Consider the following 106,235-nt stretch of genomic DNA (forward strand, 5'->3'; position numbering starts at 1 on the left):
CTCTATAACTGGCTTGTCCATGTGGCGGCTAAGCTCTGCATAGAGAAGTTCATGCGATTGCTTGGCAAGAAGGACCATGCTCACCGCCTCACACATCGCCCGGCGTCCACGTTGACTGTCCACGGGCGTCCGATGGGCGGAAGACCATTTCTGAACGACTGCTGTAATCTGATCGATTTCTTCGTCCTGCAACGAAAGCAGATGGAGTAGAGACATCGCCGGCACCTAATGTTGCGGCAAGAGCACCCATGGTCTCCCAACCGGCCTCTACCGTTGTACTTCCGGGCCGACGTGAGGACCGTACTCCTTTTTGCGTGTAGAGTCCCAATTAATTCAATCCCAAGATGCTACAGCACATCGAAGAAGAGCTTGGCCGCTAGAACGGCGGTTTCGCCTCTCAGAGTCAGTGCGCGTTTGGCTACGGCAAACGGTCATTGAAATGGAACTTTCAGTCACGATCTGCGTTTCGCGCGTGGATCGCGCGGCGAACCTGTCTCTGTGATGATCCCTTCTAAGCCCAAGGGTTCGTTTGCGCGGTCCACCAACCCGCATCTTGGTATGGCTGAACAAATCGTGCCGGCCGGAAATCAGGTAAGTATATAGCCGCCTCCCGGGTAGATTATTTAATATGTACTGTCGCTTATTTAGCTATACATGATGCATCGTAACAACAACGGAAAATGTTGTGACGAAATCATGATTTTGTCCCACTTGAAAACCGGGAAGTCTGTCTCTAGCTCTTCTGCGTTATGGTCAATCGACTAGCGGAACATCATGCCAATTATTGAATCAGATCGGATATTGTTCGAACGGGTTTGGGCTGCAGGCGCCAAAGTGGTTAGGGAAAATCGCATCTCTGCGCTGATTGACGTGGCTCTTGATACCCCCACGTTGGAACAGTACCAGGACGCGCACGGCCAGCGGATGACCGACATGATCAAGGTCGTTCAGCTGGGGATCGCGCAACTTCGCGGCCGCGCGGATCTCGCCCAATCCGATGAGGCGCAGACGCCCGCTCCGCCCTCCCGTCGTTTCGCCAACAGTCGGAACTGATGCTAAGTGGATACGTCCTATTGCTGACTTGCCCGAGGAACCTTGGCTTGGTCATATTTCTTGCCGGCCCCCACTTTCCTGTCGGGCGCGCTCCCTGGCCGCTAGCCAGAAGATGCGGGGCCGGCACCATCGCTGGTCTGACAGCGCTTCTGAGTTAGCCTCCACTCTGGGCTGCGGAAAGCCGCTGGCGCTCCATCCGGTCGATCCGCTCTCTCAGATCGAGCAAGATGTCCCTTGCGCCATAGACCGAACCTTGCGCCGTCTTGACCTCGTCTATCTGGCGCTGCTGATCAATGAAACGTTGATCGTAACTTCCGAACACCCTGTCGAGTTCTTCCCGCGGGACCTGAGCGTCACGCAGTTCCTTCACATTGGCGTCAGTCCTTGCGCGATCCTCTGCCGATCGCGTGGTCCTCCATTCGAGTTCGCTCTGCGTCACCATCTTGTCAGACAGGAGGCTGACAGACTGCTTCAGGTCGCTGGTTGCTTCGCGGATCGGGAGATATGCCAAACCGCCGAGCATGGCGGCGAACGTTAGCGCCACGCCCAACGCCTGCCACTGAGGCTTGTTTCGCTCGGCAAGATTGGTTGAAAGGGCAGCGATCGAGGCGCGGGTTTCGTTCGCGAGAGAGGTGACAGCAGTGTCGATGTTCTTGAAGCCGCTGCGCACCTCGGTCTCAAGATCCGTCTGCCGACGCCCGAGATTGGTCACCCGTTCGCCGAGTTGGGCCGTAATGGCATCCGTATACGTTCGGTGGGCATCATTGTTGTTGCTCATGTCATCTGCCATCCTTGTTCCGCCCTGCCCTTTTCAATGCCTGCGATGCTATTTGGCGCCAAAGCGCCCTTGGATTACTTTTGAAGTTTCTGATGACGCGAGGTCGCCCGGAAGGGTTATTGACGGAACGAATCACCTGCGCATCTGTTGAGTCGCGAATCAGTAACGCGTGAGGTTTTCGCGATGGACGCCGCGACTGGAGTTCCGATTAAGCCGGTGCTCGTGCACTTTGAAGACGAGCGAGATGACCGCCCCGCCTCCACGGTCGAAGATCTTATGGGCATGCTCATGAGCGACGGTTGGCCGAAACGACCGAACGACACGGTATGGGGCAAGGCGCTATCGTCCTGCATGAGCGCGATCACCACCCAAAGCGGCAGCGCAAGGGCCCGGAGGGCTTTCGTCGAGGCCGCGCACCTCGCACAGTTTCGTGTGCTGCCGGATGACGACCTGCCTAAGTCCCGTCGCAATGGTAGGCTTGGAACCGCCCGCGATGCTGGGCGATCGACACGGCTGTCTGCCGATCATTCGCGATAAGGTAGCTGTTCGTCGATGGCTTTGGGATGATCGCGACCAGGACGTCGCACGGCTCAGCGACTTTCGCCGTCTGGCAGCTCGCACCCGCCAAGCATAGCGCAAAGGCCGCGATCATCAGCAGCAAGTGCTTTCGCATCGATATTCTTCCCATCTTTGAGGATTTTGACACGGCTGGCTTGGAGATCGGCGTAGACGTCGGAACGTCCGCCCGAGTAGCCAAAGCCATAACCGACAAGAAACGCGATCCCCGACGCAGCCAGTGCGCCGAGGGCAAGTCTGAGGAGGGTTCCGATGGTCATGACGCCACCGGAATATCGAGGGCATCCTTGAGCCGGTCCTTCTTGCGCTTTGCATACCAGCGGTAAGCGAGGCCGCCGATCGTCAGGCCGGCACTGACAACTATCAGGCCAGCGACCACCTTGCCGATAAGCTCACTGGAGTAGCTGAGCGGAGAAAGCTGGTCCTGCACCTGCTGGAGCGTGGCAGCGAGGGTGCCAGAGCCGATACCGCCGCCAGTGGACGCATCGGCAACAGCAAGCGCCGGAGCAGGTTTAGCGCTGGACAGGAACGCCTTTGCCTCGCCGCCGACCTTGTAGCTGATCTCCGGCCCGACAGAGCCGGTTGCCCATGCTTGCCCAACGGCCTTCACATCCCTGATACGGCTTATCCAGCCCTTGCCGAAGGTCTTGAACGTCTTCAAGGCGCGGAGGAACGCTTCACGGCGCTCGATGATGCGTGCGACCAACATATCATTGTCGTTGACGCCGGCCGCCGCCAGGATTGTCCCCTGCCCGATGATGCCGTCGATCGCGCCCTGATAGAGCCCGAGGCCCTGCAACGCGCGCTGCAGCCATTTGATGGACTGGGAGACGCCGGAATTCACGTTGCCGTCGAAGACCACGTAGGAGACGCCGGGCGCCAGCTTATCGAGCTTGGCGATGTCCCAGTAGCGCTTGCGGTAGATCGCGGCGACTTCCGCATTCGTGATGGTCTGGACATCACGCGAAGGCTTTCCGTCCGCAGCAAGCCATTCGGTGAAGACTCGCTGCGTGATCCCCTTCATTGTAGCGCCACCTGGATCGGCCGGGTGGTTGCTATAGGCGCCTTCGTGCACCAGCACCTTGGCTAGTGACCGCGAAAATTCGTTTGCCGTGTCGTAGACTGGCATTGGTGATGTCTCCGATGTTGGGAAAGTTTCGCGCAAGCTTCGCGATGGATTCATCCGCTTGCAGGAATCAAATGACGCGAGCATTCTCGCGGGTGATCATGAGGATCTTCGGTTATGGTCTATGACTGGACCGGCGTGCGCAGCAGACGCACTCGCCGTGTCAAATTTGCGCTCGCTTCTTTGATTGTTCTGGCAGCGGTCACAGCGCCCGTGCTCGCCTTTAGCTGACCACAGCTGTGACGCCTCACCGGATTGAGCTAATCCGGAAGTCGGCAATTCACGGTGATGTCTCCGAAATTGAGTGGGAGAGAGGCCGCTAGCGGCAGCCGGGGGGAAACGGTAGTGGAAAAATCTCAACTATTGAAGGTAGCGAACTTGTTGCCTATGAAAGTGCGGCAGCATGTGAGGGCGTAAGACGATATGCCGAGGATCAAAGACTTTTGAGGTATCGGGCAGACATTGACGGGCTGCGCGCGATTGCAGTGACAGCTGTCATCATTTTCCATTTCAACCCAAACTGGTTGCCCGGCGGCTTTGTCGGCGTCGATATTTTCTTGGTGATAAGCGGCTTCCTGATTTCCAGCATGCTAATCGCGGACCTAGAAACCGGCGCGTTCAGGTTCTCAGATTTTTACTGGCGACGAGCAAAACGGTTGTTACCTGCTTTGTTCGCCACGCTTCTTGCGACCTTCGTATGCTCGACAATCATGATGTCGCCAGCAGATCTCGCATCCGCAGCGGCATCGACAGTATTCTCGGTCCTATCGGTTTCAAATATCTTTTTTTGGATGCAGACCGGGTACTTTGATGCGGCAGCAATCACAAAGCCGTTGCTTCACACTTGGTCCCTAGGGGTTGAAGAACAGTTCTATTTTCTTTGGCCCGCCATGCTTTATCTGCTCTTTCGGACGACGAAAGCGCGATCTAACCTATTGTTTTTCATCGCGGTGGTTTCGGTTGCGAGCCTTGCCGCCAGCTACTTTTTCAGCGACCGGGCGGCAAATGCGACGTTCTTCCTTCTTCCCTTCCGCGTCTTTGAATTCGGCATTGGCGCAATTGCGTCCTTCGCCACTTCCACAAAAACACGCAGCGCCAGGGTCTCCAACTTGGGAGCGTTGGCGGGAGCTGGTCTTATACTGTTGGCGCTAGCGGTCTTTGATGAGCAGACGCCGTTCCCATCCTGGTATGCACTAGCGCCAACGATCGGTACCGCGCTCATCATTTTCTTTGGACCCGGCACAATCGCAGCGTTCGCTCTTTCTCATCGCCCGCTCGTTGAAATCGGCCGCAGAAGTTATTCGCTTTATCTCGTGCACTGGCCGATCATCGTGTTCTTCACGATGGCAAAGCATGGCGATCTGACCAATCTCGACAGATTAACTGCTGCGGTCGTGATCTTCTTCGCCGCGGCCGTGCTCTATCACTTTGTGGAAGTCAAATTTCGGTACGGACTATCCACAGAACAGAAGACGAGGCGCCTCGCGATCGGATTTGTTGCGTGTTCGCTGGCGCTCGTTGGAACGGCCACCAATGCAAATCTGACCAACGGCTGGCCCTGGCGCCTACCAGCAGAGATGGCGCGGCAGCTTCAACCGTTCGACACAAAGAAAAACTACGCCCTTAATAACACTATCGGCAGAGAGCCCTTTTCTCGCGAGCCCGGAATCAAAATCCTAATCGTGGGAGACTCTCATCAGGCGGACTTTTTCAACGCAGTCTATCTGAACAGGGCGTCTTTTCCTGGCCTAGAATTTCGAAGTATGAGACTTGATGACGCCTGTTTCTTCATGTTCGCACCGACGATCACGACTGCCCCGCAGATAAGCCGTGAGGTCCAAGGTTCTTGCAACAACGAAGTTCCCGATTTCAAGACATCGGCCCGAAGTCGAGATGCCGATTACATTTTGATATCGGCTAAATGGGACGATATTGGGGTTGAAAACCTTCACTATTTTACTTCATGGGTTCGGTCGCAAGGTAACTTCGGCAAGATCATTGTTCTGGGTAACACCGTACAATTTAGACCTGTGCCGGATTTGATACGAGAGTACGGCCGCGTCGATGATGCGATCGGATTGTCGAAGTATGCGGCTAAAAACCGCGATCATCACACCGACATCACGAATGCAAAACTCGCCGCTATTACCTCGCAACTCGCCTTACCTTTTTTCAGGAAGGATGGATGGATTTGCGCTGCGGATGGGAGCGCCTGCGATATCATCGATGCCAACGGGAATATGAACATCTATGACTATGGTCACTGGACGCTAGCCGGCGCCGAGTTCTACGGGCGCAGAATTGCATCGAGTGATCTTGCTGCGATGATGGAGCAACGGCAGTACGTGCTTGCCCGCTAAGGCCACACCACTGCCGCTGCCGCGGCCCTTGCGGCCTCTTCTGTGCTAGCCTCTTCGATTGACGCTTTGGCTTTCAAGCGGATGGCTTCTATCTGGGCTCCAATAACCTGCCATTGCGTAAACGCTGCTTTGACTACAGCAGCCACACCGCTGATGTCCGATGCCGTGATGCCGACCTCGGCGGAAAGCAACGGATAATCTGCAGGGACCGGCGACGTCGCCGCCAGATACCGATTTGCCTCGTCTGATTTTTGGCTGTAGGTCAGCGCCTGACCCGACCCGGGAGTGATGTATTTGAGGCGTTCCGCTTCTGCGGAAGCATCAATTTCAGCCTTCATCATGGTCTTTAATCTTATCAATTGTGCAGGCGCCTGCGTATCGCGCCAGTCATCATTGGCGAGCATCGCCTCGATGGCAGCCGCTGTATGGCCGTCTGCCACCAGGAAGCCATCCTCGTAAGAGGCCCCTGAAAGATCAAGGGTGGAGGAGATGAGCGTCACATCATCTGGTGAAAGTGGGAATTTCTGAATCATGTAATTCTTCCTTAAGAGGCGCCAATACGGGCGGCGGAAAGATTGTAACTGTTGAAGGTGACGCTGCCGCCTGTGGTCTGAGAGACCTGGAAGGCGACGACGTCGCCGACATTGAGGACCACCGCCACGCTGGGTGAAGAGTGGCCGACAGCACTGCTGCCAGAAGTTTGTGCGCCATCGCTGGCGACCGCCACACCATTGACAGTTATCTGCGTTGCCTGACCCACGGTGCCGAGTCCATTTTGCCGCGCAGAGAAACCGAGATACCAAAGGCCTTCATCGCCCGCCCCGATAGTCAGAAGGCCGGATGCGAAGGTGCTCGCGCCCTGAAAATGGGTGGCAACGGCGCCGAAGCTGGTGAAGGTGGTGAACACACCGCTGGGAATAGACTGGCTCCCAGAGGAAGCCGACATGTACGAAGCTTTCTTCTTCGCTGATATCAACGGAGTGATGTATCCGACGTCACTCACGCCAGCATCGGCTTCCGCTTGTGTCGCCGGGCGCGGTGCCGACATCACCAAAAATCTGGTCCCGTCGTATACAAGATCAACAACAAGACCAGGCCTCAAATGGTTCGCCATTAGCGCGCTGCCGTCGACCTTGGTGACAGCCTTTGCCCCGAGGCCATTCAAATTCAACGTGACTGCGCCAGTGTTTGCCAAAGCGATTAGCAAAACCACTCGCAGGCCGACTGTATATGCTGTTGGTGCGAGTGTGAGGGCAGCGGTCAGCACGTTCGCGGTGCCTCCTGCCGCCGCATAGTTGATCTTGCCGCTCTGAATCGCCTTGGCGAGGTCGAGAAGCTTATCGGTATCAGGCGTGATGCCAGCGGCAAGCAACACGTTCCAAAGATTGCCGATTGGCCAGCCGGCCGTCCAGTTGAACAGCTCCTGATCCGCTGGGCCGCAGGGATAGCCGCTCTCAAGTTCTGACGCGAGAGGCGCGCGCGTGTTGTCGTCGAGGCTGTTCCAGGGAACAACACCGTCAGTGTAAAAAGGCATGTCATGAACCTCGCTTTAGGCGCAGTTATAAGGGTCAAATTCCTGAGGGCAGAACCAGATGGAGCCTTCGCAGAGTCCGCCCCATCCGGCACCGAAGCCGAAGATTTTTCCGACGTCGCGTGAGATGTACGGCGTGATCCCAGGGGCTAAAGGAAGGACCCGAAACGCGACGGGAAGCTGGATCTCTTCAAGCGCGCTCAGTGCCCGCCCCGGCTGGATGGCGACACGGGCGCCACCCATGCTGGTGACAGTGACGTCGTCGCCCCAGATATGCTCTGCCGCCGCTTGCAGACTGTCGATATCCCAGAGCTGGCGCGCCTGGTACCGGCGAGCCAATAGGTAGCGACGATAAGTTTCATCGTCATCGAGACAGATATCGCCGTCGCCGGCTTCCTGGCAGCCTGACCACACGCCACCTTCGCAAAGACCGACGATGGTCACGTTCGGGTTTGCGGGGCCGCAGTCGAATCCGAACACCGGAACAGGTACGCAAATGCAATGGCATCGCGGCCAACCAAGCCGTTTCCCCAGTAGCGTCAACTGATCGCCGACAGCGGAGAGAATGTCGAACTCATCAGGCATCTCGCAGGAAGAGACGATGATATCGGCCAGTTCTCCCAGATCACGGCGGATGATGCCGAGAAGGTTCGGGCTTTCGCGGTATTGGGTGAGGATACGGTTGATCCGCTCCTCAACGATGGTCGCCTTATCGGGGCACTCCATGTCACACCGCCGTGATAGCTATGTTGGCAAGCGTTATCGAGGCCATCTCGTCGAAATCGATGACGATCGGCAGAGCTGCGGCGCCCGAGCCTACACGGTTCCCTGTCGCGACCGTCACCTCGACGTTCGGATAGACGCACGAGATGATCGTCCGGATAAGGTGCAAGGTAATGTCCTTGCCATTCACCGGTCGGTTTTCGCCGGTCATGCCTGCAAATAGGGTTTGTGCGATGGCAGCGTTAGACGGTGGTGGGCATCCAGCAGCATCGTTCGTTTTGGATAGCGTCAAGTTGAGGAAGATCGGGACTTGCTCCGGCCGCATGATCTGGATGGAGCGGCAAAACCCTTCAATCTCTGTCGAGACCATCGTGTTTCCATAGGTGGAGATGCCGGGGACCACATACTGCCGAGCGGATAGTGCGACTTCCTCGTCACTGCCGCCGATTGCGACGACCGAGACACTATGAGCGGCCAAGCCGTTTGCGTCGGTGGCGCCGGTGTCGTTGCTGTAGATTTTCGCCCACGTCACGCCGTCGATATTGATGATAGCCCTGTAGAAATCAGCATCGCGGGTGTTAGGAACGCCGAGATTGGTGATCGCTTGGCGGAGTGACGCATCACTTTCATCTGGTGCTCTCGTGATGAGCCGTAAGCGCGACAAGATATCGAGACGAGTGCCTTCAGCCTGATCAGGGTCATAGCTCTGATAGATATCCTCGAACATTTCCCACGCCGCGGCGAGGAGATCGGCGCGCAGCCCGTTCAGCTGACCCATCGGGCTCTGAGCGGTCTGAATGACACCAGGACCGAAAATGCCGAAGTTGGACTGCTCGATCTCGCCCAGGATGACCGACAGCGGCTTGCGGGAAAAGCCAGAGACGACGACGCCATAATCAGTCATCAGACGGAAACCTCTTCATCAAAAATCGTGCCGACGTCGACCGAGCGGATGATCAACCCTCGGGTGGCTTTGTCGAAGGAAACAGAGAACGATGTGATTTCGGTCACGCCATCGGTGTTCAGGATCTCCGCCTTTACGACGGATTCGGCGAGCGCCGGGTCGTATGCCTTGCCGAGGATCTGATCGAGCCAAGGCACGCCGGCCGTGGTGTCGAGAAACCACTCGCCGGAGAACGTCGAAAGGCGCTGCCGGACATGCTGGCCTACGGCTTCGGCGTCGGTCACGGTCGCGAGATTGCCATCACCGACGAGAAGCAGATCATTTGTCGCCTGATCGATCGCCAGGCCAAAGCGTGCGGCAGTCATATCTGCATCGCCCTCAGTTTGCCCGCGATCACCGCTAGTTCGGCCCCGATCTCGGTATAACGCAGTGAATGGCTAAGCCCTTCGGTCCCAAGCAGGGTGAAACCTTCAGATGTGAGCTCGACGTGCTCGATCAGCATATCGAAGATGCTGCCCTCGCTGCCGACCAGATCGAACTTCCCACCCGGCGAGCCCTTGAGGCCGTATTCGCCGGCCGCATCAAAGCGGATATGCGTGTTGTCGGGATCAACATTCGTAAGCGGCGCCGAAATGCTGTCCCCGCCGACAATCGTGGCCCGCATGTCCGCGAGATGGAAAGAGCGACCATCGAAGGGCGCTCCATCGTCATCAGTGTCGTAATTGTCCATGCTGCGCATCATCGGCGAGAGCAGCACCCTGGTCCCGGTCGGGATTGGGAAGGTAATGCCCGCGCTGCCGGTACGAGGCAGATCGACCGGCACCTCGAAGAGCTGTGGCATGGCGACCGGCTGTCCGTTGTGGACAGGCTTGTAGAGCGGCTGCACGGTCGCGGTCTGGCTCGATGGATCGAACGCGACGATCTCGCCAGGTATCGGCCCCCACATTGCCTCGCGCTCGCTCTGCGCCTGCTGGCCGGTGATGTCCCGCTGCTGGTTGGTGCGTTTGCCAAGATAGCCGACCATCAGCGCTTAATCCCTTCATCGACCTTGCCGCTTTTCACCGCCTCACCTGTGATGTCGACTTTGAACTCGCCATCCATGTTGTTGCCGGAGTAACTGACGCCGGTCACCCGATACATGCCGTCATCACCATTCATTTCGAGCGTCTCGCTCTTCAACTGCACCCGCCGGTTCGGCCTAATTTCGGGGTTGAGGAGTGCAGACACCCTCACCCCATTATCGGTGATCGCGGGCGTCCCGATCATGCCCGTCTCTGGAGTGATCAGCACCACGCCACCGATGAACCCGTCGCCAGGCACGATTTCCAGAGTTTCGTTCTGCGTCGACCAGTAGAACCCGTTGCCGCGGCCGATCGTGTCGAGTTCTCGTGAGCAGGAGCCGCAGACCGCGTAGGGACGCTTAAAGGCCTTATTCTCGACATCGTCGGGGAATTTCCACTCCCCGCGGCTGACGCCTTCCTTTTCCAACTGCTTGGAGATGTCGTCGACCACGTCCTTGACCGGGGTCCCTTTTGGGTAGCTCTTGGAGATGGTCGCCCGCCGAAGGGCTTTCGATCCGTCACCGCACGAGATGGTCGTCATGATGTTCGGCCCCTCTCGGCGATGCTCGACGTCTCGAACCGCACCTTTGAAGATGACGCCGACATTTCCCTCGCCCTCTGGCGGGATGTAACCAGCCTCGAGAGTGATATTGTCGAACTCCTTGCCGACGCTGTTGCGGTGGCTTTCCGAGAGATTGAAGATCGTGATCTCTGCCGAGTTCGGAGAGGACGAGGTGTCCTTGTCGATGTTGAACTCGATGCGGATATCGTGCGGGTTGATGCCCCCTGGATTGATCACGAGGCCGCCATTAAAGGTGGCTCGTACTTTTCTGAGGTATTGGCGCATCAGGCAGCCGCAGCCTCTATCTCAGCATCCGACGCCTGGATCAGCAGCACAGTTCCGGCCGGCAGGGCAGCACGGTCCGGAATAGCGCCAGGCGTCACAGCTGCAGCGAAGATCGCTCCTAGCCCAAGATTGAAGGGCTTCAGCAAGTCTACCCCTGTCACGATGCGACGACCGGTCAGTACCGGCAGGTTGTCGATCGAGAGATCGAAGCTCCAGCGGTCCATGGTCATGTTGTAACGCAGACGGATAGTCACGCGACGGCCATTGATGATGGTTCCGAACTGCTGGTCGGCATAGTCGACGACGTTGAAAACGTTCATTGATGACCGATCCCTGTGATGCCGCTTAAGATCGACTGGTTAGCTGGTGCCGTTGTCACACCTGCATCGCCTCGTTGCACCGTGCCGGTTGATCGGTCGGCGGTCGCTGCATCGCCCGAGCGCTCGGGTGCCGGCGGCGCGGCTCTCGTGCTTTTTGTCCCGCCCGCCTTGCCGCGCTGCCCTGTATTGTCACCATCTGGTGACGCGGCATAGGTAGTGCTGACGATGATCACCTCTTGCAGGTCGCATCGGCAGCGAAGGATACGGGATGAGCCTGCATCGCGATCGGCATCAATCCGCTTGATCAGCATGCTGTTGTAGATCGTCAGGCCGGTCACCAAGGAGAATGGAACACGGCTTTCCTGAAAGGCGACCAGCGCTGCATATGTTGCCGCCGCCCCATAGTCTGCCACATCGAGCGTGATCCGCTTCGGCACGATTATCGCATGGTCAGTGATCTTCGCGCCGGTCTCGATCGGGATCTCGGTGATGTCGAGCTCGGAGCTATGTCGCTCGGAAAGGACACAATCGATGGCGACCGGGCCAATGGCGCTGGAGAAGGCGATGACAGACATCAGAAAGCATCATCCTTCTCGAAGCGTGAGGCACGGGCTGCGCCCTGCCCTACAGCGTTGCCAACGGCCGCGCCGACAGCCGCACCGGCACCGGCAACACCATTGACCTGGACGCCGCCTACGTTGACCTGAACCGACTGATTCCGGTTGTCCTGCTTATTGTCGTTGACGACAGCATTGGCCGGAGCACCGCCGCCCATCTTCGCCGCGTTGCCTTCGGCGTTCTGCATCATCAGCTTCCAATCCAAGGCATCCTTGGTCATGGAGTCTTCGAGGTTCGGTGGTCGCGGCTGATCGACTACGGCGGCGCCCTTCATGTAGATACCACCCATGCCCTCGACATATCCGGGCTTGGATTTGGGGTTTTCAGTCGCCGTGATGCCTTCGATCTTCTTGTCGAGGTTCGCTTTCACAAAACCGAGATAATCGAGCCCTGCCTTGGCACCAGCGAAGGCCGCTGCGAAGGCCAAAAGCGAAGCTGTCAGCGGGTTCAAGGCGGCCGTAAGTAGGCCAATTGACGAAGCTGCAGCTGCCAGGGCAACCCCACCTGCGAGCGTTGCGATGATGTCGCCTAGTTTATCAGCGTCGATCCCTGTCAGTTTCGACAGCGCCTCCGCAAACTTGCCGATAATGCTATCTCCACCTTCCATCCACGACAGGATATCCTCAAGGACCAGGAGGCCGGTGAGGAACGGGAACTTGACCGCTGCTATCAACCCGAGGCCTGCGGCAATCGCCTTGAACAAGTCAGGATTTATCGAAATCCACTGCGACAGGTACTCGAAGTGCCTCCGCAGGCGATCGACGAGGAAAACGGCCGCGTTGACGCCTTTCTCAAGAGCGGAACCGAGAGCTTTGGCAAACCGATCGAGCGAGCCGTTTGAGCTCAACTCTCCCAAGAAATCGAGGAGCCTGCCGAGCTGACGTTTTACCGCATCGAAGAAACCGGCATCACCGATCTTGCGGAGGAATCCAGTCCAAGCGTCCCCGAGGTTCGACACCATGCCGTTCCAGGTCTTCGATTGCCTGAGCATGGCGCCGTTGAAGCGGTCTGCGAAGTTGTCCTTCAGGAACTGGATAATCTCGGCGCTGTTCTTCTTGACCGTCTTCGACAGCGTCTTGCTGTTTTTCGTCCAGTTGAACGTCACCTTGTCGCCGGCAACGCTGGTCGTGATGCCGAACTCTTTGAGGCGCTCGAACTCGCCAGTAGCCGCATCCGCAATGGCCTCGACGCCCTGCATCAGGGTTTTGCCCATTGCGCTCGACGCATCGCCGACGGCTTCAAGAGCCCCAGTTGTTGGGTCGATACCGTACGATTTCAGACGGACGAAAGCCTCGGTGACCTCTCCGACCTCGTAAGGCGTCTTGGCTCCGAAGGTTGAAACCCAATCCAAGGCCTTCTGCGCCTTCTCGGCGCTGCCCTCGATCGTTTCCAAGGTCGCAGCATAGCTTTCGAACTGTGCCGACGTGGTGATGACCGACTTGCCGAGGGCCGCTAATGCCCCGGCTGCCGCAGTCGCTGCCGCAGCTGCAAAGATCGTGATCCGCTTCGCAGTCTGATCGATCGACTGCTGAAACTTCTTCAGCTCGCCCTCACCCCTGGTTTCATAACCGAGGATGGCGATAAGTTCGTCAACGATCATAGATTGAAATCCGATTGAAACGGGGCCACATTCCAGGCCTCAACGGAGAGGAAGCGAATGCGACTGCTTGTGGGAACCGCCATTGCACTGATAGTGGCGGGTTCAGCATTGGCGAATGACAATGACCTGGTCGAAGCAAGAGAGCTTGGCCAGATCGTCAGTACCGCTGACGACTGCGGCTACAAGCTCGATGACAAGAAGGTCGCCGCCTACGTCTCCGAGAAGGTCGCCGCGATGGACAGCACCAGTCGCGCCATGTTTCAGAGCGGCGGCGGGGCGCAGAAGCTTCGCATGCAGAAGATGTCCTCCGCAGAGAAATCCGCCGTGTGTGCCCTTCAGGCGAAGCTAGCTCAGAAATACGGGCTCACTCCTTAACCGCCGCCTCTGCCATCGCAGCTTTCAGATCGAGAGCCTCATGAGCGTCCATGACGTCCGTCAGGGTCACCCAGGTTTGCAGGTCTCGCATTGAGTAGATTGGCGGATCCGACAGGATCGGCCGCCAAAGCCACATATTGAGATTGGGCGCTACCCTGCCGATCTCGCGCTCGCTTAGGCCCTTGCCGTCATCGCGCGGGTTCCATTCGCCAGGGCGCCGGAGAAAAAATCTCCAAACTGCTCCTTCAGAACGAACACCGCGACTGGGATAAGATCACCCAGCCGGCCGACGAAGTCGCCATCCATGTCGACTGGATCGTAAGCCCCCGATGGGCGCTTTATTCTGGCGATCTCGACGATGTCCTTGACCAGAGCGGCGAACTCTTCCGGAGCGATGGCCTCGAAGATGCCAGTGATCGCCAGCAACGCCTCGGTATCCGCCGCAGCGCGCTCCTCGACCGATGCTCCTTCCCTGCGAGAGGCAAGGATGGCCGGGATCTTGGAAGCAAGCGGGCCGGCGGCTCGCATGAGGCGGGCCTGCAAGATGAGAGCCTTGGTGGCGAGAAGCTGATCGACCTTATATTCGACGCCGTTGATCTTCTTCTCAGCCATTGTCAGGGATCTCCGTGTTCCAGTCGCCGGTCCAGAGAACCCACTCACGGACGACGGCGTTCTTGCCCTTCGAATCGGCCGGCGCGGTCATGATAAACACGCGGTCGGCAGATCCGCCCTCATTGGTGCCGTTGTCGATGAGAGAGAACGGGAAGGCGGCGGCCGTCGATCCAAGAGCCTTCTGGCGCTTCCACTTCTGGTGAAGCAGGCGATGCGTCGGGCTGGTATGCTGGAGCTTGACGCTGATCTGTGCCGAATTATCGGCAGAGATCGAGAAGATGCTCGATCCGTCAGCGCCGACAAGGCCGGAGCCAGCATCAGCGCCTTGGGTAACCACGATCGCGTCGTCGCCATCCCAAAGACCCTGCACCTTCTGGCCGTCCAGCGTGGCCGACACATTGACCATGCTATATGCGGTTGAGTTTCCCATGTGTCGGCTCCTTAGAACGTCATGGTGTAGTTGATGGTGGTGTAGTGGACCGCGCCGGCGTAGCGGAAGCGGACCGAGATCGCCGGGGCGATACGGGCCTTTCGTTGGCTTTCCGGAACGTCGAACACCGACGGAACGGTGATGACGACGGCAGGCGCATAGTCACCAGTCTCGGGGTCGAGATCCTGGGCGATGAGGCCGGCGCGGGTCGCCTGCTGCATGACTGTCCGGGCGGCAGAGGCAAGTGTCTGCATGCCGGTGTCAGTGAACGGCACGCGGGCATTGTTGAGCAGGATGCCGAGCGCCTCTTCTTCCGTGCGGGCGATGATCCAGTCGGTGGCGTGGATCTCGTCCAAGAAGACGTTGGCCGTCAGGGTCGACCCTTCAACCACGAAGTTGCGGCTGCCGATGTCGATATAGGTGTTGGCCATATGCCCGACCGATTCCGACTGGCCGACACCAGGGGTGAAGCCGGTGATCGCCGTGATAGCGGCAGATCCGAGATTAACGGCGCTGATGCCCTTGAGGTTCTTGAACTTGGCCGTGTAGGCGCTGTTCGCGTCGTCGAAATTGCGGGTCGACATCCAGGCGGCCAGAGCGGCGGCAGGGAATAGCGCGGCATTCGTATGGTAGAAGATGCCGGTACGCTCGAAATCTCCCTTGTTGCGGGCGGCGATCGAGGTCGTGTCGGCCGGGTTTTGAGTCGCCGCGGCGTTGCTGTCGATGATTGCCAGCTTGTTCTTCGCTTCCGTCCACTGGAGCAGACCGTCGGTGTAGGCCTGGTCGCGCAGCGTCGTGTCGACGGTGATGAAATACCAATCCTGGTCCGCATCGTAGAGCGTATTTAGTTCCGTCTGAAGTTCGGCGGCCGTCGGCGTGCCATCGCTTGCCACAAAGCCGATCTTGATCTGCGTTGGCCGCGGGTTCTGCGAGAATGCCGACAGCGCAGCCTTATAGGCGTCAGCCGTGGTCGCGAAATCCGCTGCGACTTCCTCGATCGAGGCATAGAGCTTCGTCCGATGCGTTGCGTCGACCTTGCCGGCAACGGCCACTGTCGTGAGAATGAGTTCCGTTCCGAAGCCACGACGGCTCGGAAAGGCGTCGTTACGCGACAGGGTCACGTTCACGACCCTGTTGTATGGGAGGATTGCCATCCTGCCGTCCTTTCTAGGGTTGTCCAGCCCGAGCTATGTCGAAGCTGCTTTCATCGATGGTGTCGATTACGAAGCCGTCGCGGGTGAGACCGCGAACGATGAGGTCCATCTGAGCCCGAGGCTCCCACTTGTTGTTGATCCAGTCGGGTACGTTCCGGATCTGCGAGACCTCGTGGATTACAAGGCCGGGAAGTAGGGGCTCCATCACCTGCGCAAGCTTTACCGCCGATACGATGGGGCGGAGAATGCCGGTTGGCGCTGGACCATAGGAATGCACCGAAAACCGCCACTCGGCCTCGATCACCGGCGCGGCGCTGATCTTGTTCTGGCCTTGGCCGTTCGGGATGCCCGTGTCGGTATATTCGACTGTTTGCTCGTGCTGGCGAACCTCGGCATCCGCAGTGAAATTCACCATCACGTAAGGCAAGGCCGGATCGTCGCCGCCCTGGTGCGACTTGATTGTTTTGACGCCGGTGATAGTCGCAATCCAGCGGACGACCGCGCCGTGAATTTCGTCGTTCGTCATTTCGTCAGCCTGCCCAATGCGGCGCGGTAGAAACCGCCTTCCAAGCGCGGCCAGGTGAAGAGGACGCGGTAACCGATGCCGCCCGATGTGATCTCGTCGTCGACGGCAATCGCCGATCGGGTCCAGAGCATCCAGCCCGCCTCGGTCCTGATACCTTCCGGCATGTCCATCAACTGTTTACCCCGCGTGGGCTGGATGGCGGCGCGGATGGTCGAAGACGTCGGCGCGCCGGGCACCCAATTACCATCGGCATCGTAGTATCCGGCGGCTTTGGTGGTCAGGGTGACGTTGACGGCCTCGCCATCGATGGCAATCGCAACATCGATCATTCGTCGACCTTCCACGTAACAGCGCCGCGCATTTCGCCGTCGGCAATGAGAGGCTTGCTTGATCCCTTGAGGGCGATGGTCACAGGGCTGTTCGGCGGCGATTGCAGAGAGGTGATCTCCGCCTGGATATCCCCTTGAGCAACGATGCCGAGCTTTGCCAGGACCTGGCGCACGGTCGTCTTGCCCGTGAGCAGTTTCGCAGCGGAAGCCTTGAGCGCGTCACGATACTTGCCGCGGTTACCGCGCATAGCATTCCGCATGAACGGACGCTCGGGCACCGGGCCGCCCCAGCCCCCGCCAGAAGCGCCGCCCTTGGTGCCGAACTCGTTCCAGATCGCCTTGTTGATATTGTCCTGGTCGGCCTCACCTTTAGGAAAGCCGACTTTGACCTGCGATGGTCCTTTCACGCCCTTCGGCAGCTTCACCACCTCGCGGCGCTTCACTCCGATTGTGAACATCAGACGGCAGCCACCGGGGGGAAATTCTTGCGCATGAGCGAGAGGAACTCTTGTCCATAGATCGTGGCGGCATAGCCGGAAGCGGAGCCCCCGCCTGCCGATGCGCCATTTCCCGCGAACTCAGTTTCCACGTCACCGACCTTGCGCCGCTTGACCGGGCCGGTAGCGCCCGATCCTTGGCCGGTTGTCGACCGTCCCGGCTCACCTTCCATCGTCAGCATGTGGGCCGCGAGGAGCATCTGAGCGCGAGCGCGGTCCTTTTCGAGCCACGTATCGCCGACATCGGAGATCGCCTCGTCGAGCACGAGCTGCACGAGCGCATCCGACACGGGCTGGAACTCGGGATATCGCGCCTTGAAGGCGGTCGGCGTGGGGGCGACGTAGGCCATTACTTCGAGACCTTAGCCGCTTTTGCGGCCGGCTCCGCAACCGCTTCACTGACCTCGATGGCCTTGGCTGCAAGAAGCGCTTTGGCATTGTCGGAGTGCTGAAGAACGTGCCATCGGTCTGTATTGACCGATACGCCGGGACGAATGCTCATGCCGCCGATCGAGACCGGTGCATCCGTCATGTTCTTGATCGTGGTCATTGTCCGTTCTCCGGTGCAAATGGGACCCCGGCCGTTGTCAGCCGGGGTGATGATTATTCGGCGAGCTTCGCGTCGATCTTTTCGCGGAGCTGGTCGGCGGACCAGCCGTTGAACGGCTTCTTGCCCATGACGTCGAGATAGTCGGCGCGAAGCTTGGCCAGATCATCGGCCGGCGGCTTGCTTCCCCCGCCCTGCCCGCCTTCTTCGGTATCGCTCACGATCACCACAGATCCCGAAGCTTCGAGGATCATCAGATAATCGTCCGTGAACTCGCCCTCTGCCTCTCCGAAGGCAGGGATACGGACCGGGCCGTCCCTGCCCTGGAGATCATAGGGGCTGTTCGTCAGGTTCTTCACCTTGACCATGTCAGCCCCCTATCAGGCCGGAGTTTCGCTGACGCCGTCGAGATAGCGGATGGCTGCTGTGGTCAGCGCTTCGACGCCACCAGTCCGGAAGATGCCAGGAACCTGCCAATTGAGCGGGCCGTCCTGATAGACCGGAAGGAACCGGTGAGGCATCGGAAGGTGGAGCTTCAGGTAGTTCTCGTCATTCTTGTAAACGAYCATACGGCCCTTGCCGGCTACGCCTGCCGTGGTTGCTGCAGTACCGAGCTCGCGAACCGAGCGGACCGTGAGCGGCCGGCCGGTCGTGAGCGTGTACAGATTGGTGCGGAGCAGGAACGACAGGATCGTTTCCATTGTCGTCGCGCTGTAAGGCGTGGCGGCGATGTAATTCAGCGCTTCGACCGGCAGGAACACGGTGTCAGCCAGCTCGACCTGGTTTGTGGCCAGATTGATACCCTGAAGACCGAGGTTGACGTCTCGGACGATCTGCGCTGGCGTCTTCACACCAACGCCGGCCGCGTTCACCCAGAAGGTGACTGCACCAGTACCGTCTGCCGGTACAGCCGCCGTCGTGACGCCCGGGTAGTTCGTGATCCCGCCGAGACCCTTCTCGGCGCTGCCGAACAAGGTCAGGTCGTACATGAACTTCGTGTAGGCCAGACGAGCAGCCTTCGCGCGGCGGTTCGGCAGAGTGCCCCCCGGGATCTGGATCGCCGCGTTCACTTCCTGGATGTTGAACTGGTAGCCGATGGCCGCCAGGTGGAAGTTCTTGAGCTGGTAGTCCTGGTTGACGTCGGCGAGAGGAATATCCTTCGCTGCGCCCGACTGCCAGTTGGCTGCACCACTCATGTCAGAGAGGTACGTCAGGATACCGGGGGCCCACGGGTCGCCTTCGGTTTCGACGTAAATGAGGCGGCTGAAATCCCAATCGGGGTAGCGCGTCTCATAGACGGTCTGGTTGATGCGGTATGCCTGCGCGGTGACGAAGGCAAGCGCCTGGGTGGCGTCCGCCATGAGCACAGGGCCGCCATTGTGTCCAAGTCCATACATCGATGTGGCTCCTTATGCCGACAGAGACGGAACAGGACGACGGTACCGGACCTTGCCGACCGCGCCCGAGGAACCGGCTTCATCAAACTGAGCGCCGGGAATGGTGAGGACCGTTCCGGATGCGGCTGCACCGGTCCAGTTCTTGTTGGTGATGTCGAAGCGCGCCTGAGCGCCCTTCGTGACGTTGGCGCCGAGCAGGACACCGATCACGCCGCTTTCGCAGATCGGAACGTTGTCGTACTGGGCGTAGGCATCGCCCGGGCGGGGAAGCGTCGGGTCGGCTTCGGTGATGCCGAGCACGTTCTGAGCCGCCGCCGTCAGAGGAGCGCATGTGTGAGCGGCGGTGCCAGCGATAACGGGCTGGCCGAAGCCAACAGGCGTAGCGCCTTCGAGCGAGCGCGTGATGGCGTTCCACTCTTCCATGTTGACACGGCGGCCGACCGCATATGCGGCAAGGGTGTTGCTATAGGTGATAGGCATCGATCAGCCCTCCTTACTTTTTGCGCCAGGCGTTGAGGTCGTTGACGCTCTCCGACCATGCCTTGTCCGCGGCGACGTGGACGTCGACGTTGGGACGAATGCCGTCAGAGAGAACTCGCGCGAACGGATCGGCTCCGATCGCCTTCTTCGCCTCGTCTGCCAGGATGTCGAAGCGAGCGTCGATGTAGGCGTCAGCCTTGCCGGCAATGGCAGCATCGCCGAGCTTGGCAGTGACAACCGCCTTGCGGATGGCCGCATCGGAAAGGCCGGTCGTCTTGACGTCCTTCGCGATGGTGGTGGCGATGGCGATCAGGTCGGCGCGTTCCTGCACGCGCTTGTCGAGATCGGCATCCGAAAGCACCTTCGCCTTCAGGCTGTCGATTTCGGCATCCTTCTTGGCGAGCTCGCTGTCTTTTGCGGCGATTGCGGCGAGGTGCGCGGCGTCTGCCGTGTCCATCTTGGCATTTGCGTCCGCAAGCCGCTGCTGCAGCGTTGCGATAACCGTGGCACCCTGATCGGTTACTTCAACCGGGATGCCATCGACGGTAACCGTCTTCAGGGTCATGATCTTTTCCTCTTGAGGTTTGTGATCAGGGGTGACAGGGCTGATGCCCCAATTCGCACCGTCACCGATGCGAGCCTTTGAACCAGCCCGCGCGCGATCGACGACGGCCAGGTGGTTGATCTTGATGTTGCGCTGCTGTGCATCGAACTGCTGGCCATCCGGCGTGACGCCGTCGCCCCATACGAGTTCGCAGACGTAGCCGGCGGAGAGTTCGCGCTTGCCACCCTCGACGCCCTTGATTGCCGCTGCGTCCTTCAGGATGAGCGGGAGATAGACCCACTCTCCGTCTCGCTTGGCGGCTGTGCTGACCTCACCGACCGCTAGATCCTTCCAGTTCTCGGCCGTCACTGCGTCCTTCGGGTGATCCATTGTCACCGGCGCGTGGGTGAAGCTCTGCAGGCTGGCGTCGGCGAAGACCGATTCCGGCGGGCGATAGACACGCACGACGGACATCTCCGGCTTGCCGACCTCATCGCCCGTATAAAGCTGGATCCCTGTCCGAACTGCCTTCGCTTCGGCAACAAGGTAGCCGTCGTCAGTCCGCCGCGTTCCCGCGATGGTGACAGCATCGGTAAATTTCATTGCTTCGCTCCCTGCTCTGTTCAGAGCCGGTTGGGTGGGCGTTTAAAATTCTGGTGGTGAGCCCGCATCACCCGGCCCAAAATCGATGGCCGATGGAACCTTTTCCTTCGCGGGAAGTAGATTATCCGGGACGCTCGATGGATCTCCAGACCAGCGTTCGCAGCGTTCCTTTTCCAACCCCCTAAACTAGCCCGCTTCGGCGGGCTTCTTTTCGTGTTCGAAGCGTTGCTTGACGAAAAGGTGGAAGGCTCGCGTCCTGTCAAGCCACGAGCCTTCGGCCTTGTAAGGCCTGTCACGTGGGGCCACGCGACACAGACGAAGAATGTCCATCGTCGCTTGTCGTTCCAAAGGCTGGCCCCCTCATACGGCACTTGTCGATAGATCGTCACCGACCTATCTGATCGAACCCGTTCGGACTTGTTCAAGTGAGGATGGATGAGCCATGCTGTGGTTGATCTTGTATATTTACCTCTCCTTGCAGGTTTTTATTGCTGCAGGGATTTTGCTCTTGCTGTTGAGGGCGAAACTGAAGGCATCAGATAGTGTGGGCAACGCTCGGTCAGCGCCGATGCAGCGAGAGGATCAGCAGCAAGCCTACCAGTGATCAGTGCTCGATTTCGGCGCCCGGCCACGTGAGATGAAGTTAACTTGCACCAGACTTTTTCTTCAACGGGCGCTGGAAAAACTCTGATCTTTTCTTAAGTGTCCCTCTGCTGAAGTGCCCTCCGCTTTCAGCTGGAGAGCAGCTACTCGCGAAGCTGCTCTTCTGAAACCCGCCGTGACCTCCGGCGGGTTTCGCATTTCAAGCCGCCAACTGCCACGCGACGCGCGGGCTCGCGATCTTCCGAATGACCGGCGCGCCGATCTTGGCTACACCAGTCCCGCCCGTACTGCAGAGGTGCCGCAGGATCAGTAGGTTGTCGAGCCGGATGTTGGTCATCGTGAGCCCCGTCGGCAGCCAGAGCTTCGAGCCGCAGATGAGCGATCTTCCACGCCCCCCAATGTAGTTGCCCGTCGTCCAGCCGCCGCCGGTGACGGTCACCGTGTTGCCGATCTGGACGGGGCCGCGGATGGAGCTGTCGAGGTAGTCCCAGCCCGCCCAGTCGTTCAGCTCGACCGGGATCTGGATTTCGAGCCAGTCGCCGGCGACGAGGCCAAGTGTTGCCAGGCTGAGATTGGCGGGCAGGCCATAGGTCACGGTATGAACGGCAGCCGCGTCGTTGACAGGCGTGATGGTGATGACCTGCTTCTCGTTTCCGGCCGCCACCACTTCCTTGCTGCCGACATAGGTCGACGTGCCGGTGCCGCGGATCAGGCGCATGCCGGTCGCAACGTCGCCAGTGACATTGGTCTTAGCGCCAGCAACACCTGGTGTGCCCTTGGGCGGCAAGATGTTGTAGGCGGCGAGTGGATCGAGCGACCTCGTCTCGCCTGCTGAAACCATTCCCTGCAGGATCGGCAGCAGAATATCGGAGCGCTTCGCCATCAGGTCCGGCTTGGGGTGAAGCCCATCTACAAACATCGTCGGCGAGATGCCTGAGGCCGGTCCATCGAGCGAAAGCGTGTTGCAGAGCACGACGCCGCTGCGTCCCGCCTGCGCAAGGATCCACGTATTGATGCCGTCGAGAATGCCGGGCCATGCCGGATCGTCAACGCCTGGCTGATCGTCAAGCGTATTGGTCCAACTCAACGTCTGCAGAACGACGTAAATGCCGGCATCAACGATCCGCTGCACCTGCGTATCGAAGTCGGCAATGGTCGCCGCAAGGCTTCGACCCCGGACGATATCGTTGTAGCCGATGTMGATATAGACGATGTCGGGTTTCTGGCTGAGAGAATAGGCCGTGCGCGCGAGCGTGCCCGGGAACTGCGCCTCAAGCCCGGGGACAGGAAATAGGCAATCGCCTGACTTGCCAGCCATTGCGCCCGAGAAGGCCGCAAATGAGCTGGGCGCAAAGAACGGACTGTTCAACTCGGCGAACATGTCGATGTTAAAGCGGCCATCGGCGGCCTTGATCCACGAAAGGACCGTTCGGCCATTCTCATAAAAACCGGTATGACCGTTCGTAGCGGTCTGTCCTGCAGTATAGGTCTGTGCTGCTCCGAGCCCGATGAAGCTGTGACCGAGGCCCATGACCTTGGCACCTGTGGCAAGCGGCAGGGCAGGAAGTGGCACCACACCGCCTTGTACCGGGAGGGTGTCTATCCACTGCCCTGCGCTGTTCTGAGCAGCCTTCCCCGTCACCACACGGACGGGAACGCCATTCGGATCTTCTGTCACCTGAATGATATCGACGGGACGGCCGGCAGCGTCGGTTTCGCCGGCGCTCGCATTGCGCACCGGGATTGCATCGATCGGCTTGCCGGTGCTGTCTGTCGTGACAACTGTCGAAACGGTCTTGATAAGCATTGCCAACCTTTTCGATATGCACCACAAAAGCAGGCATGACCGACGAACAATTCCGAGCCTTGCGGCAGTTGATCCTTGACCAAAGCGTCAAGATCGAAGCCTTGTCGCTGGAAGTCCGGAAACTGAAGGAGATCCTCGAAACGACCGAGGTTCTCGTCGTGGAAGATGAGCGCGTCACCAGCCCCGAGCTCGACGACCTTCTCAAAACTCGACAATCCCGCGGGCCACACAACGACAGTTGATCGGCTGACCTGGCGGTAGGCCTTGCTCAGCGCCGGTAGCCTCACCCCACTTATATGTGTTTCCGTCCAGCTTCTTATGCAGCGGCCGAACGCGCTCATCGTGCGCCGTCATCCACACGTATGAAGTAACGCCTGCCTGCTGTTGCCGGATTTTGTTCAGATCCGAGTTGAACTTGCCGGTCTGGTCCCGAGCAATGAGCCGCGCYCGCCGATCCGTGATCCCGAACTGTGTCTGCAACTCTTTGCGCAGCGTCGTGACCGAATTGCCGGCGATGCTGTTCGTATAGACCGTCTGCTCGATCCGCTTCACGATGTCGTCCGACAGGCTCTGGATCAGCGATGTATTGCGGGCGACTGCCGCCTGCAGGTATTCCGCCAGATCTTCGTCGCGCACGACCGAAGATAGGTTTACGCCCAGCGCGCGCTTGGCCGTCGCCATGAAGGTTTCGGTGTGGCGCTGCGCTTCCAGATCGAGAATGCGGCTGACCGTATCCGAGCCGATCCGCTGCAACTGATTGGCCAACGCCTGCAACGATGCGAACCAAGTGCGGTCCGCATCGCCCGTGAAGGCCCGTGCGGCGCGCTTCATGTCCTGTTCCTGCTGGTAGAGCGGGATGATGTGCTCCCGCGCTTCCTTGGCGATCCCGTTGAGCATCGAGCGCAGTGCGGCATATTGCTGCTTTTCTGCAGAGAGGCGGACGTCGACCGGCGGCAATTCGACTGTCGTACCCATTGGCCGGTCGACCAATTTGGTCAGCGAATATCGGAGCATCACGCCTCGCTGGTCGGCTGCTGATCGTCCGGCTCGTCTGTCTGATCATCTCCACCGAGGTCGAACTCGCCCTTGGCGTCGGTGTCCGCCACTGCCTGGTCAAGGCCCGGGTAGAAGCTCGATTCCACAAGCTGGTTCGTCACGACGGTGCGCAGCTCGACCGGGGTGAAGATACCAGTGTCGGCCAGCGTCTTCGCCGTCTCGGCATTCATCTTGCCGATTTCCGCCAGCTCCTTCTCGGTCATCTGCTTAAGCGGAGACCACTTGTAGAAGACTTCACCGGGGCGGCTGCCCAGCGCGGAGCGGATCAGGCACTCGTCGAGGCGATAGAGCGCGGGCGTCACTTCCAGTGTCTGGATGGATGCCACGCGATCGTAATAGTTGTTCATGTCGGATTCGCCGGTGGCCGACATGCCAGCCGGAGACTGTCCGAGCAGGCGCGTAACCGGAATATCGGCGGCGCCAGCGGCCATCTGAAGGAACGACTGCATGACTTCTGGCAGCGTGGCGAACGAGACCTGCTTGCGCTCGTATTCCTCTTCCTTGTCGAGGACGAGGGCACGGTTGATGCCTTTGGCCGTCGCAGCGAGCGAGAACCGTTCCAGCAGCCGAGACCGATATTCCGGATCGGCGAGCCCGTTCATGAACTCGGGGATGCGAAACACGTCGACATTGGCTTCGAAGACGAGGCTGGCGATGTTTGCCGCCGTCGCGTCCGCATTCTTCATCGCCGAGTAGATGGATTCGATGATGCTGTCGCCCCAACCCTCGTTAACGCCGAAGTTCAGCAGGTTGTCCCCATGGGGCTCGCCGATGAAGACGGCAAACCTTGATGGGTGGATGCGGACCATCGATGAGTTACCGGTCACCTCGTAATATGACGGCTTGCCGTAGAACTCGGACAACACATTCTGATCGATCGGCCCCGCGGCAACATCGCGGCGAGACAGCGCCGTAAGGTATTTAACCCCGCCCTTCCCTGTCCGCTCGACGTTGAGGGCCTGCATGAGATCCTGCTCGCCGGTGCCGATGAACAGCGCAGCGCCACCCCACAGGCGGGCCTTGACCTTTACCTCAAGCAGCTTGTGCCAGAAGCCGAGACGGTTCTGCTCTGCCTCGATGGCTTCGATCTGGTCCTGCTCTGCCTGCCAGTCCCTGCCCTTGCGGATAGCATCCAAAGCCGGGATTTTTACGATCTTCTTGCCGAGCCAATTGCTCTTGTAGATCGCGGCGAGCTGATAGTCGTCGATGTACTGCAGGCCATAGGAGGCCGTGGCCATCTTGTCTCGGAAGGGATCGCCGAGGCCAGCGACCATCGAGCGCAGGCTGTCATTCGCCCGTAGCTGGATAACGTCACCCATTGCGGCTCTTTCTGATGTTCGGCGGGTTCTTCACGACGTCACGGGCGACCTTTGGCAGCACCTTCAGAACGCCCTTTGCCCCGGACTGCTTCCGAGCCTCGGCGATCATCTGCCGGCGCTTTTCACAAGGTCCACAGGCCATCGGTCATCCAATATTCGAGAGAGTGTAGGTCGAGCCGGTGATGTGGACRTTGTCGGCGGCGATCACAGCGTCAGCCAGATTGTGCGACTTCACGCCGAGGTCCTTTTTGAGCTTCAGCTTCGGCACGACGCGCTTCTTGCCCTCTGTTTCGACCCACCAGGGAACGCAAAGCTCGGTGAACAGTGCGTCCAGCTTCTTGGGGCTGATCGCCGACGAGAACGATAGGACATCTTCCGGCTTGATCGACTGACCTCGCGTCACCGCGTTGAAGGTGAGCATGGCGCGGCGTGCAGTGTTGGCCCACGCTTGCGCCTTGAGGTTCAGATATTCGTCCTTGTTGAGAGGACTATTTTTGTTGAACGGATCGCTTGGCTTGTCGCCATCCATAACCGCGCCGCCGGCATGGAATGCATAGTGCTTTACCTTCGATCCCTCGATCTTGTTCTGCTCATCGATGTAGCCACCGACGAAAGCGCCGACGCCGATCGTGTCGTAAGAGACTGTCGCTCCAGCGTGTTTGGCCTTTGCCCAAACGCGCTTGGCGTTCTGGACGAGCTCGTCCTTGCCGGATGACCAGTCTTCAGCATCCATGAAGATGCCGCCGATCTTGTCGGCCGTCGCGCTCTTGTCCTCGCCGTCGTCCGCTGGGTCGAAGCCGATGATATTCCGGCCAGTCAGCGAGAGCTTGAGCACCTTGTGGGCGTCGACGCAGGCTTCGAGCCATTTCCGCTTGAAGATCGAAAGCTCGCTATCGCCGAGCGGCACGCCACCGTAGATATGCTCGAACAGTTCCGGATTTCGTTCCTGCATTGCTGCGATATCGCGCAATGCCTTCGTCGATAGGAACGGGTTTTCTGTGTAGTTGATCTTATGCACTACGCAGTGAGGCGGTGGGCTCACCACGAAGTTCTTCCAAACATAATCCGTGACCAGCTTCGGGTTGAACAGCAGGATCGCCAGGCTGTCTTCCTTGCGGATCGTCGGGCCGATGACCGTCCATTGATCCTCGGTCAGCTTCTCCGCTTCCTCGACCCAGAGGATATCGACATCGGACGTGCCCTTGATGTCTTCGAGGTTTCGCTCGATGCCGTAGAAGATGAACTCCGCGCCGGTCCGGCGGTGGATGATCGTCGTCTTCTGGACGTCGTAGGCGGCTTCAAGCCCAAGGTGAGCGATCGCCCACTTCAGTTCGGTATAGACCGAATCCTGAATACGGTTCTGAAAGCGGCGGATGCAGAGAACGCGCATCCTGACGCCGACGTGGTCGACCAGGCGCACCAACTGGCAAGCCGTGTCCCTCGTTTTTGAGCTTGAGCGACCGCCGTGAAGAACCGCGATGTCCGCCTGCCCGAGGAAAACTTGCTCCCAAAAGTCGTGCAGGGCGGGATTGGTGAGATGGGTGGTGGCGTCTAGCTCTTTTCGCTGCGCAGCACTTCCCGCCATGTTCTCGTCTCGGTCTGTATCGGTGCGCCGTCTTTACCTGTGTGCTCGTGCTTCTCGACAATGAAGCCGAGCATCTTAGCGAGATCGACCAGGGCGCCCTTCTTGTCGTGCAGCTTGAACTTCACCCGACGGACGTCGCGGGCGTCTTCGCCTCTGCCATCCTTGAAGTCCTCGACGGTCACCTCCGAAAGCGCCGCGGCCTGGTCGCGCGTCAATCCGGAGAAGTTGAGATATGGGTCGCCATCGGGACCAGCTCGCATGTAGTCGAGCATGTTGGCGAAGCCGATCTTTGCCAGCTCGTCGACGATACGCTCTTTGGTGATTTCGAGCCGTTCAGCGACCTTGGCCTGCTGCCTTGAGACCTCTTCCTGCACCACAACATTTAACAACAGGCGGCTGCCTTGCTGTTGCGCCGTCTTGGCGCTGTAGCCCGCCCTGATTGCAGCTTGCGTTGCGTTGAGGTCGATCAGATACTCTGCGACGAACCGCTTCTGTTTTTCACTCAGTGCGGGCATGGGCTAACCTTAGGAGCATCGTTGTGCCGACGTTCAACTATATGTTTTATGAGACGACCGAACTCATTATTGCCGAGATCAAGAGTGATGTGGCGCTCCCCGGCATCGATGTCGGCAACGAGCTTATCCTGAACACCGACGACTATGGAAAGACAGGCGGCCTTCTTCACATCGAACACATTCGCGTGGTGACCAGCTTCTTGCAGGGTTCATTCCATCGCTACGATATTCACGTCGTCTGCCGTTTCGGGGATTCCAAGGCCGGCTTTTAGAGAGCCCCCTATCCCCTCGCCTGGCGGCTAATACGATTGGCAGGCTGTGAGGAATCCCGCAGCCATGCAGGAAACAGCTACAACGACCGCCAGAATGAGGAGCCCCCGCTTCCGGGTCGACATGACGTTTCCCTCCTCGATTACTGGCTGACTTTTTCGAATGTCAGGCGATAGACAGCGCCATACCGCCGGCCTCGGGAACGAAGAAACCCCGCCATTTCTGACGGGGTTGTCGAAGGAAGCTAAAACCGCTTAGCGGATGTAGAGCTGGAACACAGACCGCGGGTAGTAGTAGCCGTCGCTGTGGCGACGATAACCCTTGCGGTAGTCCCGGTAACCGCGATGACCGTTCCAGTAGCCGCGGCGGTCGTGACGACGTTCGTAGCGGTCCGGGTGGTGCCGGTCGCGACGCCAGTCAGGACGGCGATCTTCACGGTACTGGGCCAATTCCACGCCCGACGTCATCTGTGGATGCTGCCCGACAAGCGGGGCGGCCGAGGCCATGCCGACGCTCGATGCTGCGATAACTGCTGCAACTATAGCAGTGCCGATGCGAGAAAAACTATTCATGGTTACGCCTTTCGATTTCCAATGTTGGCGACCATGCTCTTATGGGGATGAACGTTATGTGAACTTTCCGTTCATGTTTACACCCGCCTCAGCGAACCGGGCGGGCTGAAGCGTACCAATTGGTGGGCCGCAGGGTTCCCGCTGGTCACGGCCATCCCTTTGGCCATCAGACTGTGCTTCGCCAGACCGTATTGTTTCAACGGGAAGCCGTCCGATCTCAGGAATCGAAAGCCGCCCGGATCACTCCAGACGGCTTTAAATTTTCCCACGATTTGCGTGGTTTTGCTATTGCGTCACCACGGTTTCCGTGGGATAACAATCTTACCGAAGCAATCCCGCTTCGGGAGGACTGGAGGCCACCATGAGCGTCAAGCTCACCCTTCAAGTCCGGTTCGGCAAGTGGAGAGTAACGATCTCCATAGGCCGGTAACTGGGGGCCGGAGGGGCTGCAACCTCTCCGGTTCCCAGAAATGTAGCAAACCTTCAGGAGACCTTCAATGTCTGAGGAAAATCCCTTGTCTCGACTGCGGGCCCAAGCCCGATTGTCTCAATCCGCTTTTGCGAAGGCGATGGGCGTTGCGCTTAGAACCTACGAAGATCTCGAAAACGGCCGGTCCCAGGTTAGGGAAGTTCATTTGCAAGCAGCGCGGATGGTAATCGTCCAACTCGCCGCGGTCTTCCCTGATGCGGAATACATCCCTGTGCCGCTCACGACCTACATTGAGCAGACCCTTGTCGAACACGTCAAAGCCCAAGAAAACGGGGCTGCAAATGATAATCCGACACGGAAATAAAAAAGGCCGCCCGGAGGCAGCCTGATTTGGTGAGCGTCTTGCGCAAATCACCACACTAATCACTAGATACCGTGCAAGGTTTACCTTGGCAACACTACAGATGGCGAATTTTACGGTGTTTTTCGCTTTTGGAAGCCCCAATGCACAGCCAGATCGTCCAGGGCATCGCGAAGGTAGTCGGCAAGGGTGTGCCGAGCACGCTTCGATGTACCTAGCTCGGCGATGGTGCATCCCTCCCCGGCAACCCTGCTGACGACGTCATAGTGCCGGCGGCCGAGCAGTTCCCGGCACTCCTGAAGCTTGAACCCTGCATCAATCTGGCGATCGGTGATCGGCTCGCGCGCACCTCCGCCGTCGACAGGCTCGCGGGAATAATCGAACGATCCAGCACCAGACCCGCCCAGCGATTCCCACAGGCGACGGAACTTGATGGCAGCCTCGACCTGGTGCGGCTCAAGATGTCCCTTGGCCGCCATCATGGCGATGGGGCTTTCCCGTAGGTTCATCGCGGCTGTGACGGTCTTGGGATTGCCGGGCGATCCAGCGTGGGCCTTGCTGTAGTGTGGGTTATCGATCTCGATCAGCTTCACCTTCGCATGCTGACTGCCGAGTCCGGTGAACTCGTCTACATTGGCCGCCGTCAGTCCTTTGAAGGTCCGCGCCGACCGCTTGCGCACTTTCTTCGGTTCCGCCATTTCCGTTCCCTCGCCTATACCCGTTCCACCTGAACCGTCCGGCCGCCGCCGATAAACAGCTTCTCAGCCCTGGCGCGCGCTGCTGTCGCGGGCTTGTCCATGCCCTCGAACTTCTCGCCCCGTATTTCCCTTCCGTTCATGAACGCCACCATGTGCTTGAGGCACTCCTCTGCAGCCTCGCCTTTGCTGCTGAACACCTTCGGCCTGTCTCCCGTGTCCATGACCGGCGACGGCTGGCTATCGCGGCAAAGCCGGATCATGGCCCAGTAGCCGAAGCCACCGGGGATGCGGCGAGGATATGCGCTATATCGATTCATGCCACACCTCGCTTCGCTTCGACCCTGCGGACAGAATGCAGCATCGTTGTATGGTCACGGCCTCCGAACAGGCGACCGAGAGCCGGGAAGCTCATGCCGAACTTGTGGTGCAGCTCCCAGATCAATTGCTGCCTCACCTCGACGGTCGGGCGGCGCCTGTCAGGTCCGATCATGTCGCGATAGAGAACATCAAGTTCAATGCACCGGTCCTTGAGGTAGGCGAGAGGCCGGTTCCCGACGCGGTCTCGCCATTCGACGAGGTGCGCATCGAAATGGATATCCTTCACCAGCCACAGAGGAACCTTCTTGGTGACGAACCTTGCCGCCGCTTCAATGACGACGGGCTCTGGCGGAACGACCACCGGATTGAAGCAGCGCTCATGCACCGCCGCATAGTGGGCTCGCATCTCGGCTGCGCTGGTGAACTGTCTGGCTGTGACGATCATCTGAAACTCCGGTTCGAACGCTCGATTTCCTGGGCTAGGTATTCGGCTCGCGACTGCGTGGTTTGCAGGTGAGCGATGCCGTTTGGCTTTGGAGGCAGCTTGTCAGGCGGCTTTGCGGGCTGGTCCTTCCAGCGGTCGTCGGAAAGCCACTTCACGGGTGAGCACCACTGGCGGTCGTCGGTCTTGGCGGCATACGCACGGACGCCGGCCATCATCTCGTCGAGGCTGGCGCGCTTGATGGCTTGGGAGAAGGCTTTCTCCGCCGAAGGCTTGCCGATCTTGTTGGGGTAGGCTTCCCAAAATTCTTCGAATTGAAGATTGGTCTCAGGCGCGCTCGCGTCTTCCGAAGGAACTCTGGTTATGGTCTCTGGAAGATGCTGTGGCGAACGCATAGCATTCGCCATGCGCGCCTCCTGATCTTTCAATGCCTTAGCGCGACCACCTTCGGCCCCTGCGGCGGCTCTCGAATGAGATTTACTTTCGCTTTTGAGGAGCTCTTTTGTCAGACGGTTGTGGCGGACAAACTCACCGTCGACCTCGAAGAAGGCCATCAAGTCATCTGAGACCGCTTTCCACTTCTTGACCGACATGCGGGCGACGCGTGCTAACTTGGCTTCGTCAGCTGGCAGACGCCCCCCTGCGTTCCACATTGCCATGAGAAGCAGCATGTAAGCGCCAATCTGCTCGGTGGAGAGCGACAGCGTGTCTCCTATGAAGTCGGACACATAAAGCTGCATGAAGGGACGTTCGCTCATACAAACAATCCCTGTGCTGCATCATAACGGGCGCGGGGAACGCGCCGGACGGACGGGTCATAGTCTTCGAAGCGAGGCGCTACCGATCGCCACATCCGGTTGTTGGCCCAGCGGGCGACGGCGCGGAGCTTCTTGGCGGTCCAGTCGTGCTTGACGTGCGGATCTCGCGTGAGTGCGATCAGTTTCATGAGCGGCTGGCAGAAGGGTTCTCCGCCCCACTCGATAACTTCGCGAACGCGCTGCATGCAGGCCTCGTAGGGCTCATTGCCGAGCAGCGTGTAAATCTGGATCTTCCGAGGCGGGACACCGGCGCTGCGCAGGATCGCCATCGCCTCGCGGATGAAATCGCGTTCTACCAGATCGTCATAGGCAAGACGCCATACACCCCGATTGATCGCGCACCAGCGCTCGAAAACCTTGGCGTTGAAGGTGCGAGGCTCGAAACCGCTGTTGGCGTCTAGGAGCGGCACGCCTTCCGCCTGGTAGCGGCTGACGATGTGATCCTGATAGTCGTCAGGTAGGCCGGACAGGTTATTGTCGCAGAGCACCGGCAGGACAAGGAAGTCTGGCACCTGGGTGAAAGCGCCTTCCATAAATGGCACGATGCAGAACGAGCACTTTTCAGAGCACCCACGACTAGCGATCGTCGCGGCCGGATTGTGCTTTTGCAGGGCGCCGTCGTATCGGCCGGGATTGCCGGCGCCACGCGGCACCCAGGCAACATCTTCCATGTACTTCTGTGTCTTCAGGTGCGCGAGGGCGGGGCCGCCGGCAAATACCTTCTTGCCGGTGCGGCTGTAATAGATCGCCCACTGCCGCGCCTCAGGAAGCTTGAAGGTGAAGGCGCAGGAAATGTACGCGCGATCGCCTTCGACCCAATGAGCGAGACCGCCCGACCATTGGCTTTCTGGTCCGGTCCACTTCATAGGCAGGCCTCCACATCGATGACGACGGCATGACCGGGCAGCTCGTCAATCCACCGAGCCATTACGCTTTCTGCCAAGCTGTCGTCCTGCACGACCCCGGCCTTCACCAAGGCGTCAGAAATTGGCTTGATAATGTTGTCGATGTCGCGGGCGCGCTTCGAACGCCAATGGCGCTGTGCCACGATCGAGAGGTGATAGGGACCATCGATCTTGCCGACGGCCTGGGACGCGATCTCCGCAACAGCGGCCTTGCGCCAGTCGGTATAGCCATCGCTTTTGACGCTGATAACCTTGCCTTCCTTGATAAAGGACTTTCGAAGGCCGTTGGCGGACGGCGGCATATCGGTGATGAGGATGCGGGCGGACGAAACCGCCTTGGGCTCGACGAACTGCTCTCGGTACTGCTTGGCTGACATGCGCTCGTTCATGCCGGCCTCCGGCGATACTGGACGCGCTTCTGGTACCGGCGCTCCATGAGTGCGTTGATGAGGCGATCGGCTTCTGGTGGGGTGACGCAGAGGAGGAGCGCAATGCGCTCGACGTCAGGGCCGCAAATCTCGTAGGCTTCGAGGAAGGTCATAGGCGCGCACCCCGGCCTTTAGTCGCATACGCACCAGGGACCTCAGTCCGATAGCCGGAACGAGTGGGCAGGCTGCGAATTTCATCCGCGGTGAACACTCCTGAGGTGACAACATGAGCGACGATCTGTGGGACAAGCCAATTGAATTGATGATCGACAACTCCGATCATTTCCGGAGCATCGGCAGCACGCGGGATGCCATGGCGTGCCTGATGACCTCTTGGCCCACAAAAGGAGGCAAGTCCTTTTCCGCTGCTCGGCGAGCCTGTCTGGCCTCGATCGATGGGAAGGTCGCCAGAGAAAAAGCACAGCTCGCCTTCATTCGCGCGGCTGAGGAAGCCGGCATCCTCAGGCGTTGATGGGCCTTGAGCATCCCTGGACTTCATGCGGCCGCCTCCTGGCGCTCGAAGATGTCGAACATGGTTGGCGTGGAGATTTCGCGCTCCATCGCCTGCAGGTACTTGATGCCGTCGAGGAAGTAGCCAGGGTTCAATTCCGAGGCTCTACCGCGGCGGCCGAGCCTAAGGGCTCGGTACGGAACGGTGAAAAGGCCGCCGAACGGATCAAAGACGAGATCGCCTTCATTCGAAAACCGCTTGATGAGACGATCAACGATATCGAACTGAAGCGGGCAGATATGATTCTCGAGCCCCTTCTTGGTTTGATCGCCGTTCAAGGTCCGCATGCGGTTCACATCATGCCAAGTGAAGTCATCATGAGCGCCTGGCGCCAAGCTCATGAAGGTGGAAGGCAGCGCGCCGCGGACTTCGAGCGCCTCGCCGATCCGAATATGCGTCTCGTAGTCATAGACGTTCTTCAGGGTCCAATCGGTGAACGCCTTTGCGAGCATATCTGGGCCCATGGCCGCCAGCTCATCAGGCGTGAGCAGCCGGTCGCCTGACGATCGCCAGAAGGCGTGCGCGTCTACCTGCCAGCGAGCCCGGGTGTAATCTTCCTTATCCTTGGAAACCCGATCGTCTGCATAAGCTTTCGAGCGGTCGGTCGGCAGCTTGCGGAACAGCAGGACATATTCCGGCGAGCCTACGCCCATCTTCGTGCCGTCTTTGCAATTCTCCGTCCAGCCGAGGCGATAGGTCTGGTTGTTCTCCCGCACGACATCGGTGTTGATCGTGATCATCCCCATGTAGGCGAAGCCGTGGGAGATCGCATTCATGGCGGTCTTCATGTGGAATGGATTGACGGTCGGCATGCCCATGCCGGTGACGTTGCCGAACATGATGCGGTCTTTGGTGTGGCAGGCATAAACCCGGCCGGGCTTCAGGATCCTGAGCAACTCGGGCGTGAGGAAATCCATCTGCTGGAAGAAATGATCATCGCTGTCGGTGTGGCCGAAGTCGTTGTAGCTCGGAGTGTATTCGTAATGGTTGGAGAAAGGGATAGAGGTGACGATCAGGTCGACCGAATTGTCGGCCATGGAGCGCGCCTCTTCGACGCAATCGTTATTCGCGACCAACCAACCCTCGCCTTTCGCCTCGATGCGTTCAACACCAATCGAGCGCGTCAGGACCTCAGCAGCCGACAGCTTGTCGAGCCCATGCTCGCGAATGATCTCGCTCATTTTTTCGACCATGCGATTATGCGCCTCCCACTTGCCCTGCAGAGTCCGCAGCACTTCGCGCTCGCTCTCGGCGTAGATGATGTGAATTTCGACCTGGCTCGTCTGCAGGAAGCGGTAGATGCGGTGCAGGGCCTGGATGAAGTCGTTGAATTTGAAGCCGATGCCTAGAAAGATCGCCTTGTGGCAATGGCGCTGAAAGTTGCAGCCGGAGCCGGCGATGACAGGCTTTGCGGCGAGGTATTGGAATTTGCCGTCGCTGAAATCGACGATGGCTTGTTCCCGCTGCTCAAGGTCCTGGCTTCCATAGATCGACACCGATCCTGGTACCGCCCTCTCAATCGCACGGCGCTCATCCTCCAGATCATGCCAGATGATGAAATGATCGTCCGGCGCGTCGGCGAGGATCTCGCTCATCTTGGCGATACGAGCGTCTAGTGTGTCGCGCTTCTCCCGCGAGGCAGAGACGACGCCGATGGCCGTATCTCGGAACAACGCCGATTGCCCGTCGCGATCGACGCCGCCATCGGCAATGTTCGACTGAACTTCGTGATAGGTCACGGCGAAGGGCGGCAGATCATAGCCCTCGTCCGAATAGCCGAGGTCCGACGGCCGCTGAAGGAAGATCGCCCACGAATTCAGCCAAAGCCAGAACTCGCGCTCCTTGTGAGGATAGAGCGTGAGATTGTTCGCCTGAGTGCTGTCGCGCTGGAAAAAGCGGGTCAGGGCCTGGCCGGTGTCCATGATGCCGAGAAACCCGGCATAGTGGATCAGCTCTTTGTATCGGTTCGGGCTTGGCGTGGCCGTAGCTACAAACCGGTACCGCACGCCATCGAACAGCGAAAGGAATGTCTGATAAGTCTTCGAGCCGTAGGAGCGGAGCACCGAAGCCTCGTCGAGCGACACGGCGTCAAAGGCGTTCGGGTCAAGCTTGCCGTCACGCACGGTCTCGTAGTTCGTCATGTAAATGCCAGTTTCGCCGGCTTCTTCGATGCGACGGATAAACTTGATATCGACGCCGAGCATCTGGCCGTCTCGGCGGAACTCCTGCCGGACGCCGAGCGGAAGGACGATCAGCGCGCGGCCGCCGGCGATCTTTGTAATCAGCCGCAGGATTTCGATCTGGATCACAGACTTGCCGAGGCCGAAAGCTGCGAAGATCGCGCGCTTGCCACCGCGAACCGCCCAAACCACCATGTCGCGCTGATGAGGTTTGAGGATCGGGTTCACGTCGACCGGGTCGACCCGAAGGCCGGATACCGGGGCGAGACGGATCTTGTTCTTGAGAAAGTCAGCATACGCGTTCACTTGCCGTCCTCCTCTTTCAGCTCCGGGCAAACCCATTCCGCCAGGCCCGCAGCCTTATCTCGAAGCCACATCGCCAGAGCGTGCCGCCGATCGAAGCTGAGCCATCTGACGAAGACGCTCGGTTTTGGCTTTGTATTCGGCATGGGTGTCCCTCGCGTTTCTCAGTGCCTCTGCCGTCTCGTAGAGCTCCACCATCTGGAAGTGCTGCACGATGCGGCTTTCTTTGTTCCACCACCCCCGCAGGCGGCGTTCAGTCCATTGATTTTCTGGATCTTCGCGATGAGGAAAGCGCTCGCGTAGTTCGCGGCAGGCGGTCCGGAGCATGTCGCCGATGTGGCGCCTCGCTCCGATCTCCTCGACCAAGAAATTTGCTATTGCTACGTCACTCATTTTTTTACTGATGCCCTGTTTTAGCTTTCCCGAATCTTCGGGTGAGATTTCCGGCATTTCCTGTTTCTCCTGTGCGATCACTGTCTCGTTCCAAGGAGACGCCGATGCGCAGGACCGATACTGAAAACGACAGAGGAGAGAGCCTTGCCGGGCCTTCGCCCTCTGTCGCCGGCCCGCCGTCTGGGCAAACCGTCATTTCATTCCGCAGAGCCGAAACAACCGCCGCGTCCGGCTCTGCTGCAGGTGGCGATCCGCCGTCGCCACCTGACAATTGGGAGCCCCTTGTCTCAGCCACTCACGCTGTCGTTTTGCGCCTGGCGAATAAGAGGATCCGCATAAGGGTGACTGGTCCCGGCGCCTTGGGAGGTGAAGACCGAGACCAGTCGTGACGATCCGAGGGGGTGAGACCGTCAGTTCGAGTTTGCCGGCCGCCGCCGACGGAATTGCACAACCACCGGAGAGCCGTTTTCATCGACCAGAGGAGACTTTTCGTGGATGTGCTTTGCGAGAGCGAAGACGCCGAAGAGGTAGATCGCGCCGAAAACCACGATGCTCATGCTGGCACCTGCTCGGTCTTCGGCGTCAGCATGGCCTTGAAGATGGAGATATCCGTCTTGCGCTCGACGATGGGCCTGAACGCTTCGGCGTCGAACGACACCTCAGTCATTCCGCCTTGGTACATCAGAACAGGGTTGCAGATCTCCGCGAGCCTGACGAACGTCAGCTGGTAGCGGTCGTCGAACTCAACGGTCCGTAGAGTGTAGACCTTGCCGTGTTCCGGATATCGAACCCCGGCATACCTATCCCTCGCGAAGTCGTCCCTGATGCAAACCACCTTCTGCCCAACTCGGAAATTGCACATGGCTATCTGGCTCCCGGTCTTGAAATTTGCTTTCGATCGAGCCCGACGCCGCGTTCAATCGCGCGCTGGGCAATCGCGTCTATTGAGGATGGCGGGAGGATCGGCGTCATTTGCGCGCCTCCGGAAACTCATGCTTGGTAATCATAAATGGCTGATGGCCGTGGGCGACGAGAACGCGATCGATCTCGCGGATAGCCTGCACCCGGGTGAGGCGCTTCGGCTTGCGGTTCTCGTCAATCTTCCTGACGATGTAGAAGGATTTGTCCGTCTTCAGCTCGTAGCCGAAGCTCCTGAACAGATCCCGCAGATAGAGCCATTCGCTGCTATGGCCCCGCTTGAAGGTGCGGACCTCGCCGCCCTTCGCCGTGAAGTCGATCATCATCGACGTCAGCTCGGAGCGGGATGGGCCGGGTTGCTGTTTGTGGTTGGTGAAGTTCATGCCGCCACCTCAGTCTGCTTGGACGCACGGATGCAGGAGGCACAATGCGTGCTTCCATAGCCGCCGCAGTGTTCGCCAGGGTTCCGGCAGAGTGGACGAAGAGGTTTGTGGGCAGGAGCAGGTTTGACGAGAGCCCCTGCCCTCTGTGCGGCTTCACTCTGCGCGTTTACATGACCGCCTCCTGCGTTGGCGTCGGCGTTCCCGTCGAGGCTGTGGCCTTCTTCGCGATCCTCACTCGGATCGATCTCGGAATTGGTGTTGGTGGCTCGCTCCGATTCAGCGTTGCTATGAAGCGACTTGACGTCGCGCCGGCCTGGAACGGGGTTCGAGCCCGTTTCCATTTTTTCGCCGCTATCATCGGAGCTTGGTATGCCCGGTTCGCCACCGGAAACCGCTGGATCCGCGGGCCGGCTTCCATTCGAGACGGTTCCGCTCTCGGTACCGACAACTGTCACGCTCTTATCGACGACGTTCTCGACTGCAACTCTTGCGGCCTTGCTGCTGTAGCCGCCGGTTTCCTCCGCACTGGTCRGCGCTGCAGCAACCGGAAAGCCGCCCACCGTCTCGGGATTGGACGCAGGGACAGGAGCCGAAGCTTCCTGCTCTCGGACGCCCTGCCGCCCGCCGTCAGTCGTTCCGGCCTCAGGAGACCGCTGACGGTCTGCATCTCCTTCGGCCCGATCCTCCGCCTCAACAGAAGACGCGCCCTTGGCCTCGCCTTCCTCTTCGGGGTTCGTGTGGAATTCTTCTTCCGCCTCTTCCTGCTCGATAAGGATATCGACAGCAGCGATCAGCGCGGCGCGACCGGCTTCGGTCTGCATGCCGTCGACGACCTGCTTGACGAGGCGTGGATTGATGTCTTCGAGGATTTCGCCGGTCTCGGCGTCGAACTTTTCCTCATGCGTATGCGCGATAGCAACTGGCGTGCCAGATGCGCGCTGATATGCATGCAGGTACGTGTCGAAGATGCTTTCGGCTTCCGCAACCGCGCCGGCACCTTGCTTCAGTTCCCTGCGCAGGTGGGCGACGAGCTTGCCCATGATGGTCTTGTCGTAGCCTTCGGCCTTGGCCTCGGCATAGATTTCACGGATATCGTCGCCGATCGTGTCCTGCTCTTCCTTCAGGCGAAGGACGCGGTCGATATAGGCTTTGAGTTGTTTGTCGGCCGTCATGCTGCCACCTCGGCGCCAGACTTGGTCGATAGGAACATGTCTCCAGGTATCTCGATCCCGTTAGCTTTCGCATATGCCCAAAGCTTCTGGGCTGGCTTCAACGGGATAATGCCGTCGGTGCCTCCCTTCTCTCTCGGCTGCGTCCACCGATACACCCGCGTCCGATCGGCGCCGGTTATTTCCTGGACGGCTTCGGGTCCGCCAAAGCGATCAATGATCGAAGCGGCAGGCTCTAACTTTTCGGGTGCGCTCTGTTCCATGCCGTTACTATGCGATAATCGCACAGCCATCGTCAAGTGCTTTGTGCTTCAATCGCACGCGACCACGCATTTTCCCTATGCGAAAATGCCATATGCTTGAAGATCCATACAAAAAATGGGTGATCGATAATCTGGAGAAGCCGGGGAAGTCCCAGACAGGACTTGCCAAGGCGCTAGGTTTGCACCCGTCCGCCATCAACAAGGTCGTCAGCGGCAAGCGGCAGCTCAAGTCGCATGAGGTTGCCGGCGCAGCGTCCTATTTCGGAGAAGCCGCGCCAGGGAGCCAAGAGATAACGCCGTCAGAGGCAAAGTGGGTGCAGGCGAGAAAGGTTGGCATCGTCGCGGCGAGTCTTTTCCGCGAGGTGGATGAGTTCGACCAGTCCGAGCCGGAGGAGATCACTGTTCCGCGTGACGAGAACTTCCCCAACGCCCGCCAGCTCACATTCGAGGTCGAAGGCGACAGCATGAACCAGTTGCGGCCACGGCCGATTCTGCCAGGCGATACGATCGTCGCAACAGCTTATGAGGACATCGCGCACCGTGTCGTGCTTCGCGATGGAATGGTAGTTGTCGTCCAGCGCACGCGAGACGGCGGCCATATGCGGGAATGGTCAGTAAAGCAGATCGAGATCTATGAGGACAGGACCGAGTTTCATCCTCGATCGAGCAACCCGAAGCACAAGCCTATCGTCGTTGAGCGCCAGTTTGACGCTGACGACGGGGTCAGCGTCGAGGTGATTGGGATCGTGAGGATGGTCCTCAATACAATGCCAGGCTTCTAATTAAATGTCGGGCGCTCCGGTAAAACGTTTCGTGGCCTATGTGGACGAAGCCGGCGACGAAGGTTTCGGAAAGCTTGGGGGCGAGACGTCCGGCCAGTCGAACTGGTTTTCGATAGGCGCCGCTATCGTCGACGAGGCAAACGACAAGCTGCTTCCGAGTTGGCGCGACGAGGTCATGAGCAAATTTGCCAACCGCAAGAATCGCGACCTTCATTTCCGCGACCTAAACCACGACCAACGCGTCCATGCCTGTTCGACGATCGCCACAAAACCGATAGGCGGCTGCGTGATTTCATCCTGCAAGGTGACGATCCTCGACGCTGAGGAACTCGAGATCTTCAAAAGGCCCCAGCACCTCTACAACTACCTCACTCGGTTTCTGCTCGAGAGGGTTACGGCTGCTTGCAAGAAACGGGCGGCTGCCGAAGGCGCGAACGCATCCCTCCGTGTCGTTTTCTCCAGGCGCAAGGGTACCGATTACGACAAGATGAGCGAGTATCTTGCGTTCATGCGCGACGGGAAGGAGAAGATGACGCCTGTTCGATCGATCGATTGGTCCGTCCTCGATCCATCAAATATCGCCGTCGAGAACCACAAAGTGAGGGCCGGTCTGCAGGTCGCGGACCTATTCACCAGCGCCGTTTGGAAAGCACTTGAGCCGAATGGCTACGGCAACTGCGAAGATCGATATGCCAAGATACTCGCTCCCCGCTTAATCAAGCATAACGGCAACACGCTCAACTGCGGCCTGACAACGATCCCGCCATACTCGAAGTGCCCGCTCACCGAGGAGCAAAAGTCTTTTCTCGATTGGGTGATAGACCAAAGGAAAAAGGCCCGGAACTAGCCGGGCCTCTTCTGCGAGCCCCTGGGCCCCTGTCCCACACTGCTCAGAGTGCTGCCGCCTTTCGGCAACTTGGGGCGATTCCAGCGCTTGCTCACAAGAACAAAATAGGAATGTTTTCGTTAAGATCAAATGAACTTTCGTTACAATGACGCAAGGTTCAGGCTGCGAAGCTACGTCTGCCCTTAAGATCGAACTCATTGCAAGCATTCGCTATATCCTGCAGGAGCCAGCGTGCCGGCTGGTCGCACATGTAGCTCTTGCCGTCATCCCCCACGAAATTCATGATCGGCAGGACGCAGAATACTTCGTCGTCTCCGACCGGCGCGAACGGACCGACTTTAAAGTCGTAGCCCGGGAACCGGTGAGACAGATAATTTTCCAGCCGGTCCTTCGCAGCCGCCACGGCCGCCCGCCGCTCAAACGGCGGCACGATGATAAAGCTCAACACTTCTCTGTTCATTCTACGCTCCCACCGCTGATCGCAAATAGCTTGCCGATCGAGCTTTCGCAGTGTGCGCAGAAGAACTGGACGTGATCCAAATATCCTTCCTGCGCGAGGTCGCACATGTCGTTCGGAACATAGGTGTCAGAAGGCACCTCCAGAACCTGTGAACTCTCCCGAAGGCAGTTCTCGCACCGGATGTGCAGCCGCATCGGCGACTGCGATTTCATCACTGCTAACCCCATAACGTTCTCCTTTCGTTCCCATGAAAGCAGAACCTCAATCGAGAGTCGAATCGATTCTCATGTGCGACCCGAAAAAATAATTGTGCGATTATAGCACTCTTTTCCCTTGCGCTTGTTGTGCGATTATCGCATAGTATCTCCATCAACGAAACGCCAAGGCGACGAGGATGGACGAGATGACCCACTCAATCGAAAAGCTCTTCGGCTACGAAGTCCGCTACCTCGCCTACTTCGGCAATGGCGCGTTCGAATGGGTATCCGACCCCTGCGACAGCTACGTGCTGAAGTACGACAACGATCAGCTCGACGAGGCCGCCGACGATGTCGAGGCCCACGGCGGTGAACTGGTTTCGTTCCCGCATCGCGGCGGCGGCACCCCTCAGGTCGTCACCCCCACCATCACATTGATCGCCGCGGAGTAACGGCCATGACTTATCCAGAAGCAATCCGTGCCTTGAACAATCTGGCCTATGACGCGGCCAAAGCCTGCCCGACCGAAGAGGAGAAGCGTCAGCTTCGGCAGATTTGCTTTCAGCTCGACGCGCTCGTCGAGGCGCTTCCGAGCCGCACCGCTGATTTCCGCGGAGAGGTTCCGGCCCTTCAGTCCGCACTCGTTCAGGGAGCACGGATATGAGCCGGAGCAAGAACAAGCAGCTCCCTCACCTTTGCGGCACCTGCAAGCAGTCTTTCGGAAGCGACAACGCAATCCGGATGCACATCCGTGACGCCCACAGGGGTCGGCTCACCGTCATCTACCAAGAAGTGTCGTCGGTAGATCTACGGGAAAAAGAGCCGTCATTCGCCGATCGCGCCATTGCCGCCAGCCTGGACATGGCGATGGGCATCCCGACCGATGACGGTTGGCTTTTGGGAGAGGGCTGATGACCGACATTCAAGGCCGCCTCGCCGACATCAACCGCCGCGCCGAGCCTGTCCTCGAAGGATACGCCCGCCTTCACACTGCGATCAGCAAGGCAATCACCCTCATCCTCACTCTGGCCGCCGTCGGCGTCCTCACCGTCCTCTCTTTCGCGCCGACCGAGCAGAGCCTCAAGGCAAGCGCGCTTATCAACCAGGAGCAAATCACATGGCAGAAGTGAACGTTTGGGCGTGGTGGCAGAACGCCCTCGCCGGCAATATCGGCCCGATCCACGACGGCGATCCTCAGCAGGGTTATTATCGCACCCGCTTCAAGGACAAGCCGTGGGAGCCGGTCGCCATCTGGTTTGAGGATGGCAAGTGGCATGCGATGCGCGGCGATCATCAGGTTGACGCTTCCGATGTCTGGACGTGGTGCTGCCGCAACCCGATCAGCTATGAAGCCTACACCAAGGCGATCGAGGGCGCTGGCTGGGATGACGAGCCGGAAACTCCTGCCATCGGTCACAACCTTCCGACCGATCCGTTCGAAGCCCTGCAGGTCGAGTTTGCCGCCGAGCGCGAACAGGCCGAAGCCTTCATGAGGAAGCCGATCACGACGCAGGCGGAAGCCGATCGCGCCGCGATCTGGTCTAAGCGCCTGTCGACGATCGCGAAGAAGGCAACCGACCTTCACAAGGTCGAGAAGCAGCCTCACCTCGACGCCGGTCGAGCGGTCGACGACAAGTGGCGCACCCTTAAGGATGAGCCGGACGCGATCAGCAAGAAGCTGAAGCGGCACATGGATGCCTTCCTGCAGGAGGAAGCGCGCAAAGAGCGCGAGCGCCAGGCTGCGGCGCGGGCAGAAGCCGACCGCATCCAGCGCGAAGCCGATGCGGCTCGTGTCGCGGCCGAGAGAGCAGCGGCGAAGAACGACAACGACGCCGCGGCAATCGCTGCGCAGAACAACGCCATCGCCGAAGCCGAGCGTCTAGCTCAACAGGCAGCGGCAGCCGAGCGCGATGCTCAGGCACGCAATGCTTCGGCAGGCCGGACCGGCGCGAAAGTCTCGCTCCGCACCTTCGTCTATGCCGAGGTGACCGACTTCGACGCGCTCCTCATGGCGCTGAAGGACCGGGCAGAGATAAAGGAAGTCGTAGAGACCCTTGCCAACCGTGCGGCGCGTTCCGGCGTCGAACTGGCCGGCATGGCGATCCGCAGCGAGCAGAGGGCGGCCTAATGACCGAAGCAACCGCACTCCTCGTCGCCGCTATCAAGTTCAAGTGGCAGAAGGACGAGAAAACCTATGATTACTTCATCCCGGCCGAACTGACCGTCAATGTCGGCGACAAGGTCGTCGTCGAGACCGCGCGTGGCGAAACCACGGTCGAGGTCGTGGCGATCAAGGCCGAATCCGAGATGGCGCAGAAGAAGATTGTTCGCGTCGTCCAGCCCGAAGCCGAAGGAGAGCAGGCATGAACAGTCATGTCCCGACCCTCTCAGGCGGCGGCAATGTCCTCGCCATCGTTCCGCAGACATTCGAGGAGACTATGCGCATCGGTCGCGCCGTGGTCGCCTCTGGCCTCGCTCCGGCAGCGCTCATCGGCAAACTAGAAGGCGAACCAGCAGCGGCAGCAGTTGCAGTCGCTATCATGTCCGGCGCCGAGCTTGGACTTAAGCCTATGGTCAGCCTTCGCAGCTTCACCGTGATCAACGGCCGGCCCGCCCTCTATGGCGATGGCCTGATCAACGTCGTGCGCATGTCCGGCAAGGTCGCCTATCTCCGGACCGGCTGCGAAGAGCGCAACGGCAAGATGGTCGGTTTCTGCGAGGCCAAGCGCCTCGACACCGGCGAAGAAAAGCGGGTCGAGTTCTCCCAATCCGACGCCGAGCGCGCTGGTCTGTGGCAGACGAAGGCCACAGTCATCAAGTGGAACAAGTGGGACAAGAAGAACGAGGAGAAGCCGAACGACAGCCCCTGGTATCGCTTCCCGCAGCGCATGCTTGCGTGGCGCGCCGCTGGCTACTGCCTTCGCGAACTCTTCGGCGACGTTCTTGGCGGTATCCGAGACGAGTTCGAAGTGGGCGAGATCGCCGAAGCCGAAGCGATGCGCGACATCACCCCACCGGTTGAATCGGTCGAGAGCAAGCCAACTCCTCCCAAGCCTCCGAAGCCGCCTGCTCCGCCGTCCGCCAAGACGATCGACGCCGATCCGGTGACTGAACAGCCAGCCAGCGAGAGCGAGTTTGTTCTCGGCGATTTCCTCGATGAAATCGAAACGGCTTTGGGCGGCGCGAAGGACGAGGCCGACGTCGAAGAGATCTGGAACGACTTCGACGCGCCCGCCGTGCTTGAGACGGAAGGCCATGCCGACATGATCGATGCGGCCTTCGCGATCAAGACGCGCCGCCTCGCACAGCTTTCGCCGATGAACGGAGGCTAGCGTGGGCACCAACAACCGTATCGTCGACACCGATCAAGCCCGCGACATGCTGGTGAAATACATCATGGGCAAGACGATGCCCTTCACTTGCTCGATCACCGACGGCAAGCACCGGACCAGCGACCAGAACCGGCTTCAGCGCCAGTGGGTGTTGGAAATCTCGGCGCAGCTCGGCGACCAGTCGCCGGAAGAGGTGCGCGGCTACTGCAAGCTTCATTTCGGCGTGCCGATCCTCCGGAACGAGAACGACGTGTTCAAGGCCGAATATGACGCCGTGATCATGCCGCTCCCCTACGAGCACAAGCTCAAGCTGATGATGGTGCCGTTTGATTTCGGGGTGACCCGGATCATGACGACCCGCCAGAAGACGACCTATCTCGACGCCGTCCACCGGCACTTCTCCGAGCAGGGTCTCATCCTCACCAATCCAGAAGATTTGAAGCGGAGAGCGGCATGATCGGCCCCTTCCTCATCTGCGATCTACGCCCCGAGTGGAGCTGGCGCCCATACGTGACGTTCTGGCGCCCGAACAACGCCAATTATGCCTATCCGCTCGTTTGGTCCGGTGACTACGCCGAAGCCGAGGTCATGAGGGGCGGCGGCTATTATACGACCGTCGAAAGCGGAATCCTCATCCGCTTCCCGATCCTGCGTTCGCTCGTCGAGCCGATGGCGGTAGCGCCGGAGCGTGGCCACATCGATGGCGATACCGGCCCTGTCGTTCTTCAGAATCCCGAAACCTGCGCGAAGTTGAGAGAGCTTGCCTATCACCCGGCGATCTTGGCCTTCGCCAATGCGGAGCTGGCATCATGATCGACTGGCAGAAAACCGCTTCTCACGTCGTCGGTGAGGTTCACCGGAACCTCCCGGCCGACGCCGACCTCGCCAGCCGCAAGAAGGCGCTGCGCGCTGCTCGCCCGTGGGAATTCGCCTCGACGAGCTGGGGCCGGAAGGTATGGGCCAAGCACTCCCGAAAATATCTCGAGAAGTTCGGCCTGCCGCCTCTGAAGGCGAAGGCCGTCGAAGAACACATGTCGCCGCTTGAGCGGCTGATGGCGAAGGCCGTCGAAGAACACATGTCGCCGCTTGAGCGGCTGATGGCGAAGGGAAAGGCAGGTGATGCATGATGATCAGCCGCCGCAATTTCCTTGTCAGCAGTGCCGCGCTTGCTATTGCGCCGGCGCTCCCGTCTGCTACCGCTGCGCCGGTCGCCGCCGTCGAGGCGGTGAAGCCCGCGACCACGATTTGGGTCGGTGGCCATGACGGCGAGTTTGACTGGCATCCCTTCAATGCGCCGACCAAGGATGACGCCGCAAGGCAGCTGCTCGCCTATCATGGCCGAGAGTTCGATCTCGACGGCAAGCCATACACGCTCGAAGACGCCTACCTGTCGCTCGAACGCGCACACGAGATGGATGGTCTTCAGGTCGAGGAGATCAAGAGCCATCACTGGATCAGTGCAGGCTTCGGTTCGTTTTGCGAACGCTGCGATAGCGAGTGCTTCGCCGACAACGGCGCCCGCGTGGTCGGTTGCGAAGTCGTCTGCGAGGAGTGCCTCACGATCACCGACCTGCTGGCAGGCGACGAATGGGACAACAGCCAGGCCGAAGAGAAGATCATCGAGTTGATGGTCGACGAGGACTGCGATGAAGCCGCTATATTCGAAGTGTTGTCCCGCGATAACGACATGAGCGTGATTACTCCGGCGATCTGGGTAAAGTGCCTTGCTGAAGCGAGGTCCGCGCTATGAGCACCCGTCAGCAACGCCGCGCCGCCCGCGCATTCGAACGCAAAGGCCTGAAAGGTGACTGGGGCCTCTGGCGCATCACCGACCTGCCCGACGGTATCCCCGGCGGCAAAGGTTGGAACAGGGAAGTCCGCAGGGTGCGGGCCAACAACCTCTATGTCGTCCTTRTCCGTCCCTTCCTCGATGAGCAGGGCAACGAGGTCATCCACCTCGCCATCCGGACCGCCTCACAGCTTGAGCCGCCGTGGCGCGACATGCAGCGCATCAAAAACGAAATATGCGGGAAGGAAGCGACGGCCGTCCAAGTGATGCCGCCGGCGGTCGAGCTCGTCGACGAAGCCGACATGTATCACATGTGGGTTCTGTCCGGTCCTCTCCCCTTCACCTTGGCAAATCGGAGGGCGGCATAATGGTCGCGCTCAACTTCGCAGCCGAGTTTGCAGGCCCGGTCGAGCGACGGGAGAAGCGGCAGACGATCCGCCATACCCGCCGCGCCAATGTCGGCGACCGCATCCAGCTTTACACCGGCCAGCGCACGCCGCACTGCCGGAAGCTGACGGAAGACGACCCGATCTGCACTCGCGTCACCTACGTCGCCATCCGGACCAGTGGCGTCACCTTGGGGAACGTCGAAGGTCTTCCCCGAGACCGGGATGAGTTCGCACGCCTAGATGGGTTCGTCGACTACGCCGCGATGCTCCGCTGGTTTCAGCAGCGCTACGGCGCCGGCGAGTTCGTCGGATATCTGCATCAATGGGAGTGGCAACCATGAGAACCGCAGCTGAATACCTCCGATCAAAGCCCCACGCTCGCGCCAGCACCCTCGCCAATCGGGAGAAGGTCGCCGAGAAGCTGGACCAGCTGAAGCGCGAGACCGCCTCCGACAGTCGCCCGACACGCAAGTCGATCATCGAGCGCTTCATGCCGTGGTTCAGCGGGAGGCGCGCATGAGGACTGTAGAGGAATGGATCGGACGGACGGACGATTCTGCGCCGACCGACGCCTGCAAGGATCGCATCCTCCGAAAGCAGGACGACAAGTGCGCCTTGACCGGTCATGCCTTCCGACCAGGCGACAAGATTGAATTCGATCATATAACCCCTCTTTGGCTCGGCGGGCAAAACCGCGAGGGGAACCTTCAGGCTGTCCTCGGCACCGCGCACAAGCAGAAGACCAGCACCGAAGCCACGGTCCGCTCGAAGGTCAACGCCAACCGGCTGAAACACCTCGGCATTAAAAAGAAGTCCAGCCTTTCCAATAACCGCTTCAAAAAGCTGATGTCCGGCGAGGTCGTCGATCGGCGTACTGGGGAGATCATAAGCCGATGAAAAACCCGAACCCCGTCAATCTCCAAACGAGCGCAGAGATCCGCACGGCCGGCTGGCAGGCCGAATGCCGCGATGCCGACGGGCATCTCTGCCGAACTCATGTTCCGTTCGAAACCGACGAGGAAATCGTCTGGCTGGTCCGCGAAGCGCTTGAGCATGGCGAGACGGTCACCATCTGGCCGAACTCCAAAATCGCCACCACCCCACCGCCCTCATCGCGAGGGATGGGCGTCAAGGGCAGTCTTCCTGCGCAATCTTGTGAACGATCAAGAACAAAGCCGCATCCATATCGGGCCCATCAAGAAGGGACGGATCGTTGGAAATCACTTGGAGCGCACGCTCCGCGAGACGCACAACATGAGCGTCATCCGCCGCGTAGCGGCGGGCCAATTCTCTTAAAATCGATGGTTCAGGCAAATGAAGTTTGTCGAGCAAGTTGCACCCCTCCCAGTACGGTCAGCGGGTGCGCGTTGATGCACTCAGCCATCAGCGCCAACGGATCAGACTTGCCAATGATCCACTTAGTATATCCCATTGGGCGGCCGTACGCCACCATCGAGAGAACTCAACACACCGCTACGCTCCTATGCCGAGCGATGGTGTGTTGGCCCCCAATAATCTGCGTCGTTATCGGCGCATTTCTCAGGGCTCCAGCCCTCTTTCCACAACTCGCGCCAGTAGATCGGAGCGACCACTACCGAGTAGGCCTCGGGCTCCCTTCCAAATGGTTTGCGACCCGCGCGGACCCAAAGCCGGACCCGTTCAGCAAACCGCCGGCAGAATTCCTCCTCGGACATATCCATAGTCTATCACAGGGACAAATCTCATCAACGGAAACCCATCGCGATCACCCCCCACCGCCCTCACAGGAGGAGGTGACGCCCGTTGACCTCACATCGCGTTCGCAAAACGTTCAAGTTGCGCCGCAACGTCCTAATTTAGACCAACCAGAGGGGGAACAAACTAAGGCAGCGGCACTCGCAGAACATKTGTTGGCGGCGCCGATGTGGCCTAGATCTAAAACGTGTAGGGAAGAACCGCCAAAACAGCAGGAGCCGGAGAGTGGATCACTTTCCGGCTCCATGCGGCGAAATTGGGTTCAGTTAGCGGCAGACATTGGTCGTCCGCGTAACTCGCTCACCATACCGATACGTCGTTACCCGTTTGGTGAAGCAAGACGGGTGGCGCCGGTAATCTTCATGGACCATTCGAGCTCTCCACCCACGATGACCGTTGTACCAGCCACGGTGCTCGCTACGTTCCCAGCCGCGATGCAGGCCCGGACCGTCATCAGTACGAATGATGACGCTGTCCGCATAGGAAGCGGCCGGGACGGCAATGACGGACGAAAAAGCCAGAGCTACAGCAATGATGATTTTTTTCATGGGGCTTTACCTGAAGTTATTGGACCGCGGATAAATGATTGCCCGGTCTTTGCGTTCCACCAAAAAACTCACTTCGGACTTCAGTCTGAGGAGACGTCAGACCATTGGCGCACCTGTGGAAAACCCCTGTGGAAACCGGGGAGACAATGACTAAGCACGCTGAAATACCCACCGGCTGCTGGCCTGCTGTCCTCAGGGACGAGCATGCTGCCGCCTATGCCGGCGAGAAGACGGTTGACGCCTTCTTGAGCCGTGTGGGAACGATATGGCCGAAGCCGTTCATTGAAACGGGAACCGGCAAAGGCAAATTCAGAGCGTGGCGGAAGATCGATCTGGACCAGGCTATTGGCGTAACCGCCGGAAACGTAGACCCGGAAGCGTGGTGATGATCCCGGTCACCCTGCCGCAATACACGTCGTTCAAGAAGCTCGCGAGCGGCGGGACCGGATATTACTGGACCTGCCCCACCCTCTATCGCAAGGCCGGGTGCCCATATCTGAGCGCGCCTCTCGGCGTGAACCTATCCGAAAAGGAGCTGCACGAGGCAGCACGCGTTTGGAACGACCGGCTGGACGAATGGCGCCGTCAGAAGGCGAATCCCCTTCATGAGCCAGATACGAGCCGATACGGCACCGTCGAGTGGCTGGTGAACACCTACCTAAAGCACAGCTCGTTCACTGAGCGGGTCGCTGAGTTCAGCCGGCCGGACTATAAGCGCATTCTTGATCGCGTCTGCGACATCAAGCTCGAGAAAGGCCGGGTCGGGGATGCGAGGGTCGCCAATATCGCGGTCAGCACGGCCGAGAAGATCTACGAAGCCTTCGGCGGCACGCGTGTGGGCGAGAAGCTCGTCACCTACTGTAAGGCCATGTGGAAGCGCATGAAGCCGCACTATCCGGAGATGTTCCGGACAGACACGCCAAACCCATGGGAAGGCGTAACCCTGAAGCGCCGGAAGAAGCAGACAAAAGGCCATGTTGACCGCGAGACCGTCTATGCCTTTGCCAACGGCGCTATCGCAAACGGTCGCGGGGAATTGGCTGCGGCTGCCGTCCTGGCCTTCGAGTGGCTGATGCGTCCCTCCTCGATCGGCGCCGGCTACGCGCCGTGGACCGGCTACCGTGCCTCTGATCACCCGGACAAGATTCGTCTGAAGCACCGGAAGACGGACGAGCTTGCCCTGCACCCGCTCGAATATCTCGACGAGGAGACGGGAGAACTCGTCAAACTCTACGAAGACGCAGAAAAGATCCTCGCCCAGACGCCGCGCTACGGCACGTCGATCGTCTGCAAGAAAAACGGCGTGCTCTTCGGAGACGGAACGTTCCTCGCCCACGAGGTCCGCGAGATGGCCGACAAGCTCCGCGACGACGGCGAATCAATCCCGGTCGGATTCAGCCTGGACAAGTGCAGGCATGGCGGCATGACGGAATTGGAAGAGAGCGGGCTGACCGAAGGACAGGGTCGAGTCCTGTCGAAGCACAAGACGGCGGCCGCATATCGTGGCTATGCGAAGGAGACGGAAAAGCGGGTCCTGGAGGCCACGAAGAAGCGTTTCGGCCATTCTGAACAGCCGAAAATTGTGAACAAAAACAATGATGGTAAAAAAGAGAAAAAGGCGTGATTTCGGCGCTCTTATTCAGAACGACCGTTGATTTAATTACATTTATCGGGGATTTGCAGTCCTCTGCGTCACCACTCCGCCACGAGGCCTCACAGGCTGTCATGTTAGCCGTGGCGAGCGTTTAGAATGATCGTAAGGAAATCGCAAGAGGGCTTTCCAAAAACATTTCCTGCAATTTCAAACTCCGGCCACATCCAGCGCATATAGAACAAGGGCCGATCCAGTCTCGAAGGGCGCCGCGACAGCCGCACGCATAGCTGATGATAAAAGACCCATTCTGCTGGAAATTCGCGCTCGGTTGAACAACAATTAGGCTAACAGCTGCTCAGACAGGCCTCCAGGCTATCCGAATTGCACAATAGGCATATCTCAATGAGTTTAGCCTATCACTTATATTCATCCAGGAGGTGCGATCTGCGATCGCAACAACGCCCTCACTTCCATTATATTAGATAAATCGAAATATCACCTCAAACATTAGTAACGAATTCTTAACTTGACTTTCAGAATCGTCATTCCATGCTGCCTGTGGGAGAGACAGGAGCAGAGATGAATTGGGTGCCGTTGAATTCCAAACAGATCCGCGCCGTATCCTACGATCCAGAAACCCAGGTTCTTCATGCCAAATTCGCCGGCCGCCGCCCAGTCCGGCATGTCGGAGTGCCGTCGCATATCTATGACAATCTCGTCGAAACCAGCGATCCGGAATTTTACTATAAATATTACCTCGAGCCTTCGCGTATTCAGACCGGCTGGTGGCGGAAAGCCAACCTCAGCCCCAATGCGGTGAAGCTGCTGATCATTCTCGTCGGCACACTCGTGATTACGGCGACGGCGCTTGAGGAAAATGGCGAACTGCCAATCCACCTGTCGGAGATCACAGAGTCGGGCACGACCTCTCCCGCCTCTGGCGAAAGGCCCGCCGTCTTTCCGCAGTGATGGTGCCCACCACCGCGCAACCGCAGTGCGCCGATCTACCGGCAGGCAGTTCAATCAGCGCCCGTCGTCGGCATGGTCGGTTATGGCTTCCTTGGCGACTTCACGCAGGGCGCTTTCGGCGATGCCACCAGACCGCGACGCGTCGCCGCCATCTGCGTGCTATCGGCAGGTCGTGGGATAAGACGAGGAAGCCCAGCGGCAGCATCCAGAACCCGAGGACAGGCAAAAAGCCCAGAATGCCGCCGAAAATGAGCAGCGCTCCGGTCGTCATGCGTGCGATGCGCGAGCGCGGCATCGGCACCCGCAGCGAGCCGAGAACCAGCTTGCCATCCTTGTGATCGATCCCGAAACGTTTTTCTCCGGCCTTTTTCGGCCCATTTTTCCTGCTAGTCATCCACAAAAGATGGGCTCAAGCGCCGCGAATACAAGCTGATTTCATTTTTTTGAAAAAACTGCTTGGCAAATCGGGAAAGCATTTGTATTACCCCGCTCACGCCGCGGCCAAGCGGTGATCCCTGGTAGCTCAGCGGTAGAGCATTCGACTGTTAATCGACAGGTCGCCGGTTCGAATCCGGCCCGGGGAGCCAGTTTTAGAGATAAGCGCCTGTTTTCGTCGAATATTCCGAAGCAGGCGCTTTCTCGATACATTCCCCGTAGTTTTCGCCGACAAGCCAACGAGATCGTGACGTTCTACGGCCAAGATGCTGATACCAGCAGTTCGGGCTATGACACTTGCACTCGCCTGAATTTTCGTCAAAATCCTGATCGCAATGCGCGGGCTCGTGATATCAGCGTGGCCCGTGTCCGGAAGTTTCATTCATAAATCAAAATAGAATTGCAGACGGCAGCGTGGCGGCAGCAATCGGCTCGTCGATGCTGAATGGTTCAAATTTCCAGACCTGCCTTCAAGACGAGGATGCGACATGGATTTCGACGCGTCGCAAGGGGACAGAAAATATCCGACCAGCAAGCAGGTGGGCGGGCTTATCGAATGTTCCGGGCTGCAGGTCGAGCTCCGGCATTTCGATCCGGGCTGGCAGGTCGATCTCACCCTCGAATGCACGGAAATAGCAGTCCTGCTGTCTGGTCAGTCGAAGATCAGGTGGACCGGCGACGGTCACCGGCGGGAGGCTATCGCCCGCCCCGGCGTCGCATGGGTATGTCCCGCCGGGGTCAATGAGAGCGCCGTAGAGATCGTCGGCACCATGCCCGAGTCCCTTCACATCTTCCTGCCGCCATCGCTTGTCGGTGAGAGCGCGCTTTCGAACTTCGACATCGACCCGGCCAAGGTGCAGCTCGCCTATGCGGGCGGTGTCCCCGATCCGGTGGTCTTGCAGATCGGTGAGCTCTTTCGTGGCGTGCTGAATCGAAAACTGGAGGCGACAGACCGTCTGTTTCTCGACGGGATTCAGCTCGCTCTGGCGGCGCATTTGCTCGGCACCTATTCGTCCGCCCACTGGCGTCCGCCGACTCGGACACCGACCATCGATCCGAAACGGCTGCGGCGCGTCCTCGATTTCATCGAGGCTCGCATCGCGGCGGAGATCTCGCTGGAAGACCTTGCTGCAGAGGCTTGCCTCAGTCCCTTTCACTTTTCCCGCACGTTTCGTGCGGCCACCGGTTTCGCCCCGCATCGCTACGTCACCCAGCGACGGATCGAGGCGGCCAAGGAGAAGCTGCGACTCGCGCAGTCCTCGCTGGTGGAGATCGCTATCGACGCCGGCTTCGGCTCGCAGGCCAATTTCACCCGCGTCTTCCGCAAGATGACCGGCTTGACGCCTGGCCAGTACCGCACGCTCTTCACCTCCTAGCAATATCCGCCGTCTTGACGCGTTCGCCGGCCCCTTCGTGCGCAGTCCGAGCGCAAGATCTGCAAATACTGCAGCAAGAGATGGAAATACCGCAAAGCGCCTTCCGGCCTACACCTGTCTCATCGAACGGGAAGCATTAATCCCCGAACGAAAAGGGAGACAGGGAGATGATTACCACTGACGAAGCCCGCAGGGTCATCGCCGCCGGCGAGGCGCGGGCAAGAGAAATCGGCGTCCCGGCCAATATCGCTGTCCTCGACGCAGGCGCCCACATGAAGGCGTTTGTCCGCATGGACGAAGCCCTGCTGGGCTCCATCGACATCGCCGTTAACAAGGCCCGGACAGCGGCACTGTTTTCCATGCGCACCGAAGCAATCGGCGAATTCTGCAAACCCGGTGGCACCTCGTTCGGTCTGGAGCAGACCAATGGCGGCCTCGTCGTCTTCGCCGGCGGCATTCCCCTCACCGATGGACGCAATATCGTGATCGGCGCGGTCGGCGTGTCCGGAGGGGCCGTCGCCCAGGACCTCGAAATTGCCCAGGCTGCAGCGGCCGCCCTCACCGCCTGAAATGCTTTCCAACCCCAAGCACATCGAAAGGACGTTATTATGACCAAGACCATTCTCATCACTGGCGCCGGGTCCGGTTTCGGCAAAGCCGCAGGCATCGGCATGGCCAAGAACGGCCATAACATCATCGCCACCACGCAGGTTTCGTCGCAGGTCACGCCGCTGCGTGAAGAAGCGGCCGCTCTCGGCCTGAAGAACTTCCGCGTCGAGCGCCTCGATCTCACCGACCCCTATGACATCAAACAGGCGCAGGGTTGGGATTTCGACGTGCTCTGGAACAATGCAGGCATGGGCGAGGCCGGCCCGGTCTGGGAAATTCCGGTCGAGCTCGTCCGCAAGAACTATGAAGTCAATGTCTTCCTGCCGCTGGTACTGACCCAAGGTGTCGTTCAGAAATGGGTGCGCGAAGGCAAGAAGGGCAAAGTGGTTTTCACCTCCTCGATGGGCGGCCTGTTCACTCCGGCCAACTGGGGTACCTACGTCTCCACCAAGCACGCCCTGGAATCGATCGCCGAAGCGCTGCAGCAGGAGCTTGGTTCTTACGGCATCAAGATCCAGACGATCAACCCGGGCGCCTACTACACCGGCTATAACGAGACGATGGCCGATAATCCGTTCCGCTGGCTCGATGACAGCAAGAACTTCACCAAGCGGGCAGACCTGCGCAACGGCTTCAACGACTTCTTCGCCACCCCTGAAGGCAAGATGGACCCGCAGGAAATGATCGACCGGATGATCGAGGTCGTCCCCGCCGACACAGGCAAGTTTCGCAACGTGGTTCCAAAGGTCATCGAAGACATGCTGAAGGAGCATCAGCTCAAGGCCTGGGAAAACCAGATCTGATCGGCGCAGAGCCTCGCACGCGACACCCGCTCAGCGGGTGTCGCACCACCAATCAATCTCTGGAGGAAGYCATGTCCATCACCGCAAGTGCCATCGTCCACAGCCCGCGATCCCTCGCCCGCGGCATCTTCAACGCTGCGCTCGGCATCGCCGCCACCATCCTGGCCCTTTGCGGGCTCGAAGCCCGGGCGGCCTCGCAGACGCTGACCGAAACCGAACGCCGCAACAAGACGGCCGTCGAGGCTGGGTTTGAGAAGTGGGCGTCTGGCACAGGTAGTCCTTATGACCTGCTCGCCGACGACGCCCGCTGGACCATCGAGGGCTATTCGCTGGCGTCGAAGACCTATCCTAGCCGCGAGGCGTTCCTGCGCGAGGTGATCCGCCCGTTCAATGCCCGCATGAAGGCGCCGCTGAAGCCCGTGATCCGCAACGTCTATGCCGACGGCGACACCGTGATCGTCTTTTTCGATGCCCGCGGCATCGCCCGCGACGGAAAACCTTACGTCAACACCTATGCCTGGTTTCTCGACATGCGCGACGACCGTATCGTCCGAGCTTCGGCCTTCTTCGATTCGGTCGCGTTCGACGACTTCTGGACCCGTGTGACGCCATCCGAATAGGCCAGGACCGACCTGCGTTCCAAAGCGGCGCTGCAGCGAGCAATACTACCTCTACGTCCGCGGCAACCATTCTCGTTCGCGGGAAAGCGAGAATGCGTCTCTGATAGAGGCCTGCGCCAGCCGACCTAAAAATAAAGACGCCCCGGAAGCCGGGACGTCTTTTGATCCAATCACAGTATCAGCGCAGTGGCTAACTCACGCAGACGGCTGCTTGGTCTTTCTAAGATACGGCAGAACCGTATCGAAGGAGCCGAAGCGGGCGATGGCGTCTTCATTGGAGACGGCAGCCGTGATGATGACATCGTCGCCCTGGTTCCAGTTGGCCGGTGTAGCAACCTGGTGCTTGGCGGTCAGCTGGATGGAATCGATGGCGCGCAGGATCTCGTTGAAATTGCGGCCGGTCGTCATCGGGTAGGTAAGGATCAGCTTGATCTTCTTGTCCGGGCCGATGACGAAGACCGAGCGCACGGTGGCGTTATCGGCGGGCGTGCGGCCTTCGGAGCTTTCGCCGGCACCAGCCGGCAGCATGTCATAGAGCTTGGCGACCTTCAGGTCCTTGTCGCCGATCAGCGGATATTCGACATCGAAGCCAGTTGCCGTCTTGATGTCGTTCTTCCACTTGCCGTGGCTTTCGACCGGATCGACGGAAATGCCGATGATCTTGACGCCGCGCTTCTTAAACTCGCCTTCAAGGCCGGCCATGGTGCCGAGCTCAGTCGTGCAGACCGGCGTGAAGTTCTTCGGATGCGAGAAGAGAACGGCCCAGCCATTGCCGATCCAGTCATGGAACTGAACAGGGCCCTGGGTGGTATCGGCGGTGAAATCGGGAGCAATATCGTTGATACGTAGGCTCATGGTCGGCCCTCCAATTGCGGATCATTAAATCTGAACACTCGCAGGCAGTTCTGCGTGCCAATGACTATCTACAGACCTGCGCCAAGCGCGGTCAAACCAAAGCCTTCCCCGAAAGGGGCAACGGCGGAATATTTATTTCCAGCGTGCAAAGATCGCCTGACATCGGACTAACGACATTATGCGCGCAAAAAGGCAGCGGCGCGCGCGCAAATCGATGCTTTTCGCATGTCGCGTTATTCCCTACTCACTATCGAATAATGACAAAGAGGGAAGCGGCGATGGGGACACCATTCTACTGGAATGAACTGAACACTTATGATTTTGCCGCGCTTTCCGCCGACACGACCATCGCTATCCTGCCAATCGCTTCGACTGAGCAACACGGTCCGCATCTGCCCATCGCAACCGATGTGGCGATCGCCAACGGCATGTTGGCGGAATTGCGCCGGCAACGGCCCGAGGACCTCGATATCCTTGTCCTGCCAACCCAGGAAATCGGCAAGGCCAACGAGCATGTCTATGGTCCAGGTACGCTTTCCCTCGGTGCCGAGCTGCTGATCCCCGTCTGGACGGCGATCGGCGCGAAGGTGGCGGAGGCGGGTGTGCGCAAGCTCGTTATCGTCAACTCGCATGGGGGCAATGTCGATATCATGAGCATCGTCGCCCGCGAGCTGCGCGTGCGCTACCAGATGGCTGTGGTTTCTACCCAATGGGGCCGGTTCGGCAATCCTGACGGCATGATCAGCGAGCACGAGACACGTTACGGCATCCATGGCGGCGAAGTCGAGACATCGCTGATGCTGCATTTCCGACCGGAGCTGGTACGGATGGAGAAGGCTGAGAATTTCGTGTCGAAGGCCGAATGGATGCGCGAGCAATCACAGTATATCCAGCCGCTGCCGCCACATTCGCTCGCCTGGATCGCGCATGATCTCAATCCGAACGGCGTCGTCGGCGATGCTTCGAAGGGCACGGCCGAAAAGGGCGAAGCAATCTGCCGCCATCAGGTGAAGGGCTTTATCGAGCTGCTCTATGATCTGAAGCGCTATCCGCTCTCCAACCTTTATTCGCACTAATCACGCAACGACAGGCCGCTCCAGCGGGATGTGCCCCTTGGCCTGCAGTTCCTGAACGAGACCCGCAAGCTCGGCCAGGAGATACTCTACGAAAAGGCTGGTGGCGGAATCGAGCGGCGCGCGGGCGCGGGCAAAGAGCTTCATCGGCTGATGGCGGCTATGCGGCTCGGCAATCGGGCGGAACACTAGTTCGCCCTGGCGGCACTCGGTGATGACATCGAGCGGGTTCAGCATGGAGAGCCCTGCTCCGCATTTGACCAGTTTCTTCAGCATTTCCGAGGCATTGGTTTCCAAAACAGGCTCGACAGGGATATCGAGCCTGGACATTGCGAGGTTGATGACCTCACGCAGGCTGGTACCCTGCTGCGCAAGCACCAGCCGCTCCTGCACGACATCGCCGAGATTGATCGGCCCCGGTCCGATCAGGGGGTGGCCGGGCGGCAGGATGACGCCAATCGGGATATCGAAATTGCCGAGCGTGCGGATACCGGGTGTCGCCGGAATATTGAAGCCGAGGCCGATATCCACCTCACCCGACAGCACCGGGTTGACTGTCATCGTCCCGGCATCGTTGCGCAGCTGGATGAAGACACGCGGATGCTCCGACTGGAAGCGGGCGATGATTTCCGGCAGCGGGCCTGCGGCAAGACCGACCGTCGTCACCAGCCGTACCTTGCCGGCCTGCTGCATCTTCAGGCTTTTGATGCGCCCTTCCAGCCGCTCGTAGTTCTTCAGAACCTCGCGAATATGCTCGATGCAGAGTTCGCCGGCGGCCGTCAGGCGCAAGCCACGCGGCAGGCGCTCGAAGAGCGGAGCGCCCATCTCCTCCTCCAGCGCCAGAATCTGTCGGTTGATCGCTGAAGAGGCGACATTGAGGCGCGCTGCGGCCTTCCTGATCGAGCCCGTTTTTGCGATCTCGTTGATGTAGAGAAGCTTTCTGGAGTGCAGCATCGCGACCTCGTTGCATCGTTTTTAAGCACAGCGCCCAATTTAGGCACAGACATCAGGTGAGATGCCAAAAAGGCATCGTTGCGCACGAATTTTGATGCTTTTCAAAGAGCGAAGCAATCGCTCAAATGCGGAAAATCGGAGGCCGAAAACGAGCTTCCATGGCACCAGAAGGGGAACGCCGCCATGTCCAACAGATTGAAAACATCAGTATTTTCTGCAGTTCTTGGGCTTGGCGGGATGCTTGCCGCCAGTGTTCCCGGTTATGCGCTCGACAAGGTCAGCTATGGTACCAACTGGCTGGCGCAGGCCGAACATGGCGGCTTCTACCAGGCGGTGGCCGACGGAACCTATGCCAAATACGGCCTTGACGTTTCCATCGTGCAGGGCGGACCGAATGCCGCCAACAACGCATTGCTGATCTCAGGCAAGATCGACTTCTATATGGGCGGGCCACAGGGCGAAATCTCCGCCGTCGAGCAGGGTATTCCGCTCGTCGATGTCGCTGCGATCTTTCAGAAAGACCCGCAGATCCTGATCGCCCATCCTGACGTCGGCGTCGACAAGTTCGCAGATCTTGCGAAGCTGAAGACCTTGTTCCTCAGCAAGGATGGCTACCTCACCTATTTCGAATGGATGAAGGCAAACTTTCAGGGCTTCAAGGATGAGCAATACAAGCCCTACAATTTCAATCCCGGCCCCTTCCTTGCCGACAAGCAATCCGCCCAGCAGGGTTACCTGACCTCGGAACCCTACGAAATCCAGAAGCAGACCGGCTGGGAGCCGAAAGTCTTTCTTCTCGCCGATAACGGCTATTCACCCTATTCGACGATGATCACCACGACCCAGCAGATGGTCGATACCAAGCCTGACGTCGTGCAGCGCTTCGCCGATGCCTCGATAAAGGGCTGGTACAACTATCTCTACGGCGACAACAGCAAGGGCAATGAGCTGATCAAAAAGGACAATCCGGAAATGACGGATGGCCAGATCGCTTATTCGATCACCAAGATGAAGGAATACGGCATCATCGAATCCGGTGAGGGCCTGGAAAAGGGCATCGGCTGCATCACCGACGCTCACTACAAGAAGTTCTTCGATGAAATGGTGGCGATCAAGGTCTTCAAGCCTGAGACCGACTACACCAAGGCCTTTACGACGAAGTTCGTGTGCAAGAGCGTTGGCGTATCGCTGAAGAAATAAGCCTCCCAAGGCAGGGTCCGTCGCTCTCAGGCGGCGGGCCGCATCCCCTTCGATAAAAGAGCGAAAGAATGTCCCTAGCCGAAACCAAGGCGGCGCCTTCGAAGGAAATACGCAGGCGGCCGCTGGTCGTCATGCAATCGGTCTCGAAGGTCTTTTCCAGCGGCACGATTGCGCTTTCGGGCATGTCGCTGACGGTCGAAAGCGGCGAGTTCATCAGCCTTCTCGGTCCGTCCGGCTGCGGCAAATCCACGGCCTTGCGCATCATCGCCGGTCTTGGCGACGTCACGTCGGGCAAGATCGACTGGCCAAGTTCGCGCATCAATTCGAAGGGCCTGCCGGAGGGCGATATCGGCTTCGTCTTCCAGGAGCCGACGCTGATGCCCTGGAAGACGGTTTTCGGCAATGTCTACCTGCCGCTGAAACTGCGCGGTGTTTCCAAGTCGGAGGCGAGCGACCGGATCATGCAAGTGCTCGCGACTGTCGGCCTGCAGGATTTCGCCGATGCCTATCCGCGGGAACTCTCCGGCGGCATGAAGATGCGTGTGTCGATCGCCCGCGCCTTGGTGACCAAACCGAARCTGCTGCTGATGGACGAGCCTTTCGCAGCGCTCGACGAGATCACCCGGCAGAAGCTCAATGACGACGTTTTGCGGTTGTGGAAGGCGACCGGCATCACGGTGATTTTCGTCACGCATTCCGTCTTTGAGTCCGCCTACCTTTCCAACCGGATCGTGGTGATGAAGGCGCGGCCCGGCCGCGTTCATGCCGATATTCCGCTTACGACGAGCCTCGATCGTGACGCGCACTACCGGACTTCCGAGGAATACCGGCAGGCCTGCGAGACCGTTTCCTATTCGCTGATTGGCGCGATCAACGCGGCAAAGGAAGACTGATGAGCATCGAGACAGTCGAAAATTCCGTGCCGGCAATGCCCAATCCACTCAATGCGAAGCGCCGGGATCTATTGCTCCGCATTACCGTGCCTTTTGTCGCCATCATCGTGCTGATTGCGATCTGGGCGACCTATGTCAAGGTTTCGGGTGTGCCGCCCTATATACTTCCGAGCCCATTTGCGGTTGCCGGAGCGCTCGTTAGTGATTGGGGCACGCTTTCGCCGGCGCTCTGGGTTACGACCAAGATCACCTTCATGTCGCTGGCGCTCGCCCTGATCGGCGGCGTCGGTTTTGCGATCTTCCTGGTGCAGTCGCGCTGGATCGAGATCGCCTTCTATCCGCTCGCCGTCATCCTGCAGGTCACGCCGATCGTGGCGATCTCGCCGCTGATCCTGATCTATGCGCCGTCGACGCAGGTGGCGTTACTGATCTGCGCTTTTCTCGTCGCCTTCTTTCCGATCCTGTCGAACATGGTGCAGGGATTGAAGAGCGTCGATCACAACCTCATCAATCTCTTCGAGCTCTACGGCGCCTCGCGCTGGCAGACGCTGCTTTATCTGAAGTTGCCCGCGGCCCAGCCCTATTTCATGACCGGGCTTCGCATCGGCGGCGGTCTGGCGCTGATTGCGGCGGTTGTGGCCGAGTTTGCGGCCGGTTCGGCGGGTGCGGGCTCCGGCCTTGCCTTCCGACTCCTCGAAGCGCAATACCGCATGAATATCCCCCGCCTCTTCGCTGCGCTCTTCATGCTGTCGATGCTCGGTGTCGCGATCTTTGCCATCACCTCCTTCATTTCATGGCTCAGCCTGCATCGCTGGCACGAGAGCAGCCTGAAGCGGGAAAATTGATGACCTATTCCTTCATGTCTCCCCCGAATGCGGGCCGCTTCGTGCTGGCCAATGCGACGCTCCCGACCGTTGCCGTCAGCGACTTCGCTGCTGCCTCCAATGAGGGCCTCGTCAAGGCCGACATCGTGATTGCCGACGGTCTCATCTCGGCAATCCTGCCCTCCGGAACAGCACCGGCGGAATTCGCCAAGTCCGATATGAAAGAGGGCATGGTCTGGCCGTGCTTTGCCGATATCCATACGCATCTGGACAAGGGCCATATCTGGCCGCGCAAGCCCAATCCGGACGGCACCTTCATGGGTGCACTGGAGGCCGTCGGCAGGGACCGCGAGGCGAACTGGTCGGCGGCGGATGTGCGCAAGCGCATGGAATTTTCGCTACGCTCGGCCTATGTGCACGGCACCGGCCTAATCCGCACGCATCTGGATTCACTTGCTCCCCAGCACCGTATTTCTTTCGAGGTCTTTGCCGAGGTGCGCGACGAGTGGAGAGACAAGATTGCCCTGCAGGCAGTCGCTCTCTTCCCGCTCGACAATATGGTCGATGAAGCCTTTTTCGCCGATCTCGTTGCTGTCGTGAAGGACAAGGGCGGCCTGCTTGGCGGTGTCACCAGGATGGGACCGACACTCGACTGGCAGCTCGATACGCTTTTGCGCGCGGCGACGGAGAATGACCTCGATGTCGATCTGCATGTCGATGAGACGGATGATCCGGGCGCGGAGACACTGAAGGCGATCGCCGAAGCGGTTCTACGCAACCGGTTCGAAGGCAAGGTGACAGCGGGCCATTGCTGCTCTCTGGCGCGGCAGGATGACGATGCGGCCAAGTGGACCGTGGATCTCGTTCACAAGGCAGGGGTTTCGGTCATCTCGTTGCCGATGTGCAACATGTACCTGCAGGATCGCTATCCCGGCCGCACGCCGCGCTGGCGTGGCGTCACTCTGTTCAAGGAACTGGCGGCTGCCGGCGTCGAGACGGCTGTCTCCTCCGACAATACGCGCGACCCCTTCTATGCCTATGGCGATCTCGATCCGGTGGAAGTATTTCGCGAGGCGGTTCGCATCCTGCATCTCGACCATCCGCTCGATACTGCGGCGCGTGTCGTCACGGCGTCACCGGCCAAGATTGCCGGCAGGCCGCAGATGGGCCGCATTGCCGTCGGCAACCCCGCCGATCTCGTGCTCTTCAGCGCAAGGCGCTGGAGCGAATTCCTTTCCCGTCCGCAGTCTGACCGCGTCGTGCTTCGCCGCGGCAAGGTGATCGACCGCAGCCTGCCGGATTACCGTGAACTCGATAGCGTCGTTGGAGGCTGAGATGGCCGATTATCAGAAGATCAGACAAGAACTCGAAGGTATCGCGGTCGAAGACAATCCGGCGCTCGTTCGCCAGAAGAGCCGGGATTTCTATTGGTATTCGCCGATCCTGAAGGCGCAGCTCGACAATGTGACGGCCGATATCGTCGTCACGCCGAAGAACGAGGCCGAAGTTATCCAGACGCTGAAGGTTGCCTTCGCCCATGGTGTTCCTGTCACCCCGCGTGGCGCCGGTACGGGCAATTACGGTCAGGCCATGCCACTGTCAGGCGGTATCGTGCTCAACCTTGCCGCCATGGACAAGATCAAGGAAATTCATCCCGGCCGCGTCATCTGCGAACCCGGCATCGTGATCGCCCAGCTCGACAAGCAGACCAAGGCACATTCCGGGCAGGAGTTGCGCTTTCACCCTTCGACGGCGCAGACGGCGACGGTCGGCGGTTTCATTGCCGGCGGCTCTGGCGGCGTCGGCTCGATTACATGGGGCGGGTTGCGCGATCTCGGCAATATCCTGCGCTTGCGTGTCGTGACCATGGAGGCGGAGCCGCGGGTGCTCGATCTCACCGGCTGGGACCTGCAGAAGGTCAGCCATGCCTATGGCACCAACGGCATCATCACCGAAATCGAAATGCCGCTGGCACCTGCCTATGACTGGGTGGACGTTCTCGTCGGCTATGACGACTTCATGGATGCAGTGCGCTTCTCCGATGCGCTGGCGAAGTGCAACGGCATTCTCGTCAAGGAAATAGCGCCGATCGCAGCACCCATCCCGCATGAATATTTCACCCGCCACAAGCCCTATATCCGTCAGGGCCAGTCGATCGTCGTGCTGATGATCGCACCGCATTCCATGGATGCCTTCCTGGCCTTTACGGCAGCGCAGAAGGGTGAAATCATGTTCCGTTCCGACAAGGTCGAGAGCATGCGCGGCATCCCGCATGCCTATGAACTTGCCTGGAACCACACGACGCTGCGTGCCCTCAAGGTCGATCCGTCCTTCACCTATCTGCAAGTGCAGTATCCGGGGCCGGATCATGTCGCCAAGGTGAAGAAGATGGTGGAGATTTTCGGCGATGAGGTGCCGGGTCATCTCGAATTCATCAAGTTCGATGGACAGATCCAGTGCTCTGGCCTGCCGCTGGTACGCTACACGACCGAGGAACGGCTGGAAGAAATCATCAAGATCCATCAGGACCACGGCTGCCCAATCTTCAACCCGCACCGCTATACGCTGGAAGAAGGCGGCATGAAGCGCACAGACAAGGTGCAGCTCGCCTTCAAGCATGAGACCGATCCGAAGGGGCTGCTCAACCCCGGCAAGATGATCGCCTGGGAAAATCCCAACTTCGATTTCAATGCCGGCAAGAACTATCTCTTCCCGGGCCTTGCCGCCGTTATGGAGGCTTCATGAGGGTTCTCGTCCTCCATTCGCACCCGGTCGAGGAAAGCTACGGCAAAGCGCTCTTCAGACAGACCCTGGAGAGCCTCGCCAAGGCCGGGCACGAGGTGGATGCGTGCGATCTCTATGCGGAAAATTTCGACCCCGTCCTGTCGAAACATGACCGGCTCGTCTATCACGACTATCCCGGCAATACCTCGCTGGTGAAACCCTATGTCGAGAGGCTGAAGCAGGCCGAGGCGCTGGTCATTTGCACACCGGTGTGGAACTTCGGTTTTCCGGCCATCCTCAAGGGCTACTTCGACCGGGTCTGGCTCCCCGGTGTTTCCTTCGCGCTCGTGGACGGCAAGGTTCAATCCCGACTGCGGCATATCAAGAAGCTCGGTGCAGTGCTGACCTATGGCGCGACACCTTTTCGCGCCTTCGTTGCCGGCAATCCGCCTAAGAAGATCGTGAAGCGTGTTTTGCGGGCGCAGATCAACCCACTCAAGCCGGTCACCTTTCTCGCCCATTACGACATGAACAATTGCACCCCGGAGACGCGAGCAGCGTTTCTCGCCAAGGTGAAGAGCGCGATGGAGCGCTTCTAAAGTCGCGCAAAAATGTGGTGCGGTTTGCGACAACCACATGCGAAAACAAGTGCCTGAAGCGCGGCAAGCAAATCAGAAGGATTGCGATACGCTTTAGGAAGCGGCTTGCATGCGTGCTGCCACGCCGTTGAACTGCGCGGTCGTGATCGCCACGGAGCCTGCGGTCAAACCTTAGAAGACCTTGGCGGCCGTTACTTCCACCTCGACCAAAAATTCGGGCCGGGTAAAGCCGCTGACGATGATGAGCGTCGAAACAGGTTTCGGGTCGAGCGTGAAGCGGTCGCGCACCGCCATATAGGCCGGGAAATCCTCCCGCTTCGTTACGAAGCCGGAAACGCGGATGACATCGGCAAAGCTCATCTCGGCCTCGGCGAGGATCGCCTTGATCGCCTCGAAGCAGAGCTCGGCCTGCGCCGTCACATCCTCGGGGACCTTTTCATCGAGACCGATTCCAAGTTGACCTGACGTGACCAGCAAGGACGCGCCCGGCGGCACGAGAAGGCCGTGATTGTAATTTCCGAAGGGCCGGCGGACGGATGGCGGGTTGAAAATCTTGTTCATGAAAAACCTCGCTATAGACAGAGTTTTATAGCGAGGATTTTCGGGATATTCCAAGCACTTGCTTGCGGCTTCGTCCTCAAAAATCGAGAGACTGCTGGGCGGGCGGCGGCGGGCCGACATGCACGCCCTCGAGTTCCAGCATATGCAGCTTGGCATTCGAACCACCGGGCGCCGAAAAGCCGCCGATCTTGCCGCCTGCGGCCAGCACGCGATGACAGGGAATGATAAGCGCGACGGGGTTTTTCGCCATGGCCTGGCCGACGTCGCGTGCGGCTTCCGGCCCTGCTCCAAGCTCCTTGGCCAGCGTGCCGTAGGTGGTCGTGCGACCCCAACTGACGCGGCGCGCGGCGGCATAGATATCGCGGAAGAATGCGTCCTGGCCGTCAAGGTCAACGGCGACAGTGGAGAAGTCGACTTCCTCACCTTCGAAGTAGCGCTTTACCGCAGCAACGGCGTCCAGAATCTGCGGCGTCGGCCTGCCCGGTTCGGCAGCCGGCAAACGGCGCAGCAACAAGCGTTCTGTCGACTCGGCGCTCTTCGTCGGCAGCTGGAATCGCGTCACGCCGGCATCGCTCCAGGCAATGCCGCAAAAGCCGCCGGCGGTTTCGAAGATCAGATATTGATGCACTTTCTGAGCCATGGTGAAGCCCTCACATTCCGTCGGGCATCAGAATCGTACTGCAAAGGCGTGAGTTCAACCCGTTTCTTGCGCATGTCCCGATAAAATATCAGGCCGATGCGGCGGTCGCGGCAAGCGTGGATATCTGCGGTCTCTTCGCCTTCGCCTTGCCTTTTACTGCATCGAACAGCGCGTAGCCGCCGGTCCAGCGGCCGAAACCGCTGGCAATGTTGATATGACCTGCGAGGCCTATGTTGCGGACCTCGGTTTTCCAGAGGCGAGTGTAGAAGCTCAAACGGTCGAGCGACATGTATTTGTCGTCGAGGCTGCCGACGGTGAGGCTCGGAAAGGGAAGCGGGTTTGTCGGCATGGGGCCGAAGGCGAGCGAGCCGGGATGCAGCCTTTCCGTGGCCGGCAAGTCGCACGGGGCGACCAGAAGCGCTCCCTTTACCCGGCGAGCCGCTGGCCGGTCGGCGAGCCTCGCCGTCAGGATGCAGCCGAGGCTATGGGCAACGATATAGGCTTCCCCCGCCTCCAGCAGTGCCTGTTCCAGCCGCTCCATCCAGTGATCCAGACGAGAGTGGTTCCAGTCGTCCTGCTCGACCATTCGGCTCTGCGGTACATCATCAAGCCAATAGTGCTGCCAATGCCCCTCGTCGGAACCGAACAGACCCGGCACGATCAGGATTTTTGTCATTGCTATCTCCTGGCGCATGCGCAGCAAACTGCCGCGACGCATCTCAGCCAGAATTATCCATAAATTTTATGGACTAAAGAAATGAAGCTCCAAAACCCGTGAGAAAGCTGGAAAATCCATCGCGGGATGAGAAGCTGTCGCTCACAGCAAAGGTCAACAAGTCGCAGGATATTCTGAGGCCGATCGTGTTGTGGCAAGGCATCCCCTCGCCTGCAGTCATATCGCGCCCGTCGGAAAGCAGAATGGGCTCGGCATTCCCGACGCGGACGGGGCCAGCAGACCAGAGCGAAGGACGGTTGACGTCGATGACCGAAACCCGTTGCTCCGTTGCTTTCACAACGGTCGACGCCAGCGCCATGCCGCTCACCGTCAAAGTGAGTGCAAGCATCATCTGAAGGCAGAGATCTCCGGCTTCGCGCGGTGAAATGAACATGGCGGCCTCATGCCGTAACAAGGGTTTCACTGCGCAGGTAAGGCAAAGGAGAGCTCAGGCAAAGCGGCTTTCGCGGTTAAGGTTTATGCGTAACCATGCGCAATTGTCTCAACCGCCCCGTTTAAATTTTGTAACCTAATTTTGGAACCAGGAGTTTTCTCACGGGTTAGGAAAGGGTCGCCAAAGACGAAAATCTAAGGAGGACAGCTCCCATGCATAAATCTCTTATCGCCGCCTCGCTGCTTGCCATCGGCATGGCTTCGTCGGCATTCGCTCAGTCTAATCCCGACACCATCGGCCCGACCAATGGCGGTTCGACGGACCCGAGTTCTGGCAATTATTCGTCCGACTACACCAATGACAGCAATGGCATTCATCCGATGCCCGGGGCCACGGTAGACCCGACCACGACGCAGAGCATCGGTGGTCAGGCCATCGATTGCCCGGGCATGCCGCAGCAGAATACCGGCGTCGATACGCGCGGTGGCGAGAGCGGCGCTTCGGTCAGCGATGCCTGCCGCGAATACGACAACTGATCGGGCAAAGACCCGTTCATTGAGAGAGGCCGGCTCCCACCGGCCTTTTTCATGCGCGCCTGATGAAACTGTTGATCCGATTGCCTCGTACTTCCGTAACAGACAGAGAGGCAAGGCAGGGAGCAGCCATTGGCACGGGAGACTGTTGCAAGACCGGTAATCGTCTGGTTCCGCAAGGACTTGCGTCTTGACGACAACAGGGCTCTGCATGCGGCATGCGCATCGGGGCGGCCGGTCATTCCGCTTTATATCCGCGAACCCCAGGAAGACGGCACGGGGCCTCTTGGCGCTGCCCAGGCATGGTGGTTGCATCATTCACTGCATGCGCTTGACGCAGCCCTCAAAAGACATGGCGGCAAGCTCATTCTAGCAAGCGGTCATGCCCGCAATGTGCTTGCCGACATCATCAAGCGGAGCGGTGCGGAAGCCGTTTTCTGGAACCGCCGTTATGATCCGCCGGGCATCGCGATCGACACCCGCCTGAAGCATGAATTCGAAAAACAGGCGATCGAGGCACGCAGCTTCGGCGGACAGCTTCTGCATGAGCCGACCAAGCTCAAAACGGCAAGCGGCACGTCATACCGCGTCTATACGCCATTCTGGCGGGCGCTCGAAGAAGGCGGCGAGCCGGAGGCACCGGTCGATGCGCCCGAGCGCTTCCGCTTCCCAAAACAGTTTCCGGCCTCCGAAGTGTTGACCTCCTGGAAGCTCCTGCCGCTTAAGCCGAACTGGGCAAAGTCCTTCCCCGACATGTGGACGCCGGGTGAAGCGGCAGCCCAGGAAAAGCTCAGCGGTTTCGTCGAGGACGGACTTCCAGGCTATTCAGCCGACCGGGATTTTCCCGGAAAGACCGCAACCTCCCTTCTCTCTCCGCACTTGGCGCTCGGCGAAATCTCGCCTGCCCGCATCTGGGACGCCACGAAGGGACTTTCGCGGCGCATTCCATCCGACGATATCGTACGCTTCCGCAAGGAACTGGCATGGCGAGAATTCTCCTACCATCTGCTCTTCCATTTTCCGGAGCTTGCCAGGGATAACTGGAACGACGATTTCGACGGCTTCGGTTGGCGCGAAGATGAAGACGGATTTCATGCCTGGTGCAATGGCCAGACCGGCTATCCCATTGTCGACGCCGGCATGCGCCAACTCTGGCGCCATGGCTGGATGCATAACCGCGTGCGGATGATCGTCGCCTCGTTTCTCATCAAGCACCTGCTGGTCGACTGGCGCCGCGGCGAAGCCTGGTTCCGCGACACGCTAGTCGATGCAGACCCCGCCAATAACGCGGCCAGCTGGCAGTGGGTGGCAGGTTCAGGCGCCGATGCCTCCCCCTTCTTCCGCATCTTCAATCCGATGCTCCAGGGCGAAAAATTCGATGCCGACGGCAGCTACATCAGGCAGTTCGTGCCGGAGCTCGGAAAGCTCGAGGACAAACATATCCACCGGCCGTTCGAGGCACCAGCGAGCGTGCTCGAAAACGCCGGCGTCACGCTTGGGAAAACCTACCCCAGACCCATCGTCGATCACGCCACGGCGCGCAGACGAGCGCTGAAGGTCTATAGCGCCATAAAGGATGCAGCATGAACGTGCATGTTCCTTCGCTGCCACGCAGCCTCAAGGTCGCCATCGTAGGGTCGGGCATATCGGGTGCTTCGGCCGCCTGGGCGCTCAATCCTGTCCATGACGTGACACTCTACGAGAAAGATGCCCGGCCGGGCGGCCATACGGCAACGGTCGATGTCGGCTATGACGGGCTGAGCATTCCGGTCGATACCGGCTTCATCGTCTACAACGAGCACAATTATCCCAATCTGACCGCGCTCTTTGCAGAGCTCGGCGTTGCCACGCATGCCAGCGACATGAGCTTTTCACTGTCGCTGGATCATGGCAGGCTGGAGTGGAGCGGCGGCGGGCTGTCGTCTATATTCGCGCAGAAGCGCAATCTGCTGAGCCCCTCCTTTCTCTGGATGATCCGCGAGATCCTGCGCTTCAACCGGACCTGCCTGGAAGACCGGGCGGCCGGGCACCTGGCCTCACGTTCGATCGGCGATTATCTCGACTGGCGTGGCTTCTCGCCGGGTTTCACCAACAACTATCTGGTGCCGATGGCGGCGGCGATCTGGTCGGCGCCATCAGCGCGGATGCTGCAATTTCCCGCCGAACATTTCGTCAATTTCTTCGACAATCACCGACTTATCTATCGCCGTCAGCATCAGTGGCGCACCGTCACCGGCGGCAGCCGCAACTACCTGAAAAGGCTTCTGTCACCGCTCGGCGACAAATTGAAGCTCGGCTGCGGCGTGCGTGGGGTGATCCGCAGCGACAAGGGCATCACCCTGATCGACGAGACCGGCGGCGAGGCCTTCTTCGACAAGGTGATCTTCGCCTGCCACAGCGATCAGACGGCGCGGTTGCTGATTGATGCGACGGATCAGGAAAAGCGCTTGCTCGCTGCTGTCCCCTATCTGCCCAACCGCGTTATCCTGCACTGTGACGCCAACCTGATGCCGACGCGGCGTAAGGTCTGGGCCTCCTGGAACTATCTGCGTTCAAGCCATGCCGACGGCAGAGCCGGTGTGGCCGTGACTTACTGGATGAACAGGCTACAGGGCATAGATCCGAATTTTCCGCTGTTCGTCACGCTCAACCCGGACCGCGAACCGGAGAGCCGCAAGGTCTTTGCCGAATTCACCTATGAGCATCCGCAGTTCTCCGCGGAAGCGATGGCAGCGCAACGGGCGATTGCCGCCATCCAGGGAAGAAACAATTGCTATTTCGCGGGCGCCTGGACCGGATACGGATTCCACGAGGATGGACTCGTTTCCGGTCTTGCGGCGGCAGAGGCACTGGGCGGGATCACACCCTGGCGGACCGCCCGGCCCTCCTCTGGAACCACGCTGGAAGCGGTAGCATGATGGCATCCCGCAAAAACCCCCGCGCATCGAGGTATGGCGTCAGCGTGACGCGAAACGGTCCTCCGCCGGACGCAGCGGCGGTACTTTATGTGGGCGATGTCATGCATCAGCGCATTAAACCGTTCGGCCATCGCTTCCAATATCGGGTCTTTTCGCTCTCCATCGATCTCGACCGGTTGGAGGAAGCTGACAGCCAGTCGGCGCTGTTTTCGGTCAACCGAAGCAATCTCGTCTCGTTCCATGAAGAGGACCATGCAGCAAATGGAAAGCTGCGCTCCCATGCCGACCGCCTGCTTGCGGATGCGTGTGTCGAACGGCCGGCCAAGATCCTGCTCGTCTGTTATCCGCGGATCCTCGGCTACGTCTTTAATCCCCTTTCGGTCTATTATGCTTATGACGACAGGGATGCCTTGATTGCGCTGATCTACGAAGTGCGCAACACATTCGGCGAGCGGCATAGTTATGTCTGCCCCGTCGAGGATAATGAAATCTTCGAAAGTGGTCTTCGCCAGACCTGCGACAAGCTCTTCTATGTCTCTCCCTTCATTGGCATCGGCATGCGCTATCATTTCCGCATGCTGCCACCCGGCCAGGAAATCCGCTGGCGCATCCTGGAAACCGATGCGGAAGGGCCGCTTCTTGCCGCAACCTTCGCCGGCCGGAAAAAGCCGCTGACTGGCCGGACGCTCGGTTATCTTCTCACAACTATTCCCTTCCTGACCATCAAGATCATGACCGGAATTCACTGGGAGGCTCTGAAACTCTGGCTCAAAGGCGCCATCTACGTTCGCCGGCCACCACCTCCGCCGCCTGTCAGCGTGAAGCCGGCAAGCCGGCTTGCAGAAGCTGCGGAATGAATCTAGCGTTTGCGGCAATCGCCGGAGGAGAGGCGCAAGCATTGTCCTGACCGGCCTAAAAATACGGGAGGATGGACGGTGAGCAATTTACAGGATTTGAATCAATCTGCCCGGGACGCGGTGACGCTGACGGCAGAAAATATTTCACGCATCGTCAAAGGCCTGCCCTTCAAAGCGAAGCTTGCACTGCGCGGCCTGATGCGCATGCAGCACGGCTCCCTTGCGGTCACGCTGCCCGACGGGCGCAAGGTGTTTATCAAGGGCAAGGCTGCCGGACCTGACGCCGCGTTGACGCTTCGAAACTGGAACCTTGCCGATCGCGCGCTGACCAGCGGCACGATCGGTGTCGCCGAGACCTATATGGACGGCGATTGGGACAGCCCAGACATCACTGCCTTCCTCGAGCTTTTTCTCGTCAATGGCGAAGCGGCGCACAGCTACGCGCATGGCAAGCGCGGCGTCGGCCGCTTCGTCGAGCGTATCCGCCACTGGATGAACGCCAACACCAAGACGGGCTCCAAGCGCAATATCTCGGCCCATTACGACCTCGGCAACGACTTCTACAAGCAATGGCTCGACCCGAGCATGACCTATTCCTCGGCGCTCTATTCGACCGGCGCCAACGACCTGCAATCGGCACAGAACGCCAAATATCGGGCGCTGGCGGAGGCGACCGGCATCAAGTCCGGCGATCATGTGCTGGAAATCGGCTGCGGCTGGGGTGGCTTTGCCGAATTTGCGGCAGGCGAGTTGAATTGCCGGGTGACGGGGCTGACCATCAGCCGCGAGCAGCTTGCCTTCGCGCAAACGCGCATCAGCAACGCGGGGCTTAGCGACAGGGTCGACTTTCGCTTCCAGGACTATCGAGACGAGACCGGGGTCTATGACCGCATCGTCTCGATCGAGATGTTCGAGGCTGTCGGCGAGAAATACTGGCCGGCCTATTTTTCCAAGCTGAAGCAGTGTCTGAAGCCGGGTGGTAAGGCAGGCCTACAGATCATCACCATCCGTCCCGAGGCCTTCGAGCAATATCGCAGCAATCCGGATTTCATCCAGAAATATGTCTTCCCCGGCGGCATGCTGCCGACGCGCCACCACCTTGCCGAACTCGGCAGGAAGATGGACTTGTCACTGGTCAGAGACTTCGGTTTCGGCCTTGACTACGCCCGTACGCTGGCGGAATGGCGCGAGCGCTTCTGGTCCGTCTGGCATAAGCTCAGGCCGATGGGTTTCGACGACCGGTTCAAGCGGCTCTGGGAATTCTACCTCTTCTACTGCGAGGCAGGCTTTCGCGCCCGCAACATCGATGTGCGGCAGGTGGTCTTTTCGCGGTCTTGATCACTCAGCCGGATGCGGCGTCACCGGCCGGTGACTGGAGTTGGCGGGCCGCTCGCCCCAACCGGTGAAGCGGTTCACCAGTGCGAAATAGAGACCGTAAGGCAAGATCCGCAGGACCTTCAGCACATAGGTGAAGCGCTTCGGGAAGGTGATCTCGAAAGCCTGCGATTTGAGGCCTGCCGCAATGCGCTCTGCCGCCGTCTCGGGCGAAACCAGTGCCGGCATGGGAAAGGCATTCTTACGCGTTGCCGGCGTATCGACAAAGCCCGGATTGATGAGCTGGATGCGGATGCCGATCTTATCGAGATCGAATTTCAGGCTTTCGGCCATATTGATCAGGGCAGCCTTGGTCGCGCCGTAAGCGGCGCTGGTCGGCAATCCCGTGTAGCCCGTCACTGAGGAAACGATGGCGATCTGCCCCTGCCCCTTCGCCTTCATGTGCCTTATAGCCGGCAGCAGGCAATTGACGACGCCCGACAGGTTGACGGCAAAAGTCTTCTCGAAATCGGCTCGGTTCAGATCCTCGCCATGGACGGGCTGATAGACACCTGCACACAGGATCGCCATGGCGAGCGCACCGTGCTCATATTCGATCGAGGCCATGACATGTTCCATGTCTTCGGCATCGGTCACATCGCCATCAAGCACGATGATGCTGCCGGACAGTCCGGCTGCCTCGAGCTGCAATTCCACCAGTTTTTCGTGATTGCGGGCGGTGACGGCGACCCCGTATCCCTCGCCTGCGAGCTTCAGCGCCAGCGCTCGGCCTATTCCGGAACTCGCACCGGAAATCCAGACGATACCATGTTCTGGACGGGCGATGAAATTACGCATGACACTTCCTCCGGTCTGCCGATTTGAACACGAACACAGGCCCGGAAGCTCCTCATCTCTCCCGGGACCATGGCTCTATCACAGCATTGTGGCTGCTTTCAGCCGATGAGGTCGCCGATGATCTGCCGGAAGGAGCCGGTGAGCTTGATCGGGCCATCCGAAACGGCAAAGGCGATGCACGGCCGATCCTTCTCGGCGACGGGGCGATGGTCGACGGTGGCATCCGCAATCGAGATATCCCCCGGCCCGAAACGGCCGCGCTCGTCGCGGAAAGCGCCGTCGAGGATGAGGATCAGTTCCATGCCCGCATGCGTATGGGCAGGCAGTGCGCGACCCGGCCGTATCCACATCAGGCTGACCTCGCAGCCGTCAATATCGGTCGCATATTCCTTGAAGCCCGGAAGGCGCTTGCGCCACGGCACATCATCGGCTTCGAAACCGATGAGATTGCGCAAGGCGCGCGGGAAAAGAGCACCCGGCGGACGTGACAGGAGCTTAGGAGGGGAAACAGGAGCCTTCGAGCCGAAGATTGCCGCAAGCTTCGCATCGCGGTCGCTGATCGGGCTTGATGGCGTGCTCTCCAGAGCTTCTCCAGCCAGCCATTCGAGGTCAACCACCAGGCCGCGATTGTCCGGCTTCATTTCGAGATGAGATTCCACGAGTGCGCGAGCCGGCTCCGGAAGGGAGCCAGCAACATAATGCGCCATCAATGCATCGATCGTGTCGATATGTTCGTGAACCATGTCAGATTCGGTCACGCCTTGTTCCTGCGCCCGTGCTTGCTTTGTCGTCATCCATACGCCGAAAGTCAATCTTCGGATCACTGCTTGCCCAGGCTGAGCGAAAGGCTGGAAATAGAAGACTAATTTTATCGCGGGCCTAGAAGGCATGGAATAGGATTTCTTGCCAATGCCGCCTTGTGAAGGGAAAAGACCGTTCCTAAACTATGCGTAAACGAGGCAGATTCCATGACCTTCCACCCATCCGTAATCGAGGCTATCGGCAATACGCCCCTCATCAAGCTCAAGGGTGTTTCCGAGGCGACCGGCTGCACCATTCTCGGAAAGGCCGAATTTCTCAATCCCGGCCAGTCGGTGAAGGACCGAGCGGCGCTTTACATCATCCGTGACGCCGAGAGAAAGGGCCTGCTCAAGCCCGGCGGCGTCATAGTCGAAGGTACGGCGGGCAATACCGGGATCGGCCTAACGGTCGTCGCCAAGGCGCTCGGCTATCGCACCGTGATCGTCATTCCGGAGACCCAGAGCCAGGAAAAGAAGGATGCACTGCGCCTGCTCGGCGCCGAGCTCGTCGAAGTTCCGGCCGTTCCCTACAAGAACCCCAACAACTACGTGAAGGTTTCGGGCCGCCTTGCTGAACAGCTTGCCAAGAGCGAGCCGAACGGCGCGATCTGGGCGAACCAGTTCGACAACGTCGCCAACCGTCAGGCGCATATCGAAACGACGGCACCGGAGATCTGGAAGGATACTGACGGCAAGGTCGATGGGTTCATCTGCTCGGTAGGTTCAGGCGGCACGCTTGCCGGCGTGGCGGCAGGTCTGAAGGCCGTCAACAAGGACATCAAGATCGGCATTGCCGATCCCGAGGGTGCGGCGCTTTACGAATTCTACGCGAACGGCACGTTGAAATCCGAGGGCTCGTCGATCACGGAAGGTATCGGCCAGGGGCGCATCACTGCCAATCTCGATGGTTTCACGCCTGATTTCTCCTATCACGTCACCGATGCCGAGGCGCTTCCCTACCTCTTCGATCTCGTCGAGCATGAAGGGCTTTGCCTTGGCGGTTCCACGGCGATCAATATTGCCGGTGCGGTTCGCCTCGCCAGGGATCTCGGCCCCGGCCACACGGTCGTGACAATCCTCTGCGACTATGGCAACCGCTATCAGTCCAAGCTCTTCAATCCGGATTTCCTTTCATCCAAGGGCCTGCCCATTCCCGAATGGATGGTCGGCTCGACGGATATCAAAATACCCTACGAACCCGCAGCGTGAGCCCCCATGCCAGTCAATGCCCTCTACCGTGACGACTTCTATCTTTCCACATGCGAAGCGGTCGTCACGGCCGTTCACGAGGACGGGGGCATCGAGCTGGACCAGACCTGCTTTTACGCGACATCGGGCGGGCAGCCGGGCGATACCGGCTTCTTCGAACGGGCTGACGGCTCCAAGATAGAGCTTGGCCAGGCAAAACACGGCGCGACCAAGGACATCGTCATCCATGTGCCGCTGGAAGGCCAGGCACGGCCTCAGATCAGCGAGAAGCTGGTGCTGCACATCGACTGGCCACGCCGCTACAGACTGATGCGCATGCACACCGCATGTCATCTTCTGTCGGTCGTCTGCTCCTATCCGATCACGGGGGCAGCGGTCGGCGAGGACGAAAGCCGCGTCGACTTCGACATGATCGATACGATCGACAAGGACGAGGTGACAGCCAAGCTGATGGACCTCGTCAATCAGAACCATCCGGTCTATCTTCAGTGGATTACGGATGAGGAACTCGCCGCCAATCCCGGCATCGTCAAATCGAAGAATGTGCGCCCTCCTGTTGGCCTCGGCCGCGTCAGCCTCGTCTGCATCGGTGAGAATTCGGCGATCGACAGCCAGCCCTGCGGCGGCACGCATGTTTCGGAAACACAGGAAGTCGGTCAGATTCATATTGCCAAAATCGAGAAGAAGGGCAAAGAGAACCGGCGCTTCCGCATTCGCTTCGGCACGCCCGGCGACGAAGCCTGATAGACGATGCCTGCTATTTGGGCCTGATATTTGGGGAGATCATCATGAGCGACACCAAGAGCCGTTTCGTCGTCTCGGCCGACTGGCTGCAAGCTGAGTTCGGTAAGCCCGACCTGCGCGTGCTCGACGCATCCTTCTATCTTCCGGCGCAGAAGCGCGATGCGAATGCGGAATATGCCGCCGGGCATATTCCCGGCGCCATCCGTTTCGATCAGGACAAGATCGCCGACCATTCGACGAACCTGCCGCATACGATCCCCTCGCCCGATTATTTCGCCGAGGAGGCCGGCAGGCTCGGTATCAGTGAGAACGACCGCATCGTCGTCTATGACGGCATCGGCATGTTCGCCTCGCCGCGCGTCTGGTGGCTGTTCCGGGTGATGGGCGCAAAGAATGTCTTCGTGCTCGATGGTGGACTGGATGGCTGGAAGGCCGAGGGCCGGCCGCTTGAAACCGAAGTGCCGAACTACGCCTCGGCAAGTTTCAAGACGAATTACGACGCAGGCCGCGTCGTCCATCTCGACCAGATGCGCGATATTGTTGCGAGCGCTGCCCTGCAGATCGCCGATGCCCGCAGCGCCGGCCGTTTCGCCGCCGCAGAGCCCGAACCGCGCGCTGGCATGCGCTCCGGCCATATGCCCGGCGCACGCAGCCTGCCCTCGGGCATCTTCGCCAATCAGGGCCGCTTCAAATCGCTGCCGGAACTGAAGCAGACGATCGAGGATGCAGGCATCGACCTTACCAAGCCGGTCGTCACCTCCTGCGGATCGGGCATTACCGCCGCGATCATCACACTGGCGCTGGAATCGCTCGGCCATACCGATAACAAGCTCTATGACGGCTCCTGGAGCGAATGGGGCAGCCGCGAGGACACGCCCGTCGTCACCGGCCCGCCTGAACCGGTCAAAGCCTGACCGCCATGGGAAAGACGCCCGCCTCGCTCAAGGCCCATATTACGCGGCTGGAAATGGTCGCGCCGCCGAAGGCAAGCCTGCCTGTGCCCGTCAACATACAGACGGCAATCATGCGCGCGCCAGGCATTCCCTTGGCCTTCTATCGCTACCTCTACCGGCAGGTTGGCGCGCGCTGGCAGTGGGTCGACCGATTGAGGATGAGTGACGAGGAGCTTACGGCAGCGCTGCATGACAAGCGCAACAATATCAGCGTACTTTACGTCAACGGTGCGCCGGCTGGCTTCTTTGAATATCTCTGCGAGGACGAGGATACGATCGAGCTCTCCCATTTCGGGCTCTTCGAACATGCGCTCGGCCTCGGCATCGGCAAATGGTTCCTGCTTCAGGCGCTCTACGCGATCTGGACACTGAACCCGACAAAGGTCACGACGACCACCAACAATCTCGACCATCCACGGGCATTACAGCTCTATCAGATGTTCGGTTTCTCTCCCGTCTCCACCGGCACCGGGATCGTCAGGCCGTTGAGCGACAAGGAACTGCTGGAAATCGCCAGGAAAAGCTGATCGCGTTTGCACGCCACGTGCTGTTCGAAGCAAGAATCGGGTGGCTTGGTTGATCGTCAGCGCGGAAACTATGGCAAAGCTCACAAGGAGATTTGCCATGACCAGCATCCAGTTTTCCGCCATGCCGACAACAGATGCAGAAGCGCTCTGGAGCGGCGGCCGCGACGCCTATGATCAATTGCCTGAGACGATGATATCCGATGGCGACGGTTACCCCTGCCGGCATTGCCTGGGGAATATCGGCGCCGGCGAAGAACTCTTCGTCTTTGCCTATCGGCCCTTTCCGGAACTGCAGCCCTATGCCGAGACCGGCCCGGTCTTCCTGCACAAGCAGGCCTGCAAGCGCTATTCCGCCGAAGAGGCTCTGCCTCCTGTCCTGACGACAAGCCCTGACTTCATCGTCCGCGGCTATGGCGAGAATGACAGGATCGTCTATGGCACCGGTGCGGTCACGCCGATCGAGAAGATCCCTGCTTATGCGACCGAACTGCTTGCGCGACCCGGTATCGCTTATGTGCATGTGCGCTCCGCGCGCAACAACTGCTATCAGTGCCGGATCGACAAAGTAAAAGCGCCGGCCCTTGCGGAAACCGGCGCCTTCCTCTGACCTAGGGTCAGCTGGTTTACGCTACGTTCAGCGCGCTTTCCGGCGCGACAGCTTCATAACCAAGCGCGTCAGCGACCGGCTTGTTGGTGATGCGGCCCCTATGGACGTTCAAGCCGTTGCGCAGATGCTTGTCCTCGGCGATGGCGCGCAGGCCGCGATCGGCGAGTGCGAGGCCGTGGACGAGTGTCGCATTGTTCAGCGCGTGGGCAGACGTGACGGGAACGGCGCCTGGCATGTTGGCGACGCAATAATGCACGACGCCGTCGACGACATAGGTCGGCTCGGAATGGGTCGTTGCATGCGAGGTTTCGAAGCAGCCGCCCTGGTCGATCGCGACGTCGACGATGACTGAGCCCTTCCTCATGCCTGTCAGCATTTCGCGGGTCACGAGCTTCGGCGCGGCAGCGCCAGGGATCAGCACGGCACCGATGACGAGATCAGCGGAGAAAACTTCTTCTTCCAGGGCCTGAATGCTGGAATAGCGTGTATGGATACGGCCATTGAAGATATCGTCGAGTTGGCGCAAGCGCGGCAGCGACTTGTCGAGAATGCTGACATCAGCGCCGAGGCCGGCTGCCATCTTGGCTGCATGCAGGCCGACGACGCCGCCGCCGATGATGGCAACCTTGGCCGGGAGAACGCCGGGCACGCCACCGAGCAGGATGCCGAGGCCGCCATTGGCCTTCTGCAGCGCGGTGGCACCGGCCTGGATCGAAAGACGACCGGCGACTTCGGACATCGGCGCCAGGAGCGGCAGGCCACCGCGATCGTCCGTCACGGTCTCATAGGCGATTGCCGTAACGCCGGAGGCGAGCAGACCCTTGGTCTGTTCCGGATCGGGCGCAAGATGCAGATAGGTGTAAAGGAGCTGACCATCGCGGAGTTGCGCCCATTCCGACGGCTGGGGCTCCTTGACCTTGACGATCATATCGCACTTTTCGAAGATGTCTTTGGCGGAGGCGGCGATCTTCGCGCCAGCAGCCATATAGGCGGCATCATCGGCACCAATGCCGGCACCCGCCTTCGTCTCCACCCAGACCTCATGGCCGTGGGCGACATATTCTCTTACCGAAGCCGGCGTCAGGCCGACGCGATATTCATGGTTCTTGATTTCCTTCGGGCAGCCGACACGCATTCGCGTTCCTCTCATTTTATGTCCGCGTTCCGCGGAGCGTTTTCTTGCTCCTAAATCCAACCACCACGGCCACGAAATGTCCTTGCAAAGAGGATTTGTTTTCAGCAAAGTTTCGAAGATTATTGCGCTAACCGTCCATTTTTCGAAGGTTCTTCGAATGTCTGACCTCGATAGTATCGATCTTGCGATTCTAAGGGCGCTGCAGATCAATGCCCGTATCACCAATGCGGAGCTCGCCGACAAGGTGGGACTATCGCCTTCCGCCTGTTCGCGCCGGCTCGATATTCTCGAAAAGAGCGGTGTCATCGGCGGCTATCATGCGCGGCTTTCGCATAGGGCGCTCGATTACAAGATGATCGCCATCGTACACATCTCGCTGTCCGGCCAGTTCGCCAAGACGCTGTCAGAATTCGAGGCGGCAGTGAAACGCTGTCCGAACGTGCTCGTCTGCTACCTGATGTCCGGCGAATACGACTATATCCTTCGCGTCGCCGCCCGTGATCTGGAAGACTATGAGCGCATCCACCGAGACTGGCTTTCGGCGCTGCCGCATGTGGTGAAGATCAATTCGAGCTTTGCGCTGCGCGAAATCATCGACAGGCCGAATGTCGGCCTTTGAGCCCTTGCAAAGCCCTCGAAATCCTGCCCTAGCTTGATGTTGCGGGCGTCTCCGCTTTGACGGCAAGACATGAAATCCAAGACTCACGGCTATATCTTCCTGCTCCTTGCACTGACGATCTTTTCAGCGCAGGACGCGATCTCGAAGCATCTTGGTTCAGCCTATTCGCCTATCTTCGTGACGATGGTGCGCTATTGGGCCTTCGGCCTGTTCACCGTGGTTCTGGCCGCGAAAATGCGCGGTGGCATCGCCGCCACCGCCCGCACGAAACATCCCTTTCTGCAGGTTTCACGCGGTATTCTGCTTGCTGCGCAGGTGGTGCTGGCAATCACCTGTTTTGCGCTGATCGGGCTGGCGCATTCGCAGGCGATCTTTGCCGCCACCCCCATCATCGTCGCACTGCTTGCCATTCCACTGCTTGGCGAAAGGGTTGGCTGGCGCCGATGGACGGCGATCGGTGTCGGGCTTTGTGGCGTGTTGCTCATCCTCAAGCCGGAGGGCGGGTTCTTCGACGTGAACCTGCTTCTTGCCGTCGTCTCCTGCGTCAACTTCGCGCTTTACGTGATCGCCACGCGTTACGTCAGCCGGCGGGATTCGGCGATGACGAGCTTCTTCTATACGGGTGTCGTCGGGGCTCTCGTCATGACGCTTGCAGGCCCTTTTTACTGGACGCCGATTCAGGGCTGGGACTGGATGTGGATGCTGGCCGTCTGCCTGACCGGAACATCGAGCCACTATTTCCTGATCCGCGCCTATGACAGTCTCGATGCGGCGGCCGTCCAGCCGGTTACCTATATCCAGCTTGTCTATGCTTCTATCCTTGGCGTGCTCATCTACGGGGAGGAGCTGACGCTGAACATGATCGTCGGTTCGATCATCGTGGTCGCGGCCGGCATCTTCACGGTGTGGCGCGAACATGTCGTGGCGCGGCGAGCGGTCGTGCCGAATTGAGACTTTCGCAGCAATTTTAAATAAGCGCCTAAAGGCATTTCAATCTTCGCTGCCTATGCTCCTCCCGAATTCGTCACGGGGATAAGCATGATACGCAATCTCAAGATCACGGCCCGCAAGGCCGACCGCAGGAGCTGCCGCGTTTTTGGCAAGATCCGTTATCTGAACAACCAGGTAGATGCCCGCATCCTGGATATTTCTGCTACGGGTGCAGCACTCGAAGTCAAAGCGCCGCTTCATGCGGCCTCGGGCAGTAAGGTCCGCATCGAAGCCGAAAATCTCGGCCTGCTCGAAGGCGTCATCCGCTGGACACATAATGGTCGTGTCGGCATCCAGTTCGACGTGAATTCCAATGCCCGCGCGCTCATTGCCTCCTATTTCCGCTTCTTCCATCGCGAAGTGCCACGCGTTCGGTAAAGCTTTCCAGAGCGGTGCCGCTTTGGCGGCATCGTTTTTGCCATTCTGTCATTTTCGCGATGTACTCCTTTGCCAATCATCCTAAGTTCATCGAACCGGGTGATGCATGATGTCAAAAGGAGTGTTTCCATGCCTTCCATTCTCGATGTGCCTGCAATGAGCCGTCGTTCCCTGCTTGGCGGTCTTGCCGCCACTTCCGCTCTGGTGCTGCTGCACCCGTTCAGCGCCCGCGCTGCCGCAAACCAGGCGCATCTGCGGCTCATGGAAACGACCGACATCCACGTCAACGTCCTCCCCTATGACTATTATGCCGACAAGCCGAATGACACGATGGGCCTGTCGCGCACGGCAACGATCATCGACACGATTCGCGCGGAAGCCGTCAACTCGCTGCTGATCGACAATGGCGACGTGCTGCAGGGCAATCCGATGGGCGATTACATGGCCTATCAGCACGGCATGAAGGATGGCGACGTGCATCCGGTCGTCAAGGCGATGAACACGCTCGGCTATACGGTCGGCACGCTCGGGAACCACGAATTCAACTATGGCCTGGACTTCATGTTCAAGGTGCTGAACGGTGCGAACTTCCCGTTCGTCTGCGCCAACCTGACCAAGGGCCAGCTCGCCTCCGATCCGAAGCAGGACGATCTGTTCTTCAAGCCCTACATCATCGTCGAAAAGCAGATCAAGGACGGCGCCGGCAATGAAAGCCCGGTCAAGATCGGCTTCATCGGCTTCGTACCGCCGCAGATCATGCTGTGGGACATCAAGAATCTCGAAGGCAAGGCGCAGACGCGCGATATCGTTCAGGCCGCCAAAGCCTGGGTGCCCGCCATGAAGGAAGCCGGCGCCGATATCATCATCGCCCTGTCCCATTCCGGCATCGATGGCTCAGGCCCATCCGAGAAGATGGAAAACGCCTCGCTGCATCTTGCTGCCGTCGAGGGTATCGACGCGATCTTCACCGGCCACCAGCATCTGGTCTTCCCCGGCCCGAAAACCTGGGATGGCATAACCGATGCCGATCCGGTCAAGGGTACGCTACATGGCAAGCCCGCCGTCATGGCCGGCTTTTGGGGTTCGCATCTCGGCCTGATCGACCTGCTGTTGGAGAAGGATGGCAACAGCTGGAAAATCGTCGCCTTCACCTCCGAAGCACGGCCCATCTACCATCGCGACGACAAGAAGAAAGTCGTTGCCGACGTCACCGATAAGAAAGAAGTGGTCGAGGCCGCCAAGGCAGAGCACGAGGCAACGCTTGCCTATGTCCGCACGCCTGTCGGCAAGACCTCCGCGCCGCTCTATTCCTACTTTGCGCTCGTTGCCGACGATCCCTCCGTGCAGATCGTTTCGCAGGCTCAGACCTGGTACATCAAGCAGATGCTGGCCGATACGCAATTCAAGGATTTGCCGGTTCTTTCCGCCGCAGCCCCTTTCAAGGCCGGCGGCCGTGGCGGCGCGGACTACTATACGGATGTTCCGGCCGGCGATATCGCCATCAAGAATGTCGCCGACCTCTACCTCTATCCGAACACGGTTCAAGCGGTCGCCATCACCGGTGCGCAGGTGAAGAACTGGCTGGAAATGTCCGCCGGCATGTTCAACCACATCGAGCCCGGCGCGAAGGATGCGGCTCTCCTCAACAACGACTTCCCATCCTACAATTTCGACGTGATCGATGGCGTGACCTATCAGATCGATCTGTCGCAACCGCCGAAATATGATTCGTCGGGCAAGGCCGTCAATCCGGACTCCAACCGAATCCAGAACCTTGCCTTTAAGGGCAAGCCGATCGATCCGGCCCAGAAGTTCGTCGTCGTTTCCAACAATTATCGTGCCGGTGGCGGCGGCAGCTTCCCGGAAATCGCCTCCGACAAGGTGATCTTCCAAGCGCCGGACACCAATCGCGACGTCATCGTCCGCTATGTCCATGATCAGGGCACGATCAACCCGTCCGCCGACGGCAACTGGACCTTCAAGCCCCTGCCCGGCACGACCGTCGTGTTCGAAAGCGGCCCGAAAGCCAAACAGTATCTCGCCGACGTCAAGAGCGTGAAGATCGAGGATGCCGGCGAAGGCACCGAGGGCTTCGCGAAGTTCAGGCTGGTTCTCTAAAGCCGCAGGGGCGCGGTTTCTTCAACCGCGCCCCTTTTGCTCAAGCAGTTTCGGCCTCAGCTTCGATGCGACGAAGAAGCAAGCCGAGTTCGGCCGGCGGCTTCTTTTCGATCCGGCGATATTGCCTGCCATCGCGGGTGCGGTGGACAAGCCCGGAATCGAAAAGCTCGCGGCGCAGCAGTGCCGCATCGCCGAAGAGATGCAGGCGGCTCAGCAAGTCGCTGATTTCGCGCTCCGTCAGTTCCGTATTCGCCGGTATTTTCGACCACAGGAACCATAAGCAAAGCTCCTGCAGCCCCCTCTTGCCCGGCCAGCGGATCAGTCGACCATTGCCATCGAAATGGCGCGATGCCCTCAGCACTCGGTCTTCGTCCGGCAAAGGCTGGGGATCCAGCTTCAGGCTCCAGTCCTTCAGCACTTCGGCGGAGTGCGCCACGCTGCGGAAATGCTGGTAGTTGCGATAACCCGCCGCGCGAGTCAGCAGATTGAGCATCTCGACATGGCTCGGCCTGTCAGCGAGCACTTCGATCTGCTTGCGGAGAGATTTGGCAAAAGCCGAAAGATCGGCGATTTCCATTGGAAAGATAGATCTGGTCACGTCTTATCCTCAACGCGCCGTTCCCTGAAAAAGGTGTCGGTGGTCGCCGGCTTTCGACTTCGGCACAGGACAAGTGCTGATGATCTTTCTAAAGCAGGTTTAGCTTCCCTTGCGGGACGGCGACGCCTCGGTGAACTGCAGACCGTGACGCCGTTATAGCAAAGGCCGGAAACCCGTCAACTGTGCGGCTATTCCGCAGCCTCGCGAATGGCGTGCAGTCCGTCGATGCCCAGCATGTTGATGAGTTCGCCATGGCTCGGGCACATGGAGAGTCGCCGGCGGAAGGCTTCGATCAGCCACTGGCCGGCAGGACCCGGCGGGTTGGCGGCCTTGCGCATGGCGTAGATCGGGTATTCGCCCTGTTCGTAGGCCTCCAGTTTGATGGCGACCAGATTGCCCTTCATGATATCGTCACCGACGAGAGACACCGGCAAGCCACCCCAGCCAAGACCACCCTTGATGAGCTGATGCTTGGTCGCAATGTCGCTGACGCGCCATGTCCTGTAAGACAGAACATTGAAATCCCGCCCTTTGGTAAGCCCGGAGGCGTCGGAGACCACGAGCTGGATCTCTTCACGTACATCGGCCAGCGTCAGGGGCCGCTCGATACGCGCCAGCGGATGATCGGGCGCGACGACAGGAACCATGAAGGAATAGCCGATCTTTTCAGCTATCAGCGAATCTTCCTGCCTCACGAGCGCGCCGCCAATGCCGATGTCGGCCTTGTCGCTCAATACCATGTCCATGACCATGCCGAGCTCGCCGACATTGAGGTTGAGCGCAACGCTGGGGAATTTCTCGCGGAATTCGCGCAGCTCCATCATGACGGCATTGGCTGGCACCATCACGCTGATCGCCAGAGAAAGCTCAGCTTCCAGCCCCTGCTTCATGCTTTTCACGCGGGCGCGCATGACTTCGAGGTCAGCCATCAGGCGGCGGGCGTCTTCAAGCATCGCCTTGCCGGCATCCGTCAGCTTCGGCTGGCGGGCGCCGGAGCGCTCGAAGAGCGGCACTTCAAGCTGGGCTTCCAGATTGGCGATCGTATAGCTGATGACCGATTGTGCGCGGTTCAGCACACGCGAAGCGGCCGAAAAGCTGCCGGTTTCGGCAACCGTCAGGAAAACCTGCAATTGATCCAGTGTCGGGTTGGGAAGCATCTTCCATCCAATCCATCGATAATTTTGATCGACATTATCCCAGTTTTTTCGATACTTGGCCAGCCTTATTTCTTGTCTCGAACACAGCGGCCCACGCTCCCAACCGGCTGCTGAACCGCAATTCGAGAGGAAATTCAACCATGTCTTCCATTCTTCTTCTGACGTCCAGCCCGCGTTCAGAGTCCCTTTCCACGTCGATCGCCGTTGAACTCGCCGATAAGCTCAAGGCTCAGAACCCCGGTAGCGTCGTCGTTCGCCGCGACCTCGCCGCCAACCCGCTGCCGCACATTGACGATCTCTTCACCGCCGCCATCCGCAAGCCGCCGGAAGCCCGCACCGCCCAGGAAGCTGCTGCCGTCAAGACTTCCGACGAACTCGTCAACGAGCTGCTCGCAGCCGACAGCATCGTCATCGGCACGGGCCTCATCAACTTCAACATCTATTCTTCGCTGAAGACCTGGATCGATAATGTGGCCCGCGCTGGCCTCACCTTCAAGTACACCGAAAGCGGCCCGGTCGGCCTCGCCACCGGCAAGAAGGTCTATGTCGTCCTCGCTTCCGGCGGCGTATATTCCCAGGGTCCGGCTGCCGGTATGAACCATGCCGTCCCTTACCTGAAGTCGGTTCTTGGCTTCCTCGGCATTACCGACATTGAAACCATCTATGTCGAAGGCCTCGCTTTCGGCCCGGAAGCTGCGGAAAAGGCCATCGGCGCCGCCAAGTCGCGCGTCGAGGAACTCGCTCTCGCTGCCTAACCTGCAAATTCAAAAGTTCCACTCGAGGGGGCCGGCGCAAGCCGGCCCTTTCATTTTGCCGAGAAACCATCGACGAAGGACCGGACCGTTTCCAGGATTTCTTCAGAGAGTTTTTCGTCGTCGGCAATGCGTGCAAGGCCGACCGCACCCGTCATCAGGCACGAAACGATGATTGCTTTGCGGCGTGCGTCAGCCTCGTCGACCGCGTTCATGCGGCCTGTCATGTTTCCAAGATTCGTCTTCAGCTGGTCGGTCGCAAGCGAGCGGCATTTCTCGCCGCTGCGGGCAAGGTCGGCGGTCAACGCGGCAAAGGGGCAGCCACCGCTTACGTCATCGCGATGGACCTCGCTGAGGTAATTGGCGGAATATTCCGCCATCGGAATATCTGCCGGCGCCCTGCCCTGCGAACGCACTTTCGCTTCCCAGGACCCGAAAGCCAGCTTCATGGCTTCGGCCACCATGTCATCGCGTGATGCAAAATGCTTATAGAAGCCACCGACCGTCAGCCCGGCCTCCTTCATCAGATCGGCGACGCCGATACCCTCGAGCCCCCTCTCCCGCAGGCGCCTGGAAGCAATCTCGACGATCCTGTCGTGCGTCTTCTGCTTTTCGAGTTGCGAGTGGCCCATTGAAAATCTCCCGACATACGGACTTGACTCAAGTGGATTGCAATCATAATCCTTGTAGATATCGATCATAATCCAGATCGAGGTATTTTCCAATAGGAGCCATTCCCATGCGTCTCAAGAACAAGGTCGCGCTGATTACCGGCGGCAACAGCGGTATCGGGCTTGCCACCGCCAAGGTCTTCGTCGCCGAAGGCGCGAAGGTCATCATCACCGGCCGCAACCCGGAAACGCTCGCAGCGGCCAAGAAGGCGCTCGGCGGCGATGTGCTGGCGCTGAAGATCGATCTCACGGACGTCGCGGCAGCGGAAAAGATCTTCGCCGAGGCTGCTTCTGATGTCGGCAAGTTCGATATCGTCTTTGCCAATGCCGGCATCGGCGGCGCAACACCGCTCGGCCAGACCTCGTTGGAACAGTTCGAAAAGATCATCAGCACCAACCTGACCTCGGTCTTCTTCACGGTTCAGTCCGCACTGCCGCATCTGAACGATGGCGCTTCGGTCATTCTCAACGGCTCCGTCCACGCCGTTCTCGGTGCGCCGGGCTGGTCGGCCTACGCCGCCACGAAGGGCGCCGTGCGCTCCATGACCCGCAATCTGGCCTCCGAGCTCGCGCCGCGCGGCATCCGCGTCAATCAGGTAACGCCGGGCGGCACGCGCACGCCGATCTGGTCGCCCTACGCACAGACGGAAGATGCGATGACGGCACTGGAGGAAAAGCTCGGGAATATGAGCGCGCTTGGCCGCATGAGCGAAGCAGACGAGATCGCAAAGGCTGCGCTTTATCTCGCCTCTGATGATTCCAGCAATGTCACGGGGATCGAGATTACCGTCGATGGCGGCATGACGAGCGCTCCCTCCGGCGCCAAGATCTTCCGCACTGCCTGAGCGGGCTTGGTCTAGCTGACTTTTACGACGCCGGAGCGGCCGACGACACAGTTGCGGCCGCTCTTTTTTGCCTCGTAGAGGCGGCTGTCCGCCGCCGAAAGCACAGTCGTGAAGCTGTCCCCATCTTCGTCGGCGGTTGCGACACCTATGCTCACAGATACGGAAGTGTCATCAGGCGTCTTCACGCTGGTCACAATCGTCCAACGCAGGCGCTCGGCGAGCAGCAATGCCTCCTCATGGCCAGTACCGGGGCAAACGGCAACAAACTCTTCGCCGCCGAAGCGGAAGATACGGTCGCTGGAGCGGAGTGTCGTTCCGAGCCTCGAGGCAATGGCCTTCAGAACCTCGTCGCCCTGCAGATGGCCGAACCCGTCGTTGACGTCCTTGAAATGGTCAGCATCGATGATGAGAACGGTCGCATACTGGCCCTGCCGCAGCGCCTCGCGCACCATCAGCGGTGCCTCCAGCTCCATGCGACTGCGGTCATAGACGCCGGTCAGCATGTCGCGGCCGGTGCGTTCCAGCAGATCGTTGTAGCGCTCACGGAATGTCAAATCGCCGAAGAGGTCGCTGATCGAGCGGGCCGAGGCGGCAACGCCGGCCCGGCGGATACGGTATTCGTAGATGGCAAACATCAGGGAATAGAGGCAGACGGCCAGCATCTTGGCTTTCCATCCGGCCCAGAAGGCCGCCATCGGAACGCCCATGAAATAGTGCAGGCCGCTGAAGAAACAGATCTGGTCAAAGGTCAGAACCACGAGGCCCGAGATCATGAAGCGCAGCACCACGCGCCTGCGCATGAAATCGCCAAGCTTTTCGTAGAGCAGGATGATGCCAAGCGAGTCGAGGTAGAGAACTGCCGTTCCCCACACCATCAGCCAGCCCATTTCCTTCAGGAAATCGACGTCTGCCGGATGACCGGGCGACAGCTCCAGCGGCTGGTGAAGCTGCAGTACCCAGGCAATGGCGACAGTCAGGAGATTACCGAGAAACAGACCATAGATCGGCTGGCGGACGGTCGCCGCATCCTCCTGCAGGTAGAGCATGAGGATCATCATCAGCTTGCCGGAAAAGAAGATCGAAGAACCCGGCGAGACGCTCCCGAACGGCAGGGAAACATAGAAGACCGCAGCGAGATAGGTCTCCATGAAATGCATGACGCCAAGCGCCGTCAGGAAGACGCCCAATCCGAGGCGCTGGCGAAAATGCAGGAGACTGACCATCAGCACGAAATAGCCGACGGCTTCGAAGATGAAGAGCGCGGAGTTCAAGAGCTCCATCACGGTCCTCCGCCTACAACAGGACCGCGCGAGAGAGCCACAGCCGCCGCAGCGGATCTTCTGGTCAGTCGTCCGGAAAGCTCAAACACATGCGGCGCCCTGCAAAACCTGCAGGCGCCACCTTCGCCATAATCCTTTAAGATTAGGTGAGCAAAGCAGCAATTTCCATCACGGAAATGCTGTCATAGTTTTGAAAAACAACGGGAAATGTCGGATCGAACAAATCCTGTCCGGCTAATGAGCGCTCAGACCTGCCGAAGCTTCTCGCCATCGCCGAAGAGGGAGGGGCCATGCTGATCGATGATCTGTTGCGCCTTGCGCACCGTGCATTCGATCGCATCATCGGACGAGGAAAAGAGATCGGCGCGAATGAACTTGCGCACGAGAACGTCCTCGCCAACCTTCTTTTCGATGCGGCCCGCTAGACGATACTGGCCGCCTTCCTTCTGCGGCTCCGCATAGATGGTGCAATCGCCATAGAGCTGCGGTTCACCGGAAGGACCCGCAGCTGCCTCGGTGGAGGATTTGCCGCCGCCGGAGAATACCGAAAGAATGTTTGAAAGGAACGAAGCCATAATCCGCCTTTAGCACGCAGTGCAGTGGACGCAAAGTCAAATGATCAGGTTTGCGAGGATCTCGTTTTCGGTAATGTCCTCGAAGCCCATGCCGGCTCGTTCGAAATTGGCGACCAGCGTCGCGAAGTTTTCCGGGTCCGTCGTTTCGATGCCGATGAGGATCGAACCGAAATTGCGCGCCGATTTCTTGAGATATTCGAAGCGGGCGATATCGTCATGCGGTCCGAGAAGATTGAGGAAATCGCGCAGCGCGCCGGGGCGCTGGGCAAGACGCAGGATGAAGTATTTCTTCAGACCGGCGTAGCGCATGGCCCTTTCCTTGACATCGGGCAGCCGCTCGAAATCGAAATTGCCGCCCGAGACGACGGCAACGATCGTCTTGCCCTTGATGGCTTCCCGGTCCATGGCGGCGATCGCCGTCAGCGACAGGGCGCCGGCCGGCTCCAGCACCACGCCTTCGACATTCAGCATCTCCTGGATGGTGACGCAGATGGCGTTTTCCGACATCAGCATGACCTGTTCGGCCGAGAAGTCTTTGAGGGCTGCGAAATTCAGGTCACCGATGCGGGCGACGGCCGCGCCATCGACGAAATTGTCGACCTTGGGAAGGGTCACCACCTGCCCGGCCTCGAGGCTGCGGCGCAGGCTCGGCGCGCCGGCAGGTTCGGAAAAGACGAAATCGGATTTCGCGACGATGCCGTCGAGATAGCCGGTGATGCCGGCGGCAAGGCCGCCGCCGCCGACCGGCAGGACGACCATGTCAGGCACCGTGCCTTCGGGAAGCTGCTGCATGATTTCTGCGGCAACGGTCGCCTGTCCCTCGATGATATCGACGTGGTCGAAGGGAGGCACCATGACGCCGCCGATCGCTTCCACATGRTCGCGGGCGGCCTTGTAGCACTGGTCGAAGAAATCGCCGATGAGCTCGATGGTGATGAAACCGGCGCCGAACATGCGTGTCTTGTCGATCTTCTGCTGCGGCGTGGTGACCGGCATGAAGACGACACCCGGGACGCCGAAATGGCGGCAGACGAAGGCAAAGCCCTGCGCGTGATTGCCGGCCGACGCGCAGACGAAAGTCTTGCCGCCCGCACCTTCGGCAATCGCCTTGCGGAAGAAATTGAACGCGCCGCGGATCTTGTAGGATCGCACCGGCGAAAGATCCTCGCGCTTCAGCCAGATATCGGCACCGTAGCGGGCGGAAAGGTGATCATTGAGCTGCAGCGGCGTAGCGGGGAAAAGGCTGCGCATTGCCTCTTCTGCGCCTTCGACATCGTGTCTTGTCACGGGCGTTCGTCCATTCTTCAAAAATCCAGACGTCGCTATGACACAGGCCGCTTGTGGAAAGAAGCCCGTTTGCGCCATTTGTGGTTCGCCCGATGAAAGGCTTCCTTAAGCGCGTCTTCAGATTGGGCCCAAGATCCAGGTTACGTGGACGGCTTTTAACTTGATGGCGTACAGCAATTGCTAATATGACGACACGATGACATCCAAGATCACAAAGCTTCTGGCGTGGCTTCTTCTCGCCTTCATCCTGTTCGTCACAGTTTCGCCGATCGAATTGCGACCCCACACGATCGAAACACCTGACATCGACCGTGCCACGGCTTACCTGTTGGCAGGGCTGGCTTTTGCCCTTGCTTATCCGAAACAATGGAAAACGGTTGCTGTGCTGCTGATCTTCGGTGCGGTCGGGATCGAATATCTGCAGTACCTGTCGCCGACGCGGCATGCGCGCCTTCATGATGCAGGCGTCAAGGCAGCGGGCGCAGCACTCGGCCTGGCCGCCGGCTGGGCTTTCAACAAGTGGCGTGAAGCGAAAACCGGGGCGAATGCCGCCGCGTAATTTGCCAGACGCTGACAACGGGCGGGGACGTTAGAACCCACATAGCTGCAAGACCCGGAAGAAAAGCGGCACTGCTGCCAYCGCCGTTCCCGGTGAAGCCGTTGCACAATAGCTCGAGTTGGCACCTCAGCATTGGCGTCGTCCGTATGCTTTTAATTTCGAGGCAAGAACCGGAGTTCCACAGGGCCGATACGCACCTATTCCCAAGCTCAGGTCATCGAGCGGTTTCGATGATCCTCCCGAAACAGATCAGAGGATCCATTTCAATGAGCAAGGAAGAAGACAACAAGGCCGTCGTCGTGCGCTGGTTCACCGAATTCTGGGGCAAGGACGTCAATCTTGCCGTCGTCGACGAGATTGCGGCACCCGACATGCTACTCAAATACTCGCTGCACGAACCCCGCCGCGGCCATGACGACATCAAGGCATTCATGACCGATTTCCGCGCCGCATTTCCCGATCTCAACTTCTGGGGCACGGCCGATCTCATTGCCGAGGGCGACTATGTCGTCGGCCAGTGGGAGGGCGGCGGCACCCATACCGGTCCAGCCTTCAACGACTTCCTGATCGGCGGTCTCCCGGCCGCAACCGGCCGCAAGATGCACTTCACCGGCACTACGGTGCTGAAGCTGATCGACGGCAGGATCGTCGAGGAGATCGGTCTCGATGACGGTGTAACCGCCCTCGCCCAGCTCGGGCTGATGAAGGCTGCCTGATCGAAGCATTCTACGTGCCGCCCCATAGCACGTGGCCATTCACTTTCGGTCGTCGGATGAGGTTCGCGCTTCCAGCGCGGGCCTCTTTTTCGTTTGAACAGCATCACTCCGATGCTCTTGACCAACCAGGGCATCAACGCCGGTCGGCAACTGCACTCCTCTCGGATGAAATCGGGTGGCTGCTATTTGGATTTGAAGGCAAGAATAGGAGTGTGTCCGACCGGATTTTGCAGGACGATCACTTCAATCATATGAGGCGATAAAACCATGACCACGGCCCACAAAGCTGCCATCCTGTCAGTCGCCGACGATCCTCGCTGGGCGCGTATCGTCGAGCGCGACAAGACTGCCGACGGACATCTCTGGTATTCAGTTTCGACGACAGGCGTCTACTGCCGGCCCTCGTGTCCCTCCAGGATTGCCAATCCCAGGAATGTCCAGTTCCATGACAGCATCGAAAGCGCCAGGGCGACCGGATTCCGGCCTTGCCAGCGCTGCAATCCGGAAAGACCGTCGCTCGAATACGAGAACGCGACCCTTGTCGCGAAGGCGTGCCGCATCATTGAGGAGAGCGAGGAAGAGCCTTCGCTTGAAGAACTGGCTGACAGGGTCGGCCGCAGCCCGAGTTACTTCCACCGCGTATTCAAGGCAGTGACCGGGCTGACACCGAAGAATTATGCCTCGGCACATCGCGCTGAGAAGGTCCGTGAGGGCCTTGCCTCCGGCAATACCGTCACGGAGGCGATGTATGATGCAGGCTTCAACTCCAGCGGACGCTTCTATGAGAAGTCGACCGGCATGCTCGGCATGACGCCATCGCAGTATCGCGCCGGTGGTGTCAACGAAGAGATCAAGTTCGCGGTAGGGCAGACTTCGCTGGGGGCCATCCTCGTCGCCTCGAGCAAGAAGGGTGTTGTATCCATCCTCTTGGGTGACGATCCGGACAAGCTCGTCCACGATCTTCAGGACCGTTTTCCGAAGGCTCGTCTGGTCGGCGCCAACAGGGACTACGAGGCCCTGGTCGCGCGCGTCGTCGGTTTCGTCGAGAAGCCGGGCGTCGGCCTCGATCTCCCCCTTGATGTCCGCGGCACCGCTTTCCAGCAACGTGTCTGGCAGGCGCTCCGGGAAATTCCCGTTGGCGAGACGATATCCTATGCCGAAATCGCTCAACGGATCGGTTCGCCGCAGGCGGTACGTGCGGTTGCCGGAGCATGCGCGGCGAACAAGCTTGCCGTCGCTATTCCCTGCCATCGTGTCATTCGCAATGACGGCGCTCTCTCGGGCTACGCCTGGGGCGTCGAGCGCAAGCGCGCTCTGATCGACCGGGAAGCGTCCGGTCCGGAGTCATCCGATCATGTGTGATCTGTTTGAAGGCATTGTCCCGCCGGACCCGCCACGGAGTGGCGAAATAAAGGAAGGGCATCATGAGACCGTCAGATGCATGCGCATCAACCTGACTTTCCGCGGTGCGCTCTAGTGGTTCGGCGCCGGAGCAAGGACGTTTCATATGGTCTCGCACGATGGATTCGACGCCAAGAACAAAAGACGACAGCTTTCAGGTACCGACACCACTTCCGATGCGTTTGACGAACTCTTCCATGCCGATCCCGCCAGATCGCTCGTGATGGCGTATTTCAATCAGCTGGTCACCGATGGCCTTGCTGAATGGGATATGCTCGCCAATGGAGACATCCGGCTCTGTTTCCCGACAGGAGAGACGTTCCTGCTGGCAAAGACGGTGATCATCCGCCTTGCATGAGGACCAACGGTCGCTGGACCGATGCCGGGTGTAACGGCACTCGGCTTTTTTTCCAATGCTGAAAAAGAAGAACTCCGATTTGAAAGCAAGGACCGGAGTTCGGGCGGGCCGGCGCGCGGATAGTTTCGATCATAAGGACAAACGAAGGAGTTAGTTCAATGAACCTCATGATTTCCACCACCAGCTCGCGGCCTGCACCCGCTGCAAAGAATGCAAATCCCGGCATCGACATTCTCTACTACGCGATCGGCGAATGCGCCCTGGGCCGGGTGCTGGTTGCTCGCAGCGACAGAGGCGTCTGCGCCATTCTGATCGGCGATATGGACGAAGATCTCACGGATGATCTTGCGAACCGGTTTCCCGAAGCCGAGCTTATCGCAAACGAGATCGCCGTCCACGATGATCTCGCGAAGGTAATCCTCTTCGTGAAGAAGCCCCCTGACGGACTTCATCTCACGCTCGACATGCGCGGAACGCCATTCCAGCGCCGTGTTTGGGAGGAGCTTTGTGCTATCCCTGCAGGCAAGACGACAACCTATATGGAATTGGCCCGTCATGTTGGCGCACAGACCTCGCCGCGCGCGGTCGGCGCGGTCTGCGCCGCCAATCCCATTGCCTTGGCGATCCCCTGTCACCGCGTCGTGCGCAGCGACGGCGATCTCGCGGGCTATCGTTGGGGTATCGAACGCAAGCGTGAGCTGCTCCGGAAGGAGGCGATAGCATGAGCCTCCCGTCCCCGGCTATCTCCCCGACCGCTGCAGACATGTCCGCGGAGGCACGCGTAGCCAGCTACGACTGGCGGTCGCTCGCAGGCGATCTCGACAATTATGGTTGCGCCGTCCTGCCAAACCTCCTCTCGCCGGATGAGTGCCGCGGCATCGCGATGCTCTATCCGGACGAAAGCCACTTCCGCAGTCACATCCACATGGCTCGGCATGGTTTCGGCAAGGGTGAATACCGTTATTTCAAGTATCCGCTGCCGGGCCTGCTCGGCGGCTTACGGACGGTGCTCTATCCGCATCTCGCTGGCGTCGCCAACGAGTGGAACGCTCGCATGGGGATCGACGAACGCTATCCCGATGCACATCCGTCTTTTCTCGAACAGTGCCACGAAGCCAGCCAGATGCGTCCCACACCGCTTCTGCTGCAGTATGTTCCAGGCGACTTCAATTGCCTTCACCAGGATCTCTACGGCGATCTCGCGTTCCCGATCCAGGTTGCGATCCTCCTGTCTGAGCCCGGCCAGGATTTCACCGGCGGCGAATTCGTGCTGACCGAACAGCGGCCGCGCATGCAAAGCCGCGTCGAGGTGGTCCCTCTTCGCCGCGGCGATGCCGTTGCGTTCGCCGTTCATAACCGGCCGGTACAGGGTTCGAAGGGGAATTACCGCGTGAACCTGCGCCATGGCGTAAGCCGCATCCGCACCGGCATGCGCCACACCGTCGGGATCATTTTCCACGATGCGCGGTAAGGATACGGCGGATGCCTCCGGAGCCATCAGGCGGCATCGTGCCTTTTCCGATTTGAAAGCAAGATCCGGATCGGCTGCACCACAGCAAACTTCTATTCTTCAAATACAAACAGTTCCACAGGAGGCAAAAATGCCCGAAGTGATCCGCTTTGCATGGGGGATCAGCTCCCTCGGCGACTTCATGGTTGCCATGTCCGACAAGGGGATCGTCGCCTTGGAGTTCAGTTCGCAGCGCTCCGCAATGGAGGACACCTTGCGCTTACGCTTCCCGGAAGACGAGGTCATTGACGGCCAGACGGATCTCGGCGACGTCCTTGTGAAGGTGGAGCAGGCAATCGAGGACCCTGGCTTTGATCCTAATATTCCGCTCGATCTGCGCGGAACTCCGTACCAGACGAAGGTCTGGTCGATGCTGGGTGCCATACCCATGGGCGAAACGACGAATTATGGCGCGCTGGCGGCCAATTTGGGCACGCGCGATGCCCGAGACGTGACCGAAGCAATCGCTTCAAATCCCATAGCCGTCCTCGTTCCGTGCCACCGCGTCATCAAGAAGGACGGCTCGATCTCCGGCTACCGCTGGGGCTTTAAGCGGAAGCGCGACCTGCTTGCACGTGAGCACCGGCTCGGGACCCTCAAAGCTGTCTAGAGTCCGCGCAACTGCAAAGCCCAGAAGAATAGCGGCACTGCTGCCACCGCCGTTCCCAATAGTAGAAAGGCACTCATCTTGAAGAGCCTGACGCGCCGCGTTTTTGCTCCATCCCAGTCGTAAACCATCGTCTTACTCCCACTAAGACAACACTTACTCAACCGCACAGTGCCTATATTTTTTGCAGCACTGACGCCATAGACAAGCGCTGCCTATGGTTTATCCACACTATACAAGCACATTCGAACACGTTTATGAAGATGGTGCGAGCGACGGGGATCGAACCCGTATAGCCTAAGGCCGAGAGATTTTAAGTCTCTTGCGTCTACCAGTTTCGCCACGCTCGCGCGCCGTCCAGATCAACGACTTAGGCGGATTCGTCAAGAAAATGTTTGCGCGGCTCTGTGGGTGGCGGAAAAACCTGTCTGGTAAACACTGTCCCAAAATAAAACGGCGGCCCAAAAGGACCGCCGTCTTGTAGAAAGTTCTAGATTGAACTCAGGCGAGCTTTGCAGCGATCTTGGCGACGTGCGCGCCCTGATACTTGGCAGCTTCGAGTTCGATTGCCGAAGGCTGGCGGGAGCCGTCGCCGTTGGTGATGGTGGATGCGCCGTAGGGCGAGCCGCCCTTGACTTCTTCCGTGCCCATCTGACCCTGGAAGGCATAGGGAAGGCCGACATAGGCCATGCCGTGATGCAGGAAGGTCGGGACGAAGCCGAGGATCGTCGATTCCTGGCCGCCGTGCTGCGTGGCGGACGAGGTGAACATTGAGCCGAGCTTGCCGACGAGCTTGCCGGTGAACCACAAGCTACCGGTCTGGTCCCAGAAATTGCGCATCTGCGAAGTGACCGTGCCGAAACGCGTGCCGGAGCCGACGATGATCGCGTCGTAGTCAGCCAGTTCATCGACGGTGGCGATCGGCGCTGCCTGATCGAGCTTGTAGTAGGAAGCCTTGGCGACTTCTTCGGAAACCAGTTCCGGAACGCGCTTGACGACGACATCAGCGCCGGCGGACTTCGCACCTTCCGCCACGGCATAAGCCATGGTTTCGATGTGGCCATAAGCCGAGTAGTAGAGGACGAGAATCTTCGCCATTGTTATCTCCATCAAGGATTGATTGAAATTCGTAACCGCGACCGTTCTACCAGCGCATCCGGTTCAATATAGCCCTGCGCGCAAGAACTCACTGTTCACCGCCTGTAGACGAAATTTCACTTGAGGTTTCGGTTTCGACCCTTGAGCTGCTTCGCTTTGCCGTTTGCAAACTGGCCAAACGGCGCTACCTATTTTCAAGCTTCACACCACGGAAATATCCCCATGAGCAATGAGACTGTCGTTACCGCCGCCATGCTAGCCATCGGCGACGAGCTTCTTTCCGGCCGCACCAAGGACAAGAATATCGGCCATCTCGCCGATATGCTGACTATTTCGGGCATCGACCTGAAGGAGGTGCGCATCGTCGCCGACGAGGAGGATGCAATCGTCGAGGCGCTGAACGCACTTCGCGGCAAATACGACTATGTCTTCACGTCGGGCGGCATCGGGCCGACGCATGACGATATCACCGCAGATGCCGTCTCCAAGGCCTTTGGCGTTCCCTGCGAGCATGATGCGGCGGCGATGGTGCTGCTTGCCGAAATGTACAAGCGCCGGGAGATGGAATTCACCGAGGCCCGCCAGCGAATGGCCCGCATGCCGCGTGGTGCTGCCCATATCGCCAATCCGGTATCGACCGCGCCCGGCTTCATCATCGGCAATGTCTATGTCATGGCGGGTGTCCCACAGGTCTTCCAGGCCATGGTCGACAATGTGCTGCCGACGCTGAAGACGGGCACGCCTGTCCTCTCCCTCGCTATCGCCTGCCCCTATGGCGAAGGCGAGATCGGCACACCGCTGGCGGCGATCCAGAAAGCGCATCCGGAAACCAGCATCGGCTCCTATCCGCGTTACGTGGGGCAGAAATTTTCAACGGAGATCGTGGTGCGCGGCCGCTCGCAGGATGTGATCGAGGCTGCAGGTGCGGACGTGCGGGCCATGATCGAGGATATCAGACGCAGGAAGGACATTGCCGAAAACCATTCGGCGGACGCGTGAGGACTGTGTGCGGTCTTGATCATGGTCAAGGAACCGCAGCGCATTCCGGCGCATTCCCTTCCTCGCGGACCATCATTTCAGCCGCAAAGGAGAATTGATATGTCTTATAAAACCATTCTTGCCATTCTGGATACAGCAGACAATAGCGGCGCCGTCGCCGATTTCGCCTTTGCCATTGCCGCTGAAAGCGGCGCCCATGTGATCGGCCTGCATGCCGAAACGATTGCCGCCGTGCCGCTGGTCGCGCCGATGGAAATTCCCGATCCCGTCGCCGTGCAGGCGCTTCAGGACATGGCCCATTCAGAGACTATCGCGGTCGAGCGGATATTCCGCGCCCGTGCGGAGGCTACCGGTGTTTCCTTCGAATGGCGCGCCTTTGCGACGTCGACGGGATATGGCTCGGGATCGCTGATCGAAAGCGCGCGCAGTGCCGACCTGCTGATCGCCTCGCAGGCCGATCCCGCAAGACCCTCCGACAGCCACGTGAATGTCGACGAATTCCTGTTCGAAAGCGGACGCCCGGTACTGATGATCCCTTACATCATCCGCCAGCCGAAGCCGATCAAGCGCGTGCTGATTGCCTGGAATGGCTCGAAGGAAGCGACGCGCGCCACCTTCGATGCCCTGCCGATCCTGAAGGCTGCCGAAGCCGTGGAAATCTTCTCCGTCGATCCGGCCGAGACAGCGACACAATCGGCGACGATGGCCGGCGCCGAGATCGCCGCAACGCTTGCCCGCCACGGCGTGAATGTGACGCTTGCCACCGCCGCAAGCGGCGACAAGAACACCTCACATGTCATCGAGAACCGGCTTTCGGACGACAGCATCGACCTCCTGGTCATGGGCGCCTACACGCATTCCTGGCTCTGGCAGGCGATCTTCGGCGGTACGACAAGGACGCTTTTGCATTCCATGACGGCGCTGACATTGCTCTCGCGTTAAGGCCGCTCTTGCCTTTTGCCTCCAAATCCCGCTAATTGCGGCGACCGATGATATCAGGCTTCGGCATCCATCGCGCAGTTCCGGCTGCGCGATTTGCGTTTTGCCAGCCGATATTCACTCGGTCGCCGGCAAACGGCGTGTCGTTTCTTCATGCCGCGGAGCAGCCCGATGTCCCTTCCCGATAAAGCCTTTCCCGTTTCCTGGGATCAGTTCCACCGCGATGCGCGTGCGCTTGCCTGGCGGCTCGCCGGCCTCGGCCAGGAGTTCAAGGCGATCGTCTGTATCACCCGTGGCGGCCTCGTTCCGGCGGCGATCATTTCGCGCGAGCTGAACATCCGCCTCATCGAGACGGTTTGCGTCGCGTCCTATCATGACTACGTCAACCAGGGCGACATGGTGCTGCTCAAGGGCATCGCGCCTGAACTGATGGAAAACGGCGGTGAAGACGTACTCGTCGTCGATGACCTTACCGATACCGGCAAGACAGCCGCCCAAGTGCGCGGCATGCTGCCGAATGCGCATTTTGCCTGCGTCTACGCCAAACCCAAGGGCGTGCCGACGGTCGACACCTTTATCACCGAAGTCAGCCAGGACACCTGGATCTACTTCCCCTGGGATATGGGCTTCACCTACCAGGAGCCGATCGCCAAGGGTGCTCGCGGCTAACAGCTGCCGACGCGAGCAACCTCCGGTTTTACGACCGAAAATTGTCCCAATATTTGTCTCCCCGATAGCGGATTCCAGCCCCTGCTCGGTAACGTCCATTTTATTTTATTAGCATAACGTCAGGCAACTACCGGTCGTAAAGACCGGATGTAAAGTGGGGCTGAATGCGGTTGGGGAAGCGCAATGGCATGCTGGGGCAAGATTCGAACGGCAGCGGCCCTCGGGCTGATCGGCTGCCTGTTTCCTTATACGCCTGCCGGGGCCGAGCCGGCCTATATCAGCGTCGTGCGTGAATATGTCGAAACGCTCGTCCGGCCGATCGTCGAGGCGCCGGTCGTCGTGAAGGCAATCGAGGAGCAGAACGCCAAATTCGGCGATGTCAGCGAGATGGACATGCGAGTGCTGGACGAAACCTACCAAGCGGAGGTCGCCCAGGGCGATTTCCAGATGGTCAAGGCGCTGATGGAGAAATCCGTCTCGCATTATCTCAAATCAAAACAGGATGATTCGCAGGGAACGATCCTCGAATTCTTCGTCACCGACTGTCACGGGCTGAATGTCGGCCAGAGCACCATCACGACGGATTACTGGCAGGGCGATGAGGACAAGTTTCTCCAAACCTTCGCCCGCGGTTCGCAGGAGATCTATATCAGCCGGGCCGAGCGCGACGAGTCGACCCAGCTTCTGGAGACTCAGGCAAGCTTCGTGATCACCGACGAGATGGGCAAGCCGATCGGCACGGCGACCGTCACGATTGCCATCGACGCCCTCTAGAAAGTGCTGATTTCCTTCAACGAATCGCCATGCGCATTTGCGTCGCAAAAGCCATCCTAACTTTTGCCGCAGCCGATTTTTTTAACATTCCGGCCTTTCCCTTGCCCGAGCAGCGGCGCAAGCCCTTGTATTTTCAGGCTTCCCCAGACTTTCCCCAGTCTTCACAAGGCCATCCACAAGATGTTGTGGTTAGCAATCGGTTACGTTCCACCCCTTGACGGAATCAGCGGTTTCAAACTTAATGTTTCAGATGTTGCGGCGGCGACTGAACCGGAGGTAACGAGACCGGTTCTTCCAAGGAAAATTGAACGCAGAATCAGGGTGTTGGACCGCCAAGAGCGGTGACATCCGAAGGCATTTCTGCGCCTTATTCCCGGCCTCAAAAAGCGACATCGGGGACTGGTAAAAATAAGCTGTTAACACTATATTTAGCGTTTGCAGCCAGCCTCACCACAAGATACAGGAAAATCATCTCCGGATGACAATCCTGTCACAAGACGGAACGAGCACTGGCCGCGCGAAGGGACAACGCGTAGCCGGACGGGAATTTTGCGCCCTTTCGGGTGCCAACAAGAGGTTAAGAACATGCGCATCGAACGTCGGTTTACGAAGGCTGGTCAGGGCGCCTATGCGGATATCGAATTCCGCAAAGCGACGAGCGAGATCAAGAACCCGGACGGCTCGATCGTCTTCCGCCTCGAAAACATTGAAGTTCCCGCGCAGTTTTCCCAGGTCGCCACCGACGTTCTGGCACAGAAATATTTCCGCAAGGCCGGTGTCCCTGCCCGCCTGAAGAAGGTCGAGGAGAACAGTGTCCCCTCCTTCCTGTGGCGCTCCGTTGCCGACGACGCTGCGCTGAAGGACCTGCCGAAGGACGAACAGACCGGCTCGGAAATCGATGCGCGTCAGGTCTTCGATCGCCTCGCCGGCACCTGGACCTATTGGGGCTGGAAGGGTGGCTATTTCTCTTCCGAGGAAGATGCAGCAGCGTTCAAGGATGAGCTTGCCTATATGCTCGCCACGCAGCGCGTTGCCCCGAACTCCCCGCAGTGGTTCAACACCGGCCTGCACTGGGCCTACGGCATCGATGGTCCCGGACAGGGCCACTTCTACGTCGATCCCTTCACCGGCAAGATCACCAAGTCCAAGTCTGCCTACGAGCATCCGCAGCCGCATGCCTGCTTCATCCAGTCCGTTGAAGACGACCTCGTCAACGAAGGCGGCATCATGGACCTCTGGGTGCGTGAAGCGCGCCTGTTCAAGTACGGTTCCGGCACCGGCTCCAACTTCTCCATGCTGCGCGGCGAAGGCGAAAAGCTTTCCGGCGGCGGCCGCTCTTCCGGCCTGATGAGCTTCCTGAAAATCGGCGACCGCGCTGCTGGCGCCATCAAGTCTGGTGGTACCACGCGCCGCGCGGCCAAGATGGTTGTCGTCGACATCGACCATCCCGATATCGAGGAATATATCAACTGGAAGGTCAAGGAAGAGCAGAAGGTTGCTGCCCTCGTGACCGGCTCCAAGGTTGTCGCCCAGCATCTGAAGGCGATCATGAAGGCCTGCGTCAATTGCGAAGGCGACAACGGTGACTGCTTCGACCCGACCAGGAACCCTGCCCTGAAGCGCGAAATCCGCGCTGCCAAGAAGGACCAGGTTCCGGAAAACTACGTCCAGCGCGTCATCCAGTTTGCCCGCCAGGGCTACAAGGACATGGAGTTCAAGACCTACGACACGGACTGGGATTCGGAAGCTTATCTCACCGTCTCCGGCCAGAATTCCAACAACTCCGTCTCGATCAAGGACAACTTCCTGCGCGCTGTCGAAGAAGATGGCGATTGGAACCTGACCGCCCGCAAGGACGGCCGGGTGATGAAGACGCTGAAGGCCCGCGATCTCTGGGAAACGATTTCCTATGCCGCCTGGGCATCGGCCGATCCGGGCATCCACTTCAACACGACGATGAACGACTGGCACACCTCGCCGGCCGGCGGCCCGATCCGCGGCTCGAACCCGTGCTCGGAATACATGTTCCTCGACGACACAGCCTGCAACCTCGCCTCGCTGAACCTGCTGCAGTTCAAGGACAAGGCAACCAAGCGCATCAATATCGGCGACTACGAACATGCCGTTCGTCTGTGGACCGTCGTGCTCGAAGTCTCGGTCATGATGGCGCAGTTCCCGTCGAAGCGCATCGCTGAGCTTTCCTACGAATACCGCACGCTCGGCCTCGGCTACGCCAATATCGGCGGCCTGCTGATGTCGACTGGCATCCCCTATGACAGCGCCGAGGGCCGCGCCATTGCCGGCTCACTGACGGCGATCATGACCGGCGTCTGCTATGCGACATCTGCCGAGATGGCTGCCGAACTCGGGCCATTCCCGAATTTCGCACCGAACCGCGAGCACATGCTGCGCGTCATCCGCAATCACCGCCGCGCCGCCCATGGCGAAAACACCGGCTATGAGGCCCTCTCGGTCAACCCGGTCGCGCTGATCCATTCGGAAAACCCGGACCAGGATCTCGTCGCCCATGCGAAGGCTGCCTGGGACAAGGCGCTCGAACTCGGCGAAAAGCACGGCTACCGCAACGCGCAGGTCTCGGTTATCGCACCGACCGGCACGATCGGCCTCGTCATGGATTGCGACACGACCGGCATCGAGCCTGACTTCGCTCTGGTAAAGTTCAAGAAGCTGGCCGGCGGCGGCTACTTCAAGATCATCAACCGCGCCGTTCCGGATGCGCTGCGCACGCTCGGCTATTCCGAAAGCCAGATCGCCGAGATCGAAGCCTATGCAGTCGGCCACGGCAACCTGAACCAGGCGCCGGCCATCAACCCCTCGACACTGAAGGCCAAGGGCTTCACTGACGAGAAGGTGGAAGCTGTCAACGCTGCTCTCAAGAGCGCCTTCGACATCAAGTTCGTCTTCAACCAGTGGACGCTCGGCGCCGACTTCCTGAAGACGACCCTGAAAGTCTCCGACGAGCAGCTCAGCGACATGAGCTTCAGCCTGCTCGACCATATCGGCTTCTCGAAGAAGGACATCGAGGCTGCCAACATCCACGTCTGCGGTGCAATGACGCTGGAAGGTGCACCCTTCCTCAAGAACGAGCACCTGCCGGTTTTCGATTGCGCCAATCCTTGCGGCAAGATCGGCAAACGTTACCTCTCGGTTGAGAGCCACATCCGCATGATGGCGGCTGCCCAGCCTTTCATCTCCGGCGCGATCTCCAAGACGATCAACATGCCGAACGAGGCAACGGTCGAGGACTGCAAGAACGCCTACATGCTTTCCTGGAAGCTTGGCCTGAAGGCAAACGCCCTCTACCGTGACGGCTCCAAGCTGTCGCAGCCGCTCAACGCCTCGCTGATCGAGGACGATAACGATGAGGATGCGCTTGAGGATCTGATCCAGCAGCCGGCAGCGGCCCAGGCCGTGACGGTCACCGAGAAGATCATCGAGCGCGTGATCGAGCGTGTTTCCCGCGAGCGCGAGAAGCTGCCGAACCGCCGTCAGGGCTACACCCAGAAGGCTGCCGTCGGCGGTCACAAGGTCTACCTGCGCACCGGCGAATTCGGTGACGGCCGTATCGGCGAGATCTTCATCGACATGCACAAGGAAGGCGCCGCCTTCCGTGCGATGATGAACAACTTCGCCATCGCCATCTCGCTTGGCCTGCAATATGGCGTGCCGCTGGAAGAATATGTGGAGGCCTTCACCTTCACCAAGTTCGAGCCTGCCGGCATCGTCATCGGCAACGACGCGATCAAGAACGCCACGTCGATCCTCGACTACGTGTTCCGCGAACTCGCCGTTTCCTATCTCGGCCGTCACGATCTTGCCCATGTCGATACGTCTGATTTCTCCAACACCGCGCTCGGCAAGGGCATCCAGGAAGGCAAGACGAACCTGCTCTCCACCGGCTGGACCCGCGGCTACAAGCCGACGCTCGTTCCCGGCACCGGCGGCGAACGCCAGGCCGGCGAGCCCAAGGGCGCGGCAACGGCAGCCCCTGCCCGCGCCTCCTCGATCGGCTCGGTAACCTCCTTTGCGGGGGCAGCAGCCCGCAAGCTGGAGCCGACAGTGGCCATCTCCACCTCCGAAATCGTCGCCTTCAAGCGCGACTATGAGGAGCGTGCCAAGGAACTGACCGAGGAGATCGCCGAAGAGGTGATCGAGGAAACCGGCACCGAGGCAACCGCCCTCTTCTCCGACAAGGCCGCAGCCGACGCTGCCTCGGCCAAGACGGAAGCCAAGAAGATGGAAGCCGAACGCCGCGCCCGCTCGATCATGCAGGGCTACACGGGCAACATGTGCTCCGAGTGCCAGAACTTCACGATGGTGCGCAACGGGACTTGTGAGAAGTGYGACACWTGCGGYGCGACSAGCGGCTGCAGCTGATTTCTTCGGGAAAATTCAGGTTTCCGCGCAGCTAAATCCGGTCGGCATTTGAAGAAAAGGGTGAATTTACATCTTTCGATTGAGCAATAAGAAGAGAACAGCCTTCATTGCAGCCAATCGAAAACTGATCCGCTCGGACAGAGGTCCGATTTCCTTCAGAACAGACCAATCAGAAATCAACTCCAGGTGCGCAGGCGCCTGGAGTTTTTTGTTCAGAGGCGATTGGCAATCTCATGGGATTTGCCAGGCTCAGATCATCGCGGGAACGAGTAACGGCCAATGCTCTTGTGGCGAAAGGCGGACGATCGTGCGATCTCGTTTATCCAATTCGTCGCGACCCATGACTTCCCTCGTTCGAAACGCTCACGCCGTAATCCTGTCGCAATGGTCGTCGTGAAGATAGGATCGCAAAGGTGGACGAGACATGAAGATCCTGTTGGTCGAAGACGAGACAAGGCTGGCGGAAGCGATTGCGGCCTCGCTCACTAAGAAGGGCATAGCGGTGGATCACACCGCTCTTCTTGGGGATGCAATCGAACTGGCTCGACAACAGACCTACGATGCGATCGTGCTCGACAGACGTCTGCCGGACGGCGACGGCATCACATTCATTCCCTGGCTACGAAGCTCCAGCGTCGTAACGCCGGTCATCGTCCTGACTGCCAGAAACGAACCGAAGGAAAGAGTAGCGGGCCTCGATCTCGGCGCCGACGACTATCTGGGCAAGCCGTTTTTGATGGAGGAGCTTTTCGCTCGACTGCGCGCTGTCATGCGACGCCCGTCGGCCTTGGCGGAGCCGTCCATAGTCCTGGGGCGGATGACCGTGGATCCGATCCGGATGGACGTCATGGTCGGCGAACTGCAGCTCGACCTGCCTCGTCGAGAGCTGATGGTGCTCGTTACCCTTGCAAAGCGAAAAGGCAAGACCGTCCTCAGATCGGTGCTGGAAACCGAAATCTACAATTACGAGGAGACGATCCAATCCAACGCGCTGGATGCCCATGTATCGCGACTGAGAAAACGCTTAACTGACGCGGACGCCGGCGTGTCCATCCACAACATCCGCGGGGTCGGATACCTGCTGAAGGAACATTGATGCGATTTCCGAATACGTCGTCGCTGTGGTGGAGACTGAGCTGGCAGCTCAGCGTGCCATTCGTCGTCATCACGGCATCGGAGATCGTCGGTCTATGCATCTATGGGGCGATGATCCATTCTCCGAACGTCGGTATGCAGCGCCGGCTTCTGAATGCCCTGGAAGGGTCCTTGAACTACGAACCTGGACAAGGACTTCGCATCAAGGACAGCGAAGAGCTCGCAGCGTTGAA

135 protein-coding genes, 2 tRNA genes and 2 pseudogenes (1 of these 139 running past the window's edge) are annotated in these 106,235 nt (G+C 59.3%); 72 read left to right on the top strand and 67 right to left on the bottom strand.

Annotation, left to right across the window (positions count from 1 at the left end; all coding sequences use genetic code 11):
* Positions 1–216 (bottom strand): hypothetical protein (locus AC1DTN_RS21650; protein WP_477922513.1); only part of this gene is annotated, 216 nt, incomplete at its 3' end.
* A gap of 558 nt (positions 217–774) precedes the next feature.
* Between AC1DTN_RS21650 and AC1DTN_RS21655 the strand changes: the two genes are divergently transcribed.
* Positions 775–1,053, top strand: a complete 279-nt coding sequence (locus AC1DTN_RS21655) for a hypothetical protein (protein ID WP_477922514.1) — start codon at positions 775–777, stop codon at positions 1,051–1,053.
* Positions 1,054–1,207: 154 nt separating this feature from the next.
* Here the strand turns inward: AC1DTN_RS21655 and AC1DTN_RS21660 are convergent, their stop codons facing one another.
* The gene (locus AC1DTN_RS21660; protein ID WP_477922515.1) at positions 1,208–1,831 is read right to left on the bottom strand and encodes a hypothetical protein; all 624 of its coding nucleotides are present in this window, start codon (positions 1,829–1,831) and stop codon (positions 1,208–1,210) included.
* Positions 1,832–2,014: 183 nt separating this feature from the next.
* Here AC1DTN_RS21660 and AC1DTN_RS21665 point away from each other — a divergent pair, with 183 nt between their 5' ends.
* Entirely contained in the window at positions 2,015–2,368 is a 354-nt protein-coding gene (locus tag AC1DTN_RS21665; protein ID WP_477922517.1) for a DUF982 domain-containing protein, read from the top strand.
* A 53-nt stretch (positions 2,369–2,421) separates the two neighbouring features.
* Here AC1DTN_RS21665 and AC1DTN_RS21670 read toward each other — a convergent pair whose 3' ends face one another.
* Positions 2,422–2,667 carry a hypothetical protein gene (locus tag AC1DTN_RS21670; RefSeq protein ID WP_477922519.1) on the bottom strand — a complete coding sequence of 82 codons (246 nt, stop codon included), beginning with the start codon at positions 2,665–2,667 and terminating at the stop codon, positions 2,422–2,424.
* On the bottom strand, positions 2,664–3,536 hold the full coding sequence (locus AC1DTN_RS21675) for a glycoside hydrolase family 108 protein (RefSeq protein ID WP_477922520.1): 873 nt from the start codon (positions 3,534–3,536) through the stop codon (positions 2,664–2,666). Before AC1DTN_RS21675 ends, AC1DTN_RS21670 begins: the two co-directional genes overlap by 4 nt.
* Positions 3,537–3,976: 440 nt before the next feature.
* Here AC1DTN_RS21675 and AC1DTN_RS21680 point away from each other — a divergent pair, with 440 nt between their 5' ends.
* Positions 3,977–5,893: an acyltransferase family protein gene (locus AC1DTN_RS21680; RefSeq protein WP_477922521.1), complete on the top strand. Its 1,917-nt coding sequence runs from the start codon at positions 3,977–3,979 to the stop codon at positions 5,891–5,893.
* On the opposite strand, the gene AC1DTN_RS21685 is transcribed toward AC1DTN_RS21680, so the two are convergent.
* From AC1DTN_RS21685 to AC1DTN_RS21730, 10 genes are read right to left on the bottom strand one after another with little or no spacing between them, the layout of a single operon-like run.
* Positions 5,890–6,426: a hypothetical protein gene (locus tag AC1DTN_RS21685; RefSeq protein WP_477922523.1), complete on the bottom strand. Its 537-nt coding sequence runs from the start codon at positions 6,424–6,426 to the stop codon at positions 5,890–5,892. The two genes, AC1DTN_RS21680 and AC1DTN_RS21685, sit on opposite strands and share 4 nt — an antisense overlap.
* Positions 6,427–6,437: 11 nt before the next feature.
* Positions 6,438–7,427, bottom strand: coding sequence for a hypothetical protein (locus AC1DTN_RS21690; protein ID WP_477922525.1), 990 nt, complete (start codon positions 7,425–7,427; stop codon positions 6,438–6,440).
* A 15-nt stretch (positions 7,428–7,442) separates the two neighbouring features.
* Positions 7,443–8,150, bottom strand: a complete 708-nt coding sequence (locus tag AC1DTN_RS21695; RefSeq protein ID WP_477922526.1) for a baseplate wedge 1 family protein — start codon at positions 8,148–8,150, stop codon at positions 7,443–7,445.
* Between the two features lies 1 nt (position 8,151).
* Positions 8,152–9,051, bottom strand: coding sequence for a hypothetical protein (locus tag AC1DTN_RS21700; protein ID WP_477922528.1), 900 nt, complete (start codon positions 9,049–9,051; stop codon positions 8,152–8,154).
* Positions 9,051–9,416 (bottom strand): contractile injection system sheath initiator, encoded by a 366-nt coding sequence (locus tag AC1DTN_RS21705; protein WP_477922530.1) that lies wholly within the window; start codon positions 9,414–9,416, stop codon positions 9,051–9,053. The genes AC1DTN_RS21700 and AC1DTN_RS21705 overlap by 1 nt, the downstream gene beginning before the upstream one ends.
* Complete coding sequence (locus tag AC1DTN_RS21710) at positions 9,413–10,075, bottom strand: Gp138 family membrane-puncturing spike protein (RefSeq protein WP_477922532.1); 663 nt, start codon at positions 10,073–10,075, stop codon at positions 9,413–9,415. The genes AC1DTN_RS21705 and AC1DTN_RS21710 overlap by 4 nt, the downstream gene beginning before the upstream one ends.
* Positions 10,075–10,959: a phage protein gene (locus AC1DTN_RS21715; protein WP_477922534.1), complete on the bottom strand. Its 885-nt coding sequence runs from the start codon at positions 10,957–10,959 to the stop codon at positions 10,075–10,077. The genes AC1DTN_RS21710 and AC1DTN_RS21715 overlap by 1 nt, the downstream gene beginning before the upstream one ends.
* Positions 10,959–11,279 (bottom strand): phage baseplate plug family protein, encoded by a 321-nt coding sequence (locus AC1DTN_RS21720; protein WP_477922536.1) that lies wholly within the window; start codon positions 11,277–11,279, stop codon positions 10,959–10,961. The genes AC1DTN_RS21715 and AC1DTN_RS21720 overlap by 1 nt, the downstream gene beginning before the upstream one ends.
* Entirely contained in the window at positions 11,276–11,854 is a 579-nt protein-coding gene (locus AC1DTN_RS21725; RefSeq protein WP_477922538.1) for a phage baseplate protein, read from the bottom strand. Before AC1DTN_RS21725 ends, AC1DTN_RS21720 begins: the two co-directional genes overlap by 4 nt.
* Positions 11,854–13,497 (bottom strand): tape measure protein, encoded by a 1,644-nt coding sequence (locus tag AC1DTN_RS21730; RefSeq protein ID WP_477922540.1) that lies wholly within the window; start codon positions 13,495–13,497, stop codon positions 11,854–11,856. Before AC1DTN_RS21730 ends, AC1DTN_RS21725 begins: the two co-directional genes overlap by 1 nt.
* A gap of 57 nt (positions 13,498–13,554) precedes the next feature.
* On the opposite strand from AC1DTN_RS21730, the gene AC1DTN_RS21735 reads away from it, so the two are divergent.
* Positions 13,555–13,872: a hypothetical protein gene (locus AC1DTN_RS21735; RefSeq protein WP_477922541.1), complete on the top strand. Its 318-nt coding sequence runs from the start codon at positions 13,555–13,557 to the stop codon at positions 13,870–13,872.
* A gap of 174 nt (positions 13,873–14,046) precedes the next feature.
* On the opposite strand, the gene AC1DTN_RS21740 is transcribed toward AC1DTN_RS21735, so the two are convergent.
* The 12 genes from AC1DTN_RS21740 to AC1DTN_RS21795 are packed head-to-tail and all read right to left on the bottom strand — an operon-like array spanning position 14,047 to position 20,991.
* Positions 14,047–14,484: a phage tail assembly chaperone gene (locus tag AC1DTN_RS21740; protein ID WP_477922543.1), complete on the bottom strand. Its 438-nt coding sequence runs from the start codon at positions 14,482–14,484 to the stop codon at positions 14,047–14,049.
* Positions 14,477–14,914: a phage structural protein gene (locus AC1DTN_RS21745; protein WP_477922545.1), complete on the bottom strand. Its 438-nt coding sequence runs from the start codon at positions 14,912–14,914 to the stop codon at positions 14,477–14,479. The genes AC1DTN_RS21740 and AC1DTN_RS21745 overlap by 8 nt, the downstream gene beginning before the upstream one ends.
* Before the next feature lie 11 nt (positions 14,915–14,925).
* Positions 14,926–16,068, bottom strand: a complete 1,143-nt coding sequence (locus AC1DTN_RS21750; RefSeq protein WP_477922546.1) for a DUF3383 family protein — start codon at positions 16,066–16,068, stop codon at positions 14,926–14,928.
* 13 nt (positions 16,069–16,081) lie between these two features.
* On the bottom strand, positions 16,082–16,594 hold the full coding sequence (locus AC1DTN_RS21755) for a phage neck terminator protein (RefSeq protein ID WP_477922548.1): 513 nt from the start codon (positions 16,592–16,594) through the stop codon (positions 16,082–16,084).
* Complete coding sequence (locus AC1DTN_RS21760; RefSeq protein ID WP_477922549.1) at positions 16,591–16,923, bottom strand: hypothetical protein; 333 nt, start codon at positions 16,921–16,923, stop codon at positions 16,591–16,593. Before AC1DTN_RS21760 ends, AC1DTN_RS21755 begins: the two co-directional genes overlap by 4 nt.
* Positions 16,920–17,381 carry a hypothetical protein gene (locus tag AC1DTN_RS21765; RefSeq protein WP_477922550.1) on the bottom strand — a complete coding sequence of 154 codons (462 nt, stop codon included), beginning with the start codon at positions 17,379–17,381 and terminating at the stop codon, positions 16,920–16,922. Before AC1DTN_RS21765 ends, AC1DTN_RS21760 begins: the two co-directional genes overlap by 4 nt.
* Complete coding sequence (locus AC1DTN_RS21770; protein WP_477922551.1) at positions 17,381–17,770, bottom strand: DUF4054 domain-containing protein; 390 nt, start codon at positions 17,768–17,770, stop codon at positions 17,381–17,383. Before AC1DTN_RS21770 ends, AC1DTN_RS21765 begins: the two co-directional genes overlap by 1 nt.
* The gene (locus AC1DTN_RS21775) at positions 17,770–17,970 is read right to left on the bottom strand and encodes a hypothetical protein (RefSeq protein WP_477922552.1); all 201 of its coding nucleotides are present in this window, start codon (positions 17,968–17,970) and stop codon (positions 17,770–17,772) included. The genes AC1DTN_RS21770 and AC1DTN_RS21775 overlap by 1 nt, the downstream gene beginning before the upstream one ends.
* A 53-nt stretch (positions 17,971–18,023) precedes the next feature.
* Positions 18,024–18,335, bottom strand: a complete 312-nt coding sequence (locus AC1DTN_RS21780) for a hypothetical protein (RefSeq protein WP_477922553.1) — start codon at positions 18,333–18,335, stop codon at positions 18,024–18,026.
* Between the two features lie 12 nt (positions 18,336–18,347).
* Complete coding sequence (locus tag AC1DTN_RS21785) at positions 18,348–19,364, bottom strand: DUF2184 domain-containing protein (protein WP_477922555.1); 1,017 nt, start codon at positions 19,362–19,364, stop codon at positions 18,348–18,350.
* Between the two features lie 12 nt (positions 19,365–19,376).
* Positions 19,377–19,844: a structural cement protein Gp24 gene (locus AC1DTN_RS21790; protein ID WP_113324055.1), complete on the bottom strand. Its 468-nt coding sequence runs from the start codon at positions 19,842–19,844 to the stop codon at positions 19,377–19,379.
* Positions 19,845–19,857: 13 nt separating this feature from the next.
* Positions 19,858–20,991: a DUF2213 domain-containing protein gene (locus AC1DTN_RS21795; RefSeq protein ID WP_477922556.1), complete on the bottom strand. Its 1,134-nt coding sequence runs from the start codon at positions 20,989–20,991 to the stop codon at positions 19,858–19,860.
* Positions 20,992–21,433: 442 nt separating this feature from the next.
* On the opposite strand from AC1DTN_RS21795, the gene AC1DTN_RS21800 reads away from it, so the two are divergent.
* Positions 21,434–21,595, top strand: a complete 162-nt coding sequence (locus tag AC1DTN_RS21800) for a hypothetical protein (protein ID WP_162748066.1) — start codon at positions 21,434–21,436, stop codon at positions 21,593–21,595.
* A 198-nt stretch (positions 21,596–21,793) separates the two neighbouring features.
* On the opposite strand, the gene AC1DTN_RS21805 is transcribed toward AC1DTN_RS21800, so the two are convergent.
* Entirely contained in the window at positions 21,794–23,401 is a 1,608-nt protein-coding gene (locus tag AC1DTN_RS21805) for an SGNH/GDSL hydrolase family protein (protein WP_477922557.1), read from the bottom strand.
* Between the two features lie 35 nt (positions 23,402–23,436).
* On the opposite strand from AC1DTN_RS21805, the gene AC1DTN_RS21810 reads away from it, so the two are divergent.
* On the top strand, positions 23,437–23,643 hold the full coding sequence (locus tag AC1DTN_RS21810; protein ID WP_477922558.1) for a hypothetical protein: 207 nt from the start codon (positions 23,437–23,439) through the stop codon (positions 23,641–23,643).
* On the opposite strand, the gene AC1DTN_RS21815 is transcribed toward AC1DTN_RS21810, so the two are convergent.
* The 4 genes from AC1DTN_RS21815 to AC1DTN_RS21830 all read right to left on the bottom strand — a co-directional run bounded on the left by AC1DTN_RS21815 (position 23,603) and on the right by AC1DTN_RS21830 (position 27,876).
* Positions 23,603–24,415: a phage head morphogenesis protein gene (locus tag AC1DTN_RS21815; RefSeq protein WP_477922559.1), complete on the bottom strand. Its 813-nt coding sequence runs from the start codon at positions 24,413–24,415 to the stop codon at positions 23,603–23,605. The two genes, AC1DTN_RS21810 and AC1DTN_RS21815, sit on opposite strands and share 41 nt — an antisense overlap.
* Positions 24,415–25,776, bottom strand: coding sequence for a DUF1073 domain-containing protein (locus AC1DTN_RS21820; RefSeq protein WP_477922560.1), 1,362 nt, complete (start codon positions 25,774–25,776; stop codon positions 24,415–24,417). The genes AC1DTN_RS21815 and AC1DTN_RS21820 overlap by 1 nt, the downstream gene beginning before the upstream one ends.
* Positions 25,777–25,921: 145 nt before the next feature.
* Positions 25,922–27,361 carry a PBSX family phage terminase large subunit gene (locus tag AC1DTN_RS21825; RefSeq protein ID WP_477922561.1) on the bottom strand — a complete coding sequence of 480 codons (1,440 nt, stop codon included), beginning with the start codon at positions 27,359–27,361 and terminating at the stop codon, positions 25,922–25,924.
* Positions 27,328–27,876 carry a terminase small subunit gene (locus AC1DTN_RS21830; protein ID WP_477922562.1) on the bottom strand — a complete coding sequence of 183 codons (549 nt, stop codon included), beginning with the start codon at positions 27,874–27,876 and terminating at the stop codon, positions 27,328–27,330. The genes AC1DTN_RS21825 and AC1DTN_RS21830 overlap by 34 nt, the downstream gene beginning before the upstream one ends.
* A 23-nt stretch (positions 27,877–27,899) precedes the next feature.
* On the opposite strand from AC1DTN_RS21830, the gene AC1DTN_RS21835 reads away from it, so the two are divergent.
* On the top strand, positions 27,900–28,148 hold the full coding sequence (locus tag AC1DTN_RS21835) for a hypothetical protein (RefSeq protein ID WP_477922564.1): 249 nt from the start codon (positions 27,900–27,902) through the stop codon (positions 28,146–28,148).
* Between the two features lie 252 nt (positions 28,149–28,400).
* Here AC1DTN_RS21835 and AC1DTN_RS21840 read toward each other — a convergent pair whose 3' ends face one another.
* Positions 28,401–28,718, bottom strand: coding sequence for a hypothetical protein (locus AC1DTN_RS21840; RefSeq protein WP_477922566.1), 318 nt, complete (start codon positions 28,716–28,718; stop codon positions 28,401–28,403).
* Between the two features lie 497 nt (positions 28,719–29,215).
* Here AC1DTN_RS21840 and AC1DTN_RS21845 point away from each other — a divergent pair, with 497 nt between their 5' ends.
* Positions 29,216–29,512 (top strand): helix-turn-helix domain-containing protein, encoded by a 297-nt coding sequence (locus AC1DTN_RS21845; RefSeq protein WP_477922567.1) that lies wholly within the window; start codon positions 29,216–29,218, stop codon positions 29,510–29,512.
* A 110-nt stretch (positions 29,513–29,622) separates the two neighbouring features.
* Here the strand turns inward: AC1DTN_RS21845 and AC1DTN_RS21850 are convergent, their stop codons facing one another.
* The 7 genes from AC1DTN_RS21850 to AC1DTN_RS21880 are packed head-to-tail and all read right to left on the bottom strand — an operon-like array spanning position 29,623 to position 33,231.
* Positions 29,623–30,207 carry a hypothetical protein gene (locus tag AC1DTN_RS21850; RefSeq protein WP_477922569.1) on the bottom strand — a complete coding sequence of 195 codons (585 nt, stop codon included), beginning with the start codon at positions 30,205–30,207 and terminating at the stop codon, positions 29,623–29,625.
* Positions 30,208–30,221: 14 nt separating this feature from the next.
* Positions 30,222–30,524, bottom strand: coding sequence for a hypothetical protein (locus AC1DTN_RS21855; RefSeq protein ID WP_477922570.1), 303 nt, complete (start codon positions 30,522–30,524; stop codon positions 30,222–30,224).
* Entirely contained in the window at positions 30,521–30,970 is a 450-nt protein-coding gene (locus AC1DTN_RS21860; protein ID WP_477922571.1) for a helix-turn-helix domain-containing protein, read from the bottom strand. Before AC1DTN_RS21860 ends, AC1DTN_RS21855 begins: the two co-directional genes overlap by 4 nt.
* Complete coding sequence (locus tag AC1DTN_RS21865; RefSeq protein WP_477922572.1) at positions 30,967–31,725, bottom strand: YdaU family protein; 759 nt, start codon at positions 31,723–31,725, stop codon at positions 30,967–30,969. The genes AC1DTN_RS21860 and AC1DTN_RS21865 overlap by 4 nt, the downstream gene beginning before the upstream one ends.
* Positions 31,722–32,651, bottom strand: a complete 930-nt coding sequence (locus tag AC1DTN_RS21870; RefSeq protein WP_477922573.1) for a hypothetical protein — start codon at positions 32,649–32,651, stop codon at positions 31,722–31,724. Before AC1DTN_RS21870 ends, AC1DTN_RS21865 begins: the two co-directional genes overlap by 4 nt.
* Positions 32,648–33,079: a RusA family crossover junction endodeoxyribonuclease gene (locus AC1DTN_RS21875; protein WP_477922574.1), complete on the bottom strand. Its 432-nt coding sequence runs from the start codon at positions 33,077–33,079 to the stop codon at positions 32,648–32,650. Before AC1DTN_RS21875 ends, AC1DTN_RS21870 begins: the two co-directional genes overlap by 4 nt.
* Positions 33,076–33,231: a hypothetical protein gene (locus tag AC1DTN_RS21880; protein ID WP_477922575.1), complete on the bottom strand. Its 156-nt coding sequence runs from the start codon at positions 33,229–33,231 to the stop codon at positions 33,076–33,078. Before AC1DTN_RS21880 ends, AC1DTN_RS21875 begins: the two co-directional genes overlap by 4 nt.
* Before the next feature lie 113 nt (positions 33,232–33,344).
* Between AC1DTN_RS21880 and AC1DTN_RS21885 the strand changes: the two genes are divergently transcribed.
* On the top strand, positions 33,345–33,590 hold the full coding sequence (locus AC1DTN_RS21885) for a DUF982 domain-containing protein (RefSeq protein ID WP_477922576.1): 246 nt from the start codon (positions 33,345–33,347) through the stop codon (positions 33,588–33,590).
* 23 nt (positions 33,591–33,613) lie between these two features.
* Here AC1DTN_RS21885 and AC1DTN_RS21890 read toward each other — a convergent pair whose 3' ends face one another.
* The 6 genes from AC1DTN_RS21890 to AC1DTN_RS21915 all read right to left on the bottom strand — a co-directional run bounded on the left by AC1DTN_RS21890 (position 33,614) and on the right by AC1DTN_RS21915 (position 38,978).
* On the bottom strand, positions 33,614–36,115 hold the full coding sequence (locus AC1DTN_RS21890) for a DNA methyltransferase (protein ID WP_477922577.1): 2,502 nt from the start codon (positions 36,113–36,115) through the stop codon (positions 33,614–33,616).
* Between the two features lie 54 nt (positions 36,116–36,169).
* On the bottom strand, positions 36,170–36,586 hold the full coding sequence (locus tag AC1DTN_RS21895; protein WP_477922578.1) for a hypothetical protein: 417 nt from the start codon (positions 36,584–36,586) through the stop codon (positions 36,170–36,172).
* A 329-nt stretch (positions 36,587–36,915) separates the two neighbouring features.
* Entirely contained in the window at positions 36,916–37,062 is a 147-nt protein-coding gene (locus AC1DTN_RS21900; RefSeq protein WP_477922579.1) for a hypothetical protein, read from the bottom strand.
* The gene (locus tag AC1DTN_RS21905; RefSeq protein WP_477922580.1) at positions 37,059–37,367 is read right to left on the bottom strand and encodes a hypothetical protein; all 309 of its coding nucleotides are present in this window, start codon (positions 37,365–37,367) and stop codon (positions 37,059–37,061) included. The genes AC1DTN_RS21900 and AC1DTN_RS21905 overlap by 4 nt, the downstream gene beginning before the upstream one ends.
* A gap of 106 nt (positions 37,368–37,473) precedes the next feature.
* Positions 37,474–37,806 carry a hypothetical protein gene (locus tag AC1DTN_RS21910; RefSeq protein ID WP_477922581.1) on the bottom strand — a complete coding sequence of 111 codons (333 nt, stop codon included), beginning with the start codon at positions 37,804–37,806 and terminating at the stop codon, positions 37,474–37,476.
* Positions 37,803–38,978, bottom strand: coding sequence for a DUF2312 domain-containing protein (locus AC1DTN_RS21915; RefSeq protein ID WP_477922582.1), 1,176 nt, complete (start codon positions 38,976–38,978; stop codon positions 37,803–37,805). The genes AC1DTN_RS21910 and AC1DTN_RS21915 overlap by 4 nt, the downstream gene beginning before the upstream one ends.
* 352 nt (positions 38,979–39,330) lie before the next feature.
* Between AC1DTN_RS21915 and AC1DTN_RS21920 the strand changes: the two genes are divergently transcribed.
* Both AC1DTN_RS21920 and AC1DTN_RS21925 read left to right on the top strand, forming a co-directional pair.
* Positions 39,331–40,020 carry a LexA family protein gene (locus tag AC1DTN_RS21920; protein ID WP_477922583.1) on the top strand — a complete coding sequence of 230 codons (690 nt, stop codon included), beginning with the start codon at positions 39,331–39,333 and terminating at the stop codon, positions 40,018–40,020.
* A gap of 40 nt (positions 40,021–40,060) precedes the next feature.
* On the top strand, positions 40,061–40,867 hold the full coding sequence (locus tag AC1DTN_RS21925; protein WP_477922584.1) for a DUF3800 domain-containing protein: 807 nt from the start codon (positions 40,061–40,063) through the stop codon (positions 40,865–40,867).
* A 157-nt stretch (positions 40,868–41,024) separates the two neighbouring features.
* On the opposite strand, the gene AC1DTN_RS21930 is transcribed toward AC1DTN_RS21925, so the two are convergent.
* Both AC1DTN_RS21930 and AC1DTN_RS21935 read right to left on the bottom strand, forming a co-directional pair.
* Positions 41,025–41,327 (bottom strand): hypothetical protein, encoded by a 303-nt coding sequence (locus tag AC1DTN_RS21930; RefSeq protein WP_477922585.1) that lies wholly within the window; start codon positions 41,325–41,327, stop codon positions 41,025–41,027.
* Positions 41,324–41,554: a hypothetical protein gene (locus AC1DTN_RS21935; RefSeq protein WP_477922587.1), complete on the bottom strand. Its 231-nt coding sequence runs from the start codon at positions 41,552–41,554 to the stop codon at positions 41,324–41,326. Before AC1DTN_RS21935 ends, AC1DTN_RS21930 begins: the two co-directional genes overlap by 4 nt.
* A 167-nt stretch (positions 41,555–41,721) precedes the next feature.
* On the opposite strand from AC1DTN_RS21935, the gene AC1DTN_RS21940 reads away from it, so the two are divergent.
* From AC1DTN_RS21940 to AC1DTN_RS22015, 16 genes and pseudogenes are all read left to right on the top strand, one after another.
* Positions 41,722–41,976 carry a hypothetical protein gene (locus AC1DTN_RS21940; RefSeq protein WP_477922589.1) on the top strand — a complete coding sequence of 85 codons (255 nt, stop codon included), beginning with the start codon at positions 41,722–41,724 and terminating at the stop codon, positions 41,974–41,976.
* Between the two features lie 5 nt (positions 41,977–41,981).
* On the top strand, positions 41,982–42,188 hold the full coding sequence (locus AC1DTN_RS21945; RefSeq protein WP_442206316.1) for a hypothetical protein: 207 nt from the start codon (positions 41,982–41,984) through the stop codon (positions 42,186–42,188).
* Positions 42,185–42,436 carry a hypothetical protein gene (locus tag AC1DTN_RS21950; protein ID WP_477922590.1) on the top strand — a complete coding sequence of 84 codons (252 nt, stop codon included), beginning with the start codon at positions 42,185–42,187 and terminating at the stop codon, positions 42,434–42,436. The genes AC1DTN_RS21945 and AC1DTN_RS21950 overlap by 4 nt, the downstream gene beginning before the upstream one ends.
* Complete coding sequence (locus tag AC1DTN_RS21955; RefSeq protein WP_477922591.1) at positions 42,436–42,654, top strand: hypothetical protein; 219 nt, start codon at positions 42,436–42,438, stop codon at positions 42,652–42,654. Before AC1DTN_RS21950 ends, AC1DTN_RS21955 begins: the two co-directional genes overlap by 1 nt.
* Positions 42,642–43,652: a hypothetical protein gene (locus AC1DTN_RS21960; protein WP_477922592.1), complete on the top strand. Its 1,011-nt coding sequence runs from the start codon at positions 42,642–42,644 to the stop codon at positions 43,650–43,652. The genes AC1DTN_RS21955 and AC1DTN_RS21960 overlap by 13 nt, the downstream gene beginning before the upstream one ends.
* Positions 43,652–43,891: a primosomal protein N' family DNA-binding protein gene (locus AC1DTN_RS21965; RefSeq protein ID WP_477922593.1), complete on the top strand. Its 240-nt coding sequence runs from the start codon at positions 43,652–43,654 to the stop codon at positions 43,889–43,891. Before AC1DTN_RS21960 ends, AC1DTN_RS21965 begins: the two co-directional genes overlap by 1 nt.
* Positions 43,888–44,856, top strand: a complete 969-nt coding sequence (locus tag AC1DTN_RS21970; protein ID WP_477922594.1) for a recombinase family protein — start codon at positions 43,888–43,890, stop codon at positions 44,854–44,856. Before AC1DTN_RS21965 ends, AC1DTN_RS21970 begins: the two co-directional genes overlap by 4 nt.
* A 1-nt stretch (position 44,857) precedes the next feature.
* Positions 44,858–45,313: a hypothetical protein gene (locus AC1DTN_RS21975; RefSeq protein ID WP_113206788.1), complete on the top strand. Its 456-nt coding sequence runs from the start codon at positions 44,858–44,860 to the stop codon at positions 45,311–45,313.
* Positions 45,310–45,669, top strand: a complete 360-nt coding sequence (locus AC1DTN_RS21980) for a hypothetical protein (RefSeq protein ID WP_477922596.1) — start codon at positions 45,310–45,312, stop codon at positions 45,667–45,669. Before AC1DTN_RS21975 ends, AC1DTN_RS21980 begins: the two co-directional genes overlap by 4 nt.
* Positions 45,666–45,983, top strand: a complete 318-nt coding sequence (locus tag AC1DTN_RS21985; protein ID WP_477922598.1) for a hypothetical protein — start codon at positions 45,666–45,668, stop codon at positions 45,981–45,983. The genes AC1DTN_RS21980 and AC1DTN_RS21985 overlap by 4 nt, the downstream gene beginning before the upstream one ends.
* Complete coding sequence (locus tag AC1DTN_RS21990) at positions 45,980–46,606, top strand: hypothetical protein (protein WP_477922600.1); 627 nt, start codon at positions 45,980–45,982, stop codon at positions 46,604–46,606. The genes AC1DTN_RS21985 and AC1DTN_RS21990 overlap by 4 nt, the downstream gene beginning before the upstream one ends.
* On the top strand, positions 46,603–47,013 hold the full coding sequence (locus AC1DTN_RS21995; RefSeq protein WP_477922602.1) for a DUF7694 domain-containing protein: 411 nt from the start codon (positions 46,603–46,605) through the stop codon (positions 47,011–47,013). Before AC1DTN_RS21990 ends, AC1DTN_RS21995 begins: the two co-directional genes overlap by 4 nt.
* Positions 47,013–47,375, top strand: coding sequence for a hypothetical protein (locus AC1DTN_RS22000; RefSeq protein WP_477922604.1), 363 nt, complete (start codon positions 47,013–47,015; stop codon positions 47,373–47,375). The genes AC1DTN_RS21995 and AC1DTN_RS22000 overlap by 1 nt, the downstream gene beginning before the upstream one ends.
* A complete protein-coding gene (locus tag AC1DTN_RS22005) occupies positions 47,372–47,554 on the top strand; it encodes a hypothetical protein (protein ID WP_477922606.1) in 183 nt (60 codons plus the stop codon). Before AC1DTN_RS22000 ends, AC1DTN_RS22005 begins: the two co-directional genes overlap by 4 nt.
* Before the next feature lie 95 nt (positions 47,555–47,649).
* A complete protein-coding gene (locus AC1DTN_RS22010) occupies positions 47,650–47,931 on the top strand; it encodes an HNH endonuclease signature motif containing protein (RefSeq protein ID WP_477922608.1) in 282 nt (93 codons plus the stop codon).
* Positions 47,928–48,113: pseudogene (locus AC1DTN_RS22015) on the top strand (hypothetical protein); the annotation flags it as partial. The gene AC1DTN_RS22010 and the pseudogene AC1DTN_RS22015, both read left to right, overlap by 4 nt.
* Before the next feature lie 49 nt (positions 48,114–48,162).
* Here AC1DTN_RS22015 and AC1DTN_RS22020 read toward each other — a convergent pair.
* Together AC1DTN_RS22020 and AC1DTN_RS22025 are read right to left on the bottom strand one after the other, a co-directional pair.
* Positions 48,163–48,366 (bottom strand): hypothetical protein, encoded by a 204-nt coding sequence (locus AC1DTN_RS22020; RefSeq protein WP_477922661.1) that lies wholly within the window; start codon positions 48,364–48,366, stop codon positions 48,163–48,165.
* A 668-nt stretch (positions 48,367–49,034) separates the two neighbouring features.
* Positions 49,035–49,316, bottom strand: a complete 282-nt coding sequence (locus AC1DTN_RS22025) for a hypothetical protein (RefSeq protein ID WP_477922662.1) — start codon at positions 49,314–49,316, stop codon at positions 49,035–49,037.
* A 146-nt stretch (positions 49,317–49,462) separates the two neighbouring features.
* On the opposite strand from AC1DTN_RS22025, the gene AC1DTN_RS22030 reads away from it, so the two are divergent.
* From AC1DTN_RS22030 to AC1DTN_RS22040, 3 genes are all read left to right on the top strand, one after another.
* On the top strand, positions 49,463–49,702 hold the full coding sequence (locus tag AC1DTN_RS22030; RefSeq protein WP_113206779.1) for a hypothetical protein: 240 nt from the start codon (positions 49,463–49,465) through the stop codon (positions 49,700–49,702).
* Positions 49,702–50,940: a hypothetical protein gene (locus tag AC1DTN_RS22035; RefSeq protein WP_477922610.1), complete on the top strand. Its 1,239-nt coding sequence runs from the start codon at positions 49,702–49,704 to the stop codon at positions 50,938–50,940. The genes AC1DTN_RS22030 and AC1DTN_RS22035 overlap by 1 nt, the downstream gene beginning before the upstream one ends.
* A 549-nt stretch (positions 50,941–51,489) precedes the next feature.
* Positions 51,490–51,879, top strand: a complete 390-nt coding sequence (locus AC1DTN_RS22040; RefSeq protein ID WP_439014821.1) for a KTSC domain-containing protein — start codon at positions 51,490–51,492, stop codon at positions 51,877–51,879.
* 100 nt (positions 51,880–51,979) lie between these two features.
* On the opposite strand, the gene AC1DTN_RS22045 is transcribed toward AC1DTN_RS22040, so the two are convergent.
* Positions 51,980–52,273: a membrane protein gene (locus AC1DTN_RS22045; protein WP_037106437.1), complete on the bottom strand. Its 294-nt coding sequence runs from the start codon at positions 52,271–52,273 to the stop codon at positions 51,980–51,982.
* A gap of 118 nt (positions 52,274–52,391) precedes the next feature.
* Between AC1DTN_RS22045 and AC1DTN_RS22050 the strand changes: the two genes are divergently transcribed.
* From AC1DTN_RS22050 to AC1DTN_RS22070, 5 genes are all read left to right on the top strand, one after another.
* Positions 52,392–52,466: transfer RNA gene (locus tag AC1DTN_RS22050), tRNA-Asn, on the top strand.
* Between the two features lie 336 nt (positions 52,467–52,802).
* Positions 52,803–53,690, top strand: a complete 888-nt coding sequence (locus AC1DTN_RS22055) for a helix-turn-helix domain-containing protein (RefSeq protein ID WP_439014820.1) — start codon at positions 52,803–52,805, stop codon at positions 53,688–53,690.
* A gap of 167 nt (positions 53,691–53,857) precedes the next feature.
* Positions 53,858–54,259 (top strand): GlcG/HbpS family heme-binding protein, encoded by a 402-nt coding sequence (locus tag AC1DTN_RS22060; protein ID WP_439014819.1) that lies wholly within the window; start codon positions 53,858–53,860, stop codon positions 54,257–54,259.
* A 39-nt stretch (positions 54,260–54,298) separates the two neighbouring features.
* A complete protein-coding gene (locus tag AC1DTN_RS22065; RefSeq protein WP_439014818.1) occupies positions 54,299–55,102 on the top strand; it encodes an SDR family oxidoreductase in 804 nt (267 codons plus the stop codon).
* A gap of 71 nt (positions 55,103–55,173) precedes the next feature.
* Positions 55,174–55,722, top strand: coding sequence for a nuclear transport factor 2 family protein (locus tag AC1DTN_RS22070; protein WP_439014817.1), 549 nt, complete (start codon positions 55,174–55,176; stop codon positions 55,720–55,722).
* 195 nt (positions 55,723–55,917) lie between these two features.
* On the opposite strand, the gene AC1DTN_RS22075 is transcribed toward AC1DTN_RS22070, so the two are convergent.
* Positions 55,918–56,577, bottom strand: coding sequence for a peroxiredoxin (locus AC1DTN_RS22075; RefSeq protein ID WP_007815641.1), 660 nt, complete (start codon positions 56,575–56,577; stop codon positions 55,918–55,920).
* A 278-nt stretch (positions 56,578–56,855) separates the two neighbouring features.
* Here AC1DTN_RS22075 and AC1DTN_RS22080 point away from each other — a divergent pair, with 278 nt between their 5' ends.
* The gene (locus AC1DTN_RS22080) at positions 56,856–57,653 is read left to right on the top strand and encodes a creatininase family protein (RefSeq protein ID WP_439014816.1); all 798 of its coding nucleotides are present in this window, start codon (positions 56,856–56,858) and stop codon (positions 57,651–57,653) included.
* On the opposite strand, the gene AC1DTN_RS22085 is transcribed toward AC1DTN_RS22080, so the two are convergent.
* Positions 57,654–58,604, bottom strand: a complete 951-nt coding sequence (locus tag AC1DTN_RS22085) for a LysR family transcriptional regulator (RefSeq protein WP_310383100.1) — start codon at positions 58,602–58,604, stop codon at positions 57,654–57,656.
* 183 nt (positions 58,605–58,787) lie between these two features.
* Between AC1DTN_RS22085 and AC1DTN_RS22090 the strand changes: the two genes are divergently transcribed.
* The 6 genes from AC1DTN_RS22090 to AC1DTN_RS22115 all read left to right on the top strand — a co-directional run bounded on the left by AC1DTN_RS22090 (position 58,788) and on the right by AC1DTN_RS22115 (position 64,844).
* Complete coding sequence (locus AC1DTN_RS22090; RefSeq protein ID WP_477922613.1) at positions 58,788–59,804, top strand: ABC transporter substrate-binding protein; 1,017 nt, start codon at positions 58,788–58,790, stop codon at positions 59,802–59,804.
* A 68-nt stretch (positions 59,805–59,872) separates the two neighbouring features.
* Positions 59,873–60,697: an ABC transporter ATP-binding protein gene (locus AC1DTN_RS22095; RefSeq protein WP_113324099.1), complete on the top strand. Its 825-nt coding sequence runs from the start codon at positions 59,873–59,875 to the stop codon at positions 60,695–60,697.
* Complete coding sequence (locus AC1DTN_RS22100) at positions 60,697–61,542, top strand: ABC transporter permease (RefSeq protein ID WP_113324100.1); 846 nt, start codon at positions 60,697–60,699, stop codon at positions 61,540–61,542. Before AC1DTN_RS22095 ends, AC1DTN_RS22100 begins: the two co-directional genes overlap by 1 nt.
* Entirely contained in the window at positions 61,542–62,855 is a 1,314-nt protein-coding gene (locus AC1DTN_RS22105; protein WP_477922615.1) for a cytosine deaminase, read from the top strand. Before AC1DTN_RS22100 ends, AC1DTN_RS22105 begins: the two co-directional genes overlap by 1 nt.
* A gap of 1 nt (position 62,856) precedes the next feature.
* On the top strand, positions 62,857–64,266 hold the full coding sequence (locus AC1DTN_RS22110) for an FAD-binding oxidoreductase (RefSeq protein WP_477922616.1): 1,410 nt from the start codon (positions 62,857–62,859) through the stop codon (positions 64,264–64,266).
* Positions 64,263–64,844, top strand: coding sequence for an NAD(P)H-dependent oxidoreductase (locus tag AC1DTN_RS22115; RefSeq protein ID WP_310383093.1), 582 nt, complete (start codon positions 64,263–64,265; stop codon positions 64,842–64,844). The genes AC1DTN_RS22110 and AC1DTN_RS22115 overlap by 4 nt, the downstream gene beginning before the upstream one ends.
* A 171-nt stretch (positions 64,845–65,015) precedes the next feature.
* On the opposite strand, the gene AC1DTN_RS22120 is transcribed toward AC1DTN_RS22115, so the two are convergent.
* The 4 genes from AC1DTN_RS22120 to AC1DTN_RS22135 all read right to left on the bottom strand — a co-directional run bounded on the left by AC1DTN_RS22120 (position 65,016) and on the right by AC1DTN_RS22135 (position 67,112).
* Complete coding sequence (locus AC1DTN_RS22120; RefSeq protein ID WP_310383092.1) at positions 65,016–65,405, bottom strand: RidA family protein; 390 nt, start codon at positions 65,403–65,405, stop codon at positions 65,016–65,018.
* Between the two features lie 76 nt (positions 65,406–65,481).
* Positions 65,482–66,045 carry a methylated-DNA--[protein]-cysteine S-methyltransferase gene (locus AC1DTN_RS22125; RefSeq protein WP_113325215.1) on the bottom strand — a complete coding sequence of 188 codons (564 nt, stop codon included), beginning with the start codon at positions 66,043–66,045 and terminating at the stop codon, positions 65,482–65,484.
* 88 nt (positions 66,046–66,133) lie between these two features.
* Positions 66,134–66,721, bottom strand: coding sequence for an RBBP9/YdeN family alpha/beta hydrolase (locus AC1DTN_RS22130; RefSeq protein WP_477922617.1), 588 nt, complete (start codon positions 66,719–66,721; stop codon positions 66,134–66,136).
* A 73-nt stretch (positions 66,722–66,794) separates the two neighbouring features.
* Entirely contained in the window at positions 66,795–67,112 is a 318-nt protein-coding gene (locus AC1DTN_RS22135) for a hypothetical protein (protein ID WP_477922618.1), read from the bottom strand.
* Positions 67,113–67,366: 254 nt separating this feature from the next.
* Between AC1DTN_RS22135 and AC1DTN_RS22140 the strand changes: the two genes are divergently transcribed.
* The 5 genes from AC1DTN_RS22140 (at position 67,367) to AC1DTN_RS22160 (ending at position 72,800) form a co-directional block, all read left to right on the top strand.
* The gene (locus tag AC1DTN_RS22140) at positions 67,367–67,690 is read left to right on the top strand and encodes a hypothetical protein (RefSeq protein ID WP_113325213.1); all 324 of its coding nucleotides are present in this window, start codon (positions 67,367–67,369) and stop codon (positions 67,688–67,690) included.
* Between the two features lie 129 nt (positions 67,691–67,819).
* A complete protein-coding gene (locus tag AC1DTN_RS22145) occupies positions 67,820–69,274 on the top strand; it encodes a cryptochrome/photolyase family protein (RefSeq protein ID WP_310383088.1) in 1,455 nt (484 codons plus the stop codon).
* Positions 69,271–70,605, top strand: coding sequence for an NAD(P)/FAD-dependent oxidoreductase (locus tag AC1DTN_RS22150; RefSeq protein ID WP_310383087.1), 1,335 nt, complete (start codon positions 69,271–69,273; stop codon positions 70,603–70,605). Before AC1DTN_RS22145 ends, AC1DTN_RS22150 begins: the two co-directional genes overlap by 4 nt.
* Complete coding sequence (locus tag AC1DTN_RS22155) at positions 70,602–71,462, top strand: DUF1365 domain-containing protein (protein ID WP_477922621.1); 861 nt, start codon at positions 70,602–70,604, stop codon at positions 71,460–71,462. The genes AC1DTN_RS22150 and AC1DTN_RS22155 overlap by 4 nt, the downstream gene beginning before the upstream one ends.
* Positions 71,463–71,540: 78 nt before the next feature.
* Positions 71,541–72,800, top strand: coding sequence for a cyclopropane-fatty-acyl-phospholipid synthase family protein (locus AC1DTN_RS22160; RefSeq protein ID WP_310383085.1), 1,260 nt, complete (start codon positions 71,541–71,543; stop codon positions 72,798–72,800).
* On the opposite strand, the gene AC1DTN_RS22165 is transcribed toward AC1DTN_RS22160, so the two are convergent.
* Together AC1DTN_RS22165 and AC1DTN_RS22170 are read right to left on the bottom strand one after the other, a co-directional pair.
* Entirely contained in the window at positions 72,801–73,634 is an 834-nt protein-coding gene (locus tag AC1DTN_RS22165) for an SDR family NAD(P)-dependent oxidoreductase (protein ID WP_310383084.1), read from the bottom strand.
* A gap of 98 nt (positions 73,635–73,732) precedes the next feature.
* Entirely contained in the window at positions 73,733–74,392 is a 660-nt protein-coding gene (locus AC1DTN_RS22170) for a ChrR family anti-sigma-E factor (protein WP_310383083.1), read from the bottom strand.
* A 210-nt stretch (positions 74,393–74,602) separates the two neighbouring features.
* Between AC1DTN_RS22170 and AC1DTN_RS22175 the strand changes: the two genes are divergently transcribed.
* From AC1DTN_RS22175 to AC1DTN_RS22195, 5 genes are all read left to right on the top strand, one after another.
* On the top strand, positions 74,603–75,643 hold the full coding sequence (locus AC1DTN_RS22175; protein ID WP_477922624.1) for a cysteine synthase A: 1,041 nt from the start codon (positions 74,603–74,605) through the stop codon (positions 75,641–75,643).
* A 6-nt stretch (positions 75,644–75,649) separates the two neighbouring features.
* Positions 75,650–76,387 (top strand): alanyl-tRNA editing protein, encoded by a 738-nt coding sequence (locus AC1DTN_RS22180; RefSeq protein ID WP_477922626.1) that lies wholly within the window; start codon positions 75,650–75,652, stop codon positions 76,385–76,387.
* 44 nt (positions 76,388–76,431) lie between these two features.
* Positions 76,432–77,301 (top strand): 3-mercaptopyruvate sulfurtransferase, encoded by an 870-nt coding sequence (gene sseA, locus AC1DTN_RS22185; RefSeq protein WP_477922627.1) that lies wholly within the window; start codon positions 76,432–76,434, stop codon positions 77,299–77,301.
* Between the two features lie 5 nt (positions 77,302–77,306).
* The gene (locus AC1DTN_RS22190; protein WP_007815685.1) at positions 77,307–77,867 is read left to right on the top strand and encodes a GNAT family N-acetyltransferase; all 561 of its coding nucleotides are present in this window, start codon (positions 77,307–77,309) and stop codon (positions 77,865–77,867) included.
* 97 nt (positions 77,868–77,964) lie between these two features.
* The gene (locus AC1DTN_RS22195) at positions 77,965–78,474 is read left to right on the top strand and encodes a DUF1203 domain-containing protein (RefSeq protein ID WP_439014796.1); all 510 of its coding nucleotides are present in this window, start codon (positions 77,965–77,967) and stop codon (positions 78,472–78,474) included.
* A gap of 16 nt (positions 78,475–78,490) precedes the next feature.
* On the opposite strand, the gene ald is transcribed toward AC1DTN_RS22195, so the two are convergent.
* Positions 78,491–79,609 carry an alanine dehydrogenase gene (gene ald, locus AC1DTN_RS22200; RefSeq protein ID WP_439014795.1) on the bottom strand — a complete coding sequence of 373 codons (1,119 nt, stop codon included), beginning with the start codon at positions 79,607–79,609 and terminating at the stop codon, positions 78,491–78,493.
* A 157-nt stretch (positions 79,610–79,766) separates the two neighbouring features.
* Here ald and AC1DTN_RS22205 point away from each other — a divergent pair, with 157 nt between their 5' ends.
* The 4 genes and pseudogenes from AC1DTN_RS22205 (at position 79,767) to AC1DTN_RS22220 (ending at position 83,714) form a co-directional block, all read left to right on the top strand.
* A complete protein-coding gene (locus AC1DTN_RS22205) occupies positions 79,767–80,228 on the top strand; it encodes an Lrp/AsnC family transcriptional regulator (RefSeq protein ID WP_439014794.1) in 462 nt (153 codons plus the stop codon).
* Positions 80,229–80,297: 69 nt separating this feature from the next.
* Positions 80,298–81,179 carry a DMT family transporter gene (locus AC1DTN_RS22210; protein WP_477922629.1) on the top strand — a complete coding sequence of 294 codons (882 nt, stop codon included), beginning with the start codon at positions 80,298–80,300 and terminating at the stop codon, positions 81,177–81,179.
* Positions 81,180–81,266: 87 nt separating this feature from the next.
* Positions 81,267–81,581, top strand: a pseudogene (locus AC1DTN_RS22215) (PilZ domain-containing protein); the annotation flags it as partial.
* 144 nt (positions 81,582–81,725) lie between these two features.
* Positions 81,726–83,714 (top strand): bifunctional 2',3'-cyclic-nucleotide 2'-phosphodiesterase/3'-nucleotidase, encoded by a 1,989-nt coding sequence (locus tag AC1DTN_RS22220; RefSeq protein WP_439014792.1) that lies wholly within the window; start codon positions 81,726–81,728, stop codon positions 83,712–83,714.
* A 40-nt stretch (positions 83,715–83,754) separates the two neighbouring features.
* Here AC1DTN_RS22220 and AC1DTN_RS22225 read toward each other — a convergent pair whose 3' ends face one another.
* The gene (locus AC1DTN_RS22225; RefSeq protein WP_439014791.1) at positions 83,755–84,312 is read right to left on the bottom strand and encodes a DUF2087 domain-containing protein; all 558 of its coding nucleotides are present in this window, start codon (positions 84,310–84,312) and stop codon (positions 83,755–83,757) included.
* 188 nt (positions 84,313–84,500) lie between these two features.
* Positions 84,501–85,469 carry a LysR family transcriptional regulator gene (locus AC1DTN_RS22230; RefSeq protein WP_310383073.1) on the bottom strand — a complete coding sequence of 323 codons (969 nt, stop codon included), beginning with the start codon at positions 85,467–85,469 and terminating at the stop codon, positions 84,501–84,503.
* Between the two features lie 140 nt (positions 85,470–85,609).
* On the opposite strand from AC1DTN_RS22230, the gene AC1DTN_RS22235 reads away from it, so the two are divergent.
* Positions 85,610–86,224, top strand: coding sequence for an FMN-dependent NADH-azoreductase (locus AC1DTN_RS22235; protein WP_113325199.1), 615 nt, complete (start codon positions 85,610–85,612; stop codon positions 86,222–86,224).
* A 50-nt stretch (positions 86,225–86,274) separates the two neighbouring features.
* Here the strand turns inward: AC1DTN_RS22235 and AC1DTN_RS22240 are convergent, their stop codons facing one another.
* A complete protein-coding gene (locus AC1DTN_RS22240) occupies positions 86,275–86,853 on the bottom strand; it encodes a TetR/AcrR family transcriptional regulator (RefSeq protein WP_439014790.1) in 579 nt (192 codons plus the stop codon).
* 107 nt (positions 86,854–86,960) lie between these two features.
* On the opposite strand from AC1DTN_RS22240, the gene AC1DTN_RS22245 reads away from it, so the two are divergent.
* Positions 86,961–87,737, top strand: coding sequence for an SDR family oxidoreductase (locus AC1DTN_RS22245; RefSeq protein WP_113183270.1), 777 nt, complete (start codon positions 86,961–86,963; stop codon positions 87,735–87,737).
* Between the two features lie 11 nt (positions 87,738–87,748).
* Here the strand turns inward: AC1DTN_RS22245 and AC1DTN_RS22250 are convergent, their stop codons facing one another.
* The 3 genes from AC1DTN_RS22250 to ilvA form a co-directional block, all read right to left on the bottom strand.
* Positions 87,749–89,020 (bottom strand): GGDEF domain-containing protein, encoded by a 1,272-nt coding sequence (locus AC1DTN_RS22250; RefSeq protein WP_439014789.1) that lies wholly within the window; start codon positions 89,018–89,020, stop codon positions 87,749–87,751.
* Positions 89,021–89,262: 242 nt separating this feature from the next.
* Positions 89,263–89,592: an HlyU family transcriptional regulator gene (locus tag AC1DTN_RS22255; RefSeq protein WP_007812996.1), complete on the bottom strand. Its 330-nt coding sequence runs from the start codon at positions 89,590–89,592 to the stop codon at positions 89,263–89,265.
* Positions 89,593–89,628: 36 nt separating this feature from the next.
* Positions 89,629–90,879, bottom strand: a complete 1,251-nt coding sequence (ilvA, locus tag AC1DTN_RS22260; protein WP_477922631.1) for a threonine ammonia-lyase — start codon at positions 90,877–90,879, stop codon at positions 89,629–89,631.
* A gap of 196 nt (positions 90,880–91,075) precedes the next feature.
* Between ilvA and AC1DTN_RS22265 the strand changes: the two genes are divergently transcribed.
* The 7 genes from AC1DTN_RS22265 to AC1DTN_RS22295 all read left to right on the top strand — a co-directional run bounded on the left by AC1DTN_RS22265 (position 91,076) and on the right by AC1DTN_RS22295 (position 96,033).
* The gene (locus AC1DTN_RS22265; RefSeq protein WP_113324660.1) at positions 91,076–91,438 is read left to right on the top strand and encodes a VanZ family protein; all 363 of its coding nucleotides are present in this window, start codon (positions 91,076–91,078) and stop codon (positions 91,436–91,438) included.
* A 266-nt stretch (positions 91,439–91,704) separates the two neighbouring features.
* Positions 91,705–92,154 carry an ester cyclase gene (locus tag AC1DTN_RS22270; RefSeq protein WP_113324659.1) on the top strand — a complete coding sequence of 150 codons (450 nt, stop codon included), beginning with the start codon at positions 91,705–91,707 and terminating at the stop codon, positions 92,152–92,154.
* A gap of 267 nt (positions 92,155–92,421) precedes the next feature.
* A complete protein-coding gene (ada, locus tag AC1DTN_RS22275; RefSeq protein ID WP_439014786.1) occupies positions 92,422–93,516 on the top strand; it encodes a bifunctional DNA-binding transcriptional regulator/O6-methylguanine-DNA methyltransferase Ada in 1,095 nt (364 codons plus the stop codon).
* A gap of 145 nt (positions 93,517–93,661) precedes the next feature.
* The gene (locus tag AC1DTN_RS22280; protein WP_113324657.1) at positions 93,662–93,913 is read left to right on the top strand and encodes a hypothetical protein; all 252 of its coding nucleotides are present in this window, start codon (positions 93,662–93,664) and stop codon (positions 93,911–93,913) included.
* Positions 93,914–94,071: 158 nt separating this feature from the next.
* On the top strand, positions 94,072–94,638 hold the full coding sequence (locus AC1DTN_RS22285; protein WP_439014785.1) for a methylated-DNA--[protein]-cysteine S-methyltransferase: 567 nt from the start codon (positions 94,072–94,074) through the stop codon (positions 94,636–94,638).
* A complete protein-coding gene (locus AC1DTN_RS22290) occupies positions 94,635–95,384 on the top strand; it encodes a 2OG-Fe(II) oxygenase (RefSeq protein ID WP_477922636.1) in 750 nt (249 codons plus the stop codon). Before AC1DTN_RS22285 ends, AC1DTN_RS22290 begins: the two co-directional genes overlap by 4 nt.
* A gap of 130 nt (positions 95,385–95,514) precedes the next feature.
* On the top strand, positions 95,515–96,033 hold the full coding sequence (locus AC1DTN_RS22295) for a methylated-DNA--[protein]-cysteine S-methyltransferase (RefSeq protein WP_477922637.1): 519 nt from the start codon (positions 95,515–95,517) through the stop codon (positions 96,031–96,033).
* Positions 96,034–96,294: 261 nt separating this feature from the next.
* On the opposite strand, the gene AC1DTN_RS22300 is transcribed toward AC1DTN_RS22295, so the two are convergent.
* Together AC1DTN_RS22300 and wrbA are read right to left on the bottom strand one after the other, a co-directional pair.
* Positions 96,295–96,380: transfer RNA gene (locus AC1DTN_RS22300), tRNA-Leu, on the bottom strand.
* Between the two features lie 151 nt (positions 96,381–96,531).
* Positions 96,532–97,128 carry an NAD(P)H:quinone oxidoreductase type IV gene (gene wrbA, locus AC1DTN_RS22305; protein WP_007812977.1) on the bottom strand — a complete coding sequence of 199 codons (597 nt, stop codon included), beginning with the start codon at positions 97,126–97,128 and terminating at the stop codon, positions 96,532–96,534.
* 222 nt (positions 97,129–97,350) lie between these two features.
* Between wrbA and AC1DTN_RS22310 the strand changes: the two genes are divergently transcribed.
* The 7 genes from AC1DTN_RS22310 to AC1DTN_RS22340 all read left to right on the top strand — a co-directional run.
* Positions 97,351–98,127: a competence/damage-inducible protein A gene (locus AC1DTN_RS22310; protein ID WP_439014782.1), complete on the top strand. Its 777-nt coding sequence runs from the start codon at positions 97,351–97,353 to the stop codon at positions 98,125–98,127.
* 99 nt (positions 98,128–98,226) lie between these two features.
* Entirely contained in the window at positions 98,227–99,069 is an 843-nt protein-coding gene (locus AC1DTN_RS22315; RefSeq protein ID WP_113324652.1) for a universal stress protein, read from the top strand.
* Between the two features lie 168 nt (positions 99,070–99,237).
* On the top strand, positions 99,238–99,735 hold the full coding sequence (gene gpt / locus AC1DTN_RS22320) for a xanthine phosphoribosyltransferase (protein WP_439014781.1): 498 nt from the start codon (positions 99,238–99,240) through the stop codon (positions 99,733–99,735).
* A 183-nt stretch (positions 99,736–99,918) separates the two neighbouring features.
* A complete protein-coding gene (locus AC1DTN_RS22325) occupies positions 99,919–100,509 on the top strand; it encodes a hypothetical protein (protein WP_439014780.1) in 591 nt (196 codons plus the stop codon).
* A gap of 585 nt (positions 100,510–101,094) precedes the next feature.
* Positions 101,095–104,907: a vitamin B12-dependent ribonucleotide reductase gene (locus tag AC1DTN_RS22330; RefSeq protein WP_439014779.1), complete on the top strand. Its 3,813-nt coding sequence runs from the start codon at positions 101,095–101,097 to the stop codon at positions 104,905–104,907.
* A gap of 424 nt (positions 104,908–105,331) precedes the next feature.
* Positions 105,332–106,003: a response regulator transcription factor gene (locus tag AC1DTN_RS22335; RefSeq protein WP_439014724.1), complete on the top strand. Its 672-nt coding sequence runs from the start codon at positions 105,332–105,334 to the stop codon at positions 106,001–106,003.
* Positions 106,003–106,235 carry the 5' end (the start) of a sensor histidine kinase gene (locus AC1DTN_RS22340; protein WP_439014723.1) on the top strand. It continues 1,102 nt past the right edge of the window, so only the first 233 of its 1,335 coding nucleotides appear in the window; it begins with the start codon at positions 106,003–106,005; its stop codon lies beyond the right edge, outside the window. Before AC1DTN_RS22335 ends, AC1DTN_RS22340 begins: the two co-directional genes overlap by 1 nt.

It is taken from the genome of Rhizobium sp. 01T444 (assembly GCF_056398305.1).

Bases quoted from the DNA above. Each gene is read 5' to 3' on its own strand.
- AC1DTN_RS22315 (WP_113324652.1), top strand. From the start codon at position 98,227: ATGTCTTATAAAACCATTCTTGCCATTCTGGATACAGCAGACAATAGC.
- AC1DTN_RS21850 (WP_477922569.1), bottom strand. From the start codon at position 30,207: ATGGCGGAACCGAAGAAAGTGCGCAAGCGGTCGGCGCGGACCTTCAAA.
- AC1DTN_RS21705 (WP_477922530.1), bottom strand. From the start codon at position 9,416: ATGACTGCCGCACGCTTTGGCCTGGCGATCGATCAGGCGACAAATGAT.
- AC1DTN_RS21845 (WP_477922567.1), top strand. From the start codon at position 29,216: ATGTCTGAGGAAAATCCCTTGTCTCGACTGCGGGCCCAAGCCCGATTG.
- AC1DTN_RS22325 (WP_439014780.1), top strand. From the start codon at position 99,919: ATGGCATGCTGGGGCAAGATTCGAACGGCAGCGGCCCTCGGGCTGATC.
- AC1DTN_RS22210 (WP_477922629.1), top strand. From the start codon at position 80,298: ATGAAATCCAAGACTCACGGCTATATCTTCCTGCTCCTTGCACTGACG.
- AC1DTN_RS21790 (WP_113324055.1), bottom strand. From the start codon at position 19,844: ATGCCTATCACCTATAGCAACACCCTTGCCGCATATGCGGTCGGCCGC.
- AC1DTN_RS21685 (WP_477922523.1), bottom strand. From the start codon at position 6,426: ATGATTCAGAAATTCCCACTTTCACCAGATGATGTGACGCTCATCTCC.
- AC1DTN_RS22115 (WP_310383093.1), top strand. From the start codon at position 64,263: ATGAGGGTTCTCGTCCTCCATTCGCACCCGGTCGAGGAAAGCTACGGC.
- AC1DTN_RS21880 (WP_477922575.1), bottom strand. From the start codon at position 33,231: ATGACCTTCCTCGAAGCCTACGAGATTTGCGGCCCTGACGTCGAGCGC.
- sseA (WP_477922627.1), top strand. From the start codon at position 76,432: ATGAGCGACACCAAGAGCCGTTTCGTCGTCTCGGCCGACTGGCTGCAA.
- AC1DTN_RS22295 (WP_477922637.1), top strand. From the start codon at position 95,515: ATGCCCGAAGTGATCCGCTTTGCATGGGGGATCAGCTCCCTCGGCGAC.
- AC1DTN_RS22045 (WP_037106437.1), bottom strand. From the start codon at position 52,273: ATGACTAGCAGGAAAAATGGGCCGAAAAAGGCCGGAGAAAAACGTTTC.
- AC1DTN_RS21870 (WP_477922573.1), bottom strand. From the start codon at position 32,651: ATGAAGTGGACCGGACCAGAAAGCCAATGGTCGGGCGGTCTCGCTCAT.
- AC1DTN_RS22195 (WP_439014796.1), top strand. From the start codon at position 77,965: ATGACCAGCATCCAGTTTTCCGCCATGCCGACAACAGATGCAGAAGCG.
- AC1DTN_RS22025 (WP_477922662.1), bottom strand. From the start codon at position 49,316: ATGAAAAAAATCATCATTGCTGTAGCTCTGGCTTTTTCGTCCGTCATT.
- AC1DTN_RS21905 (WP_477922580.1), bottom strand. From the start codon at position 37,367: ATGTGCAATTTCCGAGTTGGGCAGAAGGTGGTTTGCATCAGGGACGAC.
- AC1DTN_RS22105 (WP_477922615.1), top strand. From the start codon at position 61,542: ATGACCTATTCCTTCATGTCTCCCCCGAATGCGGGCCGCTTCGTGCTG.
- AC1DTN_RS21760 (WP_477922549.1), bottom strand. From the start codon at position 16,923: ATGATCGATGTTGCGATTGCCATCGATGGCGAGGCCGTCAACGTCACC.
- wrbA (WP_007812977.1), bottom strand. From the start codon at position 97,128: ATGGCGAAGATTCTCGTCCTCTACTACTCGGCTTATGGCCACATCGAA.
- AC1DTN_RS21955 (WP_477922591.1), top strand. From the start codon at position 42,436: ATGACCGACATTCAAGGCCGCCTCGCCGACATCAACCGCCGCGCCGAG.
- AC1DTN_RS22135 (WP_477922618.1), bottom strand. From the start codon at position 67,112: ATGATGCTTGCACTCACTTTGACGGTGAGCGGCATGGCGCTGGCGTCG.
- AC1DTN_RS22055 (WP_439014820.1), top strand. From the start codon at position 52,803: ATGGATTTCGACGCGTCGCAAGGGGACAGAAAATATCCGACCAGCAAG.
- AC1DTN_RS21840 (WP_477922566.1), bottom strand. From the start codon at position 28,718: ATGAATAGTTTTTCTCGCATCGGCACTGCTATAGTTGCAGCAGTTATC.
- AC1DTN_RS22040 (WP_439014821.1), top strand. From the start codon at position 51,490: ATGAATTGGGTGCCGTTGAATTCCAAACAGATCCGCGCCGTATCCTAC.
- AC1DTN_RS22070 (WP_439014817.1), top strand. From the start codon at position 55,174: ATGTCCATCACCGCAAGTGCCATCGTCCACAGCCCGCGATCCCTCGCC.
- AC1DTN_RS21935 (WP_477922587.1), bottom strand. From the start codon at position 41,554: ATGGGGTTAGCAGTGATGAAATCGCAGTCGCCGATGCGGCTGCACATC.
- AC1DTN_RS21940 (WP_477922589.1), top strand. From the start codon at position 41,722: ATGGACGAGATGACCCACTCAATCGAAAAGCTCTTCGGCTACGAAGTC.
- AC1DTN_RS21875 (WP_477922574.1), bottom strand. From the start codon at position 33,079: ATGAACGAGCGCATGTCAGCCAAGCAGTACCGAGAGCAGTTCGTCGAG.
- AC1DTN_RS21670 (WP_477922519.1), bottom strand. From the start codon at position 2,667: ATGACCATCGGAACCCTCCTCAGACTTGCCCTCGGCGCACTGGCTGCG.
- AC1DTN_RS21965 (WP_477922593.1), top strand. From the start codon at position 43,652: ATGACCGAAGCAACCGCACTCCTCGTCGCCGCTATCAAGTTCAAGTGG.
- AC1DTN_RS22155 (WP_477922621.1), top strand. From the start codon at position 70,602: ATGATGGCATCCCGCAAAAACCCCCGCGCATCGAGGTATGGCGTCAGC.
- AC1DTN_RS22080 (WP_439014816.1), top strand. From the start codon at position 56,856: ATGGGGACACCATTCTACTGGAATGAACTGAACACTTATGATTTTGCC.
- AC1DTN_RS21960 (WP_477922592.1), top strand. From the start codon at position 42,642: ATGGCAGAAGTGAACGTTTGGGCGTGGTGGCAGAACGCCCTCGCCGGC.
- AC1DTN_RS21675 (WP_477922520.1), bottom strand. From the start codon at position 3,536: ATGCCAGTCTACGACACGGCAAACGAATTTTCGCGGTCACTAGCCAAG.
- AC1DTN_RS21810 (WP_477922558.1), top strand. From the start codon at position 23,437: ATGACCGACGAACAATTCCGAGCCTTGCGGCAGTTGATCCTTGACCAA.
- AC1DTN_RS22240 (WP_439014790.1), bottom strand. From the start codon at position 86,853: ATGGGCCACTCGCAACTCGAAAAGCAGAAGACGCACGACAGGATCGTC.
- AC1DTN_RS22005 (WP_477922606.1), top strand. From the start codon at position 47,372: ATGAGAACCGCAGCTGAATACCTCCGATCAAAGCCCCACGCTCGCGCC.
- AC1DTN_RS21700 (WP_477922528.1), bottom strand. From the start codon at position 9,051: ATGACTGATTATGGCGTCGTCGTCTCTGGCTTTTCCCGCAAGCCGCTG.
- AC1DTN_RS21920 (WP_477922583.1), top strand. From the start codon at position 39,331: ATGCTTGAAGATCCATACAAAAAATGGGTGATCGATAATCTGGAGAAG.
- AC1DTN_RS21985 (WP_477922598.1), top strand. From the start codon at position 45,666: ATGATCGACTGGCAGAAAACCGCTTCTCACGTCGTCGGTGAGGTTCAC.
- AC1DTN_RS21990 (WP_477922600.1), top strand. From the start codon at position 45,980: ATGATGATCAGCCGCCGCAATTTCCTTGTCAGCAGTGCCGCGCTTGCT.
- AC1DTN_RS21730 (WP_477922540.1), bottom strand. From the start codon at position 13,497: ATGATCGTTGACGAACTTATCGCCATCCTCGGTTATGAAACCAGGGGT.
- AC1DTN_RS21830 (WP_477922562.1), bottom strand. From the start codon at position 27,876: ATGCCCGCACTGAGTGAAAAACAGAAGCGGTTCGTCGCAGAGTATCTG.
- AC1DTN_RS21885 (WP_477922576.1), top strand. From the start codon at position 33,345: ATGAGCGACGATCTGTGGGACAAGCCAATTGAATTGATGATCGACAAC.
- AC1DTN_RS22125 (WP_113325215.1), bottom strand. From the start codon at position 66,045: ATGGCTCAGAAAGTGCATCAATATCTGATCTTCGAAACCGCCGGCGGC.
- AC1DTN_RS22285 (WP_439014785.1), top strand. From the start codon at position 94,072: ATGAACCTCATGATTTCCACCACCAGCTCGCGGCCTGCACCCGCTGCA.
- AC1DTN_RS22035 (WP_477922610.1), top strand. From the start codon at position 49,702: ATGATCCCGGTCACCCTGCCGCAATACACGTCGTTCAAGAAGCTCGCG.
- AC1DTN_RS21910 (WP_477922581.1), bottom strand. From the start codon at position 37,806: ATGAACTTCACCAACCACAAACAGCAACCCGGCCCATCCCGCTCCGAG.
- AC1DTN_RS22085 (WP_310383100.1), bottom strand. From the start codon at position 58,604: ATGCTGCACTCCAGAAAGCTTCTCTACATCAACGAGATCGCAAAAACG.
- AC1DTN_RS21855 (WP_477922570.1), bottom strand. From the start codon at position 30,524: ATGAATCGATATAGCGCATATCCTCGCCGCATCCCCGGTGGCTTCGGC.
- AC1DTN_RS21665 (WP_477922517.1), top strand. From the start codon at position 2,015: ATGGACGCCGCGACTGGAGTTCCGATTAAGCCGGTGCTCGTGCACTTT.
- ald (WP_439014795.1), bottom strand. From the start codon at position 79,609: ATGCGTGTCGGCTGCCCGAAGGAAATCAAGAACCATGAATATCGCGTC.
- AC1DTN_RS21860 (WP_477922571.1), bottom strand. From the start codon at position 30,970: ATGATCGTCACAGCCAGACAGTTCACCAGCGCAGCCGAGATGCGAGCC.
- AC1DTN_RS22290 (WP_477922636.1), top strand. From the start codon at position 94,635: ATGAGCCTCCCGTCCCCGGCTATCTCCCCGACCGCTGCAGACATGTCC.
- AC1DTN_RS22065 (WP_439014818.1), top strand. From the start codon at position 54,299: ATGACCAAGACCATTCTCATCACTGGCGCCGGGTCCGGTTTCGGCAAA.
- AC1DTN_RS21750 (WP_477922546.1), bottom strand. From the start codon at position 16,068: ATGGCAATCCTCCCATACAACAGGGTCGTGAACGTGACCCTGTCGCGT.
- AC1DTN_RS21780 (WP_477922553.1), bottom strand. From the start codon at position 18,335: ATGGTCAAGGTGAAGAACCTGACGAACAGCCCCTATGATCTCCAGGGC.
- AC1DTN_RS22280 (WP_113324657.1), top strand. From the start codon at position 93,662: ATGGTCTCGCACGATGGATTCGACGCCAAGAACAAAAGACGACAGCTT.
- AC1DTN_RS21690 (WP_477922525.1), bottom strand. From the start codon at position 7,427: ATGCCTTTTTACACTGACGGTGTTGTTCCCTGGAACAGCCTCGACGAC.
- AC1DTN_RS21740 (WP_477922543.1), bottom strand. From the start codon at position 14,484: ATGGCTGAGAAGAAGATCAACGGCGTCGAATATAAGGTCGATCAGCTT.
- AC1DTN_RS21820 (WP_477922560.1), bottom strand. From the start codon at position 25,776: ATGGGTGACGTTATCCAGCTACGGGCGAATGACAGCCTGCGCTCGATG.
- AC1DTN_RS21710 (WP_477922532.1), bottom strand. From the start codon at position 10,075: ATGGTCGGCTATCTTGGCAAACGCACCAACCAGCAGCGGGACATCACC.
- AC1DTN_RS22265 (WP_113324660.1), top strand. From the start codon at position 91,076: ATGACATCCAAGATCACAAAGCTTCTGGCGTGGCTTCTTCTCGCCTTC.
- AC1DTN_RS21945 (WP_442206316.1), top strand. From the start codon at position 41,982: ATGACTTATCCAGAAGCAATCCGTGCCTTGAACAATCTGGCCTATGAC.
- AC1DTN_RS21745 (WP_477922545.1), bottom strand. From the start codon at position 14,914: ATGGGAAACTCAACCGCATATAGCATGGTCAATGTGTCGGCCACGCTG.
- AC1DTN_RS22190 (WP_007815685.1), top strand. From the start codon at position 77,307: ATGGGAAAGACGCCCGCCTCGCTCAAGGCCCATATTACGCGGCTGGAA.
- AC1DTN_RS21660 (WP_477922515.1), bottom strand. From the start codon at position 1,831: ATGAGCAACAACAATGATGCCCACCGAACGTATACGGATGCCATTACG.
- AC1DTN_RS22110 (WP_477922616.1), top strand. From the start codon at position 62,857: ATGGCCGATTATCAGAAGATCAGACAAGAACTCGAAGGTATCGCGGTC.
- AC1DTN_RS22180 (WP_477922626.1), top strand. From the start codon at position 75,650: ATGCCAGTCAATGCCCTCTACCGTGACGACTTCTATCTTTCCACATGC.
- AC1DTN_RS22030 (WP_113206779.1), top strand. From the start codon at position 49,463: ATGACTAAGCACGCTGAAATACCCACCGGCTGCTGGCCTGCTGTCCTC.
- AC1DTN_RS22230 (WP_310383073.1), bottom strand. From the start codon at position 85,469: ATGCTTCCCAACCCGACACTGGATCAATTGCAGGTTTTCCTGACGGTT.
- AC1DTN_RS22090 (WP_477922613.1), top strand. From the start codon at position 58,788: ATGTCCAACAGATTGAAAACATCAGTATTTTCTGCAGTTCTTGGGCTT.
- AC1DTN_RS21795 (WP_477922556.1), bottom strand. From the start codon at position 20,991: ATGAAATTTACCGATGCTGTCACCATCGCGGGAACGCGGCGGACTGAC.
- AC1DTN_RS22205 (WP_439014794.1), top strand. From the start codon at position 79,767: ATGTCTGACCTCGATAGTATCGATCTTGCGATTCTAAGGGCGCTGCAG.
- AC1DTN_RS22140 (WP_113325213.1), top strand. From the start codon at position 67,367: ATGCATAAATCTCTTATCGCCGCCTCGCTGCTTGCCATCGGCATGGCT.
- AC1DTN_RS22270 (WP_113324659.1), top strand. From the start codon at position 91,705: ATGAGCAAGGAAGAAGACAACAAGGCCGTCGTCGTGCGCTGGTTCACC.
- AC1DTN_RS22060 (WP_439014819.1), top strand. From the start codon at position 53,858: ATGATTACCACTGACGAAGCCCGCAGGGTCATCGCCGCCGGCGAGGCG.
- AC1DTN_RS22130 (WP_477922617.1), bottom strand. From the start codon at position 66,721: ATGACAAAAATCCTGATCGTGCCGGGTCTGTTCGGTTCCGACGAGGGG.
- AC1DTN_RS22220 (WP_439014792.1), top strand. From the start codon at position 81,726: ATGCCTTCCATTCTCGATGTGCCTGCAATGAGCCGTCGTTCCCTGCTT.
- AC1DTN_RS22335 (WP_439014724.1), top strand. From the start codon at position 105,332: ATGAAGATCCTGTTGGTCGAAGACGAGACAAGGCTGGCGGAAGCGATT.
- AC1DTN_RS22100 (WP_113324100.1), top strand. From the start codon at position 60,697: ATGAGCATCGAGACAGTCGAAAATTCCGTGCCGGCAATGCCCAATCCA.
- AC1DTN_RS21770 (WP_477922551.1), bottom strand. From the start codon at position 17,770: ATGGCCTACGTCGCCCCCACGCCGACCGCCTTCAAGGCGCGATATCCC.
- AC1DTN_RS22310 (WP_439014782.1), top strand. From the start codon at position 97,351: ATGAGCAATGAGACTGTCGTTACCGCCGCCATGCTAGCCATCGGCGAC.
- AC1DTN_RS21930 (WP_477922585.1), bottom strand. From the start codon at position 41,327: ATGAACAGAGAAGTGTTGAGCTTTATCATCGTGCCGCCGTTTGAGCGG.
- AC1DTN_RS22000 (WP_477922604.1), top strand. From the start codon at position 47,013: ATGGTCGCGCTCAACTTCGCAGCCGAGTTTGCAGGCCCGGTCGAGCGA.
- AC1DTN_RS21720 (WP_477922536.1), bottom strand. From the start codon at position 11,279: ATGAACGTTTTCAACGTCGTCGACTATGCCGACCAGCAGTTCGGAACC.
- AC1DTN_RS22175 (WP_477922624.1), top strand. From the start codon at position 74,603: ATGACCTTCCACCCATCCGTAATCGAGGCTATCGGCAATACGCCCCTC.
- AC1DTN_RS21765 (WP_477922550.1), bottom strand. From the start codon at position 17,381: ATGTTCACAATCGGAGTGAAGCGCCGCGAGGTGGTGAAGCTGCCGAAG.
- AC1DTN_RS22075 (WP_007815641.1), bottom strand. From the start codon at position 56,577: ATGAGCCTACGTATCAACGATATTGCTCCCGATTTCACCGCCGATACC.
- AC1DTN_RS21655 (WP_477922514.1), top strand. From the start codon at position 775: ATGCCAATTATTGAATCAGATCGGATATTGTTCGAACGGGTTTGGGCT.
- AC1DTN_RS22150 (WP_310383087.1), top strand. From the start codon at position 69,271: ATGAACGTGCATGTTCCTTCGCTGCCACGCAGCCTCAAGGTCGCCATC.
- AC1DTN_RS21950 (WP_477922590.1), top strand. From the start codon at position 42,185: ATGAGCCGGAGCAAGAACAAGCAGCTCCCTCACCTTTGCGGCACCTGC.
- AC1DTN_RS21775 (WP_477922552.1), bottom strand. From the start codon at position 17,970: ATGACCACGATCAAGAACATGACGGATGCACCGGTCTCGATCGGCGGC.
- AC1DTN_RS21980 (WP_477922596.1), top strand. From the start codon at position 45,310: ATGATCGGCCCCTTCCTCATCTGCGATCTACGCCCCGAGTGGAGCTGG.
- AC1DTN_RS22165 (WP_310383084.1), bottom strand. From the start codon at position 73,634: ATGCGTAATTTCATCGCCCGTCCAGAACATGGTATCGTCTGGATTTCC.
- gpt (WP_439014781.1), top strand. From the start codon at position 99,238: ATGTCCCTTCCCGATAAAGCCTTTCCCGTTTCCTGGGATCAGTTCCAC.
- AC1DTN_RS22245 (WP_113183270.1), top strand. From the start codon at position 86,961: ATGCGTCTCAAGAACAAGGTCGCGCTGATTACCGGCGGCAACAGCGGT.
- AC1DTN_RS21715 (WP_477922534.1), bottom strand. From the start codon at position 10,959: ATGCGCCAATACCTCAGAAAAGTACGAGCCACCTTTAATGGCGGCCTC.
- AC1DTN_RS21695 (WP_477922526.1), bottom strand. From the start codon at position 8,150: ATGGAGTGCCCCGATAAGGCGACCATCGTTGAGGAGCGGATCAACCGT.
- ada (WP_439014786.1), top strand. From the start codon at position 92,422: ATGACCACGGCCCACAAAGCTGCCATCCTGTCAGTCGCCGACGATCCT.
- AC1DTN_RS21970 (WP_477922594.1), top strand. From the start codon at position 43,888: ATGAACAGTCATGTCCCGACCCTCTCAGGCGGCGGCAATGTCCTCGCC.
- AC1DTN_RS21755 (WP_477922548.1), bottom strand. From the start codon at position 16,594: ATGACGAACGACGAAATTCACGGCGCGGTCGTCCGCTGGATTGCGACT.
- AC1DTN_RS21800 (WP_162748066.1), top strand. From the start codon at position 21,434: ATGCTGTGGTTGATCTTGTATATTTACCTCTCCTTGCAGGTTTTTATT.
- AC1DTN_RS21735 (WP_477922541.1), top strand. From the start codon at position 13,555: ATGCGACTGCTTGTGGGAACCGCCATTGCACTGATAGTGGCGGGTTCA.
- AC1DTN_RS22120 (WP_310383092.1), bottom strand. From the start codon at position 65,405: ATGAACAAGATTTTCAACCCGCCATCCGTCCGCCGGCCCTTCGGAAAT.
- AC1DTN_RS21725 (WP_477922538.1), bottom strand. From the start codon at position 11,854: ATGTCTGTCATCGCCTTCTCCAGCGCCATTGGCCCGGTCGCCATCGAT.
- AC1DTN_RS22255 (WP_007812996.1), bottom strand. From the start codon at position 89,592: ATGGCTTCGTTCCTTTCAAACATTCTTTCGGTATTCTCCGGCGGCGGC.
- AC1DTN_RS22235 (WP_113325199.1), top strand. From the start codon at position 85,610: ATGTCTTCCATTCTTCTTCTGACGTCCAGCCCGCGTTCAGAGTCCCTT.
- AC1DTN_RS21900 (WP_477922579.1), bottom strand. From the start codon at position 37,062: ATGAGCATCGTGGTTTTCGGCGCGATCTACCTCTTCGGCGTCTTCGCT.
- AC1DTN_RS21865 (WP_477922572.1), bottom strand. From the start codon at position 31,725: ATGAGCGAACGTCCCTTCATGCAGCTTTATGTGTCCGACTTCATAGGA.